This is a genomic window from Vibrio sp. 10N.247.310.98 (assembly GCF_041467395.1).
Classification (GTDB): Bacteria; Pseudomonadota; Gammaproteobacteria; order Enterobacterales; family Vibrionaceae; genus Vibrio; species Vibrio crassostreae_C.
Window position 1 is genome coordinate 1 of record NZ_JBFSUL010000009.1, and the last position, 102,884, is coordinate 102,884.

General features: G+C 44.5%; 66 protein-coding genes and 3 pseudogenes. 31 read left to right on the forward strand and 38 right to left on the reverse strand.

Annotated elements, in window-relative coordinates:
- Nucleotides 1–113 precede the first annotated feature (113 nt).
- Together AB6E78_RS05785 and AB6E78_RS05790 are read right to left on the reverse strand one after the other, a co-directional pair.
- Complete coding sequence (locus tag AB6E78_RS05785) at nt 114–1,796, reverse strand: alkaline phosphatase family protein (protein ID WP_102332856.1); 1,683 nt, start codon at nt 1,794–1,796, stop codon at nt 114–116.
- A 165-nt stretch (nt 1,797–1,961) separates the two neighbouring features.
- Complete coding sequence (locus AB6E78_RS05790) at nt 1,962–2,750, reverse strand: formylglycine-generating enzyme family protein (protein WP_372134151.1); 789 nt, start codon at nt 2,748–2,750, stop codon at nt 1,962–1,964.
- Nucleotides 2,751–2,887: 137 nt separating this feature from the next.
- Here AB6E78_RS05790 and AB6E78_RS05795 point away from each other — a divergent pair, with 137 nt between their 5' ends.
- On the forward strand, nt 2,888–4,219 hold the full coding sequence (locus AB6E78_RS05795) for an anaerobic sulfatase maturase (RefSeq protein ID WP_372134149.1): 1,332 nt from the start codon (nt 2,888–2,890) through the stop codon (nt 4,217–4,219).
- A gap of 87 nt (nt 4,220–4,306) precedes the next feature.
- Complete coding sequence (locus AB6E78_RS05800; RefSeq protein WP_017060468.1) at nt 4,307–5,365, forward strand: HEAT repeat domain-containing protein; 1,059 nt, start codon at nt 4,307–4,309, stop codon at nt 5,363–5,365.
- Between the two features lie 147 nt (nt 5,366–5,512).
- Here the strand turns inward: AB6E78_RS05800 and AB6E78_RS05805 are convergent.
- The 12 genes and pseudogenes from AB6E78_RS05805 to AB6E78_RS05860 form a co-directional block, all read right to left on the reverse strand.
- Nucleotides 5,513–5,725 (reverse strand): annotated as a pseudogene (locus tag AB6E78_RS05805) (gamma-glutamyltransferase); the annotation flags it as partial.
- On the reverse strand, nt 5,715–5,891 hold the full coding sequence (locus AB6E78_RS05810; protein WP_372153742.1) for a gamma-glutamyltransferase: 177 nt from the start codon (nt 5,889–5,891) through the stop codon (nt 5,715–5,717). The pseudogene AB6E78_RS05805 and the gene AB6E78_RS05810, both read right to left, overlap by 11 nt.
- 46 nt (nt 5,892–5,937) lie before the next feature.
- Nucleotides 5,938–7,017 (reverse strand): sulfate ABC transporter permease, encoded by a 1,080-nt coding sequence (locus tag AB6E78_RS05815; protein WP_102332853.1) that lies wholly within the window; start codon nt 7,015–7,017, stop codon nt 5,938–5,940.
- Nucleotide 7,018: 1 nt separating this feature from the next.
- Nucleotides 7,019–7,495 carry a hypothetical protein gene (locus tag AB6E78_RS05820; protein WP_017060466.1) on the reverse strand — a complete coding sequence of 159 codons (477 nt, stop codon included), beginning with the start codon at nt 7,493–7,495 and terminating at the stop codon, nt 7,019–7,021.
- Between the two features lie 10 nt (nt 7,496–7,505).
- Nucleotides 7,506–10,709: a response regulator gene (locus tag AB6E78_RS05825; RefSeq protein ID WP_372134147.1), complete on the reverse strand. Its 3,204-nt coding sequence runs from the start codon at nt 10,707–10,709 to the stop codon at nt 7,506–7,508.
- Between the two features lie 213 nt (nt 10,710–10,922).
- Entirely contained in the window at nt 10,923–11,297 is a 375-nt protein-coding gene (locus AB6E78_RS05830; protein ID WP_372134146.1) for a hypothetical protein, read from the reverse strand.
- Nucleotides 11,298–11,405: 108 nt separating this feature from the next.
- Nucleotides 11,406–13,544, reverse strand: a complete 2,139-nt coding sequence (locus tag AB6E78_RS05835) for an ATP-binding cassette domain-containing protein (protein ID WP_050646083.1) — start codon at nt 13,542–13,544, stop codon at nt 11,406–11,408.
- On the reverse strand, nt 13,541–15,127 hold the full coding sequence (locus tag AB6E78_RS05840) for an ABC transporter transmembrane domain-containing protein (RefSeq protein WP_372134145.1): 1,587 nt from the start codon (nt 15,125–15,127) through the stop codon (nt 13,541–13,543). Before AB6E78_RS05840 ends, AB6E78_RS05835 begins: the two co-directional genes overlap by 4 nt.
- Nucleotides 15,117–16,541, reverse strand: a complete 1,425-nt coding sequence (locus AB6E78_RS05845; protein ID WP_017069471.1) for a TolC family protein — start codon at nt 16,539–16,541, stop codon at nt 15,117–15,119. The genes AB6E78_RS05840 and AB6E78_RS05845 overlap by 11 nt, the downstream gene beginning before the upstream one ends.
- On the reverse strand, nt 16,516–18,747 hold the full coding sequence (locus tag AB6E78_RS05850) for a response regulator (protein WP_372122741.1): 2,232 nt from the start codon (nt 18,745–18,747) through the stop codon (nt 16,516–16,518). The genes AB6E78_RS05845 and AB6E78_RS05850 overlap by 26 nt, the downstream gene beginning before the upstream one ends.
- Nucleotides 18,748–18,750: 3 nt before the next feature.
- The gene (locus AB6E78_RS05855) at nt 18,751–20,100 is read right to left on the reverse strand and encodes an HlyD family type I secretion periplasmic adaptor subunit (protein WP_017064677.1); all 1,350 of its coding nucleotides are present in this window, start codon (nt 20,098–20,100) and stop codon (nt 18,751–18,753) included.
- Between the two features lie 12 nt (nt 20,101–20,112).
- The gene (locus AB6E78_RS05860) at nt 20,113–20,463 is read right to left on the reverse strand and encodes a hypothetical protein (RefSeq protein WP_017060458.1); all 351 of its coding nucleotides are present in this window, start codon (nt 20,461–20,463) and stop codon (nt 20,113–20,115) included.
- Nucleotides 20,464–20,653: 190 nt separating this feature from the next.
- On the opposite strand from AB6E78_RS05860, the gene AB6E78_RS05865 reads away from it, so the two are divergent.
- Nucleotides 20,654–41,026 (forward strand): tandem-95 repeat protein, encoded by a 20,373-nt coding sequence (locus AB6E78_RS05865; RefSeq protein WP_372153743.1) that lies wholly within the window; start codon nt 20,654–20,656, stop codon nt 41,024–41,026.
- Nucleotides 41,027–41,235: 209 nt separating this feature from the next.
- The gene (locus AB6E78_RS05870) at nt 41,236–41,589 is read left to right on the forward strand and encodes a hypothetical protein (protein ID WP_017072193.1); all 354 of its coding nucleotides are present in this window, start codon (nt 41,236–41,238) and stop codon (nt 41,587–41,589) included.
- Nucleotides 41,590–41,776: 187 nt separating this feature from the next.
- On the opposite strand, the gene AB6E78_RS05875 is transcribed toward AB6E78_RS05870, so the two are convergent.
- The 5 genes from AB6E78_RS05875 to AB6E78_RS05895 form a co-directional block, all read right to left on the reverse strand.
- Nucleotides 41,777–42,673 (reverse strand): RNA polymerase sigma factor RpoD/SigA, encoded by an 897-nt coding sequence (locus AB6E78_RS05875; protein ID WP_017060509.1) that lies wholly within the window; start codon nt 42,671–42,673, stop codon nt 41,777–41,779.
- A 413-nt stretch (nt 42,674–43,086) separates the two neighbouring features.
- The gene (locus AB6E78_RS05880) at nt 43,087–43,419 is read right to left on the reverse strand and encodes an Hpt domain-containing protein (RefSeq protein WP_017060508.1); all 333 of its coding nucleotides are present in this window, start codon (nt 43,417–43,419) and stop codon (nt 43,087–43,089) included.
- A complete protein-coding gene (locus AB6E78_RS05885) occupies nt 43,413–45,002 on the reverse strand; it encodes a response regulator (protein WP_017064673.1) in 1,590 nt (529 codons plus the stop codon). The genes AB6E78_RS05880 and AB6E78_RS05885 overlap by 7 nt, the downstream gene beginning before the upstream one ends.
- Nucleotides 45,003–45,291: 289 nt before the next feature.
- Nucleotides 45,292–46,842, reverse strand: coding sequence for a DHA2 family efflux MFS transporter permease subunit (locus AB6E78_RS05890; protein ID WP_017060506.1), 1,551 nt, complete (start codon nt 46,840–46,842; stop codon nt 45,292–45,294).
- A 3-nt stretch (nt 46,843–46,845) separates the two neighbouring features.
- Nucleotides 46,846–47,910 (reverse strand): HlyD family secretion protein, encoded by a 1,065-nt coding sequence (locus AB6E78_RS05895; RefSeq protein ID WP_017072190.1) that lies wholly within the window; start codon nt 47,908–47,910, stop codon nt 46,846–46,848.
- Nucleotides 47,911–48,038: 128 nt separating this feature from the next.
- Here AB6E78_RS05895 and AB6E78_RS05900 point away from each other — a divergent pair, with 128 nt between their 5' ends.
- On the forward strand, nt 48,039–48,950 hold the full coding sequence (locus tag AB6E78_RS05900) for a LysR family transcriptional regulator (RefSeq protein ID WP_017060504.1): 912 nt from the start codon (nt 48,039–48,041) through the stop codon (nt 48,948–48,950).
- Nucleotides 48,951–49,110: 160 nt separating this feature from the next.
- Here AB6E78_RS05900 and AB6E78_RS05905 read toward each other — a convergent pair whose 3' ends face one another.
- The 5 genes from AB6E78_RS05905 to AB6E78_RS05925 form a co-directional block, all read right to left on the reverse strand.
- Nucleotides 49,111–49,968 carry a polysaccharide lyase family 7 protein gene (locus AB6E78_RS05905; RefSeq protein WP_017060503.1) on the reverse strand — a complete coding sequence of 286 codons (858 nt, stop codon included), beginning with the start codon at nt 49,966–49,968 and terminating at the stop codon, nt 49,111–49,113.
- 247 nt (nt 49,969–50,215) lie between these two features.
- A complete protein-coding gene (locus AB6E78_RS05910; RefSeq protein WP_372133287.1) occupies nt 50,216–52,564 on the reverse strand; it encodes a glycoside hydrolase in 2,349 nt (782 codons plus the stop codon).
- A gap of 103 nt (nt 52,565–52,667) precedes the next feature.
- Nucleotides 52,668–53,480 (reverse strand): DUF2861 family protein, encoded by an 813-nt coding sequence (locus AB6E78_RS05915; protein WP_372133289.1) that lies wholly within the window; start codon nt 53,478–53,480, stop codon nt 52,668–52,670.
- On the reverse strand, nt 53,480–54,127 hold the full coding sequence (locus tag AB6E78_RS05920; RefSeq protein WP_372133292.1) for a response regulator transcription factor: 648 nt from the start codon (nt 54,125–54,127) through the stop codon (nt 53,480–53,482). The genes AB6E78_RS05915 and AB6E78_RS05920 overlap by 1 nt, the downstream gene beginning before the upstream one ends.
- Nucleotides 54,105–55,514 (reverse strand): DUF3404 domain-containing protein, encoded by a 1,410-nt coding sequence (locus AB6E78_RS05925; protein WP_372133295.1) that lies wholly within the window; start codon nt 55,512–55,514, stop codon nt 54,105–54,107. The genes AB6E78_RS05920 and AB6E78_RS05925 overlap by 23 nt, the downstream gene beginning before the upstream one ends.
- Nucleotides 55,515–55,757: 243 nt before the next feature.
- On the opposite strand from AB6E78_RS05925, the gene AB6E78_RS05930 reads away from it, so the two are divergent.
- Both AB6E78_RS05930 and AB6E78_RS05935 read left to right on the forward strand, forming a co-directional pair.
- Complete coding sequence (locus AB6E78_RS05930; protein WP_372133297.1) at nt 55,758–56,291, forward strand: YbhB/YbcL family Raf kinase inhibitor-like protein; 534 nt, start codon at nt 55,758–55,760, stop codon at nt 56,289–56,291.
- A 56-nt stretch (nt 56,292–56,347) separates the two neighbouring features.
- Nucleotides 56,348–57,144: pseudogene (locus AB6E78_RS05935) on the forward strand (helix-turn-helix transcriptional regulator).
- A 29-nt stretch (nt 57,145–57,173) separates the two neighbouring features.
- On the opposite strand, the gene AB6E78_RS05940 reads toward AB6E78_RS05935, so the two are convergent.
- Nucleotides 57,174–58,367 (reverse strand): CynX/NimT family MFS transporter, encoded by a 1,194-nt coding sequence (locus AB6E78_RS05940; protein WP_372055142.1) that lies wholly within the window; start codon nt 58,365–58,367, stop codon nt 57,174–57,176.
- A 132-nt stretch (nt 58,368–58,499) separates the two neighbouring features.
- Between AB6E78_RS05940 and AB6E78_RS05945 the strand changes: the two are divergent.
- The 8 genes and pseudogenes from AB6E78_RS05945 to AB6E78_RS05980 all read left to right on the forward strand — a co-directional run.
- A pseudogene (locus AB6E78_RS05945) lies at nt 58,500–59,128 on the forward strand (D-serine ammonia-lyase); the annotation flags it as partial.
- Between the two features lie 209 nt (nt 59,129–59,337).
- Nucleotides 59,338–60,138 (forward strand): hypothetical protein, encoded by an 801-nt coding sequence (locus AB6E78_RS05950; protein WP_065583740.1) that lies wholly within the window; start codon nt 59,338–59,340, stop codon nt 60,136–60,138.
- A 226-nt stretch (nt 60,139–60,364) separates the two neighbouring features.
- Complete coding sequence (locus AB6E78_RS05955; protein ID WP_372133300.1) at nt 60,365–60,826, forward strand: hypothetical protein; 462 nt, start codon at nt 60,365–60,367, stop codon at nt 60,824–60,826.
- A 356-nt stretch (nt 60,827–61,182) separates the two neighbouring features.
- On the forward strand, nt 61,183–62,046 hold the full coding sequence (locus tag AB6E78_RS05960) for a delta-class carbonic anhydrase (protein WP_017072180.1): 864 nt from the start codon (nt 61,183–61,185) through the stop codon (nt 62,044–62,046).
- A gap of 234 nt (nt 62,047–62,280) precedes the next feature.
- On the forward strand, nt 62,281–62,907 hold the full coding sequence (locus tag AB6E78_RS05965; protein WP_372133303.1) for a LysE family translocator: 627 nt from the start codon (nt 62,281–62,283) through the stop codon (nt 62,905–62,907).
- Nucleotides 62,908–63,048: 141 nt separating this feature from the next.
- Nucleotides 63,049–63,999, forward strand: coding sequence for a LysR family transcriptional regulator (locus AB6E78_RS05970; RefSeq protein ID WP_372075023.1), 951 nt, complete (start codon nt 63,049–63,051; stop codon nt 63,997–63,999).
- Nucleotides 64,000–64,438: 439 nt separating this feature from the next.
- Nucleotides 64,439–65,494, forward strand: coding sequence for a DUF1254 domain-containing protein (locus tag AB6E78_RS05975; protein WP_050646387.1), 1,056 nt, complete (start codon nt 64,439–64,441; stop codon nt 65,492–65,494).
- Between the two features lie 412 nt (nt 65,495–65,906).
- Nucleotides 65,907–66,470 carry a type II secretion system protein gene (locus tag AB6E78_RS05980; protein ID WP_372133307.1) on the forward strand — a complete coding sequence of 188 codons (564 nt, stop codon included), beginning with the start codon at nt 65,907–65,909 and terminating at the stop codon, nt 66,468–66,470.
- Between the two features lie 113 nt (nt 66,471–66,583).
- Here the strand turns inward: AB6E78_RS05980 and AB6E78_RS05985 are convergent, their stop codons facing one another.
- A complete protein-coding gene (locus AB6E78_RS05985; protein WP_050648643.1) occupies nt 66,584–67,966 on the reverse strand; it encodes an MATE family efflux transporter in 1,383 nt (460 codons plus the stop codon).
- Between the two features lie 410 nt (nt 67,967–68,376).
- Between AB6E78_RS05985 and AB6E78_RS05990 the strand changes: the two genes are divergently transcribed.
- Both AB6E78_RS05990 and AB6E78_RS05995 read left to right on the forward strand, forming a co-directional pair.
- On the forward strand, nt 68,377–68,676 hold the full coding sequence (locus tag AB6E78_RS05990) for a hypothetical protein (RefSeq protein WP_102331904.1): 300 nt from the start codon (nt 68,377–68,379) through the stop codon (nt 68,674–68,676).
- A gap of 232 nt (nt 68,677–68,908) precedes the next feature.
- Nucleotides 68,909–69,613 carry a DUF3800 domain-containing protein gene (locus tag AB6E78_RS05995; RefSeq protein ID WP_372133310.1) on the forward strand — a complete coding sequence of 235 codons (705 nt, stop codon included), beginning with the start codon at nt 68,909–68,911 and terminating at the stop codon, nt 69,611–69,613.
- Nucleotides 69,614–69,942: 329 nt separating this feature from the next.
- Here the strand turns inward: AB6E78_RS05995 and gcvP are convergent, their stop codons facing one another.
- The 3 genes from gcvP to AB6E78_RS06010 all read right to left on the reverse strand — a co-directional run bounded on the left by gcvP (nt 69,943) and on the right by AB6E78_RS06010 (nt 74,636).
- Complete coding sequence (gene gcvP, locus AB6E78_RS06000; protein WP_372132488.1) at nt 69,943–72,822, reverse strand: aminomethyl-transferring glycine dehydrogenase; 2,880 nt, start codon at nt 72,820–72,822, stop codon at nt 69,943–69,945.
- Nucleotides 72,823–72,911: 89 nt separating this feature from the next.
- Nucleotides 72,912–73,292: a glycine cleavage system protein GcvH gene (gcvH, locus tag AB6E78_RS06005; RefSeq protein ID WP_372133313.1), complete on the reverse strand. Its 381-nt coding sequence runs from the start codon at nt 73,290–73,292 to the stop codon at nt 72,912–72,914.
- Between the two features lie 51 nt (nt 73,293–73,343).
- Nucleotides 73,344–74,636 (reverse strand): serine hydroxymethyltransferase, encoded by a 1,293-nt coding sequence (locus AB6E78_RS06010; protein ID WP_372133316.1) that lies wholly within the window; start codon nt 74,634–74,636, stop codon nt 73,344–73,346.
- A 440-nt stretch (nt 74,637–75,076) separates the two neighbouring features.
- Here AB6E78_RS06010 and AB6E78_RS06015 point away from each other — a divergent pair, with 440 nt between their 5' ends.
- The 3 genes from AB6E78_RS06015 to AB6E78_RS06025 all read left to right on the forward strand — a co-directional run bounded on the left by AB6E78_RS06015 (nt 75,077) and on the right by AB6E78_RS06025 (nt 78,631).
- Nucleotides 75,077–75,700, forward strand: a complete 624-nt coding sequence (locus AB6E78_RS06015) for a helix-turn-helix domain-containing protein (protein WP_017059847.1) — start codon at nt 75,077–75,079, stop codon at nt 75,698–75,700.
- Nucleotides 75,701–76,147: 447 nt separating this feature from the next.
- Nucleotides 76,148–77,281 (forward strand): glycine cleavage system aminomethyltransferase GcvT, encoded by a 1,134-nt coding sequence (gene gcvT, locus AB6E78_RS06020; protein ID WP_372133319.1) that lies wholly within the window; start codon nt 76,148–76,150, stop codon nt 77,279–77,281.
- A gap of 279 nt (nt 77,282–77,560) precedes the next feature.
- Complete coding sequence (locus tag AB6E78_RS06025; protein WP_372133321.1) at nt 77,561–78,631, forward strand: trypsin-like serine protease; 1,071 nt, start codon at nt 77,561–77,563, stop codon at nt 78,629–78,631.
- A gap of 91 nt (nt 78,632–78,722) precedes the next feature.
- Here the strand turns inward: AB6E78_RS06025 and AB6E78_RS06030 are convergent, their stop codons facing one another.
- The gene (locus AB6E78_RS06030; protein WP_372133324.1) at nt 78,723–79,049 is read right to left on the reverse strand and encodes a hypothetical protein; all 327 of its coding nucleotides are present in this window, start codon (nt 79,047–79,049) and stop codon (nt 78,723–78,725) included.
- Nucleotides 79,050–79,249: 200 nt separating this feature from the next.
- On the opposite strand from AB6E78_RS06030, the gene AB6E78_RS06035 reads away from it, so the two are divergent.
- Entirely contained in the window at nt 79,250–79,567 is a 318-nt protein-coding gene (locus AB6E78_RS06035; RefSeq protein ID WP_017059843.1) for a helix-turn-helix transcriptional regulator, read from the forward strand.
- Nucleotides 79,568–79,660: 93 nt separating this feature from the next.
- Here AB6E78_RS06035 and arfB read toward each other — a convergent pair whose 3' ends face one another.
- The gene (arfB, locus tag AB6E78_RS06040) at nt 79,661–80,071 is read right to left on the reverse strand and encodes an alternative ribosome rescue aminoacyl-tRNA hydrolase ArfB (RefSeq protein ID WP_017059842.1); all 411 of its coding nucleotides are present in this window, start codon (nt 80,069–80,071) and stop codon (nt 79,661–79,663) included.
- An 87-nt stretch (nt 80,072–80,158) separates the two neighbouring features.
- Between arfB and AB6E78_RS06045 the strand changes: the two genes are divergently transcribed.
- Nucleotides 80,159–80,764 carry a beta-phosphoglucomutase family hydrolase gene (locus AB6E78_RS06045; protein ID WP_017069882.1) on the forward strand — a complete coding sequence of 202 codons (606 nt, stop codon included), beginning with the start codon at nt 80,159–80,161 and terminating at the stop codon, nt 80,762–80,764.
- A 63-nt stretch (nt 80,765–80,827) separates the two neighbouring features.
- On the opposite strand, the gene AB6E78_RS06050 is transcribed toward AB6E78_RS06045, so the two are convergent.
- The 4 genes from AB6E78_RS06050 to AB6E78_RS06065 form a co-directional block, all read right to left on the reverse strand.
- On the reverse strand, nt 80,828–82,732 hold the full coding sequence (locus AB6E78_RS06050) for a diguanylate cyclase (RefSeq protein WP_017069883.1): 1,905 nt from the start codon (nt 82,730–82,732) through the stop codon (nt 80,828–80,830).
- Nucleotides 82,733–82,969: 237 nt separating this feature from the next.
- Nucleotides 82,970–84,718, reverse strand: a complete 1,749-nt coding sequence (locus AB6E78_RS06055) for a formate--tetrahydrofolate ligase (RefSeq protein WP_065584254.1) — start codon at nt 84,716–84,718, stop codon at nt 82,970–82,972.
- Between the two features lie 294 nt (nt 84,719–85,012).
- Complete coding sequence (locus tag AB6E78_RS06060) at nt 85,013–86,317, reverse strand: inosine/guanosine kinase (protein WP_372133329.1); 1,305 nt, start codon at nt 86,315–86,317, stop codon at nt 85,013–85,015.
- A 129-nt stretch (nt 86,318–86,446) separates the two neighbouring features.
- Nucleotides 86,447–86,926 carry a CreA family protein gene (locus tag AB6E78_RS06065; RefSeq protein ID WP_017064645.1) on the reverse strand — a complete coding sequence of 160 codons (480 nt, stop codon included), beginning with the start codon at nt 86,924–86,926 and terminating at the stop codon, nt 86,447–86,449.
- 248 nt (nt 86,927–87,174) lie between these two features.
- Here AB6E78_RS06065 and AB6E78_RS06070 point away from each other — a divergent pair, with 248 nt between their 5' ends.
- The 3 genes from AB6E78_RS06070 (at nt 87,175) to AB6E78_RS06080 (ending at nt 90,567) form a co-directional block, all read left to right on the forward strand.
- On the forward strand, nt 87,175–87,669 hold the full coding sequence (locus tag AB6E78_RS06070; RefSeq protein WP_017064644.1) for a hypothetical protein: 495 nt from the start codon (nt 87,175–87,177) through the stop codon (nt 87,667–87,669).
- A 60-nt stretch (nt 87,670–87,729) separates the two neighbouring features.
- Nucleotides 87,730–89,538: an HD domain-containing phosphohydrolase gene (locus tag AB6E78_RS06075; RefSeq protein ID WP_372133332.1), complete on the forward strand. Its 1,809-nt coding sequence runs from the start codon at nt 87,730–87,732 to the stop codon at nt 89,536–89,538.
- Nucleotides 89,539–89,841: 303 nt separating this feature from the next.
- Entirely contained in the window at nt 89,842–90,567 is a 726-nt protein-coding gene (locus AB6E78_RS06080) for an HAD-IA family hydrolase (protein ID WP_372133335.1), read from the forward strand.
- A gap of 408 nt (nt 90,568–90,975) precedes the next feature.
- Here AB6E78_RS06080 and AB6E78_RS06085 read toward each other — a convergent pair whose 3' ends face one another.
- Nucleotides 90,976–92,400: a methyl-accepting chemotaxis protein gene (locus AB6E78_RS06085; protein WP_017064641.1), complete on the reverse strand. Its 1,425-nt coding sequence runs from the start codon at nt 92,398–92,400 to the stop codon at nt 90,976–90,978.
- A 148-nt stretch (nt 92,401–92,548) separates the two neighbouring features.
- Nucleotides 92,549–93,772: an aromatic amino acid transport family protein gene (locus AB6E78_RS06090; protein ID WP_017059832.1), complete on the reverse strand. Its 1,224-nt coding sequence runs from the start codon at nt 93,770–93,772 to the stop codon at nt 92,549–92,551.
- A gap of 446 nt (nt 93,773–94,218) precedes the next feature.
- Between AB6E78_RS06090 and AB6E78_RS06095 the strand changes: the two genes are divergently transcribed.
- From AB6E78_RS06095 to AB6E78_RS06105, 3 genes are all read left to right on the forward strand, one after another.
- Nucleotides 94,219–94,347, forward strand: a complete 129-nt coding sequence (locus AB6E78_RS06095) for a hypothetical protein (protein WP_017059831.1) — start codon at nt 94,219–94,221, stop codon at nt 94,345–94,347.
- Between the two features lie 205 nt (nt 94,348–94,552).
- On the forward strand, nt 94,553–95,164 hold the full coding sequence (locus tag AB6E78_RS06100) for an ACP phosphodiesterase (RefSeq protein WP_017059830.1): 612 nt from the start codon (nt 94,553–94,555) through the stop codon (nt 95,162–95,164).
- A gap of 57 nt (nt 95,165–95,221) precedes the next feature.
- Complete coding sequence (locus tag AB6E78_RS06105; protein WP_102319709.1) at nt 95,222–96,493, forward strand: DEAD/DEAH box helicase; 1,272 nt, start codon at nt 95,222–95,224, stop codon at nt 96,491–96,493.
- A gap of 115 nt (nt 96,494–96,608) precedes the next feature.
- On the opposite strand, the gene AB6E78_RS06110 is transcribed toward AB6E78_RS06105, so the two are convergent.
- Nucleotides 96,609–97,352, reverse strand: coding sequence for a TetR/AcrR family transcriptional regulator (locus AB6E78_RS06110; protein ID WP_017064637.1), 744 nt, complete (start codon nt 97,350–97,352; stop codon nt 96,609–96,611).
- A gap of 150 nt (nt 97,353–97,502) precedes the next feature.
- On the opposite strand from AB6E78_RS06110, the gene AB6E78_RS06115 reads away from it, so the two are divergent.
- The 3 genes from AB6E78_RS06115 to AB6E78_RS06125 are packed head-to-tail and all read left to right on the forward strand — an operon-like array spanning nt 97,503 to nt 102,702.
- Nucleotides 97,503–98,591: an efflux RND transporter periplasmic adaptor subunit gene (locus AB6E78_RS06115; protein ID WP_017064636.1), complete on the forward strand. Its 1,089-nt coding sequence runs from the start codon at nt 97,503–97,505 to the stop codon at nt 98,589–98,591.
- Complete coding sequence (locus tag AB6E78_RS06120; RefSeq protein WP_017065790.1) at nt 98,591–99,646, forward strand: efflux RND transporter periplasmic adaptor subunit; 1,056 nt, start codon at nt 98,591–98,593, stop codon at nt 99,644–99,646. The genes AB6E78_RS06115 and AB6E78_RS06120 overlap by 1 nt, the downstream gene beginning before the upstream one ends.
- Nucleotides 99,643–102,702 carry an efflux RND transporter permease subunit gene (locus tag AB6E78_RS06125; protein WP_372133338.1) on the forward strand — a complete coding sequence of 1,020 codons (3,060 nt, stop codon included), beginning with the start codon at nt 99,643–99,645 and terminating at the stop codon, nt 102,700–102,702. Before AB6E78_RS06120 ends, AB6E78_RS06125 begins: the two co-directional genes overlap by 4 nt.
- The last annotated feature ends 182 nt before the right edge of the window (nt 102,703–102,884 follow it).

Genomic DNA, 102,884 nt, shown 5'->3' on the forward strand with positions numbered 1-102,884 from the left:
GACTACTTCTTCTTGAAGATAAAAGCGGCTTTCCCCGGAAAGCCGCGATGAACCTCTTTTATTGAGTGGGTGCTGGATTCGAAATCTAGCTCACGAAACCTTAGAGATTGAGTCTACTCAGTGATCTCTTGCAGCACTTCTCCGATTGACCCGCTTGGTTGGGTGATACCCAGTTTGTTCGAAAGCGTTGGCGCAATGTCATATGGCGTCACTGCTCGCGATACCTTCTTAGCTTCAACGTCGTAGCCTGCAAAGATCACAGGCACATGAGTGTCGTATTTCCACGGAGAACCATGTGTAGAGGCAATTTGGAGGCCTTCCATGTCGTTAATGTAGCTGCGCGGTGCAAATACTACGTACACGTCGCCAGAACGAGCAGGGTGGTAGTTGTTTTTAATTAGCTGCATCACATGCGTATCCGGTACTCGGTTAGCCGCAATGTCACTACTTGATACAGCAAACGCAACACCTTTCACTTTTGCAATTTCATCCGCAATAGCTTCTTGGACCTTAGCCAGATCAAGCTTCTTCTCAGCGATCAGATCATGATTCAGATAGATGTAAGGTTGTGCGTACAAGCGAATCGCGTCTTTGGTTAAACCAAATTCATCCTTCAATCGTTTCTCAACACCACTCGAGAGTAGTGTGTCTTTATTGAAGTATTGAGCTTGATTGAAACCAAGCGCATTTGCCGCAGGTGAAGATTCAGGTACACCGTGGTCGGCAGACAGCACAATCAATGTGTTTTCTAGCCCGACTTGGTTATCCACGGTTTTGAAAAGCTTAGCGAGAGTCTTATCAAGTCGGATAAGGTTGTCTTCTGTTTCTAGGCTTTCAGGGCCGTAAAGGTGCACCACGTAGTCATTTGATGAGAAACTCACTGACAGATAATCGGTCACGTCGCCTTGGCCAAGCTTCTCTTGCATCAACAAGGTGCTAGCGAAGTTTTCCGTGATTTCGTCACCAGCAGGGCTGACGGTTAGCGTTGTGCTGTAGTACTTGTAACTTGCCGGGCCATAAGGATGAGGGAAGGTGCGTTGGAAGTCACCGAGTTTCACTTTGTGTTCGGTATCGTGTTCTTGCAACGTGTATTTATCACGCGGTAATGAGAGCTCCCATTTCTGTTTGGAATACTGAGCAGCAATCGCTTTCTCGTTCCAGCGTGATACCCAATCTGGATACTCGTCATAGTAATAGTTACTGGTGACAAACTCCGATTGTGCTTTGGAGAACCAGAAGGCTTTACCACTGTGTCCTGCCAATGAGATTGCGCCGCGGTCTTTCACTGATACACCGAATACTTTTGATTTGCCACTATTGGAAATCGTCAGTTCGTCACCAAACGTGGTGGAGAGTATTGGCTCTGGAGAGCGGCCATCGCCTTGTGCTGTCTTCTGCGTTGGGTCGATCTCTGTTGCTTTATCGACACCTGCACCAGAGGTCAGCATTTGGTAGTTACCGTCTTCTACGTTATACACCAAACGTTCTTCGCTACGGTCATACCAAACGTTACCTACCATGCCGTGTACGCTCGGTGGAGCACCTGTTGCAAGCGACACATGGCCCACGATCGTTTCCGTGTTGCCATGTTGGTAGTTTGCGTTGGTGTAGTAGGTACCATCATCCATTAAGTACCGGAAACCGCCTTCACCGAAGTTGTGCTTATATCGTTCGATTAGATCTGCGCGCAGGCCATCTACCGTGATTTGAAGGACTAGATTTGGCTTTTCCTCAGCTGAAGCTGGGAGAGCGCAGAGTAACGCGAGGGTTAGTCCTGAAAGCTTGGTGTATTGCATAGAGTTTCCTTATTCACTGTTGCCGCTGAGTTCTAATGTTTGGTCAGGTTTCCAACGTTTGGCCAGATTTGTAACGTGTGTGCAGTGCGAATCGTATTTTTAGTATTGTTGGTGACGATTATTGAACCATAACCTTCGGCATCTTTAGTTAGTTCGCTTCGTTAGCTAGTTCACATCCTTAACTAAACGCAGCCCCATATCTGACATAGTGATCGATTGGCTTGTGAAGTCACGACGGTAACTTTCAGATTCATTTTCGTCATAAGCAAAGCTGCCACCGCGAACCGATTTGTGTGATAAACCGACGTCGCTGTGTTTTGCGTTGTTAGGGTTGTCTGTTGGACCGAATCGGTAGAAGGTGTCATCGAAGGCATCGATAACAAACTCGCCCACGTTTCCTGTCATGTCATATAAGCCTAGTTCATTTGGTTTCTTTAGCCCGACTGGATGTGCGCTATTTTTAGAATTTGCTGAGTACCACGCAACATCATCTAAGTTATTGGAACCACTGTAAGTATAGCCTTTACTTTTATTGCCACCTTTGGCTGCAAATTCCCATTCAGCTTCAGTAGGCAGACGGTATTCTTCACCCGTTAATTCATTCAACTGCTCAACAAAATAGTTTGCTTGCTGCCAACTAAGGTTATTGACCGGAACTTGTGGGTTTTGGAAATAACTGAGAGATGAACCCATCACCGATTCGAACAATTCTTGAGTCACCTCAAACTTCGCAATATAGAAACTATCTACAGTTACATTACGTGCAGGACGCTCTGCTTTGGTCGCTTCTGGACCGTTCGACCCCATGGTGAATGTGCCGCCTTCAACCAACACCATCTCTTGGTCAATTTGTTGGGCGATGGGGTGTGTAGGCACGCTTGCACAGCCACTCAGAAGGATAGTCATGGTGACGCTGCTAATTGTTGCTAACTGTTTGTAATTAAGAAATTTCATCACGTGCCTCAGATGTTCGAAATAGGGTCTAATTCTAACGTTTAAGGTCATTCCTATTGGTTATAAAGGGTATAACATGTCACCTGATCGAATAGGAATTATGATGGGTCCAGAATACTAAAATAGGTAGGTAAATCATGCATATTACTCAAGGTCCACAATATAACGGTAAAGCGTCTAAGCGCTTGCATGTCATGGCTAAGCCGATTGGCGCAGCATGCAACATTGACTGTAAATATTGTTACTACCTAAGTAAGCAAGATTTGTTGGAGTACAAGAAAGGCAGTTCTCCAAGAATGGATGATGAGACGTTAGAAACCTACATCCGACAATACATCGAAGGTCAAAACACGCCAGAAATTATCTTCTCATGGCAGGGTGGTGAACCTACCATGCTTGGTTTGGCCTATTTTGAACGTGTGGTTGAACTACAGAAGAAGTACCAACCTGAAGGTGTATTGATTTCAAACGACTTACAAACCAATGGCACGTTACTGAATGACGATTGGGGGCAGTTCTTAGCAAAGAATAACTTCTTGGTCGGCTTAAGTATTGATGGCCCAGAGATGCTGCATAACGCCTACCGTACTAACCGAGCCGGTCGTGGTACGTTCAAACAAGTGATGGCGGCTGGCGAGCTGTTGCACAAGCACCAAGTGAAATTCGCGACGTTAACCTGCGTGAACAACCTGACCAGTCAAAATGCACTAGAAGTGTACCGATTCTTACGTGATGTGGTGAAGTCGCCACAAATGCAGTTTATCCCTATCGTTGAGCAAAAAACCTTTAGAACGGTTGCACCACAAACATCCCAAGTAAGCGAGCAGCTTAAACAAGGCGACAAACGCCTGATCCCCGGCCATAAAGATTCAATCATGGAATCGTGGTGTGTGTCGGACTTGGCTTGGGGTAACTTCTTGATTTCTGTGTTTGACGAGTGGGCCAAGAACGACATCGGCAAGGTGTTTGTTCAGTATTTTGAAGCGAGCGTAGAAACATGGATTGGGCGTCCGAACCCACTGTGTACCTTGAATGAGATATGCGGAAAGGGCTTGGCAATGGAGCCAAATGGCGACGTATTTTCATGCGACCATTATGTTTACCCTGAATACAAGATTGGCAATATTCATCACGAGAAACTTGAGGATTTGGCGTACAGCGCACCACAGCAAAAGTTTGGTTTTGCTAAATCCCGTACACTGACCAGTCAATGTCAGCAGTGTGATTACAAGTTCGCTTGTCATGGTGAGTGCCCTAAGAACCGCTTTATCAAAACTCGTGTAGGTGAACCGGGTTTGAACTACTTATGTGCTGGTTGGCATAAGTTCTTTTCTCATGTCGATAAGTCGATGGCGTACATCGCTCGCGCGATGGGGCATCCGGTTGCTCATGGTAAATTCAGCGACTCAGTATTGATGGCGCATCGAGCAAAACAGGCGCAACAAGCTACGTTCGAGACCAAGTTTTAACTCGTTCTTTGGATCAACAGGTCCAAGAAAAATTTAATCAGATACGAGTCTAAGGACAGGCTAAGTTCTCCAGTTTAAGGTAATACTATGATGAAGAAGAGTTTAGCGACGGCTGTTGCTTTATTGATTTCAACGTCCGCATTAATTTCAACGTCTGCGATGGCTGCGAATAGCGTTCAACAAACGGTTGACGCGCCAGCACAAAATATCAATCAAGTGCTTGAAATGACGGACACTCAAACCCGCATTCAACAGTTGTCTTACATGGCACAAGATCAGAATCAATCTGTTGAAAATCGTACTGGTGCACTGCAAGAGCTTGCTTCATATCCAAGCCAAAATGCGCTGGTGGCGGTGGCAAGAGGCTTAAAAGATCAAAACCCTGAAGTTCGTGAAGCGGCGGTTATCGGTTCTGAACCTTACCAACTTGAACATCGCTGGGCGTTAGTTTCCCCCTTGCTAAAAGACAGCGATACCATGGTTCGCCATACGGCAACGTCAAACCTAGTCCGTGACTTCAATGCATTGGATGACGAGCAGAAAGCACAAATTGAACCACCAGTCATAGAGCTTATTAGCTTCTTGGAAACGCAAGAATCTGAAAAGTACCAATTACTGTTTGCTGATGTGCTTCGTTGGCACAATGACTGGGATAAGGCGGAAACGGTTTATCTAGAGCTGATCAATACGCATCCAAAAGAAGCGCAAGTTTGGTTGAGCTACGCAGATAATTTTCGAGCTCAGAACAAAGATAAGCAAGCAGTCGAAGTATTAGATCGTGGTTTGGAGAGCGTGCCAAACAACGCCGCTCTGCATTATTCGAAATCGTTGACTCTGGTTCGCCTTGAAGACAAAACTGCGGCAGCCAAAGAGATTGAAGTGGCTGCGAAGCTAGCGAAAGATAACAGCTACTACTGGTACCTAAATGGGGTATTACAAGAAGAGTTGGATATCGACAAGTCGACTAAATCGTTCGAGAAAGCATATTTGATCTCTGGTTCTCCAGAGCAGCTATACGCGGTATGCGATATCTATGTGCGCTACGGAAATGAAAAGACCGATGATTGCTTAGGTGAGCTAGGTAAAGTAGCTCCTGACTATGTTATTGATCAGTTGAAAGATAAACGAGTAGCGCCAAGCTCATAATATCCTAATGAGTAATTAGCGAAGCCTATAATGAAAAGCCAGTCGACACGTTCGACTGGCTTTTTCGCATCCATGAACTGCTTAGACGAGGTTCAAGCAACTAAAGACAAAATAAGGGCAAGCCTGTTACTTGCCCATTTCGTTTTATTATTCACCCATAGAGCTTGATGTACGGCGTCTGTCGGTCGCGCCATAGATCTTGCCATCTTTGACTTCAATGGCATTCAAGCCACTGACGACTGGAATGACATGCACCGGATAACCGAGCTGCATGAACTCTGGTACTAACATTTCGGCGTAGGTTTTCTTTTCGACGAGCAAACCCGTTGGGTCGTAAGGTTTGGTGCGATCAATCTTTGTCTTTTTGGTAAAACAGCGCAAAAGTACCGCCGCCAATCCCAGTCATATCCGGTTCAACCACCGACATTGTCATCTGCATCGCCACCATTGCATCGACTGCATTACCTCCTTGCTTGAGTACCGAATACCCAGTGCTGCTTACATATGGATTCGTTGCACTTACCATAAACTCTTCGCCAGTTTCGTCTGGCGTAATTGGAAAAGGATTTGGGTTAGAAGACGAAACTCAACATGATGGTATAAAGGACGGCATCTTTGTCATCAAAACCAGTAAGTGCGTTGAAATTCTCAACAAAGGCACCGTTTGCTTTACGAGCCTCAAAATATTGCACTTCGCCATTGATGGAGACGTTAGGTAACACATCGTAATCCACACCAATTAGGTAGCTGTTTCCTGTTAGGTGTTCGTGAGAATCAAACTCTGCTCCGTAAACGACGTATGGAGTGAATAAATCTAGTCTGTAGCCCAAACTAGCGTACATCGAGGACGAGATGTCACTGATCTGTCCTTCACTTGTCAAAACAAATTGACCCAGTTCGTATTCTGCTCCTAATGACCAAAGTTGTATATGCTGGTTATCTTGCTCAGTTCTGAATGGGGTCGGTACTCCGGGAATTGTTGTGATAACAATCTGATCGAAATTTGAATCTAGGAAAGATAAATTCCAACGGTAGCTATCACCGCTTAGCTGCAGATTTGCGCCGAGCATGCGATTGGTTTCAAATTCCAGTTTTGTAGTCGAGTTGAAATCTACGTCATTTTTATCTTTTATGCCGATAAACGGAGTAAGTAAAAGAGTAGCTTCGTCACTGACATCGTGAGTCCAGCTCACTTTTATGCCATTGAAAGCTGTGATTCCGAGAACGCTGTTATACACCTCTGTAGGTGGCCTCGCGGTCATATAGGCTTGGCCTACATAGTAGTACTCAGAGGCAAGGAACAGTGGCAGTCGTAATCGACCAATGCTGACATCAAAGTCATTAAATTCATAACCTAAGTAAGCCCACTCTAGCTGCGGCTCACTCCAATCATATTGGGGTGGCTTGACAACTTGCACGGAAGCTTTGAATGAGTTGTAGAAGTAATCGAGTTGAACACCAAATGTGGTATCACAGTCGTAACAGCTCTCATCAGTAAAACCGCGGTTGATGATTAATGGATTATCGTTATCCGATGTTGCCCAAGACGTTGAGCCAAAGCCACTCAAGGATAAATTATCGGTAAGTTCGATATTCGCAAAAGCCGGAGAGGCCATTGAGGCACATAACACTGACGTAATTATTCTTTTCATATTATTTCTCCGAACTTATAACGTAGAGAACGTTGGCATTTTGAGGAACCGAAGAGAGTGGGGAGTAACCAATACGGTTTGGTTTGTCATCAAGCCAGTCGACTAAGCTGTCGGTTGACGCCGTTTTGATTTCTCTTGGATAACGCGCTTTTCCTGAAAAAGATAAACCAGCCCAGTGTGCATTCATTTGAGCGGCATTTTTTCCAAGCAAAAGCTGATAAAAGTCCTCTCTTTCGGCACTGTTCTCAGGCCAATCAGACAGTTCAACACGTTTGCCATTGAGGTGCTTAGTTTTCCCTCTATAGAGCTTTCGCGCTTTGTTTATTGATATCTCTTCAAATCCGGAGTCTAAAGAAAATATGGCATAATCTTCAGCGGCGTGAGCAGGGCTTAGAAAAAGCAAGCTTCCTAATAGCCCTACCGCGACTGGCAACATGACTCTGCGGGGAAGTGTTTTTATTGTTCTAATCCAATCCATGAGGTATCTCCTAACAAGTCGCACTTTCTATTTGATGGAATAGCTTTTCTTTTCTTACGGGCTTCGCTACGTATCCATCCATTCCGGAATCAAAGCACTTTTGAATATCATCATCGATAACACTAGCGGTTAACGCGATAATAGGAGTTTTGCTTAAGCCTTGGTTTTTCTCGTGTTCTCGAATCTCCTTAGTTGCCGTGAAACCGTCCATAACAGGCATCATGCAATCCATCAAAATAATGTCGAAGCTACTGTCGTTCTGGTACATATCAACGGCAATTTGTCCGTTGTCTGCAATTTCAAAGGCATATCCGGCCTTCTTCAGCATGATAGAAGCTACTTTTTGATTGACGCGGTTGTCTTCGACTAGCAAGATTCTCTCTGATTTGCTCGGAATTGCGTTTTGTTCCGCTTCTTCAGGCAAAGTACGTTTGGTCGCAGCCCCGTTGATAATTGGAGTGACAGTTGCAGGTTGTTTCTTAGGTTGAGCTTTATAGGAAGCTGGTAGTGGCATAGCTTCTACCGCGGTGAGTACTTTCTCTTTAAGCATTTCGAACTTGAATGGTTTTGGTACATAGTCATCCATACCAACGTCGAAACACCTCTGAATATCGTCATCGATGACACTGGCGGTCAATGCAATGATAGGGATGCGTCGCGTCGCTTCTGTTTCTTTTTCAATTCTTCGGATGTTGCTTGTTGCATCAAAGCCATCCATAACCGGCATCATGCAGTCCATGAGTATCACCGCGTAATGAGGATTAGCGGTGAACATGTCCACAGCTTCTTGACCATTATTAGCGAACTCGAATTCAAAACCACTTTTACCGACATGAAGACCAGCAATTTTTTGGTTGATCTTGTTGTCTTCAACGATGAGGATTTTGTGTTGGATCTCGACTGATGTCTGGCTTGCTTCTGATAGTTCCGCCAAACCTCGTGTATCACAAAGCTCAATAGCTTTAATTAAACGCAAGCCGAGTAGGGGCTGTGCGACTTGTGCAGTAACGCTGTCACCAAGATTCGCTGGCTCACTTAAGAAGGAACGTATCAAACAGATAGTGATGCCGTTTTGGTGCAGCTTTTCTAAGTTATCTGCGTGGGTATTAGCTAGGAATGCGTCATCTTCGGCGAAAACAACAGTAATAGGTTTAGTGTGTTTTTGAGTGGAGAGCTGCTCTGTAATTGCCGTTATATCATTCGTTTTATCGGTAACCTTCAAACCATAAAGGTTAAGGTCGGACTCGATTCGCTCGGAGAGCATGTTTTCGTTACCCAGCACATAAATATCAGCCGTTGCTGTACTTGGTTTTGGCAGTATCAAGTCAACAGGCAATACCAAGTCGAAGTAGAAACAGCTTCCTTCACCTTTGACGGAGTCGAGTTGAATTTGACCACCCATCAGCTCTACCAACTGTGTACTGATGGCTAGACCAAGACCAGTACCACCAAATTGACGTGTGGTTGAATCGTCTTCTTGAGCGAATGGTTCAAATATCTGTTTTTGTTGCAGTGAATCGATACCAATACCCGTATCTCGTACAGCAAATCGAATGGTGGCATTGTTATCTGCTTTGTTGAGCGTTTGAATTGATAATGTGACGCCACCTTCAGCCGTAAACTTCACCGCATTCGACATAAAGTTCATCAAGATCTGTCTTAAACGGTGATCGTCTATCATCACGCGTGCTGGTGTATCTGGGCTGATATCAACGTTAATCGATATTCTTTGTTCTTTCGCTTTTGGTGCCACAATAGAGGCGATGTCGTATATCGACTCTCTAATCGATGCAGAATGCGGGCTGATTAATAGCATGCCAGACTCAATTTTAGAGAAGTCTAAGATATCGTTGATTAAGCTAAGGAGCAGTTGGGATGAAGTTTCGATCGTATCAACATAGTCACGTTGTGTCGGTGTAAGCGGCGTATCTGCGAGGATTTCCGAAATACCAATAACACCATTGAGCGGGGTGCGAATTTCATGAGACATGTTGGCCAAGAAGCTACTTTTTGCTTTGCTGGCTTGTATTGCGTTGTCTTTCGCGTGTTCGGCATCCTCTTTGGCTCTCTCTGCGTCTTCTTTTGCTACCGTCAATCTCTCTTTCGCGAGCTCTCGTTCGATGGTCAATCGTTCAACTTGCTGAGCAAACAGACTGAGTTCATCTTTACCTTGGATTAATTTATCTAAAGAAGGGCGCGTGTCATCATTTTCGCTTTTTAAGAAAGCTAACACCAAATTAAGGTTGTTAGTGACTTGTCTCGCCAAGCTAAGAGTTAAACCCATAACAATCGCTGCCAGCAAAGCGACGATTGAAATAAACAGGGTTCGTTGTATTTGCGCGTCATAGATGGCTTGCTCAACTTCTTGTTGAAACTCTTGCTTGATTACGCCGCCAAGGCTTTGTAATAAGTTGAGCCGTGCGCTCATCGCTTCTAAGCCGACAGACACTTCTTGTGGCGTCAGTTGGCTGATTGTATTTAGGTCGAGTAGCGCGCTTCTTATCTCTTGGCTTTGAGCAAACACATCATTTCGAAACACTTCAACCATCAAAGAAACTTGATGTTCGTTGGCGTTCAATGAAACAAAGCGCTCTAAGAACAATTGCTGTCTTTCACTCAAGGTTTTGATCTGTTCGGCGAGTTCTGGGTCGTACTCTTGGCTGATTTGGAAGATCTCAATCAGTGAACTACCAAGCTTGAACTCTTCGTTCGACCAAAACATCAACCACTCAAGTTGTTGAAGGGCAGTGAGGTGCTGTTGAATTTCACGTTTAGTGTTTTCAAAAGGGACTTTCTCTACTTCAAGTAACAGTTGCTTGTATAAATCGCTCTGCCATTCGAGGGCATCCAATTTATCGTAAGTGTCAGTCACTTGCATCGTCGATAAGGTCGCTTCGCTGAAATCGGCAACAAGTTGATTCATTTCATCAGATGCGTCTAAAAAAATGATGGGAGACAGGTTTTTAAGTTCTGCCTTTACTTGGTTGCTTTGAGTAGCAAACTCTTCAGGGCTAGAGGCTAAGGTACTTCTATACAAAATAGAAATATCTTGAAGATAGACAGATAACTGATTGGTTCGTTCAAAATCGGTTAACTGAGTCGTTAATATATAAGCCTGTCTACCTGCTAGGAAGAGTAATAATGAAATGGGAAGTAGAACTAAGCCAAAGAGTTTATGTTTGACTGAAAGGTTATTCCAAACCGTAATCGCCATATAAGGATCCATCCAACTGTCGTTATATAAAAACAGTAGAATAAAAATGCCGATATGGAAACTTTGAAACGGTAAATTTTACGTAAGTGTGGGAGAGGTATAAGTTCTTGTGATTCCAGAGCTTATTTTGAAATGCGTTCTTTTATTAGTGATTTATAGCGTTTGGCAGTTTGTTTAATTTTATGCTTATTGATGAATCACTTAAAAAGCTTACTAATGAGAACGATTGTTATCGAGGCTTAATTCGAAAAGAAGTTGCTTTAAAACCGTTTTTGCAGAGGGTTCTAATGTCCAAATTCCGAGCATTCTGTTAAGTGCGGCGCGATACACTCTGTTTTTTAGTAGGAAGGCGAGTGTGCTCGTATCATTGCTGAATACGTGCATTTGTACGATGGTGAGCTCTGCTTTGTTCTCAATGTCTATTTTCTGAAGATTGAAAGCGGGTAGGAAGGCAGACTCATACCAAACCTCAACGATCTCTCGAAGCTCCATCTCTTCTTCAGGTACATCGCACTCCTGAAGTTGGTGGTTTTCAGGAATTGCGGATAAGTAAGCTACATCAAGCTTGTCTGCAACGAATGTGTACATATTCTTCCTTGTTACCTGTGGTATTGGGGCGAATCATCCCTCTCGCTTATGAATTTGTCAATTATATCCATTTCCCTAAATAGCGAATTGTGATTAAGCGTTGAGGTTTTAGCTTAAGCTGTTTAAGTATTTGTCAGTTAAGCCAAAATATTTCAAATTCCCATCCGGCTCTAACACTAAACTCATGTTTGATGTTGCGATCAAACCAGGGTCGTTAGTCGAAAAAATCACGGTCTTATTCAACAATTTATCGGAGAACAGGCGATTAAAGTATTGAGCGTTTTCTTGCTCTGCACCGTTGAACGGTTCATCAATGATAATCAGAGATTGCTCACAGTTACCTAGGCCAAGTGCCAGACGCAGTTTTTGTTGAATTCCATTCGGAAGACTTTTGCATTTATCCACGCTTAACTGAGTAGCCAAGCCTTCCGGAAGCCATTCATCTAATTCGAAGAAGCTGATCATCTCTTGCATCTTGTCTGTTGGAATCAGTCCGTTGTGTAAAATGAAGTTGGTCTCAAGTGAGCCTTCAAAAATATGCAAATTGAAAGGGATGTAGTTAATCGACGTGCGATAACGGTAGCTATTGAACTGTTTAATGTTGTAACCATCGACAGATACAGCGCCTTGATAGCGGTCTTCTAACCCAGCAATGATTGAAATTAAGGTGGTTTTACCGCAGCCCGTAGGGCCACAAATGACCACTTTGGCACTGGGTGGCACTTTGAAACCAAGGTTGGTTAAGCCGGTCGCCGCTCCTGCATATCGGTGACTGACTCCGCTGCCCACAATGCTTCCTTGGAACAGGCGAATAGGTGGGCTTTTTTCTAAGGTCAATTTGTCGTCATTCATCGACATCAGGTTGTTTATCTGTGCTGATGAAGCCTTGATCGATTGGAACTTGGAAATTGAGTTATAGATACCCATGATTGGGCCTAACGCTTTCCAAACCAAAATAACGGTTGCGAGCATGGCACCCGCATCAGAAGTACCTTCCATAACGCCGATTACCGCGGTCACGATACTTGCTGTACCAATCACTTGAATCAAACTGCCACCAGCGGCCTGAATCTTACTGTTAGTCACGGCAACGTTCTCTGCATCGCTGGTGCTTTGCATATGCGATGCACTGAATCGAGATTGAACGACACGAAGTAAAGGCAGGCCTTGGATAGTCTTGATACCACGAAGAATTTCATTCCATTGATACGAAACCATCGCATTGGCACGCGAACTTTTGGATGTGGCTTGCGAGTAGATATAGCGCGAGTAAATACAGAACACTAACATCAGTATTAAGCCGCCCATCACCACCAATGCCGCTGTACCAGACATCAGAGCAATGGCGATGATAAATACAATCACAAACGGCATATCAAAATAGCTAAGCGTTGATTCTGCGGTCACCAAGCGTCGGAAGGTATCGATATCTTTCAAACGCGCTAACTGAGAAGAGACCCCAGCTGTAGATGTCATCGCATAAGGTAGCCACAGCAGCTTAGATATAACGGCTTGCGAGATGTGCACGGCGAGATCTTTACCGGACGTGGCAATGATATTTACCCGCATCTTTTTAAAGAAATACTCCGAGAAGCCAACAATAATGGCGAATAAGGTTAACCAATAGAGTGTGGCTTCGGAGCTCGAAGTCAGTGCGAAGTTATATACACTCATAATAAAGAATGGCTGCAATGCACCGAGAATACTGATGACGAAGCTCAGAATGATCAGGCTTTTAAGTTCATTGTTATAACGATAGAAAGCGTATTTAATCCAATTACTTCTGTCTTGCGATTCCGGAGGTGGTTCGCGGAACAGACGAGAATATTCGCTAATCGCAATCAGCAAGCAGGGCTTTTTACACATTGGGTATTCAATGGTGTTGTTGTTCGTGTAATCAAACAGCAGCAACTTTCCATCTTTGGTGCCTAAGAAAATCGCACTTAGATTCTCTATTTCAATAAAGCATGGGTGTGGGTGCTTATCGATATTCTCGAGTGTCTTTAGTTTAGTAACATCACAGCGATATCCAAGGCGCTCTATGGTTGCTGTAAAGCTGTCGCCATCTTTGGGTTTTGGAATAAAAGCATCGCTGAGTATTGCGGGTGTGCCTTCCCATTCGAGTGCTATCAGGGTGTAGGCCAAACCACGAATAAGTGGCGATTGACTGTAACGTTCGTCGTATCCACTAGATTCAAAATCCAAGACACGTTGCGGCACATTATTGAAGTCAACTAGGATACTCATTGGTCACCTCCGGTAAGTTTTACGCGTTTGAGGCGGTGATTAAGTTTGTCCATTTTATTGCTGGCGATGATCAATATTTTGTCATTGGCGCGATAAGCCGTACTGGTGAGAACGACTCTCGCAAATTCCTCATCAAAGACACAATCGATGTCATCGAATATCAATACACGCTTACTGGCGAGCAGGGCACGAACTAATAATAAGGCGTAGCCAACTTGGCGAGAGAATGGGTTACGCATATGGCCTTTGAGTTCTGTATAAAACCCGGCAGGAAGCCCATCAATTTGCGCTTTGATGTTCATGGTTTCACACAGTGCAAACGCCGTGTTATTCAAGCTTGGTCGGAAACAGGTCAGGTTATCGATAATCGTCCCTTCTACGAACGAACTGGTCTTATCAACCATCAGAACACTGTTACGCCAAACGTTGTAATTGACGTCATCCAAAGGCGTGTCGTTAATCATGATATCGAGTTTGCTATCACTGTTCTGACGCGTAATACAGTTAGCGAGGTGGGTCTTACCTGAACCACTTTTCCCTGTCAGCAAATAGGCTTGTCCGAGTTCGAACTCAATACGCTGCTTTTCAGAATACTTAACCGAAATACGTTCAACTTCTGTTGTTTCATGTTGGTGTTCAACAGAGGCGGCCAATTCAAGGAGGTCAGCGATACGTTGGATATGGAGTTTGTTTAACTCCCAGCGGCTCGCGGTTCTCATTACCTGTTGATATGGCGCAAAGTAACGGTTGGTTAGCATGATGATCGCGGCCATGATGCCTTGACTCGATTCCATATTGATTACGGCAGTCGCCAAGACCACAACAACGCAAGCAATGGATAGCTGTTGGATGAGCGCCAAAATCAAGCCAAAGTTCGACTCGATTTGCTCATATTTGATGTTCTGCACTTCACGCTCTTCGACCATTTGTGTCATCAGGCTTTCAACGCGGTACTCCATGTTTCGCGCTTTAATATCAAGCGGGCTAGAGATGATCTCAATGATTTTGGAGGTAGTTAACCCTTCGATGTCTGACTTATTCTGCAAGCTACCAATCTTTTGTTTGGAAAGGCTCCACGCAAAAATAGCCAAGATGACAGAGGCAATTAGAAGGGTGATACCAGCCCATATGTTGATGAGACCGATGATAAGTATAGTAATCACGCTAACAGCAAGGTTGATAAGCGCTCGAACCGATTCTCCACCAAAAAAGGTCTTAAGTTCAGGAATGGTTGAGATTCGTTCTAGGTATTCGCCTGGTTCCAAACGACGGAATTTAGATATTTCCGCCAAACAGATGGATTGGAATACCTTGTTGGTTAGGTTGGTTTCAAACTGCCTCATGATAACGGAAGATATCTTCTCTTCCTGACTTTTTAAGTGGTAGTCGAGGAAGATGGAAATCAAAATAATCGCGAACAATAAGAACAGCGTATCTTGTGCTTGGTTGGGTAACACTCGGTCAAAAATGATCAGAATAGAGAAGGGCAGTACCAAACCAAACAGGGTCGATATTATCGTTGAGAAAGTCAGATAACACTTATCTGCCATGTTGATTTTTTGCGAAAACTGCTCAGTTTGCATTGTGACCTCCTTTTCTCAATGACTCCGTTGAGAGAAGATGTTTTGGCACCAAATCTTGATTGTCGCGACCTTCAATATCACTCATTAATTGCATCACGCTTTCGATAGATTGAATTGAGAGTATTCCCTTAATTTGCTCAAGCTTGATGGTCTCGATGATGTAGTCGTATCGTGCGCTTTCATAGTCTCTTAACGCGCTGAACAGCTTACTTTCCGCCGCCAGCAAGTCGGTGATGGTACGCGTGCCTAATTGGTAGGCTCTTTGGATCCCTTTATAAGACGCGTAGTTGGCGCGAATGATGTTTTCGTAACTGCTTATAGATTGCGAGAAATCGTTAATGTTGAGCACGGAGGTATTCACACTGTTACGTGTGGTGTAAAGCGAATCTTGGTAAAGCAGCTCAGTACGTTCGATGGCCGTCGATGATTTTTGATAGCCGTAGTAATCAGAGCCACCAGACAAGATAGGAACTGCTAGGTTTAACCCAACACTGGTTGAGTTACTTTCGCCTGTCGCTGTAATGTCGGTTTTGTCGAAGTTATTGGCGTCATCGTGTCGATAGCTGGCTGAAAGCGATACGGTCGGTAAGAAGTTCGAACCGCTCTCTTTTAAGCTTCTGCGGCTTCTCTCGACGTTTTTCTTAGCCACTAACAAGTCGTTGTTGAGCTTTAACGCTTGATCCATGATTGATCGTTGTTCGGTTTCGTTTATCTCTTTTAAAGGCACACTTTCGTAGATATCTTGAGACGGAGTGATAGGGTATTGAATCTGAATCGATAGCCCGTTGAGAATGACGCGACGGTCTTTCTGCAAGGTTCTCAATCGATTCGACACACCTTCTTTCTGAGCAATCACTTCGTAAAGCTCACTGGCGGCTGTATTGCCGAGTTCCACATTGCGTCGCATTTGATGTTCACGCGTCTCAGACGACTTAAGCTCTACCTTGGTCGCTTTAATTTGTGCGTTGTTTTTCAAATACTCAAAGTATTGAGAGCCGATTTCTGAAATAGTGCTTTGGATTTTGTTCTCGTGTTTAATCTCTTCAATGTTGAAGTCGAGCTTTGCCGTCCCATATTTGAAAATATCGCCCAGATTGAAGATCGATTGAGAAAGGGAAAGGCTGTAGCTGTTCGAGTTATAGCTTGAAGTTTCATCAGGCACACTTGATAGCAAGGTTTCATTTTCATTCCATGTGGTATCGGCAGCACCATTGAGGGAAGGAAGAAATTTTGAGCGGCTGATACCAATGTTGTACTCGTTCTCTTCGACCCCTTTATCACTCGCCCGAAGAGAAAGGCTGTTCTGCAGACCGAGTTCTACCGCCTCAAGCAGGGTAGTCGCCGATGCTGAAGGTGTCGTGCTTAATGTAAGCGCAGCTATGATGCTGCTAGTTAAGTTTTTGTACCGCCACATACTTGTTGATCACCTTGATGATTTGGTCGCTTTTATAAGGTTTGCTGATTACGTAATCCATTCCGGCCTCAATACAAGCCTGGTGTTCGTTACTGCTGGTCAATGCGGTTGCACCTATGATGGTACAAGGGTTTTTCTCGTTTTCTTGTTCGAATTGGCGAATGCGTTTTGTGGCTTCTATGCCACCCATACCCGGCATGATGCAATCCATGAAGATGATGTCAGAACGCTTGTTCATAAAGTGCTTCACGGCATCGGCGCCATCGCCAACCATGTCTGGTTCATATTCTTGTTTGGTCAAGATTCGTTTCAGTAAAATTTGTTGAACTCGGTCATCCTCTACGATAAGGAATGAGCTGTTTTCCATCTGTTCTTCCGATGCTTCCGCTTCCATAATGGTGAGTAGGTTTGGAATGAACTCATAAGGGATAGCAGGGGCGTTGATGATTTTGTCGACGAAGCTATGACACTCTTGTGCTTGCTGAGTGTTGGTCACTGACAACAGTAACTTGGTATTTGGGTGGTTCTTAAGCTGAGATTTCACAGTCTTACTTAGTGAGGGCAGTTTGTTGGGTTCAAAGGTATCGGTGAGCATAATCGCATCGTAATCACCGAACGTTTTCGCCGCTGAGAAAAGCTCATTTGCAGTGCGAATCTCGGTGATATCAAGCCCCAAGTTACTGAGCATTTTCTTCATCACATCGATGCGAACTTGAGTATTAGCACACAAGAGTAAACGCTTGCCATCAAAGCGAGTTTTCTCTGTGTGGAAGTTCTTAGCCTTAAGATCAAGCTCGATCTGAAAACGTTCCTGAGCCCCTGACTGGAACCAGTGGCTCTCGTAATATCCGTAATCCTTCAGAACGCTTTTCGCTAAGTCATCTGTGCTGGCTGTATGGTCTTTGTGTGCGCTCCAATGGAGTTTGTTGAGCTTGGCAACAGAAACATCCAGTGTTGATAAGAAGTTGAGGTTGATGGTGACACGGGTATTTTCCATGTCTGAAGCCGCACCCGATTCAATCGTTACAAACAGTTTCTTATTTGATTTGAGTTGAATAGCGTTAGAAAGTTGAAGGAACAGTATCCAGAATAAGCTGGTGGATTGGCCTGCAACACGATTCGGTAAGTTGTCAGAGATAAAACAGTCAAGTTGGCTTTCATTACGTTGTACTTTGGCACTGATATGAATCATTAATTCAGATAACACGCTCAGTAAAGAGAACTCTTTCGACTTGCTTTCCGTACCCTGTGATATCAAGCGATTATAGTTTTCTGCTAACTCAGATAGTGTGCTACACGCAGAGGTAATATCGTTCGCCATCAACACGCCGTTTTCATCGGTTTCTTGAACCAGATATTGGACACCACCGTTGATGGTGTTTGTAATTCCGCGAATCTCATAACCGATCAGCGCATACAACTGTTTGTAGAGATCGTTATTGCGCTTTTGGTCTTCTAATTTACTGAAAATAAGTTTGAGATGAGAGTAAATCTGACGCTGCTTGGGGTTGATGCTAACTTCATTAAGAAGCTCTTCAAGACGTTGTAAATCTAGCTGCTTCAGCTCTTGATACAGGGCATCGAATTCATAGTCGATTTCGCGTTCGTTAGAACTGGATTTCTTTAGCTTCAACATAGCAACTGAGTTGGATAGAATCGTAATCACAGCCAATATCACGACCACCATAAACAACCAGATAAAGAACTCGTTTTTTTCTGACATTAAGTCATTTGCATGGTTGTTAAACATGGTGCGATAGTTGTCGTCCATCTGCAGATAGTTATTGGTCAATGAAAGGTACAAGCCTAATACGTCGTTACGTGTTTTTGCGCTATCGGAGAAACGATTAATCGCCAATTCCAGTTGTGTGTATTCAGTTGCCCCAACCAAGCTGAACTCGGTTTTGTTCAACGAGGCTAAAGAGCGAAATTCATCAATTTCAAGCTTCAAGTTAACCAGGTTGAATTGGTTAGTGCCGCAAGTGTTGGTACTTAAACACTGTTGCAGAGTTTGAATATCTTGTTCTATGGTCTGATTAAGCTTCTGGGCTTGTATGAGCAGTGGGGCGCTTTGCACTTGTGCGACTGAATCTATTTTTGACCAAGAACAGTATAAATAGAAAGCGAGCGCAGCCAATACCACGCTAAATAGTATGCTTAGACGTAGGGCGGGTATGGAAATATTGTACGAAGGTTTACCGCTCATTGATTATCTCTCATCGAAAGCATCCTCGATGGCTGACATCACCGGTTTCGCGGCGTATTCGATCACGCGACGCGAGCCTGTTTTCACATCAGCGGTAAACTCCATGTAAGGTGATAACTTGTATTGAGTGCCTCCTCGTTCAAGAAAGTTTCGGTCAATTTCAATCTCAGCTAAATAGAATTCAGCGTCTTCTTCTTCGTATGATGAACGGCTGATTGAGGCGATGGTTCCCTCAACAAACCCGTATTTTGCAAAGTTATAGGTATCCATTTTTACTTTCACTGCCTGACCAATTTCGACAAATCCCATGTCTTTACGTGGGATCTTCGCTTCACCGTGTAACGAATTATTTATTGGGGCAATATCGGCGATACTTTCTCCTGGCGGAATCACAGCAGAACGGAAATTGAAGTGAAGTTTATCGACCACACCATCGACTGGCGAGTAGACGACTAGGCGATCAACCTTGTCGGAATGCTGCGGTTGTAAGATTCGCTTTAGCTTGAGGTCTTTGTTCGCTTGAATGATTTGTGCTTGGTACTCAGAGTTTCGATTCTCAACCAAGTCACGGTGTTGCTTTTCCAGTTTGTCGAGTTGGAAACGCTCATTCATCACAGATTCGTCAAGGTTCTCAATCTCACGCACCATATTCGACTCTTGTACTTTCATGTTAAGAACGTCGACATAAGACGCCATCTCTTCTTTATAGAGGGTGTTTTTGATGTTGAGCTGCTTACGTATCAGAGAGAGTTGATTCTCTGAACTTTTGCGACGCTTTAACATTGAACTGATCAACGAGTTCTTGTGCTTAATATCGTGTGTAATGAGTTCTTCATTTGAACGGTTTTTAGAGAATTCTTGTCTCCAGGTATTCATGTTGACCTGAACTTGCTCAGGGTATTTCTCAATGAAAGCGTCGAAGTTAGGCTCTATCATGTCGCGTAAGCTTTCATAACGAATCTTATCGAGCTCTATCTGAATAATTTCAGTATTGACGGTATCAAGTTGAGTGTTACGGTCAAGTGAGCGTATTCGAGCGATAGGTTGGCCCTCATAAACGACTTCCCCTTTTCTGACTAATAATTCTTCTAATATCCCGCCTTCTAAATGCTGAACTTTCTCAACATCCGATTCCAATAGCAGTTCGCCACGTACAGAAACAACAATATCGATACGTGCTTGTGACGCCACCGCAATAGCGACCAAAGCGAGCAAGAATATAATGAGCAACGTTTTGTGAACGCTGGTCATGGCACTAGCAAGCACAATAGTGTCATCAGCTGTGACCTTAGAAGGCTCGTTATTGGAAACGAGTGCTTTTCTGAGGTGATGTTCTATTTGGTTATTGCTCATGACTGACCTCGGTTACTTGCCATCTATTACTTCCTTAATATCCAACAAGTGGTTGATTTGTCGATTGACGTTGTGCAATTCAGTTTTTACATCCTCTATTAGATCTTCCGGCGCAGGAAACTCGTGTCTACTCAAGTGTTCCAATTTGGCCATTTTTGGCGGAAGGTCTTGGTCGCAAAGCAACGTTAAGATGGTCTTCAATCGTTTTGAGTAACTATTGAGTTCATCAAAATGATTACCGTTATGAAGCGCTTCTATATTTAGGGCTGCGTCAGAAAAGTCATTGTAAAAGTCGCCTAATAGCAATTGCAGCCCTTTGTGGTTGTTGTCGACCGAGCGCAACAAATTCGTCATGTCTATCATCGCTCCACTGCCTTAATTGCTTTAATCACAATAACTAAGGATCTTTAAAGGCAGTTTTCAAATTTTTTTTGATTCTTTCTCTTTAAAAAGAAATTATGAAAAATGTTGTATAAAAAATTGGTTTTTCAAAATGATGTCCTTTAATGCCTCTATAAATACGATCAGTTAGCTAGTAGCAACGGAGGCTGTAATGGCAGGCGAAAATAACCAAAACAACCAAAATGAAGATCTAAATGACGCGGTAGAACAAACGGACACGAACGACGCGGGTACGCCCTCCCAACAGCAGAATCAACAAAATCAACAAAACACGATTGCGTCGACAATAGCGACGGGTGCTGAAAATGCGGATGCGGCAGACGAAGTTAACCAGGCTTTAGACGAAAATCCGAGTGGTGCAGGTAATGCTGAAGATGCCTCTGCTTCTGGTGCGGCTGTGCAAGAAGAGACGCCAGAAAGTGATGGAGATTCAGACGCTGCACAATCCAATGTAGTTGGTGGAGCCGCTTCTGAAGCTGGCTCGGATAACGCTGCTGGCAGTGGTGGCGGTGCTGGAGCGGGCGCACAAGCTGTAGGTGGTGATATCGCAGAGGCTGCGACAGGTGGTGTAGACGCTGAAGGTAATGAAGAACAAGGCCAAGCTGCGCGTACTTCAGCAGCGCCGAGTGCGACATCTTCAGAGTCGGGTGACCAACAAGTTGGTGATGAGCTAGATTCACAAACAGTAGAAGAGACGTTTGCAGTTGATGTTCAAGCTTCTGACGAAGAGACCATTAGCGAAGTAGAGGATGACTTTGATTCTGAAACGGTAAGCGAAACGTTTAAAATCAAAGTGGAAAGTGAAAATGATGCGCCAGAAGCTGAACAAGATCTGGCTTACATCATGGATGAAGATGGCTCCATAACATTCACTCAAGAACAATTACTCGAATACGCAAGTGATGTAGATGGGGACGAGCTTGTTGCTTCTAACGTTCAAGTTGGTGATGATGCAACAGTTCAAGACAATGGTGATGGTACTTTCACCGTTGTTCCTTCAGCTGATTTTAATGGTGAACTTGACCTTACTTTCGACATCAGTGACGGCCAAGAAACGATTAGCAGCGCAATTGATTTAACGGTACGCCCGATTAATGACGCGCCTGTTCCTGAAGATAAAACGTTTGAAATCGAGGAAGACGGAACTCTTGTATTCACCGACGCTGACCTCCTTTCTGGTGCGACAGACATTGAAGGTGACAACCTAACGGTTGAAGGTGTGACCTACGATGGTGGCGACGGTATCCTTACTGACAATGGCAACGGGACTTACACCTTTGCGCCAAACGAAAACTTCAATGGCGACGTAAACTTCGGCTTCGATGTATCAGACGGCACCGATACGGTCTCTGCCAACATCGATGTGAGTGTTACAGCGGTTGATGATGCGCCAGTGTCTGGTGACTTAGCGTACTCAATCGATGAAGATGGTTCTATCCGTCTAAGCCAAGAGCAACTGTTATCACAAGCATCTGATGTTGAAGGCGATGACCTTACTGCTAGCGGCCTAACGGTTGGTGGTGATGCAACCGTTACTCAAAACGATGACGGCAGCTTCACGATTACGCCAGATGAGAACTTCAATGGTGACATCGATATCAACTTCGATATCTCTGATGGCACCAATACGGTTCAAGCTTCGGCTGACCTTACAGTTAATCCTGTAAATGATTTACCAGTCCCTCAAGACCAACAGTTCAGTATTGCAGAAGACGGTACTTTACAGTTCACAGACGCGGATCTGCTTACAGGCGCGACAGACGTTGAAGGTGATAACCTGACGGTTGAGGGCATCACTTATGAAGGCACTGATGGCGTACTGACTGACTTGGGTGAGGGATCATATAGCTTTGCTCCAAACGAGAACTTCAATGGTGATGTGAGCTTTAGCTTCGATGTGTCAGACGGTACCGATACCGTGTCTGCAAACATTGATGTTAGCGTGACTCCTGAGAACGATCCGCCTGTTGCGGGCTCAACGTCCTACACGGTGAATGAAGATAATTCGATTACCATTTCTGATGCACAACTATTGGCAACATCTTCAGATATTGAAGGTGATGTATCGATAGACAGCGTGACTTACTCTGGTAGCGACGGTGTCCTTGAAATCAATGGTAACGGCACTTACACCTTCTCGCCAAATGAGAACTTCAGCGGTGAAATTGCACTGGATGTGGTTGTTGCTGATGAAGATGGTGCGACCGACTCAACGACCGCGGGCATCAATGTTCTTGAAGTGAACGATCCGCCGGTTGCAGGCCCTACGTCTTACACCATTGATGAAGACTCAGTACTTACCTTCAGTGAGTCTCAAGTGTTGCTTAACGCCTCAGATGTAGAAGGGGATGTTGAGCTTGTTGGTATTAGCTACGATGGCCCTGAGGGTATCTTCTCAGTAAATGGTGACGGCACTTGCAGCTTCGCTCCAAATGAGAACTTTAATGGCCAAGTTCAGCTTGATGTCACCATTCGTGATGAAGATGGTGCAGAAGTGGAAACCGTCATCAATGTTGACGTATTACCAATCAATGATGCGCCAGTGTCTGGTGATTTGGCTTACAACGTTAACGAAGATGGTTCAATCACACTGAGCCAAGATCAGCTGTTGTCTCAAGCGTCCGATGTAGAAGGCGAAGATCTAACCGCAAGTGACTTAACAGTTGGTGGTGATGCGACGGTTGTAGCTAACGATGACGGCAGTTTCACGATTACGCCAGATGAAAACTTCAACGGTGACATTGATATTCAATTCAACATCACTGACGGTACTGACACGGTTCAAGCAACCGCCGATCTTACTGTTAACCCAGTTAATGACTTGCCGGTTCCTCAAGACCAACAATTCAGTATCGCAGAAGACGGTACGCTTCAATTTACAGACGCCGACTTACTTACCGGTGCCACCGATATTGATGGCGACGACTTAACCGTTGAAGGTATTAGCTATACAGGTGGTGATGGCGTACTGACCGACCACGGTGATGGTACTTATACCTTTGCGCCAAATGAAAACTTCAATGGCGATGTGAACTTCAGTTTCGATGTGTCTGATGGCACAGAAACCGTTAGCGCTAACATTGATGTGAGTGTGACTCCTGAGAACGATCCGCCAGTTGCGGGTTCAACCTCATACATGGTCAATGAAGACAATGCCATCACAATTTCTGATGAACAGTTGCTAGCTAACTCTTCGGATATTGAAGGTGCGGTGTCGGTTGATACTGTGACTTACAGTGGCACTGATGGTGTGTTCCAAGATAACGGCGATGGCAGCTATACCTTCCTTCCTAATGAAAACTTCAGCGGTGATATCAGCCTTGATGTGATTGTTGCAGATGAAGAAGGTGCAATTGATGAAACCACAGCAGGTATTACCGTTCTTGAAGTGAACGATCCACCAGTTGCGGGTCCAACGTCATACACCATTGACGAAGATTCGGTTCTGACGTTCAGTGAATCTCAGATTCTTGTGAATGCTTCGGATATCGAAGGCGATGTAGAACTTGTTGGCATTAACTACGATGGCTCTGACGGTATCTTCACTGTAAATGGTGATGGTACATGCAGCTTTGCACCCAACGAAAACTTCAATGGTCAGGTTCAACTGGGTGTGACCATTCAAGATGAAGATGGCGCAACGGTTGAAACACACATTAACGTTGATGTATTGCCAATCAATGATGCGCCAGTATCGGGCGATTTGGCTTACACCATCAATGAAGATAGCTCCATCACGCTAAGCCAAGAGCAATTGCTAGCAAGAGCAGGTGATATCGATAGCGATAACTTAGAAGCTATCAATCTATCTACTGATGAAAATGCGACCATCCAACACAATGATGATGGCAGCTACACCATCACACCGAACGCAGATTACAACGGTGACCTAGATCTGAACTTCGATATCATCGATAACGATGGTGGTTCAGTTCAAGTTGGCCTAGACATTACCGTGAATCCGGTTAATGACTTGCCACAAGCGCAAGATCAACAGTTCACGATTGAAGAAGACGGTACGTTACTCTTCACCGATGCTGACCTGCTTGCAGGTGCGTCGGATATTGATGGTGATGAACTGTCGATTGAAAACGTACTCTACACAGGTGCAGATGGTGTTCTTAGCGATAATGGCGACGGCACATATAGCTTTGCTCCAAACGAGAACTTCAATGGTGATGTTCAATTCTCATTCGATGTCTCTGACGGTACTGATTCAACATCAGCTGTTATTGATGTCAGCGTAACGCCTGAGAATGATCCACCGGTAGCGGGCTCGACATCTTACACAGTCCAAGAAGATGGCCAAATCACGATCAGTGATGAGCAACTATTGGCAAACTCTTCCGATGTAGAAGGCGATGTTTCACTGTCTGGAGTATCGTACTTCGGTGATGACGGCTCATTTGTTGATAATGGCAATGGTACTTACACCTTTACGCCAAATGAAAACTTCGATGGTGATATTTCACTAGACGTTGTTGTCGTTGACGAAGACGGTGCAACCGCAACCACAACCGCTGGCATCGATGTTATTGCTGTGAATGATGGACCTGAAACTTCGGGCATTCAGGCTGAAGTCGATGAAGATAATTCAATCACCATTACTCAAGAGCAGTTACTCGCTAATGCGACCGATGTTGAAGGTGATGAGTTAACGGCATCTAACCTACAAACCAACGATCCAGATGCGACAATTGTTACTAATGACGATGGTTCATTCACTATTACGCACACAGAAAACTTCAATGGCGAGTTGGACTTCACATACAGTATCAGTGATGGTGAGAATGAAGTTCTGACGACACTCGACTTGACGGTTAACCCTGTCAACGATGCGCCAGAAGCGGGCGATGAAATCTTCATCCAAGCGCAAGAAGACCAAACAGTTGGTGTGACACTTCGTGAAGAACCAGCACTACGTTTAGACCAAGCGCCAGAAAACGGCATCATTGAAGCAAATGTTAATGACGAATGGGTGGTACTGGAAGTAGGACAAGAAGTTCCTGCAGATACCGAAGTGCGCTTTGTTCCAAGTGAAGATGCTCTTGCTGAAGGTACACACACCACACAAATCGGTACGTTTGACGATAACGCGAGTGTGGATGATTGGGGTACAGAAGTTGACCCTTATACGCGTGAGTTCTCAGATGGTGACTTAACGGTAACTGTTCAAAGTAACGATGACCCTCTTGGTGCCTGGAATGGCAACACCCACATTGGTCATGGTATCGGTGATACTGACCGCCAAGGCTTAAGTGGTGATGAGAAACTGACGGTTTCAGTTGAAGGTCAAGACATCAATGAAATCAGTTTCCACCTAGATGGTTTGGGTGGCTGGTTCATGGAAGAGTCTCGTCACTTTACAGAAGTAGAAATCAAAGCGTTCAATGAGGATGGCGACCTAATTGACTCGATGACTTACCACAAAGAAGACCGTGGTACTTTCGAGACAGATTACACGCTAACGGTTGATCAACCAGTGTCCTACTTTGAGCTCGGTACCGTGCAAGGTAATGGTACTTACGTCGTTCAAAACATGACAGTGTCACAAACTTGTCATGATGAAGCGGTGTTTACATCGATTGGTGTCGATGGCTCAGAGATTACTGAAACGGTTGAGTTGAATATCCATGCGGGTGACAACGAAATCGAGTTAACGGCTGATCTTCCGAATATTACTGTCGATACCGATGGTTCTGCCCAGTTTGCTTCGGTTGTGATTACCGAAGAGCAACTACTGGCGCAAGCATCTGATATTGATGGCGACGACCTTGATATTGAAAATCTAGAGCTAGTGGGTGAAAACTCAGAGCATGCAACACTCACCGATAATGGTGATGGCACTTGGACGGTAACACCGGATGAAAACTTCCATGGTGAAATCGAACTTGGTTACCAAGTTACCGATGGTGAGCTGACAGACAGCAATATCATCAATATCAATTTCGAATCAGTAAATGATGCGCCAATCGTTTCTGGCCCGATTGTTCTATCGACAGATGAAGATGAAGGTATCACGTTCAGTGCAGATGACTTGCTAGCGAACACCACAGATGTGGAAGGCGATACGCTGTCTATTTCTGACATCACTTACGGTGGTGATAACGGTGAGCTAGTTGATAACGGCGATGGTACGTTTACCTTCATGCCGAATGAAAACTTCAATGGTGAAATCGACATCGACTACAAGGTGTTTGATGGAACTGATGAAGTTGCAACGCATCTAGACCTAACGGTCGTACCAGTCAATGATGTGCCGGTTCCGGGTGAACCATTGCACACCCAAATGCTTGAAAACGGCTCCATGATCATCGAAGCGAAAGACCTATTGTCTGGTGCTACCGATGTTGATGGCGACATTCTTCATGTCGAAAACCTATTACTTGCAGACCAAACGCAAGGTACGTTAACGGATAACGGTGATAATACCTTTACCTTCGAACCTGCAGAAGACTTCTACGGTGAAGTGAATCTGACTTTCGATATCAGTGATGGCCAAGCAAGCGCACCAAGTACAGCAAGAGTTGACGTTGAAATTGTCAATGAAGGCCCAGAGGTTGGTGGTCCAATTGAAGCCGCTGTTGATGAAGATGGTTCAATCACTATCACTCAAGAGGATCTGTTAGCGAATGCGACGGATGTCGATGGCGACAACCTTGAAGCCGTTAACTTAGCGACCAACGATCCAAATGCGGTTGTTGTAGAAAACCCAGACGGTAGCTTCACTATTACACCAAGTGCAGATTTCTTTGGTGAGATTGAGTTTACTTATGATGTCACTGACGCGATCGAAACTGTTGCGGCTGACCTCAACCTAACCGTAAACCCTATCAACGATGCTCCAGACGTGCCTGACATGTCTTTCACTACGGAAGACGGTCAAGCGATTACCATTACCGAAGCTGAACTATTAGAACAAGCGACAGACATTGAAGGCGACGAACTGTCAGTTGTGAATGTGACGAGTGCAAGCGACACGGTAGAAGTCACAGACAATGGCGATGGAACATACACATTAACACCAGAGCAGGGCTTCTTCGGTAACGTTGACTTAGCGTTTGATGTGAGCGATGGCACTGATGTGGTTGCCGCAAACATCGACCTAAAAGTTGAGTTCGTCAACGATGCGCCAGAAGCGACGCCAATGGTGGCAGATGTCGACGAAGATGGTTCAATCCTCGTTACACAAGAAATGTTGTTGGAGAACGCGAGCGACCAAGATGGCGATGAGTTGTTTGCAAGCGCGCTTGAAACTAACGATCCAAATGCCAGCATTGTAGACAATGGTGATGGCACGTACACAGTGACACCTTCAGAGAACTTCAATGGCGATATTGCATTCACTTATGAGGTGAGCGACGGTGAGCTGAGCACGTCTAATGATATGACATTGACCGTTAATCCGGTGAATGACATTCCAATTGTTGCTCCAGGAATGTACCACATCGAAGAGGATGGCAGCATCCTGTTCACTCAAGAAGATCTATTGAGTGCTGCAATTGATATTGATGGCGACGACCTAAGCGTTACCAGCATCAATTACTCTGGTGATGAAGGCACAGTAACCGACAACGGCGATGGCACGTTCAGCTTCGTTCCTGAAGAGCACTTCAGTGGTGATCTGCAGTTCAGCTTTACTGTGACAGACGGTACGGATGAAGTTGAACAAGACATTAATGTTCACATTGAAGCAGTTGCTGATGCGCCTGACTTAGTTATCACGGATGGTGATGGTGTTAACGTCGACGACCAGGCGATTTTGGTTGAGCCAGGCGGTATTGTTGAACTGAACATTGCTGCGGCACTTGTCGACCAAGACTTGTCTGAAACACTCACTGTTACAGTAGATGGTGTGCCAGAAGGTTCGGTTATTCAATACGATAACGAAGGCGTTCTGAATGACCAAGAGAACGGTATCACCAGTTACAACGACACTGAAATCACAGTAACGTTTGAAGGTGAGACGGCTGGCTACCAAAACGCTGCGGGTTACTACAAAGTAGACGAAGATGGCAACATCACAGGTGTTGAAGTTGTTTACGAAAACGCATCACAAGTTGGTGGTGGCGGCGACCTTGTTCCAGGGCAAGATCAATTCAGCTTCCAAGTCGAGGAAGGCGAAAGCTTTAACCTGTTCTTAATTCCAAACGGACATCAGCACAACGACTTTGATGCGATGCAAGACGGTCAGTACGAGTTCCGTGCTGAGGATGGTTCGCCTGCGAACATGGATACGGTTGATCCTCAACTTGTCTTTGTGGCTGCTGATGGAACCGAGACAGTGATTCAAGGCCAAAATGGTGACGCGATCTTCCATGGTGGTTCAAGCTCTCAGCTAAACCAAGATGGTATCGAACATACTCGTACTACGGTTAATGAAGACGGCGAGCTAGTTTACGGATTTGAAGATTTGTATGGCGGCGGTGATGCTGACTATTCTGACTTCAACTTCACAATCGATGTCGGTGAAGTGAACAGCCAAATCTACAGCGGTGAAGTAACGGTTGGCCCTGATGGTACGGTGAACTTACCAACAACGGCTATCGAAAATGCGTTACAAATCCAGTTACCAGAAGACTTCAATGAGCAGCTTGAAGTTCATGTAACCGCAACTGCGACAGAGTTATCGAATGATGATTCTGAAACGGTATCTCAAACCATCTACATTAACGCGACAGGCGCACACATTGAGCACGCACCTGAAGCACTTCCGGTTTCTGCAACGGTTGAAGAAGATGGTTCAATCATCATTACGCAAGAAGACTTATTGGCTAATGCGCGTGATTTAGATGGCGATCAGTTGACGGCTCTGAATTTAGCAACCGATGATGAGAGCGTTACGATTACCGATAACGGTGATGGTACGTACACATTAACGCCAGATGCTGATTTCAATGGCGATGTGAGCTTTACGTTTGATGTGTCTGATGGTGATGATGTTGTCTCTACCAACCTTGAGTTAACAGTTTCACCAGTAAATGACGGTCCAGAAGCACAAGACCACGCATTCACAGTCGGCGAAGATGGCGTGTTAACGTTCAATGACCAAGACCTATTAACAGGTGCAACGGACATTGAAGGGGACGACCTAAGTGTTGAAGGTGTAACTTACACTGGCGCAGATGGTGTCCTAACCGATAATGGCGATGGCACCTACAGTTTCGCGCCGAATGAAAACTTCAATGGCGATGTGAACTTCTCGTTCAATGTATCAGATGGAACCGATACGGTAACCGCTAACATTGATGTGAGCGTGACGCCAGAGAATGATCCTCCGGTTGCGGGTAGCACGTCTTACACGGTTCATGAAGACAACTCTATTACGATCAGTAACGAACAATTGCTAGCGAACTCTTCGGATATCGAAGGCGAAGTCGCAATTGATAACGTGACTTACAGTGGTAGCGACGGTGTTCTGGAAATCAACGGTGACGGCACATATACCTTCTCTCCAAACGAGAACTTCAATGGCGAAGTTAGCCTAGATGTTGTCGTGACGGATGAAGATGGTGCGACTGAAGCAACAACGGCGGGTATTACAGTCCTTGAGGTGAACGATCCGCCAGTTGCTGGCCCAACGTCATACACCATCGATGAAGATTCAGTACTGACTTTCAATGAGTCTCAAGTTCTGTTGAACGCTTCTGATATTGAAGGTGATGTTGAGCTTGTTGAGATCAACTACGACGGTCCAGACGGTATCTTCTCTATCAATGGTGACGGTACATGTAGCTTCGCTCCGAATGAAAACTTCAACGGCCAAGTTCAATTGGATGTAACCATTCAAGATGAAGACGGCGCTCAGGTTGATACGTTTATTACGGTTGATGTATTACCAATCAACGATGTACCAGTATCAGGTGACCTTGCATACAGTGTTGAGGAAGACGGTTCGATTACCTTGAGCCAAGAGCAACTTCTTTCGCAAGCGAGTGATGTAGATGGCGACGACCTTACTGCTTCTAACTTGATTGTTGATGGAGACGCGACGGTTGTTGCTAACGATGACGGCAGCTTTACCGTTACGCCAGATGCGAACTTCAATGGTGACATTGACCTAACGTTCGACATTAGCGATGGTACAGATACGCTGGTTGCGACGGCTGACCTAACCGTTAACCCAGTCAATGACCTTCCACAACCACAAGATCATACGTTCAGCATCGGCGAAGACGGCATCTTGAACTTCACTGATGAAGACTTGCTGACAGGTGCGACTGACATTGATGGGGATGACCTGTCGGTTGAAGGCGTTACTTACACAGGTGCGGATGGTGTTCTTACTGATAATGGCGATGGAAGCTACAGCTTTGCGCCAAACGAGAACTTCAATGGTGATGTGAACTTCAGTTTTGATGTGTCAGATGGCACGGATACAGTTCAAGCCAACATTGATGTCAGCGTGACACCAGAGAACGATCCACCGGTTGCAGGTAGCACGTCTTACACCGTTCATGAAGACAACTCAATTACCATCAGTGTCGAACAGTTACTTGCTAACTCTTCTGACATTGAAGGTGATGTGGCAGTCGATAGCGTGACTTACACTGGCGCTGACGGTGTCTTTGAAGACAACGGTGACGGTACTTACACCTTCTCACCAAACGAAAACTTCAACGGCGAAGTTAGCCTTGATGTTGTCGTAACTGATGAAGAGGGCGCAACTGAAGCGACCACCGCGGGTATTACTGTACTTGAAGTGAACGATCCACCAATCGCAGGCTCAACCAGCTACTCAGTCAACGAGGACGAAGTTATCACCATCAGTTCAGAGCAACTGTTGGCAAACGCTTCTGATATCGAAGGTGAAGTGGCGATTGATAGCGTTAACTACACAGGTTCAGACGGTATCTTTACCGACAATGGTGACGGAACATTCAGCTTCGCACCTAACGCTAACTTCGATGGCGACGTAAGCCTTGATGTTGTCGTTACTGATGAAGAAGGCGCAACCGTAGCGACCAACGCAAGCATTGATGTTCTGCCTGTTAACGATGCTCCGGTATCGGGCGACTTGGCGTACAGCGTGGACGAAGATGGCTCAATTACCTTGAGCCAAGAGCAATTACTTGCTCAAGCGAGTGATGTTGACGGCGATGACTTAACAGCGGCTAACTTAACTGTTGGTGGTGATGCGACAGTTACAGCAAACGATGATGGTAGTTTCACTATCACGCCAGATGCTAACTTCAATGGCGACATTGATTTGAACTTCGACATTACCGATGGTGATGCGACGCTTCAAGCAACGGCTGACCTAACGGTTAATCCAGTTAATGACTTGCCAACAGTCGGTGAGCCACAATTTGTGACTCAAGAAGACACCAGCTTTACCTTCACAGAAGAGCAACTGCTGCAAAATGCGGGCGACATTGATGGCGATAACTTATCGGTTGAAAATGTGGCTTCAGATAGCGGTACTTTGGTAGATAACGGCGACGGCACTTACACATTCGCACCGAATGAAAACTTCGACGGTAATGTGAATGTGACGTTCGACGTGAATGACGGTACCGCGACAGTACCAGCAGAAGCGACAATTGATGTTCAATCTGTGGTTGATATGCCAGAGCTGTCGATTGCTTCTGACCTAGTGATTGCTTCAGACAACTTCGAGTCTGGCTCAAACGGTTGGAATACAGGCACAGAAAGCTCTCAAGGCTTCGAGTCGGGTGACATGCTAGGTCGTATTGGTGGAACGGGCGGTGATGAAGCCGTCAGCAAAACTTACGACATTCCAAGTGATGTGAGCGAAGTTAATATCTCGTTTAGCTTCTACGAAATTGACTCTTGGGATGGTGAGTCGTTCCAAATCTTTGTTGGTGGCGAAGAGCTTACTTCGTTAGATAATTCTGCGTTCCGTACTCAAGATGGCACAACAACGCTTTACGATTCAGAAGGAAATGAAGTCGGCGAAGTGGTTCACGGCGTGTCGCAAGGTGAAGGCTTCAGTGGTTGGAACGACCAAGCACACCAAATCAACCTAACGGTACCCGTTGAAGACGGCCAACTTGAGTTAGGCTTCGGTTCAACCTTGAATCAAGGTGTAAGTGATGAGTCGTTTGGCATCGATAACATTGAAATCACAGTGTCTGACGCGGATTACCAAATCATTGGTACCGAAGATACACCTGTACCACTTGATATTGATGCGGCGCTTACTGATACCGATGGTTCAGAAAACCTTGCTATTTTGATTGAAGATGTGCCGGAAGGCAGCTCGCTTTCTGCAGGTACCGATAACGGTGATGGCACTTGGTCATTGCAACCAGGCGAGCTAGAAGGGCTAGAGTTTATCCCTTCAGGTGACTTCAATGGTGATGTGGTTCTAACTGTGAATGCAACATCAACAGATGTTGATACCGGTACAACCGCAACAGCTACGCAAGACGTGACGATTCACATCTCACCTGCGAACGATGCTCCAGAAGTTGACGGTGATATTAGTGCCGTTACAGCCGAAGATAACAGCATCACGCTAACTCAAGAGCAGTTGCTAGAGCACGCTGTCGACATTGATGGTGATGACCTATCAGCAATCAACCTAACCACCAATGATGAAAATGCGACCGTTCAAATGAACGACGATGGCAGTTTCACCATTACACCGAGTGAAAACTTCAACGGTAATATCGAATTTAGTTACGATGTCACCGATGGAGAGGACATGGTCGCTGCTGGCCTAGACTTGACGGTAACACCTGTCAATGATGCGCCAGAGCCACAAGACCAAGCATTCACTATTGGTGAAGATGGGGTTCTTAACTTCACTGACGCTGACCTGTTAACGGGTGCGACGGATGTTGAAGGTGATGACCTAACAGTCGAAGGTGTGACATACACTGGTGCTGATGGTGTGCTTACCGACAATGGTGACGGAAGCTACAGCTTTGCGCCAAACGAGAACTTCAATGGTGATGTGAACTTCAGCTTTGATGTGTCAGATGGCACGGATACGGTTCAAGCCAACATTGATGTGAGCGTGACGCCTGAGAACGATCCACCAGTGGCGGGTAGCACGTCTTACACTGTGCATGAAGACAACTCAATCACGATCAGTAACGAACAGCTATTAGCCAACTCTTCAGATATTGAAGGTGAGGTTGCGATTGATAGCGTGACTTACACTGGCAGTGACGGTGTGTTCGAAGACAACGGTGACGGCACTTACACCTTCTCGCCAAACGAGAACTTCAATGGTGATGTGAGCTTAGCGGTTGTTGTTACCGATGAAGAAGGGGCAACAGAAGCGACCACCGCGGGAATCACCGTACTTGAGGTGAACGATCCGCCAATCGCAGGCTCAACCAGCTACTCAGTCAACGAAGATGAAGTTATCACCATCAGTGCAGAGCAACTGTTGGCGAACTCTTCTGATATTGAAGGTGAAGTGGCGATTGATAGTGTTACTTACACAGGCGCTGACGGTATCTTTACTGACAACGGCAACGGCACATTCAGCTTTGCACCGAACGCAAACTTCGATGGCGATGTTAGCCTAGATGTAGTGGTGACAGATGAAGACGGTGCGACAGTAGCCACCAGCGCAAGTATTGATGTTCTTCCAATTAATGATCCACCAGTATCGGGTGACTTGGCATACAGCATTGATGAAGATGGTTCGATTACTCTGACTCAAGAGCAGTTGCTGTCTCAAGCATCTGATGTGGATGGCGATGATCTGACCGCAAGCAACTTAAGCGCAGGCGATAATGCAACCGTTGTTGATAATGGCGATGGCACCTTTACGGTAACGCCAGATGCGAACTTCAATGGCGATATCGACCTAAGCTTTGATATTTCGGACGGCACCGAGTCGATTGTGGCGAACGCCGATCTGACGGTAAACCCAGTCAACGACTTGCCAACGACATCTGATGTTTATGCGAACGTTGATGAAGATAATGTCATCACTATCACGCAGGAGCAGTTACTTGCGAATGCCGCTGATATTGAGGGCGATGACCTTGTCGCTTCCGACTTAACCTTAGTGGGTGACGATGCAACGATTGTCGACAATGGCGATGGCACGTTCTCAATCACTCCAAGCGAAAACTTCAATGGCTACATCGATGTTGCCTACAGCATCAGCGATGGCGACACACCAATTGCCGCTAACTTAGGCTTGACCGTTGACCCAGTTAACGACGCGCCAATTGTTTCTGCTGATGTGGCGATAACCATTGAAGAAGACGGTTCATACACCATTACTCAAGAAGAGCTCCTACAATTCGCGACTGACATCGAAGACGATGACATGACCGCAATTATCGGAGAGCAGGGCGATGAAACAACCGTAACCGGTACAGTGTTGGATGCTGAAACTGGCAATCCAATCGCAGGTGCGGATGTTACGCTAACCGACAACGCAGGTCATTCTTACACAGCGGTGACCGATCAATCTGGTAACTACTCTGTGAGCGGTCCAGTTGTTGACCAAGGTACCGTTACGATTGAACAAGAAGGCTCAATTACTAGCAGCTTCCTAGTTCCAGCAGGCGAAGATACCAATGGTGGCGTGACTGCAATATCTGAAGTCCTTGAAGAAACAGATATGCGTATCGTGGTCACATGGGGTGACAGTCCACGTGATATGGACAACCACCTATGGCTCTACGATACAGAGAATGGCAGTGAGCTAGACCATATTTACTATCGCGACATGAGCCATGATTTGGGTGAAGGTAATGTCGTTCAGCAAGATGTAGATGACACAAATGGTGGCGGCCCTGAAACCATCACCATTCCAAACTACCAAGATGCGGACATGCACTATTCAGTACACAACTACACCAGCAGAAGTTGGGATGTAGATGGTGTTGAAGATGTACAGGTTCAGGTATTTGTTGGCGATACATTGGTTGAAACCTTTAGCCCTGATTTATCTGAAAGCCCATCGGGTGACCACTGGCATGTATTTGATATCGTGAACGGCGTTATTGTTCCAAGCCAAGATGTAGGCAGCGAGAATGCGTTTGATTTACCAACGGCAGAAGAAGCGCTCGCGAATGAAAACGGCATTGATATCTCTGAATTGCTAACCGGCGAGGAAGGTGATGATTCTGGTGAAACGGGTGGTAACGAACCAAGTGTTGGAGATGTTTCCATTGAGAACGCTCTTATCACTGACAATGGTGATGGTACTTACACCATTACACCGGAAGAGAACTTCAATGGTGAATTCTCGATTAGCTACAACGTAGACGATGGCAACGGTGGGGTTACTCCAGCGGAACTAGACGTGACCGTAACAGCAGTTAACGACCTTTCTGTAATTTACGACCACGACTACACCATTAATGAAGATGGTTCGCTGACCTTTACCGATGAACAGCTATTGGCTGGTGCAACGGATATTGATGGCGATGACCTTTCTGTCGAGTCGGTTAACTACGAAGGTACAGACGGTGTGTTCACGGATAACGGCGACGGTACTTATACCTTTGCTCCAAACGAGAACTTCAATGGTAATGTCGACCTAACTTACGATGTGAGTGATGGTACTGATGTTGTATCGGCGAATATTGATGTTCAAGTTGTTCCAATCAATGACGTACCGGTAGCGGGTTCTACAACTTACAGCGTTGAAGAAGACGGCAGTATCACCCTAAGCGATGCACAACTTCTGGCGAATAGCTCGGATGTTGAAGGGGAAGTGTTTGTCAGCGATGTAAGCTACAGCGGCACTGATGGTGTATTCACTGATAATGGTGATGGTACTTACACCTTTGCTCCAAACGAAAACTTTAACGGTGACATCAGTCTTGATGTCTCTGTAATGGATGAAGATGGCGCAACCGCTGAAACAACCGCAGGTATCGACGTTATTGCCGTTAATGACTTGCCAGTTGCAGGTTCAACGACCTACAGCGTTGACGAAGATAACGTGATTACCATCTCTGAAGCGCAGCTTCTTGCGAACAGCTCAGATATTGAAGGTGATGTATCCGTTAGCGACGTTTCCTACTCAGGTGCAGACGGTATCTTCACTGACAATGGCGATGGTACTTACAGCTTCGCACCAAATGAAAACTTCAACGGCAATGTCAGCCTAGATGTCACCGTTGCAGATGAAGACGGTGCAACCGCTCAAACGACTGCGGGTATTGATGTTATCGCAGTCAACGACGCACCAGTATCGGGTGACTTGGCTTACTCAGTGGATGAAGATGGTTCAATCACGCTAAGCCAAGAGCAACTACTTGCTCAAGCATCGGATGTGGACGGCGATGATCTTAGCGCTGCCAACCTAACCGCGGGTGATAACGCTACAGTTACGGCAAACGATGATGGTTCATTTACCATTACCCCAGATGCCGACTTTAATGGCGATATTGACCTAAGCTTCGACCTTTCTGATGGTACTGAAACGGTTGTCGCAACGGCCGACCTTACTGTGAATCCAGTGAATGACATCGCAGTTGTAGAAGATGTGGCTTACACCATTGAAGAAGACGGTTCACTTACCTTTACAGACGAGCAACTGCTAGCGGGTGCTTCTGATATTGATGGTGATGAGCTTTCAGTTGCCGATGTGTCTTACACTGGCGCAGAGGGTGTGTTCACTGACAATGGTGATGGTACTTACACCTTTGCACCGAACGAGAACTTCAATGGTGACGTAAGTCTGGACTTCTCAGTATCTGATGGTACAGAGACGGTTGACGCAAACATCGACGTAACGGTAACAGACGTTAACGATGCACCAGTGGCAGGCGCAACGTCTTACCAAATGAACGAAGATGGCACTATTACATTGAGCCCTGAGCAGTTGATTGCTAATAGCTCCGATGTGGACGGTGAAGTGTCGCTTGATAGCGTGAGCTACTCAGGTGCAGACGGTATCTTGGTTCAAAATGAAGATGGTTCGGTAACGTTCGCACCAAACGAAAACTTTAACGGCGACATCAACCTTGATGTGACGGTTATTGATGACGACGGTGCGACGGCTCAGACTACCGCTGGTATTGAAGTCATTGCAGTTAATGACGCACCTGTTGCCGGAAACGTGGCCTACTCAGTTGATGAAGACGGTTCAATTACGGTATCGCAAGAGCAGTTGCTGGCTAACGCATCCGATGTTGATGGTGATGCACTGACCGCAAGCAACCTATCTGCAGGTGACAATGCGACTGTAACAGCGAACGAAGATGGTTCATTTACTATCACTCCGGATGCTAATTTCAACGGTGACATTGATTTGAGCTTCGATGTGTCAGATGGCCTTGAAACTGTTCAAGCTGGAGTCGACCTAACGGTTAACCCAGTCAATGACCTACCAACAGCAGAAGACCAAAACTTTACTGTTGAGGAAGATGGAACGCTAACCTTCACTGACGCTGACCTATTAGCAGGTGCTGCGGATATTGATGGTGATGACCTTTCTATCACGGATGTGTCTTACACGGGCGCAGAGGGTGTGTTCACTGACAACGGTGACGGCACTTATAGCTTTGCTCCGAACGAGAACTTCAATGGCGATGTCAACCTTGGCTTCACAGTGACTGATGGCACTGAGACAGTCGATGCTAATATTGGTGTGACGGTAACGGATGTTAACGATGCGCCGGTAGCGGGTTCTACGTCTTACCAAATGAACGAAGATGGCACCATTACAATCAGCCCTGAGCAGTTAATTGCTAATAGCTCTGACGTTGATGGTGAAGTGTCGCTTGAAAGTGTGACTTACACAGGCTCTGACGGCACCTTGGTTCAAAACGATAACGGGTCTGTGACCTTCACGCCAAACGAGAACTTTAATGGTGATATCAGCCTAGATGTGGTCGTGACCGATGATGACGGTGCGACTGCTACAACAACGGCAGGAATCGAAGTTCTGGCTGTGAACGATGGACCTGAGTCGGAGGATGTGAAACTAACCACAGCCGAAGACAGCACCATTCTTATCACACAAGACATGTTGTTAGCTCAAGCTACCGACATCGATAACACCGCAGACGAGCTGTCGGCTTCTGGTCTACAAATCGACCCTAGCTTGGGTGAGTTGCTAGATAACGAAGATGGTACTTGGTCATTTACACCAAACGAAAACTTCAATGGCGATGTGCCAATGACGTTTAACGTTAGCGATGGCCAAGAGACAATTTCAGTCGACGGCAACATCGATGTTACGCCAGTGAATGATGCACCTGAAGCGCCAACCATTGAGATGCAAGGCGAAGAAGATGTGGTCATGGTGATTGACCCTGCTTACATCGCGGGTCAAGTGACAGACCTTGATGGCGACGAGATCAGCATTGAGAGCATCACAGTACGAGCACCAGCGAATGCGACCTTAACTCAGCAACCAGACGGCATGTATCACTTAGTGACTACTCAAGACTTTAATGGCTTAGTAGAACTCGGTTATCAAGCTACTGACGGTGAAGAAGTGGTTGATGGCTCGCTGAATGTGGATGTCATTCCGGTTAACGACGCACCATTCAATGTCGGCAACGCAATGATGACCACAGACGAAGATGGCGCGTTCACCTTCGATGCTGGCGACTTGATGAACTTGTTCGGTGACATTGATACCGCAGACCTTGTTGTTTCTCGCATTATCACCGCAGACGGTGAAGATGGCGGAGAAGTTACAGACAACGGTGATGGTACTTGGACATTCACACCAACAGGCGACTTTGCGGGTGTTTCTGACCTACAAGTTGTCGTGAGTGACGGTGAGTTCGAAACGGTTCTCGATGTTCCTGTGTACGTACGTCCTGTCGCAGATGGCGCGGTTATTTCAACTGACCATGACGGTCCATTAGTCTTCGGCGAAGATGAAACGGGTCACTTGGGACTGAACGTTGGCCTAGTCGATGATTCAGAAACACTAAGTAACTTGGTGATGACAGGTTTCCCTGTTGGATTCGAGGTAACAGATGGTGTCAATACCGTGATGATCACCGAGCCGGGTCAATACATCGACCTGTTCGACTGGGATATCTCAAACATTCAAATGACGCCGCCTGAAGACTTCCATGGTGAGTTCTTCGTAACCGTAAGCGCAACAACGGTTGATTACGGAGATGAGCCGGAAGCGTTTGATGATGGTATCGATTCAGGTGATTTCGAAACTGTGGCGGGTGATTCCATCATCCTAACGGCGGACGACCTAATTGCTTTGGCTGAGAATGTGGATGCAGACAGCGATGATGAAGTGAAACTGGTTCATCTTGCCGACCGCAGCCAAGGTGAGATTGTCGATAATGGCGATGGCACTTGGACGTTCACACCAGCACCAGGCTTCACGGGCGAAGCAGACATTGCGTACGTAGTTGATAAAGATGGCGTGCTTCATGATGAGCAAACTGGCGTAGTCGTGAAAGAAGGTGACTCGCAAGAGAATGCAGCACCAGAAGTTAACAGCACCACAACGACGGAAATCGCAGCGGATGCCACCTTGTCGTTCACTGATGAAGACATGTTAGCGAATCTGAGCGATGCAGAAGGCGACAGCTTGAGCATTGAGTCAGTAAGCTTGATGGAAGGTCAGGGCGTAATTGAGAGCGATAACCAAGGTAACTATCAATTCACTCCTGCTGAAGACTACACCGGCGATGTTCAAGTTGGGTTTATAGCGACCGATGGCGAAAATCGCATCGAAAGCTTCTTCAATGTGGATATCCAAAGTGGCGATGAAGCAGCGGCGAGCGAAGGTTATACCTTAGCTGATGATGGTTCACTAACTATCACGGATGCACAGCTGGTGGATGAGTTAGGCGTCAGTGATTCTGCACAAGTTGTTGATGTTGCAGACGCGAACGATGCTGGCTTCTTTGCCGAATCAGGTGAAGGTGAGTGGACTTACTGGCCGAACGAAGACTTCGATGGCAATTTAGCGATGAATGTTGAAGTTAACGACGGCGGTGAAGTATCAAGTCACAGCTTAAGCATCCAAGTTGAAGATGATTCAGTACAAAGTGATGAACCACAAGTCCAAGCTGCTCAAGAAACAGAAGAGCAACAAGTGGAAGTGGCTCAACAAGCTGATGACCAAGCTCAAGATGCTGAAACTGAAGACAGTACAGCCGATGTAACCGCGGCACCGGGCGATACCATCTCTATCTCGATTCCAGATGAGGTGAGTGGTAACGAATCGGTTGATTACGCTGATATGTCTGGCTTACCTGAGGGCGCTACTGTGAGCAACGCACTGGATAACGGTGATGGTAGCTTCACAATCAGTGGCAACCTAGAGCAGCCTGTATCCGTTGAACTTCCAGAAGGTTATGAAGGTACTAGCGAGATCCAATTCCAAGGTTACGACGAATTGGGTAGCTCAATAGACGGTGCTAGCGGTTCTGTTGAAGTTGAGGTCGATGATCAATACACCATGCAAGGTTCTACGCAAGAACAGCAACCGGACATGGCGGGTATGGAATCTGGTGGCAGCGACTGGACAAGTTCAGGTGGTCAAGACCAAGGTGTTGACTTCACGGACGACTCTGGAAGCTTCGATTCAGATTCTCAAACTGGAACTGATCAAGGCAACGACTTCGACCAAAGCTCGATTTAATCGAGAGAGCTTAGTTTTAGTCTAAACCGACATTTAGTCTAAGCCAACAAGGAGATAGGGCAGCGTAAAGTTGCCCTCATTAAAGCCATGTAGAGTTATTGATACATGGCTTTTTTTAATTTTTTTGTTGTTTGTTTCGATAAATAAACTTGAGAACAGGTAAATATGTCCTTAATTATGAGAAGGGTCAGTTAGACAGGAGTGAGGGCATGTATCGTTATGTCAGTTCACCGCAAGCGTCGAAGTACATAGTGCCACCACCTCAACATCGAGAGTTGTCGAGTGTGGATGTGCCTGAGTCCGAATTAGAGATGCGAGAAATATTGAATAATTGGTTTGCTGATGGTTTAGCGCCCATTATTGAAAGTGAAGATGACTACATCTCTGCGAGCGATCACGTTCGATTTGAAAAGCTTAGCCGCACCGTTGGGATGTTGTTGAGAAACAAAGATTATTATTTTGCGGCTAAACGGATTTTATCAGTGTGGGAACAAGATTGTCTTGAAACCACTTATATCAATTATCTCATTTTGCGCAGTGAGCGAGTCACTTCTTTAAGGTAAGTTAATGGTGTGGCATTTGTCATTTTTCATTAGGCATTAGGCATTAGCGACTTAGGGTTCGTGTGCTTACGATCTTTTTATTTTTCTAACGAATCAGCAAACAAAAAGGGCAAGCTTGGAGGCTCACCCTAAAGGTCTTTGTTTTGGCTTAACGTTATTTTCAACTAATTCTCAACTGGGTTACGACTTACACCCAACCATCAAATTTGAGTCGTTTTTGAATTCTTTCGACCGCTTCTTTCTGCATTTGTCTAACACGTTCATTAGAAACATTCACATCCAACATTTGTCCGACCTCAGACAGCGTTTTCACCTTGTTATCAAAGAAACCAAAACGGTGGATGAGCACCTTTTGTAATTTTGGAGGAAGTGTATAGATGATTTGTTCTAGAGCTTGGGTAAAGGATTGATCCTCACAATCTTGTTGAGGGTCTGGGATATATTCACTTTCGCATTGATCAAGCACCATAGGCGCATGGCTAGTTCCAACCGTTGTCGTCACGTCAATAAACCCGCTTAACGCCACCAGTTGATCGACGCGTTCGGCCTTTACACCTGAACTGTCTGATAGCTCAGAAATTGAAACCTCTTTACTCATTTTTTTGCTTGCATCGAGCTTTTTTGAGGCGAGGCTGTTTATTTCTTTACACACGTGGGCTGGCAATCGAACGGTTCGACCCGTGTTCATGAGTGCGGCTTCAATGTTTTCGCGGATCCACCAAACAGCATAGGTTGAAAAACGATAGCCTGGTTCTGGATCGTATTTGTCGATGGCCTTAATCAAGCCAATGTTGCCTTCCTCGATCAGGTCGAGCAGGGTGAAATTATTGCCTTTACGTTTTAGGTAACTCTTTGCGATTTTCACAACAAGGCGCAGGTTTGATTCGATCATGACATCACGCGCTTTTTTATCACCCGCGCGATTCAATTTTGCGTAATACACCTCATCTTCACGCGACAGCAGATCAATGCCAACAATATCTTTCAGATAATGAGCATAAGGGTCTGCACTGGTAGAAAATGATTCGGTAATGGGTGTTTCATCCGTGAGCCCCTGAAACGCAGCAAAACTATCGTTGTTCATTTCCTTGTCCTTATCTAGCCGACTGAACGTTTTAGTTTTTTTATTATGCCACCAAGTGATTAACGCTTGGTTTCATTAGAGTGTAGATAACAATTTCTTCTTTACCAATAAATAAAATGCAATTTCGTATGTTTATGTCACAAAAAGATCTACAAATATTTAACTATTTTGCATCTCATCAAGTGTGTTGGTTTTTCGTTTAAAACATTAAGACGGATAGTTTATAAAGCATGTGTTATACATCGGTTTATCTAGATAAATGACGTGAATTTATAGGTGTGGGTTAGAACTATAATTGAGAGGAGAAATGATGAGAAAAATGTTAAGAGTCGAGGTTCAATGTTTCCAAGCACCTCAACTCTTTTAGCTGTGTCGGCTGTTAAGTATCGCCATGCACGTTTTAATTCTATCGACTAATAAGTGCTAAGAACCTCATCGATTTGCTGATTAATGATCTTCATTTCGCTGTAGATAACCGAAAGATCATCATCTTGCGGCGCAAGCTTATTGAGTGTGTTTTGTTCTACTCTTTCCAATGCAACTGTGGCCGTTTCTTCACCAAAGCTGGCTAAAATGCCTTTTAAGGTGTGCACGGTAAAATGAAGCTTGCCCCAATCTTGTTGTTGAACCAACTCTTCGATCTCTTGTAGCGAATTGCCATGGTCTTCTTGATATGTAGACAAAACGGCGTAAATGACGTCTCTGTCATTGTCTAAATAGGCGTTTAAAGCATCAAAGTCTAGCATGTGGACTCCTGTCGGCTGAATGTTGAAAATGGGCTAGGCGGCTTAGTGGAAAAACCATACCTTGATGAATCACTAATCCATTGATTCCATTTTGGAGGAAGTTCTAACTGTAAGATTTCTTCTAGATAGTCGTCGCTAAGTTTCTCATCTATATGAGCTTTATTGACGGCGTATATATAGTCAAGTTTGGCGGCAACTGAATATGGGTAACTGTGAATGTAGTCCTTTATTTCTTGGATCGAACCCAAATTTTCAATGTTTATACACGTTGAAGGGTCGACATTTTTGGACTCAAGTTGGTGATTTATGGCTTCTCCACGAGATTTGAGACATTCCACTGTTAAATGATAAAGAGAGTACTCACCAAAGTGGGCGAGCATGGGTAATAACTGAGTGAGCAAATAAGTCGGTTGGCTGTGGAAATTGTTCGCTAACAGTGTCGAAGCTCTAATCACTTTTTTGTGGGCAATCTGAGGGCTATTTTCGATGAGCAATATGCTGCTCTGAAATAGGGCAAGGCTGGCCAAAACTTGCTGCTGTTGTTTTACCGGAAGTTTCAGGTTTACCAACTCGGTGAATTGGTTGGCGTGCTCAAGCAAAATACGTTTGTACTTTAGTTGCGTCTCGCGCTGATACGTTGCTTTTAAGGAATTAAAGTGCGCACCAATGGAATGGATGACATCAATGTCAGCAGCTGAAATGTGGGTTGCATACATCTCACCTAACTTTATGATCATATGTGTGTTATCTGCGTTCTCAGCTAAGTCGATGGCCCTGATTGCACGATGGCTGATGCTGGGAGTCATCTCAAATGCACGAATCGCTAATTTAAGAGCAGGCAGCAGCATTTTATGTTTTTCATAGATACAGCTTAAGCAGTCAATCACGCTCAATGAGAGTGGCTGTGCTATTAGAAAATTGTGGAGCTTATCTATGGCTAAATTTGGCTTGCCTAAGCTGTCGAGAATCAGCGCCTCAGCCACCAATTTGGTTGGGTGCATGTTGGTTTTGGAGTTGTTAATGACGCTAGAGAGTAACTGCCATTTCTTACCTGCAATTAAATGTTCAATCAATGTCGCTTCGAACTGAACGCTAGTACCATTAGGGGAGATCGCCAAAGCTTGAGCTAATCTCTCTTGACTGGCAATGGGATACAAATCATTCAGTTGGGTGAGTTTCTTTGAAACGGACACGGCACTTTGGATCTTTTTACCCAACGTTTGAGTATTAATCGGTTTAGAAACGAAGTGGTGTGCTTCACCTGAAAGGGCGGTTAATACTGTTTCCTGACGCATATCCCCAGAGAGCAAGATTGTCGCCACAGTATGATCGATGAGGCGGTTTCGATACAGAATGCCCAACAGCTCAAAGCCAGTAAAAGACTGTTCTAAGTGGTAGTCAATGAGGAGTACATGAAAAGAGTGTGTCTCGACCGCTTTAATGGCTTTTCGATAGTCGGTCGCAATAAAAATACAGTCGCGCGAAACTCCCAAACTAGCCAGTTGCTGCTTAATAAGTATTGTTGCGCTTTTAGAGTCGTCGACGATCAAAATTCGAAGGTCTGTTGGTAAGGTCAAATCCATTTTCCTTAATACCAAATGTTATTTTTTAATTTAGGTGTCAAGTTGCACATTGTCAAGGTGCCTATATCACATACAAACACTCAATAAACTATTGGTAATTAAAGAGTATTAGATAACATTTATGAAAGCCTTCAAACGCAGGTGACTTTTACCTGATTTTAGTGGGGTTATACGTGTTTTAGAAATAAAAAAGAGGCAAGCCGATAAGCTCACCTCTCTGTTTTATTGTTCGAGTTTTTATTCGAAATGTTGTTCTTTGCTTGAAGTTTTATTTACCGAAACTCTAGCGTTAATCACGCATGTTTAGAATCAATACTGCCGCTAGAGCCAAGAACGCCGTCATCATTAAGAACACATCGTTGTAAGCCATGATGGCTGCGTCACGTTGCATTGTGCCGAGCAAACTTGCTTGTGCTTGTTGCATCGCAGTTGCGGCATCACTTCCTGACTGAATGAAAAACGCTTGTTGTTGCTGAAGCGTCTGCCAACCAAGTTGACTCACTGAAGGTAGCGACTCCTTGATGTGTGCTAAGTGCTCACGGGTTTTGTTATCCAATAGCGTAGCGATAATCGCGATGCTGAAAGCGCCCCCTAAGTTCCGCATTACGTTGGTTAACGTTGATGCGTCTGGTGTGTCCATTTTGCTGATGTTCTTCATGGCAACCAAAGACAGCGGAACCATGATGAACGGACTACCAATAGCACGCAGAACCATAGATAAAATCAGCTGTTGTCCGCCAAAATCGATTGTCATGTGTGTATTTACGTAACAACTAAAACCGAACATCGCGAAGCCAAAGGTAACCAAGTACTTAGGCTTAATGATCTGTGTTAGCTTTGGCACAATTGGGAATATCAGAAGCTGTGGGAAACCCATCCACATTAGCACTTCACCAATTTCCATCGCGTTATATTGCTGAATTTGAGTGAGATACATCGGTAGAACATAGATAGAGCCGAGCAATGCCATTCCTAGAATCAAATAGGCGATACAAGACATCGCAAATTGCCCATCCCGCAATAGCCGCAGGTTAACCAATGGCTTCTTGTGTTGGAGTTCGTTTATCACGAAGTAAACCAAACTCACCGCCGACACGATACTCAAGCCAATAATAAAGCTCGAACTGAACCACTCTTCACGGTTACCTTCTTCTAACACCACTTCCAAACAACCTAGCCCTAATGCCATGGTGGCGATACCAAACCAATCGGCTTTTTTCAGCGTGCCAAGGTCGAGCTTTTCATCGTCCAAGCCATATCGGATCATGGTGATCACAAGCAAAGCTGGCGGAATATTGATGTAGAAAATATAGTGCCACGAGAAGTTCTCCGTCAGCCAGCCACCAAAGGTAGGGCCAATCGATGGAGCAAAGGTCGCGGTTACACCAAACAGTGCCATACCCACAGCACGCTTGTTGACCGGCAATAACTGAATCACCAGCGAGAAAGCAAGCGGGATTAGAGCACCACCACTGAAGCCTTGCATCGCGCGGAACACGATCATCGAGGTCATGTTCCAAGAGAACGAACACAACAAAGATGAAATGGTGAAAATGGCTGTCGTCCACGTGATATAACGGCGTTTACCGAGCGCTTTAGAAAGCCAACCACTGAGTGGGATAGCGATCATCTCTGCGACTAGGTAAGACGTAGAGATCCACGAGCTTTCATCCAAGGTGGCTGATAGCGCACCTTGAATATCTTTGAGAGACGAGTTGGTGATCTGAATATCCAAGATCGCCATAAACGCGCCAATCAAGCCGCCAAATAGGGCGATCCAATGGCGTCTCGAAACCTCGTCATCATCATTTGTTTGGGTGACAACACCAGCGTTACTCATGGTCTAGCCTCGTTTATCGATGGTCGCTACCACAGACAAACCAGGAAGCAGTCGACCTTTCAACTCTTGCTGATCTGGAATAGTAATTTTAACCGGTACACGTTGAACGATTTTAGTGAAGTTACCGGTCGCGTTTTCTGGTGGTAGGAGCGCAAATTTAGCGCCAGTCGCAGGGGAGAAACTGTCTACCACACCTTCAAGAGGCTGCCCCGGGAACGCATCCAGCTCTACTTCAACCGTCTGACCTTTGTGAATACCACTTAGCTGTGTCTCTTTGAAGTTGGCTTCAATCCACACTTGGTTGTTTGGTACCAAGCTCATCAGTGGTGCGCCTGCTTGAATCAGCAAGCCTTCACGTACGCTGCGTTTACCAATCACGCCATCTGCTGGCGCGTAAATTTTGGTGTAATCAAGGTTAAGCTGTGCTTGATCTCTCTGGGCTTGAGCTTCGGTCACGGATGCATTTGCTTGCTCAATCTCACTAGCGATAACGGTTAATTGGTCATTGGTTGCAACGAGGTTTGCTTTTGCTTCTTCTAAATCTGCCTGAGTTACTTTTTGTTGTGCAACCATGCTATCGACTTCATCTTGAGACGCGTAGTTACGCTTTAGTAAGCTACGAGAACGTACCACTTGTTGAATCGCGCGTTCGTATTCAGCTTGTGCAGAATCAACGCGGCTTTCTGCTTGATTGATCTTGCTACGTTGTAACGTTTGTTGTGCCACTAGATTTTTGACGTCTGATTGCACGACGCTTAAATGGGCGTTTGCTTGAGCGAGTGCTGACTGGTAATCACGGTCATCGATTTGAACCAGCAAATCACCTTCTTTAACCGATTGGTTATCACTCACATAAGACTTAACAATATAGCCAGAGACCTTAGGGCTAATATTCGTGATGTCGCCTTGTAGGTAGGCATTGTCGGTAGATTCAAAGTACTGGCCATAGCCGTACCAGTATCCAGCACCGGCTAAACCCAATGACAGCATGATCGCAGTAGCAATAAGCGGAGCTTTTTTACGTTTTTTTGTGCTTACTGTTTGCGAAGCGTTGTTGTTCTCTGTCATTTTTTCTTTCTCATTTTGTTTTTATTTAGATGTAACGAATTGTAAATGAATTCGATTGATTGATAAGATAGGAAAAAAGTGAAACACTGTTGCAAAAATCTAACTAATGGCGCTTTGGGAGAAGTACGATGGACTTAAATGCTGTGACTGTTTTTACACAAGTTGTTGATTGTGGGAGTTTCACGCACGCAGCTGAAGCATTGAACATGACCAAGTCGACCGTCAGCCGAAAGCTAGACGAGCTGGAACAGCATCTAGGTGTGAGGTTGATCACTCGTTCGACACGAAGTTTAGTCTTAACGCCAGAGGGTGAGCGCTTTTATCAGTCGAGCATGCAGATGCAAGAGATCATGAACCAAGCTGAGCTAGAGGTTTCAGCCAATCAGGATTTGATCCGAGGGCAGTTGAATGTTGTGTTGCCTGTCGAATTGGGGCATCAAGTATTAGCCAAATACATCCACAGCTTCCTAAAAGAGCACCCAAACGTGACTTTGAACTTAGAACTGTCGAATCGAGAAGTCGACATCATTGCGGAGGGTATCGATCTTTACGCACAAATTGGTGAGCTAGTGGACTCGAGCTTGGTTTCTCGCTACCTCACAACATCAAAGCGTGTATTGGCAGCCAGCCCTGAGTATTTAGAGCAGTTCGATGACGTCTCTTCACCCGATGATCTTGAACCGCCATTCAGAATGATTGAGGTGGTGAACAAGGCCGCGCGTCTACCCAAGTGGCATTTACAATTAGAAGGCGGTGAGTCGATTTTGATCGATCTGCCGTGTCAGTTACGGGTGAATACCATCACGGCATGCCTAACAGCGTGTGTAGATGGGCTCGGCTTGGCGGTGCTTCCTGAATTCATTTGTCGTGAGCACTTCAAGACAGGCAAGTTGATTCGTTTGCTACCTGAATATGAGATGCCGGAAGTTTCAGTAAGCCTAGTGTATGCAGACAGGCAGTTGATGCCGAAACGTAAGAAGGTCTTTATCGACTATCTACTGACTGCTTTTCAAAATAGAGCCAATCAAATAACGAAATAAAGGCATATTGTATTGGGAGCAACAGAAGGAATCGGCTGCCTAACTGTTGATTAGTTGTAATTCATTGACAATGACCAATAACATTGAAAAGAGAAAAACGAACTTGTTAACAAGTTCGTTTTTTTCTGATTGCTAATGTAGTTGTAGGCTAAGTACCGAACTAGCTCTTTTTCTCTGTGTACTCTAGCTTGTAGAAGTGAGCTTCACTTTGTCCATTCGTAAATTGGTTGTATACGCCAGCTTTGAAGTAGCTTAATAGGTGACGCCAGTAGTCAATATCCTGCTCAACTTTACGTTCACCGTTTACGTCAACAATAAGTTTCTTATCACCCACGATTAAATCAAATGCTGTTGGTTTGCCTTGTGGTGCTTTGCCTAAATCATACTGAGAATATGCTACGTCTGATTTGCACATTTCCTTGTCTTGGTTTTTCTTGCCGAACGATCCTTTACAAATTACAGCGTTGTTTTTAATGATTGCCCAGAAATGCCCTTCAATACCATTATTGTCACGTTTCCATACAACACGAAGCAAAGGGTGAGGGACATTGTGAGTACCAAGATCATCTAAGCCTTTGTTATGTACTTGTAGGAATGTAATCTCGTCTTGCTTAGAGTCTGAGTTCTTCATCGACTCTTCAGGTTTTATGATCTCCACCTCCGAACTTAATGTGTATGTTTCATTTGTTAAGTCTGTGCGGAAGTTTTCCTGAACGCGTAGCTCGTTGCGCAGGTGGTCATTCTTCATGGTAAAGACTAGCGCTTCACTTTCTTTGTCGACATAGAAGTTGTTGTTCACAATGCCGTCGTAGTTATTATCGAGCGCAAAATAGTCTTTGTTGCCTTTCTTTCCGTTTGGATCTGAAATTTGAAGTTCAGAAACTGACAAAACATTTTGGTATTGAGAGTAATTAGAAGGTTCGCCTAAAGCTCCTTCTGGATTCGAAAACTGAACATTAGCGATTGCCGAAGAAGAAAAGGCAAGAAGGGCACAGCAAGTGAGTAGGGTCTTTTTCATCAAAAATATCTCTTTTGTATTATTATCATTCAATATAAGCATTGATATCACTTTTGAGATTTATGTGAAAACATCTGTGTTTGAAATTGTGGTCGGCACCCAATTTTCTTGTACAAAAATAGAGAGAATTAGGTGTCGATTGGGATTGGTACCTGAGTGTCAAAGGTGTGGATTTTTGCTCGTTAACAACACTACCTGCTAACCCGTAATAGTGAATAAGGTGAGGCTTAAAAACGGCACGTTCAAACTAGTTAGGCTCTGATTTCCACTCTAACGTTTGTCCGTTGCTCAATACGGCTTTTATAGCGCTCGGCGAGACTTTAAGGCCTCTCTGATGAAAGGTTTGATCTGAAAAATTGGCAATGATCTTACTCCCGTCACTGAACTCAGTTTGTTGAACATCGCCGCTCTTATCTAACCATTCGGAATCGACTAACTGTTTATCCCATAACTGTTCGTGCATTGGTTCAAAGCCATCTTGATAGTGTTTGAGTGCTTTGATTCTCTGGCTTGAACTTGATAAAGCTTCATCTCTGGTCAAGTGAACCATCGGTGGTGTGTTGTACAGCATGGCGGTTAAGTCACGTTCTGCTTGTACATTAGTGAACTTAAGGCTGTCTGAATGCCAATGGTGCGTATTGATTACTTCATCATGGAAAACGGCTTGGTAAAGTGGAATTCGATATTGAGGCGAAAACAGTAGCGACTTATAGGGCTCTTTAACCTCGGCCGGCTTAAAGAAGAAGTCGGGCTTTTGGTCTGGGTACCAACGACCTAAGTAATAGGGAGATTGGCGGTTCTCTTTCATGTCTTTGTCTGTCCAACCAAAACCAACCGTTTCTAAGCCGTGTGCAAACGCGATGCCTTTTGTTGTTAGGCTGTTGCCGTCTTCAGAGCCTAATACTAACGAAGGTTGCTCGCTAAGCCACTTCATTCGGTTGTTGAACGCAGAAAGCATGTCTGATTCGTCGTTTGTATTGCCATTACTGTCTATAGAGACGCGGTAATCTTCACGTGCCATGGCGGTTGCATCAACATCTAAGAACAAGCTGTTGAAGTTGCCGAATCTCATAATGTCTTGAGCACGCTGTTTTACGTATTCTAAATGGCAGTTCGGGTTTAAGTAAAAGCCGTTTCCACGAAATCCTTTTTTCAAACTCCCATCCGCTAGTTCAATCGCACAACTTTGACGCATCGGCTCTGGTAATTGAGCGGTTAGCCAGTTGTCATTGAGCTTCGCAGGAATTGCGGTGTTGTAGGAATCGTAAGTACCGACCAGATATCCGGACTGTTTTGCCAGACCCACAGCGTTAGGTTGATAGAATTCTGGCATCCAATTATCGAATCCAAGCCACAGTTTGTTTAAGCCTGCCTTATTTAGATTAGCGACCATGTCTGAAGACAGCGCTTGTCCCCAAGTCTCTGACGAGTTTAGGTAAGGGGAAGCGTGCTCTAGCAACCAGTTCTTCTTATCCTGTGCTGCTTTATATTGCGCTTTAATCGTGTTGTCTTCGAGTGTCGGATTACCAACAGGATATAACACCTGCAATGACTGGCTAATAGAGTCCAACAATAGTTGTTTGTGGTACTGACTGAACCAATCTTTCCCCTTGGAGAGTGACGATAGCTCTCTTTTCGCTTCCGCAGAAACATTGAGTTTAGAGCCCTCTAGATACCATGTTTTCAATCCCCACCAGTCACTCACATCTTGGATGCTTAATGGGTCTTTGCCAAATAGGTAAACGTGGCTCGCGCCGATCAACTTAGTCACATCTGGATTGCGCTTTTGCTTTGCTACAAGCGTTTCAGACTGGTCATTATTGATGCGCCAATCTCGGTATTGTTTGGCACCATCTAACCACGAGTCTCCGAGGGTGATACGAACAAGAAAAGGTTGTGACTGATTGAGCATCGTAAATTGGTGTGCTGCCTTCATATCAATTTTGGTTTTTGTATTTGAGGAAGCATTAGAGGATGCATCTGAAAAGAGCAGTTGATTGTTGGTTGCATTAACCATTTGATAGCTAATGAAATGATTGTTTTGCTGTACTATCCAAAAAGGCATCTTCAAGTCTTGAGTAGTGTTACTTCCAGAATGGTTACCGACGAGATAACTTGCCCAAAGCTTGTTGTCAGTAGGCACGCGCATACCTTCACTAAACGGAAGAAATAGTGTCTGAGTTTGTTGTTCGGCAAGATCAAACCACGCCAATTCGATGGGTTTGTTTCGTTTCACCTGTATATTTGAAGGTAAGCTGAACTGAAAAGTGAGCTGGTCTTGATTAAGCTCTGCCTTAACGTTTATTCCACTGGGTACTAAGGTCCAAGTGGCGATTTTTACTGAGTCAGCTTTATCGGAAAAGCCAATGACCAGATTGGTCGCTTTCTGTGGTTTGTTATCAACGGTGAGAGCAGCACTGTTAACGCTTAAGCCGTTCCAATCGACCTCTAAAGTATTCGATGAGGTAGCGACGGTATTGTTGTTACTGGTGAGCGTTATTTGGCTCGCTTGTGCGTTGGATGAAAACAGACAAGCTGTTGTTAAAGCCACAATGGCAAAATTAGAAAGATTGAGTGGGTGACGTACGCTGAGCATATTTAGATTCCGTAAAGGGTAACTACGGTTATTACACCTAAGTAGCGCTAGTGCTTTGTCACCTATATGTCTCTATTTTCTGTTTGGCTTTAGTGGTTTTCCATTAGAAAGGCACAGCGACGCGCTGCACATATTGGACTTCAATAGCGCCTTGGTATTCAAACATTTCAACCGAAGCACTCAAGTGCTTGGCTTTGGTTCCAAGTGGACTTTCTGTGGGAACGGGTGGTTGCGCTGTTTTGATTGGCACTTTGTAACCCAGCAGGTTGTAGTTTTCATCAAACCATTGCCAACTCACGTTAGCGTCGGGGCAGTTGTCGATCACCTTTGGAGGCGAGAGCACGATATGTGGTTCGCTGAGTTTACTTTCGAGCGTCAGCCATCGATTACTGTTATTTAAAGCGACAATAATAGGGTAGTGATTTGAACCTATCTTTAGTTGATAAACACCAGATTCGGGTTTGATGAACATTTCATTGGTTTCAATCTCTTGATACTCATTATTGGAAGCGAGTTGTCCATCGAGAAGGACTTTACCTTTAGGCGATACCAAAGAAAGAGTTTGAGTTTCTGAGCCTTTGCTGAGTTGCTCGGCAGAGACTTTGATTTGATAACCGTGCGACGACAGGCCATAGCGTCGAATGAAGCTGACTTGGATGTGGTGTTTTGGCTCAGCACTTTGTTTGAGTAAGGTTCCACATTGAGTCTGGCTCAGGATCTCTTGTTTGACTGGCAGCCAAAGCTCACTATCGAGTGATTTGTGATCGAGTGCGATTTGCAGCTCTTGCCACGCAACTTGAGGTTGGTCATCAAGTAGAGATTGATAGGTGTGCTGCAATGGCGTGTCGGTAAACCATGCCGCATGACTTGCGAGCGGCAATGTGTAGATCAGTGCGGTTAACGAAGTAACTTTCATTATGATTCCCCGGCCAAGCGGTAACCAACGCCACGATGTGTTTCTATATTCAATGTTGGCAGCTTCTGGCGTAAGCGCAGTATGTGATTACCAATAGTTCGGGTACTAGGAAAAGCCTGATATCCCCAAATCTTATTGAGTAATTCATCTCGGTGAAACACACGACTTTGGTTCTGAACAAACAGTACCAATAGCTGAAACTCTTTAGGTTTTAGTGTTACAGGGCTTTCATCCAGATAAGCGATCCGTTCCGACAAGTTGATTTGGATATTTGCGTAAGTTAAGAGGCTCACACCTAACGGACGTAGCTGGGTAATGACTCGAGCGAGTAATTCGTCGTTCGAAAATGGTTTAGTCACATAGTCTTTGGCACCCGCCATTAAACCTTCAACACGTTGTTGAACTTCTACTTTAGCGGTCAACACAATCACAGGCAGCGCTTTGAGGAGCAACCAGTTTGGAAGGTGTTGCAAGCTGTCCCCATCTTCAAGCTGTCGATCCAGTATCACAAGATCGGCTCGAAACCATTTCTTACTGGCATTCTCTGAATCCTTCGCCCAAAGGCATTGGTAACCATTGGATTCAAAGAAGCTGACGAGGCCTTGTCCAAGCAGTTGGTCGTCTTCAATCAGCAGTAGGGTGTTCATAAGCAATTTCCAAAATACATCGGGTTGGGTTACGAAGAATAATGAGGCGGCCATTCGCTTGCTTCATCAAGTGCTCGACAATAGTCAGGCCAATGCCCATGTTATCCAGTTCGTGCGTTTCACTTGGCGTGACACCAGACATGAGCCGTTGTATCGGTGAAGGGAAGTGCCCCTCGTCTTGTACCTCAATCGTCAGCTTGTCACCGAGTTCGACCTTTACCAAAACCTCACCTTTACCATGTTGTTTGGCATTCTTGATTAGATTATCCAAGCAGATGGTTAGCCAGTAATAGGGAAGGTTCAGTTCAACTTCACGCGCTTCACATTGATAAGAAATATTGTGCTTTTCACAGACATGATCGAGCCACTCTTCTAATGAAGCGTTTTGCTTCAACAAAGGCTCTGACTGATCCGAACTTAGGTACACTTTGCTGTTTTCGGTGAGCTGAGAAAGCCTTTGATAGTCAGATATTAAACGCCAAACCGCACTTTGAGTTTCATCAGAAAAGTCATCGTAGCGATTTCTAAACATTTCGACGGTTAAGCCTAGGCTAGTAATAGGCGTGCGCAGTTCATGAGTAAGAAGCTGTAAAACGAACTGCCTCTCTTTTCGTTGTTTTGTTCTTAGGTATAAGACTCTAGCGAGCCCGGAAAGCAACGTTAGCAGCAATGTAAAGATCAAGGTTTTCATGATCAGATTGTCATTGCTAGGCTCGTTTAAGCACACGTTACTGTAACGAAAAGTACAGGTTTCACCTGCCAAAGATGCCTCTTGTTGCTCTGCGATAGGTTGCCAAACATCTAAGGGAATAGCTTTCCAGCCTTGTTCGCCACTTAACCAAAGCACATCATCTTGTTGCCAAGCGCGGTATCCATTGAGCAGTGCTTCTCTGCCTTGTGCACTTAGGCTTTCTAGTTTGTTATATAAAGGGTGCTGAGGGTTGGTAAGACTCAAAAATGGGCGTATCTGCTCGGTCACATCTGGGTAAGCGGCTAAATAACGACCAGCAAAGCTGCCACCGGCAGGGTGACGTTTGGAGTGTGCTGCAAACCAAATCGAATCCAATGTTTGTTGCTGACACAGAGCGAGCTCGAACTCGATGGCTTCATGTAATGAAGGGTTACTGCTTTCAATCGCTTGGCAGTGATCTTGTATTGACGCTAACGCTGCGATGTCGTCCCAACTGAATTGGTTGAAATCAGGATAGCGGCTATTTTCATGGAGCAGAACTTTCGGATACTGAGCCAACTCTTGTTGAGATACTAAGAGTGGGGATGATTGCCAGCTCAGTTGATACAGAGTTTGCCACTTATCTTGCAAACTTTGGGCATTGACTAGGGTTGGGAGCCAAAAGATCAAGCAAAGAGCTAATGTAAACCTGCGCATCCAATCATTCTCGTTAAAAGTCGTGGGGCGAGTCTAAAGAGTTTTGGGCGCGATTTGTAACCTGAATGTCAACAAGTGTTCTTTTAACAACAAATTGTCGAGTGGGTCATGCTTTTAAATAATAAAGTACAAATACAGTAAGTATCATTTATTTGAAATAAAATAGATAATTGTGTACTTACTGTCATTATTGGGCGAAATGTGGGGACTATACTGGGCTCATACCTAATAAGAGGAACCATCATGAAACTCATCATCAAATCAGTATTGGCAATCAGTATTTTGGCTACAGGCTCTGCTCATGCGTTCGAATTAACCAGCAACGATATTCAAGAAGGTCACCCAATGGCAAAGACTTTTGAATACTATAGTTGGGGTTGTGACGGCGATAATCAATCACCACAATTGATGTGGAAAGATGCACCAGCAGGTACCAAAAGCTTTGCTATCACAGCTTATGATCCAGATGCACCGACTGAAAGTGGCTTCTGGCATTGGGTTGCGTTTGATATCCCTGCAACTGTGAACGAGCTACCTCGCGGTGTCGACATCTCTAAAGTCGGTGGCAAAGAAGGTCGCATTGATTACGGTACAGTTGGCTACGGTGGCGTTTGTCCTCCAGAAAAAGATGGTATGCACCGTTACCAGTTCACGGTTTGGGCATTACCAACGGACAAACTTAACCTCGACGAAAATACGCCGTCGGCTGTGGTTGGATTCACGTTGAACAGCATGGCTTTAGACAAAGCTAAACTGACCGCAACTTATACACGTTAATAGCTTATGTACGTTAAAGCTTATACACGTACATAATAAGTAAACAAGGGGATGAGATGAATCATCAATATCAAGTGACGATCTTTCGTGCAGAGCAGTTACAAAAACTGCGTAATGTGAGGATTCTATCCCCTAGTATCATTCAGATTATTACAGGCAGTAAGCGCCTGTTTTGGAAAGATTCAGCGGCAGAGCTCTCACATTCTGAGCTGTTGTTTTGTGAGGCATCAGCTTCACTAAGTTTTGAGAACATGCCCCACAAGGGCGCTTCTTGTCGCGAGTGTTCAGCTTTCAATTCCAACCTTCTCAGGCGATGCTTGATTTAAGTGAGGAACGGTCGAATGATCTGGGACTGCCTACAGTAAAAGTGGATCGAAACTTACAAGACTCACTCAATGCTCTGTTCTCTTTTGATACACAGAGCATGAGCAAAGAGACTCAACAGTTTTGGTTGCAGGGCTTGTACCAGCAATTAGCTGAAAAAGGGGTGTTGCATCTATTGTTTGTCAGTGCCAACGTCTCGTTTAGCCAAAAGCTCAGCCATTACCTTTCACATTCACCAGATGAGAAACATCCATTAGAGTCGGTGGCGGAGCGTTTTGCGATGAGCCGAGCCACATTGATTCGGAAGCTCAAACTGGAAGGCATGCAATATCGAGAGGTACTGGCTGAAGTTCGCTTGAGTCACGCGCTTTATCTGATGCAAAACGGACAGCAGAATGTGGCGATGTTGGCTCAGTCTTGCGGTTACCAATCGGAAGGGCGTTTTAGTCAGCGCTTTAAAGGCAAATTTGGTTTGTCGCCAAGTGAATACATCAAAACCGTCGTCAGCCATAGAGTCGCGAGCAAATAAAGTCGCGATACCATAATCATTCTGTTTGCCTAAACGCTCACTTTCTTATCTCGTGCTGCCAATGCCGCGAAAATCGTGCACGCAAAGGCAACAGATGCGATCAACAGAATCGGCACACTCCAAGAATCTGTCTGAGCATGAAGCTTACCCACCAGCGTTGGACCAGTGGCTGCCAACGCATAACCGATTCCCTGAGCCATACCCGACAATGATGCGGCTTGGCTGCTATTCGATGTACGCAAGCCAACAAAAGAGAGCGCGATAATAAATGTCGAGCAGTTGGCTAATCCAAACAGTCCCACCCAAAAGATCGCAAACTCAGGCAAATACAGAAGACCAATCAATCCAACAAATACACTCGATGCACATAGAGTGATGAGCCATTGTTGATTGTCACTTTTGGCTAAGAACGGCAGTAACAGCAGCCCCGGAACCATAGTCGAAAATTGCAGAAATCCATAAATGTAGCCCGCGTCGATTTCGCTGTAGCCAAGATCGTTCAATATCTGTGGCAACCAGCCAGCCAAAGAGTAGAAGGTAAATGAGTTAAGCCCAAGCGCTAACGTTACTTGCCACGCTACGCCGCTTTTAATCATCTGTTTCATCGGCAGAGGTTTGTCTTGTTGCTTGTTATTGTTGGCTGAAGGTGAGCGTTTTCTGATTTTAGGCAACCAGATCATCAAAGCTAATATTGGGAATATTAGGTTCATTAACAGTGCTAATTGCCAACCCGTGATCGTAAATAAGGTTAGATTTGAAAACGGCACCATCAAACTTGAGCCTAACGTCGACCCGATGCCCATCGTAAAGATGTACAGAGAAGTCACAGTAGCGATGCGTGTCGGGAAGCTAACTTTCACTACTACAGGCAACAACACATTACCAATCGCGATACCAAGCCCGATCATCACCGTGCCGATATACAAGGTTGGGGTTAACCCAGCAGAGCGCAGTGTAATACCCGTAGTGATCAGAACTAAGCCTAATAACAGGCTAGGCTCTAGACCAATTCGTTGGGATATCTTGGTGACTAATGGTGAGAATAAGGCAAAAGTTAACAGTGGCAAAGCTGTTAAGAAGCCTGCAGCCGATGACGTAAGGTTGAGGCCTTCCATAACCTGAGAAAGCACAGGAGCCAAGCTCGTAAAAGGCCCACGAAGGTTAAGTGCTAGGAATAGAATCCCTAACATCACGAAAATGCTATTACGAAGAGAGGCGCTCATAGGTTGTTCTACTGTTTGCTTATGAGAAGACAGGCTAGCCTACAGATCATTGAATGATTACACAAATACCGTTTAAATAGGTTTACTAATGATTGAACCTGCGCAGTACGCGCTTAGCCAGAAAAGTCACCCATGACTGTATTAAATATCGACAAGCTCATCTCGGACTTCCCACTGCTTCAACAATTATTGCATTGGAAGAAGTGGTTTGGTTTAACCCAAATGTGACGACTCTGGAGCGCGGTTTGCTTTATGTGGGTTTAGGCGAACAAGATATTCACGATGCGAGCATGAGGCTGCAAAGGTTTGCTCCTTATCTAGCCAAGGCGTTTCCTGAAACTCAAGCGACCAATGGCATCATCGAGTCTGAGCTTATTGACATTCCATCTATGAAATCAGCATTGGGAGCACATTATCAGCAGCCTATAAAAGGGCGTTTGATGATGAAAAAAGACAGCCATTTGCCAATTTCAGGCTCAATCAAAGCTCGCGGTGGTATTTATGAAGTACTAGCGCATGCCGAGAAGCTTGCGATTGAAGCCGGGTTACTGTGTGAGAGCGATGACTACAGTAAGTTGCTCGAACCTGAATTCCGTGACTTCTTCCAACAATACAGCATTGCGGTAGGCTCCACAGGTAATCTAGGCATGTCGATCGGTATCATGAGTGCAAAATTGGGCTTTACTGTCTCTGTTCATATGTCGGCAGACGCGAGAGCTTGGAAGAAAAGCAAACTTCGTGAGCATGGTGTCAACGTTGTTGCAAATATGAGCTGCTAAAAAGATAAGTCATGATAGAAGAGTGTTGTTTATAGCTTGTACACACTCTTTCTCACCTCTAAATCCCACCTTAATTCAAACAATAACTTGCACAGATCGTTATCCAAAACACACATTTTATAAATTAAGCTTCTTAGATGTTCTAACTATCAGTTAGGTTGAGTGGCATTCAACTTGATAGGGATTGAGCAATGCAGACGGACAAAGTGATACAGACAAGACACATAAACACACCAGAAAAATTACTCCAGCGTTTAGATGCGATTGGGGAGTCTTTGGAAGCATCGGGTAAGGCTCATGCTTTGCTGGGATTGGGCTCAGTAGGTATTGAAACAGAACGACTTGATCAGTATTCAGATGTCGATTTTTTCGCAATAGTGCAAACAGGGCACAAGCAGTATTTCTTAGACAGTTTGCATTGGCTATCTGATATTCACTCAATCGACTACGCAGTGAGAAATACCGTCGATGGCTATAAAGTTCTGTACGCTGACGGAATCTTTTGTGAGTTTGCAGTGTTTGAACCCCACGAGTTAGCGCACATTCCGTTTGCTGAAGGGCGTATTGTTTGGCAGCAACATGAATTTGATACACAGTGTTGTGTTTCACCAATAAAAGGGGAGACAGACACTAATTCCCAAGATTGGATCATTGGTGAGGCTCTAACCAATCTTTATGTGGGTATGTCTCGTTATAACCGAGGCGAAAAGCTGTCGGGCAGTCGGTTCGTTCAATCTTACGCACTCGATCGTTTGATCGATCTTGTGGATCAAACTGAACAGTCTGAGCCTGAATTCGTTGATGAATTTATGTCGGATAGAAGGCTAGAAGCACGCTTCCCTAAGTTTGCCCAATTGCTACCAACCTTTACCCAAGGCTACGAGCGCACCGCTGAATCGGCACTTGCCCAACTAGCATTCCTCAACACCCACTTCGCAGTCAACCAAGCCATGTGTGACCGAATCTCTGAACTGTGTTCCAGTAAAGATTAAGCTTATAGCGTGTGAATCCCCAAGCCTAACTGACACCACCTTTCAGATGATAAGCGGCGGGCAACCTAATTGAGCTCTCGAATTATTATTCTTAAGCACTAAACCCGTACGCTTTTGTTTACTCTTCAAGACCGTGACTGTTCGTGTTTACTCCGCTTATCACTGGATGTCGTCAGCCAAATAAAATACAATCGAACAATGTTTTATTAATTCGTGCTTTATCATTATGATGAGAAACTTACTCATATTCATCGTTAGCCTGTTCTTCTTAACAGCCTGTTCTTCAACGAGTAATCGTCAGCTAGACGACGAGACATTGAGCAACGAAGACGCTATGTCGAAAAGTATAGAGGGAGAGAGTAATCTCGAGACTTCAAAGGATACAAACGCTGAGACCAGCGTTGATTCTTCCCATGATTCAATCGTTAATCATCAACCACTCACTAACCTTGATTCAAATAAAGACACGATAGCTCACGCCAATGCAGAGCCAGAATCAGTGGAGCCTTCTCAAATAGAAGCGACAGAAACAACTGAAAGCGATGCTAAGAGTGGCGGTGAAAAAGGCATCGGAAGCTATTTTATTCGTCATAATAAACCGACTAAGACGGTGATTAAATCACTAGAGGGCGTGACAGATGCATTGAACGTCATGACGTTTGGGATATTTGCCACCGGTAACGGTTAAATCGTTAACCTAGAACGACAACCTAATAGATAGAATGAAACGTGAAGGCGAGCCAGATGGTTCGCCTTTTTTGGTCTTCTAAATCTGGCCACCATTCTTCCTAAGAATCGTGTTCACTTATCTGAGCGCTGAGTCAGGCGACGGTTAACGAAAATAGGAATTATTAGTTCTGGAAGGGACTCGCCGAATTTACCCTGTTTGACTTGTTATATGCATCAAGGGTTCTAATACTCATCCCAAAGTAAGCAATGAAATCTAATCTTACAAAGACAAGCCTTATATTCACTTATGAGCATAGTAAGATGTTTGCTGTTAAGTCGGTTTGGGTTTAGTTATCAATATTCTAGGGAAGAAAAATGAAGAATAAGAGTGTGTTTTTAAGTGCCGCATTGGTGATGTTGTCAGCTCATGCAAATGCATCAGACGCGAACCATGAGTCTGTATCAGATGGTGTTATCGCAGAACAAAGAGCAAAGCTTTCTGAAAATACCCAAGGACAAGGTTTTGGACCGCAAGCTCCACGAGATTTGGGTTCATTAGAAGGTAAAAATACTAGGCTGTTCTCGGATGCCCCTGATTCAACAGCGATGAACTTATGTAATATTCACTTCCATAAAAATGCTGAGCATAAAGGTGGAGAGTTTACTCAATACGCTGGTAACGGTGATGGTAAGGGATTCCAGAGTGGCTTTAAATACACAGGCAAGCTGAGTTCTGCTGAGCTGAAACCATTTGAGGGCAAGGTTTGTCCGAGCGAGCATGGTTCTTTGCATTCGGGTGACACCATTGAAGTTCACTATGTTTATTCAACGGCGCAAGTTGAACCGGGTGAAACACTGGGTGCTTGTTTTAACGATGCGATTACCAACCCGCAACTGCGTGTAGAAACCCAAGTTTACGTATTAGTGAATGACGACAAAGCACCCGACTTTGAAGCGCTCGCTAAACATTCAAAAGTGAACGGCTTACACCAAGCACCAAACATCCCACAAGATACGGGCTCAGCGATCCAATACGCAGGCTCTACAACGGGTCCTGGTTATAATGAGCAAGGTTCACCTTTCCAAGTAACATGGAGCGTTAGACCACAAGTCGCGAAAGTAAATATCGCGACAGTAGGTAGCTGGTGTGAAGGCAATGACTTTAACGAAGATCACGCCCACGGTGTGAGAAACTTGGTGGTTAACCCTGAGTTGTTATCACCCATTCGTAACGACTAAACGATTCTGGCGAACAAAATGATTAAGGCGAGCCAATAGGTTCGCCTTTTTTATGCCCTAACGAAAAGTACTTAGGTTTAGGTTTAATTAAGTCTGGTGGGTAAATTACGTGCGACACTTATTCAATACATGAGTTGTGTAAATCGTATTTAGTAAAAAACGTTCTTTACCAGAATCGAAGCTCCATGATACGTTCATGATCAATTATGTTGGGTTATAGAAAAGGACAGTCCAATGTCATTAGAAAGTGCGATTACATTCTTTATTGCCATGTTTGTATTTGGTATTACTCCGGGGCCTGGCGTCTTTGCCATTTTAGCTCGTGCTATGGTTCAAGGATGGCGAAAGTGCGTCACGCTTTCGTTAGGTATGATATGCAGTGATCTTATTTACCTTGCGCTTGCCTGTTTCGGTCTAGCAACGATTGCCGAGAATTGGTCGATTGCGTTTGAGGTGATTCGCTATGTTGGTGCAGCTTATTTGATTTACTTGGGCTACAAGATGTTTAAGAGCCTGCCTGAAGTGCAAGGCTCTGCGGAACTTGCGGCCAAACAGAGTCAGAAATCTGAACTCGCGAGTTTCGCGCAAGGCTTTTTGATTTCAGCATCGAACCCTAAAGTGATTCTGTTTTATATTTCGTTCTTGCCGACTTTTATTGATCTGACTGTTCTGCGCTCACAAGATATCGTATTAGTTTCTGCTTTAGCATCTGTTGCTCTGATGTCAGGCTTAATACTTATCGCTGTGAGCGCGGGCAGAATGGCAGGTTTGTTAAAAACGCCACGCGCACATAAAAGGTTAAACCAAAGTGCTGGTGGAATAATGATTGCTGCTGGCTCATATTTGGCGATCAATCGATAAATACGAATCTTTAAACAAAAAGGCGAACCGATGGGTTCGCCTTTTTAGTTGGATATAAATGCCATCGTTTAAACAGAGACTTGTTTGTTAGTCACAATGGTGCAATTATTTAACGAGTGATATTACTCAGATGCATGTCTTATGATGACTATCGAACAACAGCTTTCTCGGCTGGATCTAAACTTATTGGTGTCGTTAAGTGTTTTAATCAAAGAGAGGAACGTAACGCGAGCTGCCAATACCTTGTATCTGTCTCAGCCTGCGATGAGTCGTACCTTAAGTCGCTTGCGAGAGTTGTTTGATGACCCACTGTTCTATCGAGAGTCTAATGGCTTAGTGCCCACGCAAAAAGCGTTAGAACTGCAAGCACCTTTAGAAGAGTTGCTATTGGCGATGCGAAGCCTAGTAACGAAATCTGCGTTTGATCCTGCTGAGTGTGTTCAAACCTTTGTTGTTTCTGTACCGCCATTAATGAGTCGGATGCTTTCTGTGCCCCTTGCTGAACGGTTCATGCACGATGCTCCAAACGCCAGTCTTATCGAATATCCGATTGCAAAAACGCCTACTAGCCAGCTGTTATCACGAGATGTGGATTTTACGATTCACATCGAAGCCCCGAGCAATCCAATCGAATTTCCATACGTGAGTCTTGGGCAGATCTATCCAGTATTTTACGTTTCTGAACATCACCCTTTAGCCAAAGCTGAAAATGTCACACTTGAGCAGTGCCTTGAATCTCGCTTTGTCGATCTCACGCTCGATATTCGCTCGAATTACGGACTGCAACACCCTGTAGACTCTTTTTTAGCTAAGAATGGAATGCAAAGAGACATTGCTTTTAAAAGCGGACAGCTTCTTACGTTAGTGGAAGTGATGCAGAGTTCGAATACAATTTTGGTTGCGACCCACAAATTGACGGAACTAGAGGGAATAGGCGACAAGATAGTGCCGATATTCTCTCTAGATAATGTTCCCGAATTAATGTTCGAACTGTTTTTGATTGAGCATAAGAGAACCGTTACCAGCCCAGCACACCAATGGTTTAAGAACTTAGTCGTGTCCGTGATTGAAGACGTTGTTTGTGACAGTTGATTAAGGCTACGGACTTTAGAGCTGGCCTAAGCAATAACCAGCTAGAGCAATAACCGACCTCCAGTTTTCATATGGATCTGGTTTAGATACTTCAGCGCCTGTGATTCATAACATGACGTCTTCCTTTCCAGCTTTATTATTTCTAATCATCAGTTGGTTTGCGCTCAGCCAATTTCAACGACAGCCCTAAACTGGATTAATTACCCTACCTGTCTATTGTTAAGCAGTGAGCCTGTTGAAGGTAATCGTTCATCTTAAGAATAAATCGATAGTGGTGACATAACTTTCATGCATATCTCTTATACGGCGATGTCATTTGTGAATTTATGCTGCCTTGATAACATTGTTCACAAGTTGAGCGGTTAACGAACTAACTGTTCGAACAAAAACAAATGGACTATGTATTGATTTAGCGTTATCGATTTATTAGAGGTCAACAATGAAAAAATTAGCATTAGTAGTTTTAGGTTTAAGCGCAGTTTCTCTTTCTTCTTACGCAGCTGAAGAAGTTTCAACTCTGACAGAGTTCTTCAATGCCGATGGTGAAGTGACTACCGTCGACAATTACGCGGTGTACGAAACGTCACGCCAATATTTGAAAAACCAAGAGCTTGTTGGCGTTAATAAATTCCTACACAAACGCGAACTCACGCCAACCGATAAACAGCCTGTGGTTCGAATGAACCGAGACACTTACTACTCAATGGCTGTGATTAACGTTTCGCAAGGCGCGACGATTACGCTACCTGAGATTCCTGAAGGCAAATACATGTCGATGGAAGTGATTACAGAAGACCACCGCATTCAGCCAATGCAATACGGTTCTGGTACGTTTGATCTTTCTACTCATAGTGGAGACCACGTGTATGTCATCGTTCGTACTGATGCGACGTTCACCAAAGATGAAGTTCATAAAATCCAAGATCAGATGAGTATTGATGCAAAAGCAGACGGCGAATTCATGGCAATGCAAGTGGATGAGAAATCATTCGATGAGGTAGAGAAAAACCTTAAGATGGAAATGCCGAAACTACTGAAACGCGATGGTGCTCAGGCGACGTTTGGTATGTTTACCAGCCCTGAAGATGCTTCAAAAGAGATGTTTACCAAAGAGAAGTACGCAGTGGGTGCGGCTATCGGTTGGGGTGGCGCGCAGTTAGATGACAATATTTACGAAGTCTCTGGTAACTTCCCAGCAGACACTTGTCATCAGGCAACCTTTGATGATCCTAAGAACCAAGCGTTTTGGTCGGTAACGGTCTACAACAAGCAAGGTTTCATGTTTGGTGAAGTGGCGAACGTAAGCTCAAACACGGCTGAGAAAAATGCAGACGGCACTTACACCGTAAGCTTTGGTTGTGGTGATGATGCAGTAAACAACATCAAAACAGAAAACGATTCTGGTGTGTTTAACTTAGCTTTCCGTCATTACATTCCAAGCCAAAAAGTACGTGATGGATTCCGAGTGCTTCCTTACGTGAAAGCAGTGAACTAATGTTGCGATAGTCGTACAACGATTATAGATGCGCGTTATTACCAAATGGCAATAACGCGCTTTTTATGGGTTCTATTTCATTTCTTGCTTTCTTAAGTGTAGAAACACAAAGGGCGACTCAAAAATGGTCTAACTTTGATTATACGCAGCGAGCCTCAGTTCAAATAAATCAATTAAACCTTCTTCCATCGATACTTTCAGTTGCACCACGCATTTGATCGAATTTAAACCCGCTGACACCTTATGTGATAACGCTTCCAGTTATCTTTTCAGCCTCTAAAGGGAACAAATACCACAACCAGCGTTATAAAAAGCGATAGCCGTGGAGTGTTATGAGTCCTATTTGAGGTGTATAGTTATAGGTAATTCATTGGGTTATTGAATATTTAAGTTATCAAAAGATGCGGATGTCATGAAGAAAAACGGATTTACTTTAATGGAATTAATCATCGTGATCGTGATACTCGGAGTATTAGCGGTAACGGCTGCTCCAAGATTCCTTGGTATTCAGGAATCTGCGAGAGAAGCGGTACTTGAAGGTGTTGCGGGTGCGATGGAAGGCGTGATCACGCAAGTGACTTCTAAAGCTATTATCGCAGGGCTTGATCCTAGTGCGGAAAATCCAGATGACCAAGGTGACTATGTTATCGATTTCGGTATCGGTCGCGTTGAAGTAGATTGGGGGACGCTTTGCCCTGAAAGTGAAGGGGACAAAGGTGACGAACTTGATATGATTGATTTTCTGACACTATCTGAAGATGATAATTTAACATCGGCTGTTGGAAACCGACACACTGTCGTTGGGTACACTCATTCATTTAGTGAAGCAGACCTTGATAGCAACAATCTAATTGACGATGCTTTGCCTGCTGGGTGTTATGTTATCTATGATTCTTTTGGTGGGCGAGTTACCGGAAATGAATGTCCTGCTGGTGGTTGCGAATGTACCGTTCGTGTAGTGAACGATGAATGTTAACCAGAGCAGCTAAACGATTCTATTTAGATTAAAGCTTATTCTAATTCAATAAAAAAGCGCGTTATTACCAAATGGCAATAACGCGCTTTTTTGTATTGGCTTATTGGTCTATCTTAGCTTTCTATTGCAACATCTGCTGGTGGCAAGTCACGCTTCTTAATTACGTATCGCAAGCGAAGCAACATCAATGCAGCTGATACGCTTAATCCCGTCAGAATACCAATCCAAAAGCCTTCTTCACCCATTGCAGGCACAATGTGGTCTGTTAGGCCCAATACCATGCCCAGTGGTAATGCTAAGCCCCAGTATGAAGCGATAGCTAAGATCATTGGTATCTTAGTATCTTTATAGCCACGCAGTGCGCCGTTAGCAGACGTTTGCAATGCATCACTGAATTGGTACATAGCAGTAAAGGTCAACAATACCGCTGCCGTTGCGCTTATCGCAGGGTCAGTGGTGTAAAGCCTAATGATCCACTCTGGGAATAGCAGGAACATCGCAACCGAAAGCAATGAAATCAATGCTGCAACCAAGATACCGACTTTGCTACGTTCAATCGCGCCTAGTTCGTCCTTTTCGCCAAGAGCGTGTCCAACACGAATCGTAATACCAAATGAAATACTCATAGGAATCACGTAAGTTAGGCTGGAAATGTTAAGTGCAATTTGAGCTGCTGCTACGTTCTCAGCACCAATACGACCAATCATCAGTGCGATTACCGCAAAGATGCTGCCACACACTGCAATGTTCATCCCGATAGGTAAACCTAATCTTAGAAGGTGAAGCATCTCTTTTGCTTTTGGCTTCGCATCTGAAAAGTTGATGATGGTCTTGTAATGGTGATGACCTTTAATGTAGGAATACAGCATTCCCGACATTAACCAGTACACCAAGCTTGTCGCCCAACCACAACCTACAGCGCCCATTTCAGGGAAGCCGAACTTACCGTAGATAAGCACGTAGTTGACCGGAATATTTACCAATAAACCAACCACAGAAATGATCATTGGCACTTTGGTGTTGTTCATACCTTCACAGAAACCATTCAAGGTGTAGAAAAGGGCAATACCCGGTACACCAAAGGCGAGGGCAAAGGCATAGTCACTGCCGATAGGGATGATTTCAGCGGCAACACCAATCCATTCTAGGATCGGTTTCGCACTCACCAAGTAAGCGATAAGCAGCACGCTAGCAATTAATGCGAGCCAAACCATCTGGAAGAATTCAACAGAGATACTTTGAAAGTCACGTGCGCCACGGTGGTAAGCGACAACAGGTGTTAACGCCATAATCACGCCACGCAGTAGCAGCAACACAGGGATCCAAAGGCTAGTGCCGAGAGCAATAGCGGCGAGATCGGCAGGGCTTACTTGGCCAGCCATTGTCGTATCGACAAATCCCATCGCTTGGGTAGCTATTTGAGTCAAAATGATTGGAACCGAAAGATGCATAAGCGCACCCGATTCACGAGTAAAAGGACGAAGTTTCGTTAGCATGGAAGTTCACAACACCAATATAAATACACGAATGATGGCAGGATGGCCGGTGTGCATTTTAGGATGTGCCCCGTTGGGCGGGCGACAATATAAACACCTTACCGTATAGGGTCAAGCATTGGATTTATAGAGTTTAACTAACTCTGAGATAGGGATAGGTTATTATGGTTAAAACACTAGTTTAATGTGTGTAACTTAATGATTTTGTGGGAATCATACTAGACGGATAAATTCTATATTTGCCAGGCTAATCACTAAGGTTATGATATAAGTGATTGTTATGGAAAGATAAAGGCTAGTACAATTAGTGGCATAAGCAAGTGAGCAGAACAACTCTGTCGATTAGTACAGAGTTTGTTGGTTTCATAACAGTTATGTTGAGTATTCAATATCACAATAAGGAAAAAATAATGGTTAATAGTATTAACTTTCAGAGCTTTATAGATTCTGAGTCACTGTACTTTTCAAAATACGGAAAAGGTGGTGTTCTAATATGTGCAGATAATGAGCAAACCTACAGCTTGGCCAAAGATTTCAATTCTAAACAGGACTTAGATTCTTTTCTTGGCGATAGCGTTAAGAAAGTTATTAGTATTCAAGTTAACGACGAAAATATTACTGTAGTTCTCGAGTTATCAGCTCCTTACGTAGTGAAACGAATAATGCCGAAAAATGAAGTCACAGTCGAAGTTTACGAAGTGCACCTGTAGGCATATTAATAAGCTATTCTAGTGATTCGCAACGCATGGCATTTTTATTATGCGTCGACTTTTGTGATTTAAGTTGGTGTACGGAAGCATCGATATTGCGTTGCTCACTAAAGCTTTCGGATAGAATATACATTGGAGGTTATATGCAAAATGGTAAGCTGATTTGGCATGTTGCATGCGATGAATCGGGTGTTGATGGTCAAAAGTATTATGGATTCGGGTCACTCTCTGGATGAAATATCAGCGGCGTGGAGATTTTGTTCGAATAATTCGAGAGTTAAGAGAAAAGCATAATTACCAAAATGAAATAAAGTGGCAAAAGGCACACAAGAAGCATTATGCAGGTTTCTATGAAGAGTTAGTCGAAATGTTTTTCAAGCATCAGTGGTTGGCCTTTCATTGCATTGTTATCCGAAAAGGAATGGTAGATAAAAAATATCATGATGGTGATTACGACTTAGCGATGCGAAAACACTTTACGAAACTAATTCAAACTAAGATCAGCGCTATACATAAAGCTCACCCTAAGCGCCAATGTGAGTTTCGCATTGAGGTCGATCCCTTACCTTCACGATACAAAAAAGCGGATGAAGCTTTTCATAAAATCGCCAATAGTATGCTTAAAAAGCAATTTGGTGGTGAGGTACCTATTCGCTCTGTCGTCACCAAAGATTCGAAAGACTCAGAACAAATCCAAATAGCAGACTTCTTATTGGGAGCCGTTATGAGTGCGTTCCAAGGAAAAGCGAGTTCACCAGCAAAGCTAAAAGTTGCCGAGAATATCGCTAGTTACCTAGGCTGGGAGTCTTTATTACACGATACAAAGCCAACTGAGCGAAAGTTTAATATTTGGTATTTTTACGATCCGACTAAAGGACCTCGTGAAATTGAAACTCAAGAGGTAAAACTCAAATACCAATTGCCAAAACGGACATGACAAACGGCTTTAGCACCAATATCAACTTGGCGCTATCCATTACACCTTTAAACCTAGCGCCGTATAAGCTTCTCACTGCCACAAAGCCAGCAGAAACACAAAAAGACCAATCCCAAGCGTGACTTTTAGAAGTAAGCCGAGAGGGGCACCACCTTTTGGTGCTTTGTTACAACATCCCATAATTGATTCCTAATTCAGTGTTGGTTTAGATCAACCTTAAACCTTTCCCTTACGGTAAGGTCAATGCTTAATTAGCCATATAATCTGGAATCAAAAAACAAAAAAGCGAACCAAGTGGTTCGCTTTTGTTTATCTAAAATCTACAAAAATTAGTCTTCGTAGTTGTCGATGCTTGGGCAAGAACAGATTAGATTACGGTCGCCGTATACGTTGTCTACACGGTTAACAGTAGGCCAGTACTTAGAGTTCTTCGTTGCTTTAGATGGGAAACAACCAAGTTCACGAGAGTAAGGGCGATCCCATTCTGCGCCAGCTAGGTCAACTTGTGTGTGTGGTGCGTTCACTAGAGGGTTGTTGTCTAGTGGCCATTCACCCGCTTTCACAGCTGCCATTTCGTGACGGATTGCGATCATCGCTTCACAGAAACGGTCTAGCTCTTCTAAATCTTCTGATTCAGTTGGCTCTACCATTAGCGTGCCAGCTACTGGGAAAGACATCGTAGGCGCGTGGAAACCGAAGTCCATTAGACGCTTAGCAATATCTTCTTCGCTGATGCCTGTTTCTTCTTTTAGTGGACGAATATCGATAATACATTCGTGCGCTACGCGGCCATTAGTACCACGGTAAAGAACAGGGTAGTGAGGACGCAGTTTTTCCATCACGTAGTTCGCGTTCAGAATCGCAACTTTAGTCGCATCTGTTAGGCCAGGTTCGCCCATCATTGCGATGTAAGCCCAAGAGATAGGTAGAATTGAAGCACTACCTAGATCTGCCGCTGATACCGCGTAGTCAGAACCTTGTACACCATTTTCGATGTGGCCTGGTAGGAAAGGTGCTAGGTGAGATTTAACACCGATAGGACCCATACCTGGACCGCCACCACCGTGTGGGATACAGAATGTTTTGTGTAGGTTCAAGTGAGATACGTCTGAACCGATGAAGCCAGGTGAAGTTAGACCTACTTGAGCGTTCATGTTCGCGCCGTCTAGATAAACCTGACCGCCCGCTGCGTGTACTTGTTCACACACTTCTTTCACTTGCTCTTCGTATACGCCGTGCGTAGAAGGGTAAGTGATCATGATGCTTGATAGGTTTTCTTTGTGCTTCTCGATTTTCGCTGCTAGGTCTGTCATGTCGATGTTGCCATCTTCATCACACTTAACAACCACTACCTTCATAGAAACCATTGATGCTGTTGCAGGGTTAGTACCGTGCGCCGAGCTTGGAATCAGACAAACGTTACGGTGACCTTCACCGCGGCTTGCGTGGTAGCGTTGAATCGCGATTAGACCTGCGTATTCGCCAGATGCTCCAGAGTTAGGCTGTAGTGAGAAATCGTCGTAACCGGTGATTTCACATAGCTTCTCTTTAAGATCTTTTGCTAGTGCTGTGTAACCCGCCGCTTGCTCTAGAGGTGCGAATGGGTGAATTGAACCAAACTCAGGCCATGTTACTGGAATCATCTCAGCAGCAGCGTTCAGCTTCATCGTACAGCTGCCCAGTGGGATCATGCCGTGCGTTAGTGAGAAGTCTTTGTTCTCAAGCTGTTTTAGGTAACGCATCATTTGCGTTTCGCTGTGGTGCGTGTTGAACACTGGGTGAGTTAGGAACTCTGATTCACGACGACAGTTTTCTGGAATTGCCGCAAACTCATTTGATGCAATGTCAGAAGATAGCGCTTGAACGTCTTCTTTTACGTCGAAGATAGCGAATAGGGCATTCACGTCGTCGACTGTGGTTGTTTCATCTAAGCTGATACCGATCTTACCTTTAAGAAGGCGCAAGTTGATGTCTGCTGCTTGTGCTTTCGCGTACAGTGCATCTGTCTTCTCTTCAGAGTTGATTGTGATGGTATCGAAGAAGCTGTTGTTTGTTAGCTCGTAACCCTCTTTAGTCAGGCCAGCCGCTAGGATAGCTGCCATGTGGTGTGTACGACGAGCGATAGTACGTAGGCCTTCTGCACCGTGGTAAACCGCGTAGAAAGACGCCATGTTTGCTAGAAGTGCTTGAGCTGTACAGATGTTCGATGTCGCTTTCTCGCGGCGGATGTGTTGCTCACGAGTTTGCATTGCCATACGTAGCGCTTGGTTACCGTGAGTATCGATAGAAACACCGATTACACGACCTGGCATTGTACGCTTATGCTTTTCACGAGTACCCATGAATGCAGCGTGTGGACCGCCGTACCCCATAGGAACGCCGAAACGTTGTGCTGAACCGATTACTACGTCTGCGCCCATTTCGCCAGCAGGCTTAAGTAGAGCAGATGCGAGTAGGTCAGTAGCAACGGTTACTAGAGTTTTGTTTGCTTGAGCTTTCGCAATGATGTCTGTTAGGTCACGAACTTCGCCCGTTGTACCAGGGTATTGAACTAATGCACCAAATACGTCTTGCTCTGGAAGTGTTTCAAGAGCGCCAACCATTACTTCAAAACCGATGTACTCAGCACGAGTTTTAACAACTTCTAGTGTTTGAGGGTGAACATCGTCAGCAACGAAGAATACTTTGCTCTTGCTTTTACCAGCACGCTTACACAGTGTCATTGCTTCGCCAGCCGCTGTCGCTTCGTCAAGAAGAGACGCGTTCGCGATTTCCATACCTGTAAGGTCCATTACCATTTGTTGGTAATTTAGTAGAGCTTCAAGACGACCTTGAGAGATCTCTGGTTGGTATGGTGTGTAAGCTGTGTACCAGCCTGGGTTCTCTAAAACGTTACGTAGAATAACGTTTGGAGTGAATGTGTTGTAGTAGCCTTGGCCAATGAAAGTACGTTTCACTTGGTTTAGGTTAGCGATCTCTTTAAGAGAGGCCAGCATGTCCATTTCGCTTAGTGGCGCAGCAAGTGTCATTGGTTTTTCAAGACGGATTTGTGCAGGAACCGTTTCGTCGATCAGTGCGTCTAGGCTAGTCGCGTTGATCGCTTCAAGCATTTTTTGCTGGTCTGCTTTATTTGGGCCGTTATGACGAGCAACAAACTCGTTTTGAGTACCCAGGTCTTTCAGTAATTGGCTTTGAAGTAATTCAGTCATGATATGTTCTACTTTCTCTCTGGAGCCGTGAGCTAGCCCCTAAAATTAAGCTGCTCAAAAGAGCAGCTTTATCGTAATGAGGTTACCTATTAGTCTTCTTCGATAGAGCTTAGGTATTCTTCCGCATCTTTAAGGTTGTCTAGTTCAGACGCATCAGACATCTTCACTTTAACAATCCAGCCACCTTCATAAGGTTCTTCGTTGATTAGCTCTGGGCTATCATCTAATTCTTCGTTGATTTCTACGATTTCGCCAGAGATTGGTGCGTAGATATCAGAAGCAGCTTTCACTGACTCAACTAGAGAGAAGCTTTCGCCAGCTTCGATTTCGTCGTCAGTGTCAGGCAGGTCAACAAACACAACGTCACCTAGCATCTCTTGAGCGTGCTCAGAAATACCGATAGTTACAGTACCGTCACCGTTGTCTTTTACCCACTCGTGGCTGTCTGCAAACTTTAGTGTATTGTCCATTGCTTATTCTCCAAAAATTTATGAGGTTTTAATTTAAATCTTAAAAACGGTCTAACGGTAAAGAGGGAAGCGCTTGCAAAGCTCTTTAACTTGCTTGCGAACACGTTGCTCAACTTCAGCGTTGCCTTCAGGGCTTTCAACTAAGCCATCAAGTACATCGCCGATCCATTCACCGATAAGTTTGAATTCTTCAGTGCCAAAACCACGACTGGTTCCAGCTGGCGTACCTAAACGAATGCCAGAGGTAATCATAGGCTTCTCTGAATCGAATGGTATACCATTTTTGTTACATGTGATCCCTGCACGCTCTAATGCCTCTTCAGTTACGTTACCTTTCAAGCCCTTAGGACGAAGGTCAACCAGCATTAGGTGCGTGTCTGTTCCGCCAGTCACAATGTCACAACCGCGAGTTTGCAACACTTCAGCAAGAACTTTTGCGTTGTCGATCACTGAATCAATATAAGTATTAAATTCTGGGCCAAGTGCTTCGCCAAACGCCACTGCTTTAGCCGCGATAACGTGCATGAGTGGGCCGCCTTGTAGGCCAGGGAACACTGCAGAGTTGATCTTTTTGTTGATGTCTTCGTGGTTCGTCAGAATCATACCGCCGCGTGGGCCACGAAGTGTTTTGTGCGTTGTTGTTGTAACAACGTGTGCGTGTGGTAGTGGGCTAGGGTGAGCACCTGTCGCGATAAGACCCGCGATGTGTGCCATATCTACCATAAGGATAGCGCCAACTTCGTCAGCGATTTCGCGGAATTTAGCGAAGTCGATAACGCGTGGGATAGCACTACCACCTGCAATAATCATTTTAGGTTCGCATTCGATAGCGAGAGCGCGTACCGCTTCGTAATCGATTTCAAGAGTGTCGCGGTCTACGCCGTATTGAACTGCGTTGAACCATTTGCCTGAAAGCGCAGGGCGTGCACCGTGCGTAAGGTGACCACCAGCGTCAAGAGACATACCTAGGATAGTGTCGCCAGGTTGAAGTAGGGCAAGTTTAACTGCGCCGTTCGCTTGAGCACCTGAGTGAGGTTGTACGTTCGCGTATTCACACTTGAATAGCTGTTTAGCACGTTCAATCGCAATAGCTTCTACTGTATCTACGTGCTCACAACCACCGTAGTAACGACGACCTGGGTAGCCTTCTGCGTATTTGTTGGTAAGGCAAGTGCCTTGAGCTTGCATTACTGCTTTAGAAACGATGTTCTCAGAAGCAATAAGTTCGATTTGTTCGTTTTGACGAGTGTTCTCTGCTTGGATTCCAGCAAATACTGCGTCGTCAGTCGCAGATAGGTTCGTAGAGAAAAAACTGTCTAAGCTATGGTTTTGATAAGCGTTCATTGTCGAGACCTTTCATTAAGCTAATGGTGATTGTTTTTATAGTCCATTAGGTCTTACGTTGATTTCTGCATCGGTATCGTTTGCGTTATATAGGTGTATAAATAGTGCGTTGCTTCTTATTTATACGACCATAGCGTCAAAGCGATCGTTGTAGGGTCAATGCAGCACGAATTGGTTCCCAAAAATTTCGGGTAAAAAACAGCTATTACAAATGTTAAATCTATCACTTGCTGCAAGCTGAAGTAGCATCTCTTCATCTAACAAGTCGATAACATAGCTCCGATAAAATCAATTTTCAACAAAAATTTCCAATAGGAAACAGATTTTCTCGTTTTGCTACAGGGAGCACGCTTTATTTCCCTGTGTGCTCTTTAATCAACAAAGCGCTTCATGCAACAATGAAATCAATAGACAGGAAGTAAGAAATGAATGAGGGACCTATGTCAGAAGACATTTATGATGAGTACCCATCTTTAACGTTGGCGAAAGAGACGTTAGATCAGAATATCGAACCACTTAGGCTCGGCCAGCGTATTAAAGATATCCGCAGCAAGCTGGGCATTACGTTAGAAGAGGCGAGCCAACGTACTGGTTTGGCGCGCTCTACGCTGAGTAAAATCGAGAACGAACAAATCTCACCGACGTTCCAAGCGATGCAGAAATTGGCTATGGGTTTGCAAATTGATATGCCGCAACTCTTTGAGCCACCAAGAAAAAAGGTTGCCACAGGACGTCGTGACTTAACTAAAGCAGGTCAGGGTAAACCTCACCCAACTCCGACTTACGAGCATGAACTGCTCGCGACAGAACTTTCGAATAAGAAGATGATGCCGTTCAAGAGCCGAGTGAGAGCACGCACCTTTGAAGAGTATAACGATTGGGTTCGCCACGATGGTGAGGAGTTCTTGATGGTGATCTCTGGTGATGTGATGTTCTACTCAGAATTCTATGAGCCGGTACCCATGAGCGAAGGTGACAGCATGTATTACGACGCCAACATGGGGCATATGTTGATTTCTACTAGTACAGAAGATGCACTGATTTTGTGGGTGACTGCAAAATAAGTTAACAAAGTTAGAATTTCTTATAGTGAATGCAAACGTTTGCTTTTGTTTCTAACGTTTGCCAAAAGACGCGATGTTGGTGTGAAAAGCATCAATATCGCGTTTTTGTATGCGACTGAAAGTTGTTTTTAAATTGTTAAATATCACATTTTGAGCTGTTTTAATCTTGTTAAGGGTGTAAAACTGACTCAGGCTTGTTTACTATAGTGAACACGGTTTACTCATGTTGATTGAAGTTTACTGAAGTGAATTCTTAGAAAGTGAGTCGTATAGCTTTTATACAGAAGCCTCTTTTTATATCGCTAGTAATAAAAGCCTATATAGAAGACATCACTTTTTACTATCTACTGTTTCTAACGTTAACCCATATCGTTAGAGGCGACTCTAAATAGAGATATAAGCGGCAGATTCGATTTGGAAAGCCTGCAACGCTTCATGGAGAATAAAATGACTCAAGAACACGCTAATCAAGACCTACTAAAAACACCTCTGCATGCACTTCACGTTGAAGTCGGCGCAAAAATGGTTCCTTTTGCTGGCTACGACATGCCAGTTCAGTATCCACTAGGTGTAAAGAAAGAGCACTTACACACTCGTGACGCTGCTGGTCTTTTTGATGTTTCTCACATGGGGCAACTGCGTCTACACGGTGAAAATGCAGCCGCTGTTTTAGAATCTCTGGTTCCAGTAGATATTATCGACCTGCCTTCTGGTAAGCAGCGCTACGCCTTCTTTACTAATGAACGGGGCGGCATCATGGATGATCTTATGGTTGCTAACCTTGGCGATCACCTATTTGTTGTTGTGAACGCGGCGTGTAAAACACAAGATATCGACCACCTAACGGCTCACCTTCCTGCAGACGTAAAAATGGAAGTGATTGATGACCGCGCTCTATTAGCACTTCAAGGTCCGAAAGCGTCTGAAGTTCTGGCTCGTTTCCAACCAAGCGTTGCAGACATGCTGTTCATGGATGTTCAAAAAGTCGATATCGACGGCGTAGAGTGCATCGTAAGCCGCAGTGGTTATACCGGTGAAGATGGCTACGAAATCTCAGTACCGAACGATCACGCTGAAGCACTTGCTCGTAAACTAACATCAGAAGCAGAAGTAGAGTGGATTGGCCTTGGTGCTCGTGACTCACTTCGTCTTGAATGTGGTCTATGTCTGTACGGTCACGATCTAGATACAACAACAACGCCGGTAGAAGCTAGCCTTTTATGGGGTATCCAAAAAGTGCGTCGTACTGACGGTGAACGTGCAGGCGGTTTCCCTGGCGCTGATATCATCCTTGAGCAAATCGCGACTAAAGACGTTCAACGCAAGCGTGTTGGTCTTGTTGGTCAGACTAAAGCACCAGTACGTGAAGGCGCTGAGCTGTTCGATGCTGAAGACAACAAGATTGGCGTTGTAACAAGTGGTACTGCGGGTCCTAACGCGGGCAAGCCTGTTTCTATGGCTTACGTTCGTACTGACCTAGCGGTTATTGGCACTAAAGTATTCGCTGAAGTTCGTGGCAAGAAGCTACCAATGACAGTAGAAAAAATGCCATTCGTACCTCAGCGTTACTATCGTGGCTAATCTCTTTTAAGAGAAACCACTAAGCTAAATGAAAGCCTATTGTTTGCTTCTCTTTATTGGGAAGCCTAACGGTAGGCTTTTTTGATTTTGGTAGCGTATGTCTTTGGTAACGTATTGCTTTTAACGTTACCCACTAACAACGGTTACTTAAAATTCGTTTATAAAATGAGATATGTGGCGATATCGTTACAAATACTTACTATAATCACGATTGTGACGTGTTATGGTGACGATTCATCATTTTTGTAAATAAGTAGTAGGGGTTACAAGGAGTTAACTATGAACGTAAACCATACAATGAGTCCGGTTCGTAAAGCCGTTTTAGGGCTTTTAGCGCCAATGATTTACACATCAAGTGTTATGGCGACAGAAAACTCGGTCGAAGTTTCTCCTGACGCGACTGTGACACCTTATATTGTTAATGGCAGCGATGCATCAGTTAGCGATTTCCCTTCAATGGCCAGCTTGTTCATCGATCGTATTGATTATGACGGTGTTTACTCAACAGGCCCTTACTGTGGTGCAACAATTTTAGATCCAACGCATATTCTAACCGCAGCGCATTGTATATACGGTAATGAAGAAGGGCAGTTGTTTACTGTTGTCGTCCCTCAAATTGAAGATACTTCTCAGTTTCCCAACGGTAACATCCAAAAAGCTCGTGTATCTGAGGTTTACTATCGCAGCGATTATTCAAATGCGTTGAGCGACCTATTACGCAATGACGTTGCAATACTTAAGTTAGAAAGCGCACTGAATATCGACTCAATCAATGATGTTGTAAAGCGTCCTAGTTCGGATGGTTATCGCAGTTCTTCTGAGGCGTTTACCGCTGTGGGCCATGGTGATACACGCACTGGTTTCGACGGAACCACTTTGCTACAAAAAGCAAACCTCAATTATGTAGACAATGCGACTTGTAAAACGGTATTTGCTGCTGGCAATGAGTTAACAGAGAATCAAATTTGTTTCGTTGGAGATGTGGCTACTTCTGGCTTGTACGGTGGCACTTGTCAAGGTGACTCTGGAGGTCCTGTCTACTGGAAGGATGGTTCGGTTTACAGACAAGTAGGGATTACCAGCTTTGGTCCTGAAACGTGTGGTGGCAGCTCAAGAGTAACTTCGGTATTCACTGAAATCTATGACTACAGAGATTGGATTACAGATGTAACTGGTGGTGTGATAGATAGTTCTGAAACCGTTCAAATTTCAGCAACAGAAGCTAAGCGAACGGCTTATGTGAATGCACGGACTTCATCTGGTTCAGGCGGCAGTGGAGGCAGTTTGTCGTTTGGCGTGCTAGGCGCGTTGATGTTACTCGGTAGGTTTAGAAGAGCGATGTCTTGTTAGATACCCACGTCTTCATGTTAGCTAAACAAACGGCCAGTCATTCAACTATGACTGGCCGTTTTTGTTTTGTTTGTTTAAGCCGTTCAGAGGATTAGGCACAGAATTCAGTAGACGCTTTTCTACTATACCTTTCGACAATCACATCCATCTCTTTTACTGCGTCGTTGATGCTTTGAATACCGCCTTGAGCCACACCTTTTTCATTTTCGTTCAATGCAGAAAAAGCTTGCTTTAATTCCTTACCTTCCAACATGTTCCCGTGCAGCAACACCTCTTTGTACGTGAGTAGCTTATGTTGTATTGCAATAATTTCTGGGCGGGGATTGTCTGATTCTAATGCGTGACTAATGCAAGGAAATGCCAATGTATAGCGATTCGCAATTTCCAATATGACGTCTTTCTTATTCGCAATTTGCAATTTTTCTAATTTCCCAACACTTGAATACTCAAGTTACCTAGCCTGTACGTTCACAACTGATATCAGTGTGAAGGTTTATGAAACGTAACGGTTTTATCAAGCGAATAATATGCCTTTGATGGCTTATGTAAACCATCACAAGTCAATATGGTCTGCTTCTTGCTGAATTTAGGACATAACTGTCTTTTGAGGATGAGCTTATGTCACAAGAACCCATAATATTGGCGCTGATTGAGCGTAGGAAACAAGCCAACTTGTCTCAAGAAAAGTTAGCCTCGAGTGCAGGAATGAGCTTAAAAACCTATCAAAGGATTGAACGCGGAGAGGCGGACATCAAGATGTCTCAGTATCGTTCAATCACTAGAACCTTAAAAGTGACGGATTTGGATGTGGTGCTTGATATTGTTGGCGCATCACAAGTAACAGCGGAAGATGTAGCTGCGGTCAGTCGTCTGCTGACCAGCGAAGAGCGCCTGTTGTTGATCAAGCTGATTTTGTCGGTCAAAAAGAAGCAGTAGTCTTTCTTTCAAATAAACAGCGTAATAGATCGATTCGTTAGTCAAATTGACAGATACTTCTAGGGTAATGTGTTCTCTGAGGGCATGAAGCCATCAGCTCACTCTTCCACGCAGCTGTTTGGTGGTGCTTCTTTGTTTTTTGCTTTCTAAACGTCTTTTCTGAGAGCCACGCGTCGGCTTAGTTGCTCGTCTTACTTTTTGAACCTTTGTCGCTTCCAAGATCAATTCTTTCAAGCGCACTAAAGCATCATCTCGGTTTTGTTCCTGAGTTCTATACTGTTGCGCTTTAATGATAATCACACCGTCTTTGGTGATGCGGCTATCTTTGTGTGCGAGGAGCTTTTCTTTATAGAAGTCAGGTAGGGTAGAGTGCTTGATATCAAAACGTAAATGTATCGCGCTCGATACTTTATTGACGTTCTGACCGCCGGCTCCTTGTGCTCTGATCGCTGTTAACTGGAGTTCCCAGTCTTGAATCGAAACAGAGTTAGATATTTGTAACATAAACATCCATTTTGAACGGTAATATGGCGCCATGATACTGAATATTGGTTATGGTATCAGTAACTTTATTTAAGAGTGGTAGTAGTGATGAAAATAGATTTAACGGCATATGAAGGATTAATCTTTGATATGGACGGTACGTTGATCGATACAATGCCTGCACATGTAAAGGCGTGGGAGCGAACGGCTGAAGAGTTTGGCTTTCATTTTGAAGCGTCTTGGCTGCATAGCTTAGGTGGCATGCCGAGTTATAAGATAGCCGGTGAGGTGAACAGCAAATACGGTTTATCGCTCGACCCACAAGCGGTTTCTACGTTTAAAATGGCGTCGTTTGCGGCTATCGAAGACAAAGGAGACGTTATCCCTTGTACTCACTCTCTGTTGTTAGAGCATCTGGGTAACAAGAAGATTGCAGTCGGAACGGGCAGTCAACGTAAAAGTGCCGAACAGTTACTGGATAAGACAGAGATCTTGAGTAAGCTCGATATTCTCGTGACAGCAACAGACGTTAAGAATCACAAACCAAATCCGGATACTTTCTTAGATGCGTGTTTTGGTATGGGTTTGCAGCCAAAGCAGTGTGTTGTGTTTGAAGATACGAACCTAGGTAAGCAGGCTGCTCATGCTGCGAACATGGATTGTATTCTAGTGGTAGAGGGGAACAAACTAGAGTTCTATCCTGCACCAAGCTGATTGCAAGGATTGGGTTGTTAAACCGCCAAACTAATAGCCTAGCGGAACAATACTGATTTTCTGTTAGGCGATTTCGCTCATTTCGCTGTCTAGGAACAGGCACACACTGTTTCGACCTGCTGCTTTGGCTTCATAAAGTGCTAAATCGGCGCACTTGTAGTTAAGAGCAGGGTCGTTGGTCAGGTTGGTAATTCCACCACTGACCGTCACCACGTTATCGAGCTCAATACTGACTGCGATTCTCAATCTGTTAAGTACATACTCAGCTTCTTCTGTTGTGGTATGAGGCAGAATAACGCCAAACTCTTCGCCACCAATACGAGCCACAAAATCAGTTTCTCGGCACTCTCGTTGTAATACTTGAGCAACGGTTTGAATGACGCGATCTCCATAATCGTGACCAAATCTGTCGTTGATGCGTTTGAAGTGGTCTATGTCCAAAATCGCTAAACAAGACTGTTCGCGAGTAGGGTAACGATTAACACGAGAGCACTCATCTCGCAGCTCAAGATCGAATTTACGGCGGTTCCAACACCCAGCTAAGGCATCTTTTTCACTCAGGTTTCTCAGTTTGTTTTCTAGCTCTTTGTGTTTACTTATATCCACAAATGAAGCGACATAAAACTGAATCACGTCTTTCGAGTCTTTAATGGTTTGGATTCGCAATATTTCCGTGATCAAAGACCCGTCTTTACGACGATTAACCACTTCGCCTTCCCACATGCCTTTCTCTTTGATGATGCTCCACATCTTGATGTAGAACTCTTCGTTGTAGCGACCAGAGGCAAACATGGACGGTTGGCGGCCTTTTACGTCTTCTAACTCGTAGCCACTCACACGGGTGAACTCTTGGTTTACTTTGATGATTCGGTTGTTTCTGTCGGTAATCACCAAGGCAGACATGCCATTCATTGCGGCCTTAGCAAGTTGGCTCTCGATACTGTTCTTCTTGTGGTTGCTGTTCCACAATACGAAGCCAGCGGAGATCATCGAAATCAAGAAAGACAAGGTGATGATCTGAACGACGATCGCTTGTTTTTCTTGTCGGTATTGACTGCTGAACTGCTGATTTTCAATGTGAAGAACCATGTAAATAGGGCCTTCAAACTGTTTGATTTTAGGGCTGATGTCGGAATGAAAATACCAGTTCTCACCATCGAAATAGCTCGAAGATGTCTTGTCTTGAATCGCAGTCCAAAGCTCAGGGTATAACTTTGCGTAAGTCTGCTCTGAACGTGATTCAATTACATGTCCGAAAGATTCCGTAGGATCCGGCCCCATGATTATGTGTCCGGTTTTGTTGAGAATAATAGGAACAGCAGAAGATGCACCAATTTGATAGTGAAGGCGCTTATAAATCTCAAGCATGTTCAGGTTTGCGATGAAGTAACCAATAATGCGGTTGTTTTCAGCGACTGGCGTCATAATGCGTAGCGCTGGAATCAAAGGGCGAACGATCTCTCCGTTTTCGACTTCAAGATCAATACCGCGAGAGCTAATCTCACCAATCTTTAATTGCTGTAGTACCTCATAGTAATCACGCGAAGACTTGTTCTGCAGTTCACTATCTGGAACCACGATTGCTTGATTGTCTTTATAATTAACGCGAAACACTTCGTTGCCAGCTAGATCGAGGTAACGAAGATGGGAATAGTATTTTTGGCCACGAGCTAACATCACCCAAAGATCTTGCAGGGTTTCTTTATGGATAATAGAAGGTTCTCGAATCGCTCGGAGTAGTGTTTGAGAGTCGGCGATTGAAGGAACAGAGTTAGAGATTTGCTCAACAATAACAGCGAGTTCATGAAAGCTGTATTCGATTTGATTTTGGCTAGACTGCTTAATATTTAGAGTGTGCTGAGCATCTATTCTGTCAAGTTCAGAATTGATGTAGAGGGCAGGGACTAGTCCTAGGGCAAAGATGGTACATAGAAATTGGCTGACTAGTTTTTTTATACTTGTATTCATCACTGTCCTCAAAGAATCAGCGCAATACTATATATATTATAGGGTTTTTAATGTGATCTTGACCGAGAAGTTAAGACAAGATTCGCATATAACTACGATTTAAGTGCAACTTCTTGCAGTTAAGCTTGATTGTTGAGCAATCACTTCGTTAGTAAATGATTGCTCAATATAGAACACTGCTCCGAAACCTAAGCTAAATTAATCGCGATTAATTGCCGATTATCTAACTAAGGGCAGCTAGCTTAGGCCGACGATATTTCCATTACTATCAATATCTAACGACATGAACGCCGGTTTGTCAGGCAAGCCTGGCATGGTCATCACATTGCCGCACAACGCGTAAATAAAACCAGCACCAGCACACAATTTTAGTTCTCTAACGGGCACGTCAAATTGGATTGGTGCACCTTTTACGTGTGCTTCTGTCGAGATCGATAATGGTGTTTTTGCTAAACAAACCGATAGGTCGTTATAGCCATGCAGTTTGAATTCGGCCAGTTGTTTTTTAGCCAGTGGAGATAGCGTAATACTTGCTGCGCCATAGCCAACTTCAGCGACTGCCATCAGCTTTTCTTCTAGGCTTTGCTCTGAGTGATACAAAGGCTTAAATCCACTCTGTTTTTGGCAAGCTTTTACCACGGCGTGAGCCAGTTGAGTCGCCCCTTCGCCACCTTGACCAAATGCTTCGCTTACTTCAACGCTAACGCTTGGATCGAAGTCGGTGATCATCTGTTTCAAAGCATCGAGCTCTTGAGCTGAGTCTTGTGGGAATCGGTTAATCGCAACAACTGTAGGCACTTGGTATTGCTTAACGTTAGTGATGTGCCATTTTAGGTTCTCAAACCCTGCAACAAGCGCGTCTTGGTCATCATTAAAGATTGAATCAGGTAACGGAGTGCCCGGTCTCAAATCGTATAAACCAGAGTTAGCCTTTAATCCACGTAAGGTTGCGACAACCACAGCGCAATCGGGCTTCTTGTTCGACGCTTTCGCTTTTATGTTGCACGCTTTCTCAAAGCCCATGTCTGAGCCGAAACCACCTTCAGTTACCACAAAGTCACTCAGCTTTAACGCTATTTTATCGGCAATAATTGAAGAGTTACCATGTGCGATGTTCGCGAAAGGCCCGGCGTGAATTAGGGTAGGAACGCCTTCAAGGGTTTGCATCAATGTTGGTTCAATAGAATCCTTCATGGTCACGGTCATTGCGCCTGCAACGTTGAAGTCATCTGCGGTTAGCGGCAAGCCTTGTTTGTTGTAAGCAAGTACCACTCGTCCGATGCGCTTTCTCAAATCTTGAAGGTCATTGGCTAGAGCAAGAATGGCCATTAGTTCAGAAGCGGCTGAGATATCAAATCCATCTTCTCGCTCAAAGCCGTTAATTGTTTTGTCTGCTTCGTTCTTGCCAACCGTGATCATGCGTAATGCGCGATCATTATGGTCAAGTACACGTCGCCAAACGATTCTACTTGGGTCGATATTCAGTGCTTTTAAGCCTGAGCGCGTTTCAAAGGCGTCTAACCCTTCACGCTGTTCATGATACAAACGTGCATCAATGGCGGCGGAGGCGAGGTTGTGAGCGGCCGTAACAGCATGAATATCACCCGTGAGATGCAGGTTTAATTGTTCCATAGGGGCAACTTGAGAGTAACCACCGCCCGCTGCGCCGCCTTTTACACCAAATACCGGGCCCATTGAAGGCTGACGAATGCAGGCCATTGCAGATTGGTTAATCTTTGCGAGGCCTTGTGCTAATCCGATAGTAGTGACGGTTTTGCCTTCACCAAGAGGTGTCGGTGTGATCGCCGTGACTACGACTAACTTACCATCTTGTTGGTTGGCGAGGCGTTCAAGTGATGTGAGAGACACTTTAGATTTGAATTGCCCTAATGGCTGATGTTCGTTGTGGTGCAGGCCAGCTTGCTTGGCAACCTCACTGATGTTTTTAAGGGGAGTAGAGCGACAAATATCAATATCAGACAGCATATTTGATCCTTATATCAGAACCGAAAGGTGGTACGTAAACGTTTGCGTGGCGATAGTACTGTATAAATTTGCCAAGTAAAGGCAAACCACACGAACTATGTGCTGGAAGATAACAGATCTAAAGAGTCATTGCGCGAGATCAAATCTTAAACGAGCAAAATATTCGATATGATTAACTTCAGCTGCCGTTATATTGGTGTTGAATACAAAAAGGGCTGCATATAGCAGCCCTTCAAGGAATGGGTAATCTCACTTGGCGTTAACCTTTAAGAGGTAACTGCCTAATATGGTCGATTAACGATCCCAGTATGTTTCTTCTAAGCTATCTTCGCGTTCAGGTAATGCACGAGAAAGGCGAGGAGAGTGCTGAGTCAACACTTCGTAGCTTACACGGTTTGCGTACTTACAAATTTGAGACAGTGAAGAGTAAGTTAGACAAGTGTGCTCGTGTTTCTCTGAGTTTGGTACATTCACGTGGTGGTAGCTATTTGCTGCCATGTCGTGAAGTAGTGCTGAAAGTGCACCATCGCCAGCGCCATTGGTATTCTTAATCTCAAGTGGGCCACCTAGGTAAGGGCCAATGTGAGAGTACACTTTTACTGGGTCTTTACAGTCTTGCTTACGCATCGCACGGCTGAATTCGTATTTATTGAACTCAGGGATGTTACCCGGTAACAATGGCAGTGTGGTTTCGCGTTTCGCTGGTTCGTCAGTGTAACCTGCCATGTATAGACCAATAGGACCTGCAGTACATAGAACTAGGTCAACCCACTCAAGTGCCTTGTGAGCAGCCAATAGAGGATCTTTTTCACCCGTTAGCGCTTCACCTTCATCTTCGTTCATCGCGACGATGGTTACGTTTTCTTTCAGGTATTCTTGCCACCATTCAGCGTTGCCTTCGATCACATACTTAGTACCAAGTGTTAGTACAACAGGCACATTGTGCGCTTTCGCGTATTCAATCGCTTTTTGTACCGCTTTTGGCATCGGATCTTCAGGTTTGCCACGCATTAGGTATGACGACACAACCAATGCAGAAGCTTTCTCGAAGACTTTTTCAGGAATGCTTTCTGGAAGAAGTTGGTTCATGTGGCCTTCGTTGATTGCAAACGTACGTTCGCCATCTTCAGAAATCAGCGTGTAACAACGACCAATTGGACCATCAACAGTTTGAAGGTGGTTTAGATTCATACGAGAAGAAGTGCGGCAAAGGTAACGATAACCAAATGAGCCAACTTCAATCTTCTTAGACATTACGCCAAGCAGGACAGATTTGCTGTCCGCAAGTACGGAATAGTTGTGCAGTGTGTTGCCGATAGTATCGCCAGGATATTGATGCGTGATCAAACCGCGCTCAACTAACTCTTCATACAGCGCATCTGCTTTACTTTCTTCCAATACCAGTGAGTGACCTTTACTCAGCTCGTATTTTTCTAGGAACTCGTTGTCAACACGGGCTTCGATATCAACAATCGTTTGGCCAACACCCACAATCGTTGCGCGGTGAAGCTTAGGCGTTTGTTGAATTTGGTTGACCAACGGATCACGTGCGTGAGTTGGAAAGTAGTGCTTAGATTTACGCTGTCCAGGAAACTTCATATGAAAAATACAGTGAAAAAATTTTGCCGCATGATATCACATTTTGTTTCTGTTTCTTTCATTTTTATTACATTTTGAATCACCTGCACAATGTCTGTACAGGTGATTCAACTAACTATATGTTTGAAACTACTCGGTTGGCTGTACTAACGTCGCTGGATCAACGTAAGCCTCTGTACCCCATAGTGGAACAGTTGAAAGGCTGTGTTTGAAGCTACCTTCTGTTTCTTTGGTGGTGTAAGACAAGTAAAGCAGCGACTGATTCTCTGCATCGTAGATACGACGAACCTTCATTGTTTTAAAGAAGATACTTTTCGATTGCTTGAATACCACTTCGCCAGACTTACTCTTGTCTATTTGAGCAATCATTTCTGGTGTAATTTCACCTGTTTGACGACAAGATATAGAGCTATCACTTGGATCAGAAAGGCTAAGGTTTGCTTCGATTGATGCGATATGACAGGTAACACCCGCGATCTTATCGTCATCTAATGAAGACATCTTGATATCCTTCATTGTGAAGAAACCCAGTGAGACGTCGCCAACCTCGTTGTCCGAACAGCCAGCTAACATTGTCACGATACCTGCTGCTATTAAGGCTTTTTTCATAAGAAGTCCTTTTTATTTATATAGTTCTGTTTACTATAAGGATATTGAAAGCTTGGATACGAGTGTAGAGCTTTTCGTTAAGTTCTTAAAGGATGTTGTTGGATAATGAAAAATATGAAGCATTTAAAGTACTTGTTGGCCTTGGTCATGCTCTGTATGCTCTCTGCTTGTAGCTCGGCACCTCAGCCGACCGTATGTCTTCCAAATAACTGCGATATTTGGGGATACTAACCGTAGGTACTAAAAGAATGAATAACGAAATACCTGAAATTGCACACAAGAAAAACCAATGGCTATTTAGTCAGCTCGATATTGCTTACCCCGCAAAAGAGAGCCTCCTCGGCCGTGAACTTTATCAAAGCAAACTTCCATCCAAGACATACCAACTCCTAGCACAAGATCAAACTCCTTCCCAAATTGATGAACTGCATAAAGTCGATTTCCATAAATTGACCGTGCTATTTTCACTCAACCAAGCAAGCGTTTACCAAGATGAAATCGAAAGGGCACACATGCTTGAGTTCTTGAGCCAAATTATGCTTTCTGACGATCATGTATTATATATTGGTACTCAAAACGGTGAAGTTGTGGCGAGCGCTATCGTCACAGAAGCGGATGGTTCCCTATTGATCTCGGATGTCGTTGCTGAAAATGGTCAAAGTATCAACAACTTTGCTAAGCAGTTACACGATTTTTGGGCACAAGATCATGCTTCTTGCGATAAAGTATGGATCGAGAACTAAAGATTCTTTGACAAAGCGTTAATCTAAGTACAATACCCCGTCTTATTTAAAGGGTATTGTATGTACAAGCTATTGATATCAATCGCTGTATTATGTGTTAGCGCTTATTCTTCACTCAGTTTTGCTAACGACTGGGATATTAAACGCATCCTAGTTTTACACTCATACGAACCTTCTTATCAATGGACTGCTGACTTCCAAAAAGGGATAGACAGTGCGTTCAGCCAGTCTCAAACCGAAGTTAAACTCTCAATAGAGTATTTGGATTCAAAGCGTGTCCACAGCCCAGAGTATTACGACTCTCTCGCGAACTACTTACGTGCGAAGTATGCAGGTTATAAATTTGATGGCGTAATTGCGACGGACGATAACGCAGCCAATTTTCTTGAATCTCTGCCTAATTTGATTGATCGCTCCACACCTGTCGTTGCAGCCGGCATCTATGATTTCAGCACCGACATGTACGCGGTGTCTGACAGAGCAACTGTGCTTTACGAGAACGATCAGATAGACGTTAATATTAAGCTGATCTCCAAATTAAGACCTAATCTAAAGAATCTCTATTTTGTAAATGATTACAGTGTCACGTCTGAATTGATTCATAAAGAAATGAACAAAATGATGGCTGAATTTTCAAATATCAATCTCGTAGAAATTCGCGACTTGTCGCTGGAGCATACGAGCCAATTTTTGGAAGGGATCTCTGCGGACGATGCGGTATTGCTCAGTCATTACAACACCGAGTTAAAGCAAGGGGTTTATCACACTTACCAAGAGATTGCGGATACGTTGTCAAAAGCGAGTGCTGCTCCGGTGTTTGCTTTGTGGCAGTTCTATATTTCGGGTGATGTACTCGGTGGTTACGTTAATCACTCACAAAGCATGGGTGAACAGGCCGTCGATGCGTTGGATAAATACCTTCCACTTGGTTTTACTACACCGTTAACTCCCGGAGACAACAAACGTTTTGTATTCAATTACCCTGCAATGAAGAGATACGGGATTAGTGCAAACGCGTTACCTGACGAAGCGGTTTTCATTAACGAGCCTTCATCCTTTATTCGCAAAAACTTCCAGTTGTTATTGGGGCTGTCGATGGTGATTGCGGGTTTGAGCCTGATCATCTTGATGCAATTTGTCACTCTGCGCCAAAAGAAAGAGTTGGCGAATAAGAACAAACGAATCTTAAAGCTTCAGAAACAGACCTTGAATATCCAAAAGGATATGATTCATGTTCTCGGAGAGGCAATTGAAACCCGCTCTGGCGAAACTGGTAATCATGTTAAGCGTGTAGCCAAGTTGTCTGCACTGCTTGCTAAGTATCGTGGCTTGAGCCATCGCGAGGTCGAGATGATTGAGATCATCAGCCCAATGCACGATGTGGGTAAGATTTCAGTCCCTGAATCAATCTTGGATAAACCTGGGAAATTAACCGACCAAGAGTGGGAGGTGATGAAGCTTCATACTACGGCTGGCTATAACTTACTAAAGAGCGGAGCGGGTGATATTACCAACCTCGCGGCAATCATTGCTAACGAACATCACGAGCGTTGGGATGGTGCTGGATACCCGAATGGAAAAGTGGGTGATGAAATACACCTGTTTGCTCGTATCACTGCCGTAGCCGATGTGTTTGATGCGCTGCTTAGTGCACGTTGCTACAAAGAACCGTGGCCGTTAGAGATGGTGGTCGATTTGTTTGAGCGAGAGTGTGGCTACCAGTTTGATCCTCAGCTAACTAAATTGCTACTGAAACACTTATCCGAGTTTGTCGCTATCCGAGATTCGTACCCCGATACTGGAATTGTAGAATATGCGTCTTCACCTTCGCTTGAAGCTAAAGTCTTAGAAGAGTCGGTTGTTAGCTAATTGTCGCTCTATCTGAGTAGCCTATAAGCCATTTTTTTTATCGATTCACCACGATCCGGCTAGGAAGTAGTGATTTATATTTTCTCCTGAAATTGAGTAGCTTATGTAAACCTCGCAGTATTTGGTTTCGTAGAATCTGGGTTAATTTAATGAAAACTGTTGCTTATGCTGAGCGATAAAGTGATCAACTCGATATTTCGCGAAGAGAAATAAGCCTGTATCTGCAAACTGTTACCTCAATCATCTCGCGCATTGAAAGAACACTATAAGATAAAACTTGGATTCAATCTGAGTGAGATACCTATGCGGTTAGAACAGACTAAATGTGTGATTTTCGATTGTGACGGAACACTTATCGATAGTGAAAAGCTGTGCTGCCAAGCTTTGGTGAACGTTTTCACTGGCTTTGGAGCGGAGCTAAACGTCAACGACTGCTATGCGCACTTTCAAGGCGGGAAGCTAGCCGACATCTTAATGGATACACAAGAACGTCTTGGGTTATCTATCTCGATTGATACACTTGAACCGTTATATCGCACTGAATTACAAGCACTGTTCCAGCGTCATTTAAAGCCGATGGATGGAGCTATCGAACTTATTGAATTTCTCAAACAACAAGATATCGAGTTTTGTATCGCTTCCAATGCACCAAAATCTAGAGTTGAATCTTCATTGGCGATGACAGGCATGCTAGACGACTTCAAAGGCAAAGTGTTCTCAGCTTTTGATGCTAACAGCTGGAAGCCAGAGCCTGATCTAATCATGTACACGGCCATGAACATGGGCTTTCTGCCAAATGAGTGCATCTACGTGGATGATACGTTGAAAGGGATTGAGGCTGGTGTTCGCGCGGGTATCCAATCGTTTCGATTACGCCCGAGTATTGATGAAGCAATCGTAGATCCCGAAGCCGACTCAGCAGAACTCGCGGCTCAGGATATCTACAGTTTAGAAGAAATTTCAGTTTGGATTAATGGCAAGCACTGCTCAAATGGTGGTATATCGAATTCTGCAGCTTTGGTGGGGTAGAGCTTAGTTGAAGTCTGACTACCTTACTAAATTGTTTGGTGTGGAAACCGCAAGATGCACAAGTAAACTTTTCTCCACTTTCTGAAAGCAGATACTCGTCGTGTTGGCATAAAGGGCATGTAATGTCGTCGGTGTTTGGTGTTTCTGTTTTATTCATTATGTGTCACCTGCAGCAAGGGGGTAAGCGAAAAAAGACCCGTTCAATTAGATTACTCCTAAGCTCGAATATTAGACAGTTCTGACACTTCTTAATCTCTCCTTTGCGACTTGCTTCATGGTAATTGATAATGTCATCGTTATTGACCATGGTTCTTGTAATGTTATTAAACAAAAGCCAAAAAGAAAGGACCCATTACGAGTCCTCATTAGTTTGTTTTCAATTCACGCCGCTAGTTCACCAGTTGATCCTTAAGTTCGGTAGCGTGCCAATGTCTGAGATAGAGAAACCGACGCTTCTGTTAGCCTAGATACGCCATTTGAAGAATTCTGAGCCACGTCTTTAATCACATCGGATTGGCTTCGAATATCGTTAAGCTCTGCTGCAATCGTATTGGCAACGTTACTTTGCTCATCGGCTGATGTTGCGATTTGGATACTCATGTCCATTAGTGCTTGAGCTGAATCTGCAATCGAGTTTACGTCGTGACCAATGTTTGAAATCAACTGGCTACTGGTTTGCGCTTGGTCAACCGTCTGTTCGGTGATCTTCGCGATATTTTGGCTCTCTTGCTGTAAGCGTTCAATCATCGCTTGGATTTCTACAGTAGCCGACTGAGTGCGGCTTGCCAGTGTTCTTACTTCATCAGCAACAACAGCGAAACCTCGGCCTTGCTCGCCCGCACGAGCGGCTTCAATCGCGGCATTTAAAGCAAGTAAGTTAGTTTGCTCTGAAATAGCATTGATCGTCGTGATGACCTCGTTAATTTGGCTCGTATTCACATTCAAGCTAGTAACAGAAGATGAGGTTTGCTCAATCAAAGAAGAAAGGGTGGTGATTTCCGAGATTGCCTGTTGAACCTTCGCGTGGCTATCGTTGATTTGCTGCGCGTCTTGTTCTGTTTGTTCAGTTGAGCGTGCAGAGATGTTAGAGACTTCATTTGCCGAAGCTGTCATCTGATCCATTGCTGTCGCTACAGAGTCTAGAGAGGCATTTTGGCTCATGATTTGTGTTTCGCTGCGCTTCATCTCAGTTTCGAAAGAAGCCGATGTTTCGCTTAGCGTTGCTGCACTGTGGTTTACGTTGTTGACTAACTCACTAAGCGTATCCATTGAACGGTCAAGCGCACAACCAATCGTGCCGAACTCATCACGGCCAGGGTGGAAGCCAAGGCGTGATGTTAAGTCACCATCACCAATCTTTTGAGTCGTTGAATAAAGAACCCAAAGTGCGCCGCCTAGGAAAGTCGCTACCCAGTAACAGAAAAGACCAAAAGGCACACACCACAAGAAGCTCAGTAATAAAGTGTACAGTGCTTGCTGCTTTTGATTCTGTATATCGTTAGTTGAAACGGTAAGTGAGTAGTAGTTGCCATCTTGTGCGAGTGCTGTGGCAGTCACAGAACCATTATTTGAAATAGTGGTTTGTTGAGCGCGAGTTTGCTGGCTAACAGAGCGAACAGATGCCGGGGAATCTGATGCTGATAAAATGCCTTGCAGTTGATACTCGACCTGCTGTTTTGCAGTTACGTCAATGTGTTCCATTTTGTTGACGTAGTTCAGTCCAGCTAGGCTTGCCAGAGCGGCAAAAAAGATTAAGAAAATGACCCAAAACTTGTCGTTGATCGACATCTTAATAAACAGTTTGTCTATCGTTCGAAATTGTACTTCTTTCATAAAAACTCCACGGTAAATCCTTTACCGTGGACTCTAAATAACCGACCTCAATAAAAATGTGACTTCAATCGACTAATTGTGAAAATTAATGATAGTGATATGTCATTTATGAGATCTGAATCAAGTAAATTAGTTCTGTATAGGTTTATTAGCCTAAAGAAGGCAGTAACCCTACTGAAATAAGAACTTGAATCGCAATGATAAATACGCCAACGCTACCTGCTAAAAACAACGCTTTGCTACCGCCTAACACTTGGTAACTGGCTTCTGAAGATTGTGGTTTGACAGAGAAATCAGTGTAACGAACCTTGTAGACCATCACTGTTGGTAACAGAATCGCGAGCACTGAAAGTGCAATGGCTGCGTAGCCTAAAGCCATGATGAAGCCTTGTGGGTAAAATAAGGCAAACCCCAGTGGCGGTAAGAAGGTGATAGCAGCTGTCTTAACACGTTTTGCGTTACCTAGTTTCTTGCTCAGTGAGTCGCCCATGAATTCAAATAAGCCCAAGCTCACACCAATAAAAGATGTCAGCAGTGCAAGGTCCGCAAACACACCGACGATCACGCTTAGGTTGGATTGATGAACCGTTTGCGATAGCGAGACTAATAGCGCGCCCAAGCTTGTGTCAGACAACAACTGCTCTTGGCTAATCACGCCCAAAGTAACACTTTGCCAGAAAACGTAGATAACCAGAGGCAGTGCCGAGCCAATAATCATTACCTTACGTAAAGAACGAACGTCACCATCTAGGTATCGAACAATTGATGGGATGCTGCCGTGGAAACCAAAAGAGGTAAACACAACCGGAATAGCCGCAACAATCAGGCCTTGCTGTAAAGGCATGCTCATTAAGTATTGAGAGGTAATGTTTGGCGCTAGGAAGCTGAGTACCAAAACCATCGCGATAAGCTTTAAGCCAAACAAAACGCGGTTAACTTTATCAACACTGTGTGTACCAATCGTAACAACGCCGGCAACTAATAGGGTAAATAGAAGCGTGGTGATTTGAGCATTAAGTTCGATACCCGCGATATCCGAAATTCGTTGGTTAAATTGCGCACCGCCGCCAGCTATGTATGCCGCACACAGAGCGTAGAAAAGAAACATCACCGCGAAGCTCGCAATCCACTTTCCTTTTGTCCCCAAAATGGTATGAGCTAACGTGTGTAGGGTAGCGTCAGATTCTGCGAATTGGTGAAGCTCTACCATTAATAGCGCAGTAAAAGCCATTAACGCCCATAAACCCAGCATCAAGAAAAGTGAAGTTGAAAAGCCAATACCTGCAGAAGCAAGTGGAAGAGCGAGCATGCCAGCACCAATGGTTGTGCCTGCAATGATCAAAGTACTACCAAAAACCTTTGATTTATTCATTGTATATAATTCTTTACGTTAGGGTGTGTTTTCATTGTAATTCTTCTAGCTTAAGCGCATAAACCCAAAGAATATCTCGATTTTGAAGTATTCTGATTGAATTTAATTCCAAATGCAATTCTTATTGTAATAAAAAACATCCACTGTAAATTAATATTTACACAAAGGGGCGTGTCAGCATTCAAATGAGCAAAGCAAACGTTTGACCATGATCGGTTTCAAAATTTATAGAGTAATTTGTTGTACTTGGTGTAAGGTGGCAGTACATATGTCGTTCGCGTATACCCCTTTAGCGCAAAAAAGCGTTAATGATCGCGAGTAGCTTTAAGCTATGAATATGGAATGGGTAGAGTAGAGTGCGTTCATCAAAGTGACATAATATAAGTTCAAGATGGTGCACTAGTTAATCGGACATCATGTCCACATCAAGGAATAGAGGGGGCACAATGAGTGACCAATCTTATAATGACGAAAGTCTAGAGTTGTTAGATGCTATGGAAATTGGCATTGATTTGTCTGACTATGAGCAGACAGTGAAACAGTTAGCAGAAGAGCTTTTCAAGTCTTCGAACTAAGCTTTTAAGATCTTTAATTCAGTTTCAACTGAAACGTTTTAAAGCTAAAAGTTTTCTTAGCTAAAGCTTCTCAAAGCAAACAATTCTAAACTGAGCAAATCGTATTCGCTCACACGTCATACCAAAACTATCCTCATTAAAGTTCGCGAAGATAAACGAGTACGTTTACCATGTTACTTAGTTCTCGATACTTTAATGAGGTTCAATGAACTTTCTCGCACACCTTCACATCGCCAAGCACTGTAACAGCAACTTAGCAGGTAACCTGTTAGGTGATTTTGTTAAAGGCGACCCTAATAAACACTATTCTGATTCCCTTTCTGACGGTATTAGGCTTCATCGATTTGTTGATAGCTATACTGATCGTCATGATGTATCTCGTTCTGCAAAATCACTTTTCTCAGACCAAACACGACGCTTTGCGCCTATCGCACTCGATGTATTTTGGGATCACTGCTTAGCCAATCATTGGGATCAGTTTTCACAGCAGACATTAGAGCGTTTTTGTTTAGATAGCCATGAGCAGATCTTTGAACATCAAGAGCCACACTGGCCTGAAAATTTCGTTATGGTTCATCAGAAAATGGCTGAGCATAGATGGTTAGAGAGCTATCAAGACATGTCATCTATAGAGGTGGTGTTGCAGCGAATGGCGTTGAGAAGGCCTAAGCTCGGTATGCTCGAGGCATGTTACGATGACCTCGAACGTCACTATGATACGTTGCAGTGTCACTTTAATGAGCTTTATCCCAACGTTTTAGAGGAAGCTAAGCAGTTTAATGCGCTTCAAATGAAGAAAAATCAAAAGGAAAGGTAAACAGCGTAATGCAGGTTTGCTACAATCCGCGCCTATTTAATCTTTGAGCATCATACTATGTCTGAATCTACAAAATCTTTTAACCAACTAGGATTATCTGAGCATCTTCTTGCCACGTTGTCTGAGCTTAATTTTACGGCTCCTACCAGTGTTCAAGAACAAGCAATTCCATTGGTATTAGAAGGCAAAGATGTACTGGCTGGTGCTCAAACGGGTACAGGTAAAACGGCTGCGTTTGGTTTACCGATTATTCAAAGATTAATCGAGACAAAAGACAACGTTATTCCGAACCCTAAGCTCGTTCGTGCGCTTGTATTAGTGCCAACTCGTGAATTGGCACAACAGGTTTTCGATAACTTAACTAGCTACGCAAAGGGCACCGACATTAAAGTCGTGGTGGCTTACGGCGGCGTTAGCATGAAGGTGCAAACTGATAACTTACGCGGTGGCGCAGATATTCTTGTCGCGACGCCTGGTCGTCTTATTGATCACATGTTCACTAGAAACATCATGTTGAGCCAAACGGAAGTACTGGTACTGGATGAAGCTGACCGTATGTTAGATATGGGCTTCATGCCTGACATCAAGCGTATTCTTTCTCGCATGAACGAAGTGCGTCAAACTCTGTTCTTCTCTGCAACGTTTGATAACAAAATCAAAGCGATTGCACACCGTATGATGCAGAAGCCAAGTGAAATCCAAGTTACGCCAAAAAACAGCACCGCTGAAACCGTAACACAGATGGTTTACCCGGTAGATAAGTCGCGTAAAAGTGAGCTATTAGCGTATTTGATTGGTTCAAAAAACTGGCAACAAGTGTTGGTGTTCACAAAGACTAAGCAGGGCACTGATGCTCTCGTTAAAGAGCTTAAGTTAGACGGCATTAAAGCGGCATCAATCAATGGCGATAAGAGCCAAGGTGCGCGTCAAAAAGCCCTAGACGATTTCAAGTCAGGCAGAGTTCGTGCGTTGATCGCAACCGACGTGGCAGCTCGTGGTATTGATATTCAGCAGCTAGAACAAGTTGTGAACTATGACATGCCATTTAAAGCAGAAGATTATGTTCACCGCATCGGACGTACTGGCCGTGCGGGTAACAGCGGCTTAGCGATCTCTTTGATGAGTCAGGATGAAGCTTACCTATTGGGTGATATTGAGCGATTACTTGATACTCGCTTGCCTCAAGAGTGGCTAGAGGGCTTTGAACCAAGCCTTGAAAAAGATCTAGCGCCCGATCGTGGTGGTCGCAGCAAAAGCCGTTCATCAGAAAAACGTAAGATGAAAGCGAAGCTTAAGATTCACCAAAACCGCGGTAAAGCACGTCGCTAATAAGCTGTACAAAGCTCCAGTTTAAAGATCTATACATATAAAAACGCGCCGTTACAGTGACTTCTGTAACGGCGCGTTTTTGTATCTTATAAGCTCATCATGGGTATGAACCCGATTAAGCTTTATGTTCCTGGTTACACTTCCATTCACATGGCACTTCATAAATCAGCTCTTCAATCGAGGTTGGATTTAGAGCCCACTCTTCATCAATATTGAACTTGCTGACCATCTGCGTGTTGAAAAGCTGCCAATGCTTAAGTAGGGCGTCTTCGGGTGAGGTGACCATATCACCTTCATTCCAAGTGCTTTCCATAAAGGGAGTGAGGCATACAGCGCCGTTTGCGTACATGATCATTTGCCATTTAACTTCGTAAATGTTGATCATTTTGTCTGGGTTAGCTGCATTGTACTCAGCGGCAAGCCCGTTAATCTCTTTTTCAACATCGCCGACATTGTCGATGAAGTAATCAACTAGGTTGTCTTCTTGGCGAACAGAGTCTGAAATAAGCTGCATTGGCCTACGTGAGTGAATCATGTTGGTGAACAGACGCATGCTAAACAGGTAGATAGCGATATTTGGCGCAACATCTTTTGGCAGCTCTTCCATAATCTTACTGATGTAAGACTGAAAATAATCGTGTAAACAATCACTTATTGCATGCCAAATCTTTTCTTTGCTACCAAAGTGGTGGCGGATAAGGCTATGCGAGACGCCTGCCTTTTCACTGATGTTTCGCAGTGATACACGATCGTAGCCAAAGTCACAGAACATGTCTGCGGCAACGCTCATGATCAAAAAACGCGTCTCTTCGGCGTCTTTTGCACTTCTTCTACCTTGCTTCTTTTCGGTCATCTTCATTTCACACAATTACCTGATTACAACATTCTACACTGTTTTTACTGAAATAAAAAATACTGCACAAGTGGAAAGTAAATCTTGAGAATTATTTAATATTAAATATACTGCCCACCTGTGTAATAAATCATAATAATTAAACGGAGAGGCATCATGCAGTTCAATTTGTCGATCAATGCCATATCGAGCAAGCGCATGGGAGCTGTTATTGCAGCACTATTGCTCGCAGGCTCTCTAACTGGATGTGACAAAGTTCAGTCAGAGGAAAATGTGCAGGTAATCAAGCCAGTCAAGCTGTTCGAAATCCCACAACAGACTGATATTGATCTCGATAGCTTCATTGCAAAGGTTGATGCGACCGACCGTGCGGCACTTTCTTTCCAAGTGGGTGGAGATATAGAAACCTTCGATGTTCGTATGGGACAAGAAGTGAAGAAAGGTCAGGTGTTAGCCGTATTAGACGCGACGGATTACCGTATTGCCGTTGACGCAGCCCAAGCTAAATTTGATCTGGCGAACAGCCAATACAAACAAGCTTCTGAGTTGTATGCGAAAAAACTGGTCAGTACCGATTACTACGACCAAGCCGTAAACACCTTTACTGCCGCTGAAGTTGAGTTGGACCAAGCAAAAACAAACCTTGGCTACACTACCTTAGTTGCTCCATTCGATGGCGTGGTATCGATGGTGTTTGGAAAGCAATATCAATTGATCGCAGAAAAGCAGCCTGTACTGAATATTTTGAATCACAGTGAAATGGATGTGACGTTTTCAATTCCAGTATCAAAGCTTGAAGACCGTTCTATTCAAGACCTAACGAGCTCAAACATGTGGGTTGTGATGGACAGCCACCGCGGCATTCGTATCCCGACTCGCTTTAAAGAAATCTCAACGCAACCAGATGAAGATACCAACAGCTACCAAGCGGTTGTGTCTATCGAAAAGCCAGAAGGCATCAATCTACTTTCTGGTATGACAGCGCAAGTTGAAGTTCAGAAAAGTAAATCTGACTACGGCATTGGTATTGTGGATTCAGCTTGGTTAAACAAAGACGTAGGCCATGGTGAACTATGGCGTTATAACCCTGACTCTCAACTGATTTCTAAAGTACAAGTCCTTCTTGATGAGCAAGGCAAGGTTATCGACGGATTGTCGTCTGGTGACCTTATCGTTGAAGCGGGTGTGGATGTGTTATCAGACGGACAACAAGTAAAAGCTTGGCTTCGTGAGGGCGGTATTTAATGAACCTTTCAAAATTATCAGTTGTTGTCGCGTCGGTTCTGTTACTTCAAGCCTGTAACAATGAAGCTGTACACCGTGAACAACCACCTTTGTTGGTTTCTACCTTTGAAGTTGGCGCACCGCTTACTAATCAGTTCAGAAGTTTTAATGGACAGGTGATGCCAGCTGAATTGACTCCCTTGGCATTTAAGCTAGCAGGCGAGATTCAACAAGTATTAGTAGAAGCGGGCGACAATGTCGAAAAAGGGCAGTTATTAGCCACCTTAGATAACGCAACGTACGTCCAAGATCTGACTGATGCTCAATCTCAATTCAAACTGGCAAGCAAACAGTTGGCCCGTGGAACGGAGATGTTTGGCAGCGAAATGTTATCGCAATCAGAACACGACCAACTGACGGCTAACTATAAGCTCGCATCGGCGAATTTGGCGGCGGCGAAACGCAAGCTGAGTTACACAGAACTTTTAGCGCCGTTCTCAGGAACAGTTTCAACTGTCGATAAGCAACGATTCGAAAATACGACGCCTGGAGAAACACTACTGAGTGTGTACCAGAACGACAAGGTGTATGTGCGAATTCAAGTATCAGATTCGATCTTGGCGTCAATTAGCCCAGACATGCGTTCAAATAGCTATCGTCCTGAGGCGACCTTTGGCGGTCACACAGGCCAATATCCACTGACGTATCTAGAACACACCAGTGAACTGCACCCACAATCCCGTACCTACGAATTTTGGATGCAGATGCAGCAGCCTGAAAGTGAAATCCTGCCAGGCACGAGCGTTACGGTCAATGTAGATATGGCGAAAGCGGGCCTGAGCGATGTTCAAGGCTACCAATTACCAATGACAACGCTAGAAGCGGGCTCTGAAGCGAATCAGTTCTATGTGTGGAAAATGGAAGACGGACAAGCATTCAAAAGCGAAGTAGAAGTCGACAAGATCAGTGGCCAAGGCGCACTCATCGCTCATGGTGTTGAGCAAGGTGAGCTACTCGTAAATTCGAATTTAAGAAAACTCCGTGACGGAATCCAATTGTCAGGAAAAGCAGAATGAACATCGCAGAATATTCAATAAAGAACAAAGTAATCAGCTGGCTGTTTCTAGTCATTTTGGCCATTGGCGGTGTGACGTCTTTTGGTAATCTATCCCGTTTAGAAGACCCAGCTTTTACCATTAAAGATGCAATGATTATTTCAACTTACCCTGGCGCTACGTCAATGGAAGTTGAAGAAGAGCTGACTTACCCACTAGAAAAAGAGATAAGACAGCTTCCGTACATCGACAAGATTACCTCGACATCATCGAACGGTATGTCCCAAATTATGGTCAGTATGAAGATGGACTACGGTCCAGACGAGCTGCCTCAGATCTGGGATGAAATGCGCCGTAAGATCAACGATCTACAACCAACACTGCCAAGTGGTGTAAATTCCGTTCAGATCATCGATGATTTTGGTGATGTGTTTGGTGTGATGATCATGCTGACCGGTGATGGTTACGATTACGTTGAGCTCAAACAGTACGCAGATTACCTAACGCGTGAAATCGAACTGGTTGACGGTGTCGGTAAAGTTAGCATTGCAGGTGACCAACAAGAACAACTGTTTGTTGAGATGTCACTGGAACGCTTAGCCGCATTGAACCTAGATATGTCGACGGTGACAGCATTGCTAGCACAACAAAACAGTGTGGTATCGGCAGGCGAGGTGATGCTGAATGGTCAAAGCCTAACGATTAAGCCAAACGGCACATTAAGCACGGTTGAAGAACTAGAAAACCTAATCATTCATGGTCGTGACACTGGCAATCTAATTCGTCTAAAAGACGTTGCTGAAGTGACTCGTGGTATTCAAGAAAAACCGGGTAATGTATTAACGTACAACGGTAAACCTGCAATCAACTTAGGTATTGCTTTCTCATCAGGCGTAAACGTGGTTGAGATTGGTAAAGCACTGGATGCGGAACTGGATCGCCTAGAAAGCATTAAGCCAGCGGGTGTAGAACTGAATTACTTCTACAACCAAGCGCAAGAAGTAGACAAATCTGTGGCTGACTTCTTAATCAGCCTAGTTGAAGCGGTAGCCATCGTTATCATTGTATTGTTGTTCGCAATGGGCTTACGCAGTGGTTTGATCATCGGTTTGGTTCTTCTATTGACGGTATTCGGTACCTTCATCCTGATGGATTACAACGATGTTGAACTGCACCGCATCTCTCTGGGGGCACTGATCATCGCGCTGGGTATGCTGGTGGATAATGCGATTGTTGTCGTTGAAGGTATTTTGGTGGGCTTGAAGAAAGGCAAAACCAAGCTTCAAGCAGCGAAAGACATCGTCAAGCAAACACAATGGCCACTGTTAGGTGCGACCATTATCGCTATCACAGCGTTTGCACCGATTGGTTTGTCGAAGGATGCGACAGGCGAATTCATGGGTTCACTGTTTTGGGTACTGTGTTTCTCACTGTTTTTGAGTTGGGTAACTGCACTAACACTAACGCCATTCCTTGCCGAGATGTTGCTTAAAGAAGAAGACAAGGTTGATGAGAACGAAGACCCATACAAAGGCATCCTGTTTGTGGTATTCGGTGCGTGTCTGAAAGTAGCACTTCGATTTAGATGGCTTACTGTAGTTAGTATGGTCGCTCTATTAGCAGTTTCTGTCGTCGGTTTTGGTATGGTGAAGCAGCAGTTCTTCCCGCCGTCAAATACCCCAATGTTTTACGTAGACATGTGGATGCCAGAAGGCACCGATGTTCGTGAAACGATCAAGCAGACAGAAAAAGTTGAAAGCTACATTCGCCAGCAAGACGACGTGGAGTTTGTAACGACAACGGTTGGGCAGGGCATGCAACGTTTCGCACTGACTTACCAACCAGAGAAAAGCTACGAAGCGTACGCCCAGTTACAAGTAAGAACCACTGACCGCGACACTATGTTTAAGGCTCTAGCGGCGCTAGACAAAGACTTAGCGAACGAATTTGAGCAACCAACGTTCCAGTTCAAGTTGATTGAGTTTGGCCCGTCACCAGCTTCAAAAATCGAGGCTCGTATTAGTGGTGCCGACCCACAAATCTTGCGCAGTATTGCGGTTGAAGTGGAAGACATCTTGTTAGCGGACCCAGGCTCTCGAAATGTTCGTCACGACTGGCGTGAACGTACCAAAGAGCTCGTGCCATTGTTTAACGAATCAAAGGCGCGTCGTCTTGGTATTTCAAAGACGGATCTGTCCGAGACGTTACAGATGGCGTTTGGTGGCTACAACATCGGTTTACTGCGTGATGGTACTCATATGTTGCCTATTGTTGCGCGTTTACCGGAAGAAGAGCGTTTTGATTTCGAATCGCTAAACAATGTGAAGATTTGGAGCCCATCACTACAAACTTACATCCCAGTTGAGCAAGTGATTGATGGCGTAGAGCTTCAATGGTCTGAGCCACTGATTCAGCGTCGCGACAGAAAACGTACGCTAACAGTATTGGCTGACCACGATGTTCTTGGTGATGAAACGCCAGCGAGTCTGTTTGCTCGTGTGAAACCAAAGGTAGAAGCATTAGATTTACCAGAAGGCTACAGCATTAGCTGGGGTGGTGAGTACGAAAGCTCTAAAGATGCGCAAGAATCTCTGTTTGGCTCACTGCCAATGGGTTACTTGCTGATGTTTATCATCACGATGCTTCTGTTTAACTCGGTTCGTAAGCCGCTTGTGATTTGGTTTACGGTTCCACTCTCTATCATTGGTGTTTCAATTGGTCTGTTAGGTACCAATATGCCATTCAGCTTCACAGCGTTCCTTGGCTTATTGAGTCTAAGCGGCATGATTTTGAAGAACGGCATTGTACTGCTTGACCAGATCAACAGTGAGCTATCAACAGGTAAAGACCCATACCTAGCGGTTGTAGACAGCGCGATCAGTCGTGTACGACCGGTATCTATGGCAGCACTGACGACTATCTTGGGGATGATTCCCTTGGTATTCGATGCATTTTTCGGCTCAATGGCGATTACCATCATGGCAGGCTTAGGCTTTGCTACCGTACTAACGCTAATAGTAGTACCAGTGATGTTCGCTATTCTATATAGAATCAAACCGTCCACTGCGGGTTATTAGGGATTGATATAAAACAGATTCTTTTAAGCCAGCCCAGTCAATTTTGACTGGGCTTTTTTATGCGTGTTGTCCCGTCCTGAAATGTGTTGACACGTGAGAGCGGTAAGAGGGTACGAATAGGCAAGCATTAAAAAAGGTTCATCGCGGCTTTCCGGGGAAAGCCGCTTTTATCTTCAAGAAGA

Bases quoted from the DNA above. Each gene is read 5' to 3' on its own strand.
- AB6E78_RS05970 (WP_372075023.1), top strand. From the start codon at position 63,049: ATGATGACTATCGAACAACAGCTTTCTCGGCTGGATCTAAACTTATTG.
- AB6E78_RS05975 (WP_050646387.1), top strand. From the start codon at position 64,439: ATGAAAAAATTAGCATTAGTAGTTTTAGGTTTAAGCGCAGTTTCTCTT.
- AB6E78_RS05895 (WP_017072190.1), bottom strand. From the start codon at position 47,910: ATGACAGAGAACAACAACGCTTCGCAAACAGTAAGCACAAAAAAACGT.
- AB6E78_RS06025 (WP_372133321.1), top strand. From the start codon at position 77,561: ATGAACGTAAACCATACAATGAGTCCGGTTCGTAAAGCCGTTTTAGGG.
- AB6E78_RS06105 (WP_102319709.1), top strand. From the start codon at position 95,222: ATGTCTGAATCTACAAAATCTTTTAACCAACTAGGATTATCTGAGCAT.
- AB6E78_RS05850 (WP_372122741.1), bottom strand. From the start codon at position 18,747: ATGAGCGGTAAACCTTCGTACAATATTTCCATACCCGCCCTACGTCTA.
- AB6E78_RS06010 (WP_372133316.1), bottom strand. From the start codon at position 74,636: ATGAACGCTTATCAAAACCATAGCTTAGACAGTTTTTTCTCTACGAAC.
- AB6E78_RS05880 (WP_017060508.1), bottom strand. From the start codon at position 43,419: ATGCTAGACTTTGATGCTTTAAACGCCTATTTAGACAATGACAGAGAC.
- AB6E78_RS06075 (WP_372133332.1), top strand. From the start codon at position 87,730: ATGTACAAGCTATTGATATCAATCGCTGTATTATGTGTTAGCGCTTAT.
- AB6E78_RS05925 (WP_372133295.1), bottom strand. From the start codon at position 55,514: ATGCGCAGGTTTACATTAGCTCTTTGCTTGATCTTTTGGCTCCCAACC.
- AB6E78_RS05920 (WP_372133292.1), bottom strand. From the start codon at position 54,127: ATGAACACCCTACTGCTGATTGAAGACGACCAACTGCTTGGACAAGGC.
- AB6E78_RS06095 (WP_017059831.1), top strand. From the start codon at position 94,219: ATGAGTGACCAATCTTATAATGACGAAAGTCTAGAGTTGTTAGATGCT.
- arfB (WP_017059842.1), bottom strand. From the start codon at position 80,071: ATGTTACAAATATCTAACTCTGTTTCGATTCAAGACTGGGAACTCCAG.
- AB6E78_RS05795 (WP_372134149.1), top strand. From the start codon at position 2,888: ATGCATATTACTCAAGGTCCACAATATAACGGTAAAGCGTCTAAGCGC.
- gcvT (WP_372133319.1), top strand. From the start codon at position 76,148: ATGACTCAAGAACACGCTAATCAAGACCTACTAAAAACACCTCTGCAT.
- AB6E78_RS06045 (WP_017069882.1), top strand. From the start codon at position 80,159: ATGAAAATAGATTTAACGGCATATGAAGGATTAATCTTTGATATGGAC.
- AB6E78_RS05840 (WP_372134145.1), bottom strand. From the start codon at position 15,127: ATGCAAACTGAGCAGTTTTCGCAAAAAATCAACATGGCAGATAAGTGT.
- AB6E78_RS05960 (WP_017072180.1), top strand. From the start codon at position 61,183: ATGAAGAATAAGAGTGTGTTTTTAAGTGCCGCATTGGTGATGTTGTCA.
- AB6E78_RS05820 (WP_017060466.1), bottom strand. From the start codon at position 7,495: ATGGATTGGATTAGAACAATAAAAACACTTCCCCGCAGAGTCATGTTG.
- AB6E78_RS06115 (WP_017064636.1), top strand. From the start codon at position 97,503: ATGCAGTTCAATTTGTCGATCAATGCCATATCGAGCAAGCGCATGGGA.
- AB6E78_RS06070 (WP_017064644.1), top strand. From the start codon at position 87,175: ATGAATAACGAAATACCTGAAATTGCACACAAGAAAAACCAATGGCTA.
- AB6E78_RS05950 (WP_065583740.1), top strand. From the start codon at position 59,338: ATGCAGACGGACAAAGTGATACAGACAAGACACATAAACACACCAGAA.
- AB6E78_RS05830 (WP_372134146.1), bottom strand. From the start codon at position 11,297: ATGTACACATTCGTTGCAGACAAGCTTGATGTAGCTTACTTATCCGCA.
- AB6E78_RS06125 (WP_372133338.1), top strand. From the start codon at position 99,643: ATGAACATCGCAGAATATTCAATAAAGAACAAAGTAATCAGCTGGCTG.
- AB6E78_RS05785 (WP_102332856.1), bottom strand. From the start codon at position 1,796: ATGCAATACACCAAGCTTTCAGGACTAACCCTCGCGTTACTCTGCGCT.
- AB6E78_RS06015 (WP_017059847.1), top strand. From the start codon at position 75,077: ATGTCAGAAGACATTTATGATGAGTACCCATCTTTAACGTTGGCGAAA.
- gcvP (WP_372132488.1), bottom strand. From the start codon at position 72,822: ATGACTGAATTACTTCAAAGCCAATTACTGAAAGACCTGGGTACTCAA.
- AB6E78_RS05985 (WP_050648643.1), bottom strand. From the start codon at position 67,966: ATGCTAACGAAACTTCGTCCTTTTACTCGTGAATCGGGTGCGCTTATG.
- AB6E78_RS06035 (WP_017059843.1), top strand. From the start codon at position 79,250: ATGTCACAAGAACCCATAATATTGGCGCTGATTGAGCGTAGGAAACAA.
- AB6E78_RS06060 (WP_372133329.1), bottom strand. From the start codon at position 86,317: ATGAAGTTTCCTGGACAGCGTAAATCTAAGCACTACTTTCCAACTCAC.
- AB6E78_RS06050 (WP_017069883.1), bottom strand. From the start codon at position 82,732: ATGAATACAAGTATAAAAAAACTAGTCAGCCAATTTCTATGTACCATC.
- AB6E78_RS05890 (WP_017060506.1), bottom strand. From the start codon at position 46,842: ATGAGTAACGCTGGTGTTGTCACCCAAACAAATGATGATGACGAGGTT.
- AB6E78_RS05845 (WP_017069471.1), bottom strand. From the start codon at position 16,541: ATGTGGCGGTACAAAAACTTAACTAGCAGCATCATAGCTGCGCTTACA.
- AB6E78_RS05870 (WP_017072193.1), top strand. From the start codon at position 41,236: ATGTATCGTTATGTCAGTTCACCGCAAGCGTCGAAGTACATAGTGCCA.
- AB6E78_RS06080 (WP_372133335.1), top strand. From the start codon at position 89,842: ATGCGGTTAGAACAGACTAAATGTGTGATTTTCGATTGTGACGGAACA.
- AB6E78_RS05815 (WP_102332853.1), bottom strand. From the start codon at position 7,017: ATGAAAAGAATAATTACGTCAGTGTTATGTGCCTCAATGGCCTCTCCG.
- AB6E78_RS05800 (WP_017060468.1), top strand. From the start codon at position 4,307: ATGATGAAGAAGAGTTTAGCGACGGCTGTTGCTTTATTGATTTCAACG.
- AB6E78_RS05860 (WP_017060458.1), bottom strand. From the start codon at position 20,463: ATGATAGACATGACGAATTTGTTGCGCTCGGTCGACAACAACCACAAA.
- AB6E78_RS05885 (WP_017064673.1), bottom strand. From the start codon at position 45,002: ATGGATTTGACCTTACCAACAGACCTTCGAATTTTGATCGTCGACGAC.
- AB6E78_RS05900 (WP_017060504.1), top strand. From the start codon at position 48,039: ATGGACTTAAATGCTGTGACTGTTTTTACACAAGTTGTTGATTGTGGG.
- AB6E78_RS05910 (WP_372133287.1), bottom strand. From the start codon at position 52,564: ATGCTCAGCGTACGTCACCCACTCAATCTTTCTAATTTTGCCATTGTG.
- AB6E78_RS05825 (WP_372134147.1), bottom strand. From the start codon at position 10,709: ATGGCGATTACGGTTTGGAATAACCTTTCAGTCAAACATAAACTCTTT.
- AB6E78_RS05905 (WP_017060503.1), bottom strand. From the start codon at position 49,968: ATGAAAAAGACCCTACTCACTTGCTGTGCCCTTCTTGCCTTTTCTTCT.
- AB6E78_RS06100 (WP_017059830.1), top strand. From the start codon at position 94,553: ATGAACTTTCTCGCACACCTTCACATCGCCAAGCACTGTAACAGCAAC.
- AB6E78_RS05930 (WP_372133297.1), top strand. From the start codon at position 55,758: ATGAAACTCATCATCAAATCAGTATTGGCAATCAGTATTTTGGCTACA.
- AB6E78_RS05915 (WP_372133289.1), bottom strand. From the start codon at position 53,480: ATGAAAGTTACTTCGTTAACCGCACTGATCTACACATTGCCGCTCGCA.
- AB6E78_RS05955 (WP_372133300.1), top strand. From the start codon at position 60,365: ATGATGAGAAACTTACTCATATTCATCGTTAGCCTGTTCTTCTTAACA.
- AB6E78_RS05965 (WP_372133303.1), top strand. From the start codon at position 62,281: ATGTCATTAGAAAGTGCGATTACATTCTTTATTGCCATGTTTGTATTT.
- AB6E78_RS05980 (WP_372133307.1), top strand. From the start codon at position 65,907: ATGAAGAAAAACGGATTTACTTTAATGGAATTAATCATCGTGATCGTG.
- AB6E78_RS06110 (WP_017064637.1), bottom strand. From the start codon at position 97,352: ATGAAGATGACCGAAAAGAAGCAAGGTAGAAGAAGTGCAAAAGACGCC.
- AB6E78_RS05875 (WP_017060509.1), bottom strand. From the start codon at position 42,673: ATGAACAACGATAGTTTTGCTGCGTTTCAGGGGCTCACGGATGAAACA.
- AB6E78_RS05990 (WP_102331904.1), top strand. From the start codon at position 68,377: ATGGTTAATAGTATTAACTTTCAGAGCTTTATAGATTCTGAGTCACTG.
- AB6E78_RS06065 (WP_017064645.1), bottom strand. From the start codon at position 86,926: ATGAAAAAAGCCTTAATAGCAGCAGGTATCGTGACAATGTTAGCTGGC.
- AB6E78_RS06120 (WP_017065790.1), top strand. From the start codon at position 98,591: ATGAACCTTTCAAAATTATCAGTTGTTGTCGCGTCGGTTCTGTTACTT.
- AB6E78_RS06090 (WP_017059832.1), bottom strand. From the start codon at position 93,772: ATGAATAAATCAAAGGTTTTTGGTAGTACTTTGATCATTGCAGGCACA.
- AB6E78_RS05855 (WP_017064677.1), bottom strand. From the start codon at position 20,100: ATGAGCAATAACCAAATAGAACATCACCTCAGAAAAGCACTCGTTTCC.
- AB6E78_RS05995 (WP_372133310.1), top strand. From the start codon at position 68,909: ATGAAATATCAGCGGCGTGGAGATTTTGTTCGAATAATTCGAGAGTTA.
- AB6E78_RS05810 (WP_372153742.1), bottom strand. From the start codon at position 5,891: ATGGTAAGTGCAACGAATCCATATGTAAGCAGCACTGGGTATTCGGTA.
- AB6E78_RS05790 (WP_372134151.1), bottom strand. From the start codon at position 2,750: ATGAAATTTCTTAATTACAAACAGTTAGCAACAATTAGCAGCGTCACC.
- AB6E78_RS06055 (WP_065584254.1), bottom strand. From the start codon at position 84,718: ATGCTGTCTGATATTGATATTTGTCGCTCTACTCCCCTTAAAAACATC.
- AB6E78_RS06085 (WP_017064641.1), bottom strand. From the start codon at position 92,400: ATGAAAGAAGTACAATTTCGAACGATAGACAAACTGTTTATTAAGATG.
- gcvH (WP_372133313.1), bottom strand. From the start codon at position 73,292: ATGGACAATACACTAAAGTTTGCAGACAGCCACGAGTGGGTAAAAGAC.
- AB6E78_RS05940 (WP_372055142.1), bottom strand. From the start codon at position 58,367: ATGAGCGCCTCTCTTCGTAATAGCATTTTCGTGATGTTAGGGATTCTA.
- AB6E78_RS05835 (WP_050646083.1), bottom strand. From the start codon at position 13,544: ATGAGTATCCTAGTTGACTTCAATAATGTGCCGCAACGTGTCTTGGAT.
- AB6E78_RS05865 (WP_372153743.1), top strand. From the start codon at position 20,654: ATGGCAGGCGAAAATAACCAAAACAACCAAAATGAAGATCTAAATGAC.